Source organism: Cryptosporangium phraense (assembly GCF_006912135.1).
In the GTDB taxonomy this organism is placed as follows: domain Bacteria; phylum Actinomycetota; class Actinomycetes; order Mycobacteriales; family Cryptosporangiaceae; genus Cryptosporangium; species Cryptosporangium phraense.
Genome location: NZ_VIRS01000012.1, coordinates 1 through 114,336, shown reverse-complemented (window position 1 = coordinate 114,336; position 114,336 = coordinate 1). Strand labels below are relative to the sequence as shown.

Annotated in this window: 103 protein-coding genes, 1 tRNA gene and 1 pseudogene (1 of these 105 only partly in view); 57 read left to right on the top strand and 48 right to left on the bottom strand. The window is 72.3% G+C overall.

Annotation, left to right across the window (positions count from 1 at the left end):
- Positions 1 to 726: pseudogene (locus FL583_RS42980) on the top strand (transposase family protein) (it extends 45 nt beyond the left edge of the window).
- Positions 727 to 756: 30 nt separating this feature from the next.
- Here the strand turns inward: FL583_RS42980 and FL583_RS18370 are convergent.
- Both FL583_RS18370 and bcp read right to left on the bottom strand, forming a co-directional pair.
- Positions 757 to 840 (bottom strand) — tRNA-Leu (locus tag FL583_RS18370).
- Positions 841 to 885: 45 nt separating this feature from the next.
- Positions 886 to 1,362, bottom strand: coding sequence for a thioredoxin-dependent thiol peroxidase (gene bcp / locus FL583_RS18365; RefSeq protein WP_142705904.1), 477 nt, complete (start codon positions 1,360 to 1,362; stop codon positions 886 to 888).
- Positions 1,363 to 1,472: 110 nt separating this feature from the next.
- Here bcp and FL583_RS18360 point away from each other — a divergent pair, with 110 nt between their 5' ends.
- The 4 genes from FL583_RS18360 to FL583_RS18345 are packed head-to-tail and all read left to right on the top strand — an operon-like array spanning position 1,473 to position 4,051.
- Entirely contained in the window at positions 1,473 to 2,162 is a 690-nt protein-coding gene (locus FL583_RS18360; protein WP_142706002.1) for an energy-coupling factor ABC transporter permease, read from the top strand.
- On the top strand, positions 2,159 to 2,554 hold the full coding sequence (locus tag FL583_RS18355; RefSeq protein WP_142705903.1) for a PDGLE domain-containing protein: 396 nt from the start codon (positions 2,159 to 2,161) through the stop codon (positions 2,552 to 2,554). Before FL583_RS18360 ends, FL583_RS18355 begins: the two co-directional genes overlap by 4 nt.
- Before the next feature lies 1 nt (position 2,555).
- The gene (gene cbiQ / locus FL583_RS18350) at positions 2,556 to 3,311 is read left to right on the top strand and encodes a cobalt ECF transporter T component CbiQ (protein ID WP_142705902.1); all 756 of its coding nucleotides are present in this window, start codon (positions 2,556 to 2,558) and stop codon (positions 3,309 to 3,311) included.
- Positions 3,296 to 4,051, top strand: coding sequence for an energy-coupling factor ABC transporter ATP-binding protein (locus FL583_RS18345; protein WP_142705901.1), 756 nt, complete (start codon positions 3,296 to 3,298; stop codon positions 4,049 to 4,051). The genes cbiQ and FL583_RS18345 overlap by 16 nt, the downstream gene beginning before the upstream one ends.
- Here FL583_RS18345 and FL583_RS18340 read toward each other — a convergent pair.
- From FL583_RS18340 to FL583_RS18330, 3 genes are all read right to left on the bottom strand, one after another.
- Positions 4,048 to 4,779, bottom strand: coding sequence for a DsbA family protein (locus tag FL583_RS18340; protein WP_142705900.1), 732 nt, complete (start codon positions 4,777 to 4,779; stop codon positions 4,048 to 4,050). The genes FL583_RS18345 and FL583_RS18340 overlap by 4 nt on opposite strands.
- On the bottom strand, positions 4,776 to 5,258 hold the full coding sequence (locus FL583_RS18335) for a MauE/DoxX family redox-associated membrane protein (protein WP_142705899.1): 483 nt from the start codon (positions 5,256 to 5,258) through the stop codon (positions 4,776 to 4,778). The genes FL583_RS18340 and FL583_RS18335 overlap by 4 nt, the downstream gene beginning before the upstream one ends.
- A gap of 393 nt (positions 5,259 to 5,651) precedes the next feature.
- Positions 5,652 to 6,176 carry a sigma-70 family RNA polymerase sigma factor gene (locus tag FL583_RS18330; protein ID WP_142705898.1) on the bottom strand — a complete coding sequence of 175 codons (525 nt, stop codon included), beginning with the start codon at positions 6,174 to 6,176 and terminating at the stop codon, positions 5,652 to 5,654.
- A 33-nt stretch (positions 6,177 to 6,209) separates the two neighbouring features.
- Here FL583_RS18330 and FL583_RS18325 point away from each other — a divergent pair, with 33 nt between their 5' ends.
- Positions 6,210 to 6,869: a zf-HC2 domain-containing protein gene (locus FL583_RS18325; protein ID WP_142705897.1), complete on the top strand. Its 660-nt coding sequence runs from the start codon at positions 6,210 to 6,212 to the stop codon at positions 6,867 to 6,869.
- Between the two features lie 29 nt (positions 6,870 to 6,898).
- Positions 6,899 to 8,806, top strand: a complete 1,908-nt coding sequence (locus FL583_RS18320; protein WP_170323726.1) for a copper resistance CopC/CopD family protein — start codon at positions 6,899 to 6,901, stop codon at positions 8,804 to 8,806.
- Here the strand turns inward: FL583_RS18320 and FL583_RS18315 are convergent.
- Together FL583_RS18315 and FL583_RS18310 are read right to left on the bottom strand one after the other, a co-directional pair.
- Positions 8,803 to 9,390 carry a response regulator gene (locus tag FL583_RS18315; protein ID WP_142705895.1) on the bottom strand — a complete coding sequence of 196 codons (588 nt, stop codon included), beginning with the start codon at positions 9,388 to 9,390 and terminating at the stop codon, positions 8,803 to 8,805. The genes FL583_RS18320 and FL583_RS18315 overlap by 4 nt on opposite strands.
- Positions 9,387 to 13,556, bottom strand: a complete 4,170-nt coding sequence (locus FL583_RS18310) for a HAMP domain-containing protein (protein WP_420843160.1) — start codon at positions 13,554 to 13,556, stop codon at positions 9,387 to 9,389. Before FL583_RS18310 ends, FL583_RS18315 begins: the two co-directional genes overlap by 4 nt.
- Positions 13,557 to 14,130: 574 nt before the next feature.
- On the opposite strand from FL583_RS18310, the gene FL583_RS18305 reads away from it, so the two are divergent.
- Positions 14,131 to 16,413 carry a SpoIIE family protein phosphatase gene (locus FL583_RS18305; protein WP_170323724.1) on the top strand — a complete coding sequence of 761 codons (2,283 nt, stop codon included), beginning with the start codon at positions 14,131 to 14,133 and terminating at the stop codon, positions 16,411 to 16,413.
- Here FL583_RS18305 and FL583_RS18300 read toward each other — a convergent pair.
- Positions 16,399 to 17,733, bottom strand: a complete 1,335-nt coding sequence (locus FL583_RS18300; RefSeq protein ID WP_142705892.1) for a PP2C family protein-serine/threonine phosphatase — start codon at positions 17,731 to 17,733, stop codon at positions 16,399 to 16,401. The genes FL583_RS18305 and FL583_RS18300 overlap by 15 nt on opposite strands.
- 48 nt (positions 17,734 to 17,781) lie before the next feature.
- Between FL583_RS18300 and FL583_RS18295 the strand changes: the two genes are divergently transcribed.
- The 6 genes from FL583_RS18295 to FL583_RS18275 all read left to right on the top strand — a co-directional run bounded on the left by FL583_RS18295 (position 17,782) and on the right by FL583_RS18275 (position 23,559).
- Positions 17,782 to 18,150, top strand: a complete 369-nt coding sequence (locus FL583_RS18295; RefSeq protein WP_142705891.1) for an STAS domain-containing protein — start codon at positions 17,782 to 17,784, stop codon at positions 18,148 to 18,150.
- Positions 18,151 to 18,294: 144 nt separating this feature from the next.
- Entirely contained in the window at positions 18,295 to 18,771 is a 477-nt protein-coding gene (locus FL583_RS18290; protein WP_142705890.1) for a cysteine dioxygenase, read from the top strand.
- Between the two features lie 211 nt (positions 18,772 to 18,982).
- Complete coding sequence (locus FL583_RS40200; RefSeq protein WP_170323723.1) at positions 18,983 to 19,150, top strand: hypothetical protein; 168 nt, start codon at positions 18,983 to 18,985, stop codon at positions 19,148 to 19,150.
- A 246-nt stretch (positions 19,151 to 19,396) separates the two neighbouring features.
- Positions 19,397 to 21,766: a sensor histidine kinase gene (locus FL583_RS18285; RefSeq protein ID WP_142705889.1), complete on the top strand. Its 2,370-nt coding sequence runs from the start codon at positions 19,397 to 19,399 to the stop codon at positions 21,764 to 21,766.
- On the top strand, positions 21,763 to 22,440 hold the full coding sequence (locus tag FL583_RS18280) for a response regulator (RefSeq protein WP_142705888.1): 678 nt from the start codon (positions 21,763 to 21,765) through the stop codon (positions 22,438 to 22,440). The genes FL583_RS18285 and FL583_RS18280 overlap by 4 nt, the downstream gene beginning before the upstream one ends.
- A gap of 105 nt (positions 22,441 to 22,545) precedes the next feature.
- Positions 22,546 to 23,559: a hypothetical protein gene (locus tag FL583_RS18275; RefSeq protein ID WP_142705887.1), complete on the top strand. Its 1,014-nt coding sequence runs from the start codon at positions 22,546 to 22,548 to the stop codon at positions 23,557 to 23,559.
- A 9-nt stretch (positions 23,560 to 23,568) separates the two neighbouring features.
- Here FL583_RS18275 and FL583_RS18270 read toward each other — a convergent pair whose 3' ends face one another.
- A complete protein-coding gene (locus tag FL583_RS18270; RefSeq protein WP_142705886.1) occupies positions 23,569 to 23,973 on the bottom strand; it encodes a hypothetical protein in 405 nt (134 codons plus the stop codon).
- 234 nt (positions 23,974 to 24,207) lie between these two features.
- On the opposite strand from FL583_RS18270, the gene FL583_RS18265 reads away from it, so the two are divergent.
- The 7 genes from FL583_RS18265 to FL583_RS18235 all read left to right on the top strand — a co-directional run bounded on the left by FL583_RS18265 (position 24,208) and on the right by FL583_RS18235 (position 30,926).
- Positions 24,208 to 25,668 carry a gluzincin family metallopeptidase gene (locus FL583_RS18265; RefSeq protein ID WP_142705885.1) on the top strand — a complete coding sequence of 487 codons (1,461 nt, stop codon included), beginning with the start codon at positions 24,208 to 24,210 and terminating at the stop codon, positions 25,666 to 25,668.
- A 101-nt stretch (positions 25,669 to 25,769) separates the two neighbouring features.
- Positions 25,770 to 26,003 carry a hypothetical protein gene (locus FL583_RS18260; protein ID WP_142705884.1) on the top strand — a complete coding sequence of 78 codons (234 nt, stop codon included), beginning with the start codon at positions 25,770 to 25,772 and terminating at the stop codon, positions 26,001 to 26,003.
- A 1,470-nt stretch (positions 26,004 to 27,473) separates the two neighbouring features.
- Positions 27,474 to 27,827 carry a nitrite reductase small subunit NirD gene (gene nirD / locus FL583_RS18255; RefSeq protein WP_142705883.1) on the top strand — a complete coding sequence of 118 codons (354 nt, stop codon included), beginning with the start codon at positions 27,474 to 27,476 and terminating at the stop codon, positions 27,825 to 27,827.
- A complete protein-coding gene (locus tag FL583_RS18250; RefSeq protein ID WP_142705882.1) occupies positions 27,820 to 28,932 on the top strand; it encodes a uroporphyrinogen-III synthase in 1,113 nt (370 codons plus the stop codon). Before nirD ends, FL583_RS18250 begins: the two co-directional genes overlap by 8 nt.
- A gap of 80 nt (positions 28,933 to 29,012) precedes the next feature.
- Positions 29,013 to 29,756, top strand: a complete 744-nt coding sequence (locus FL583_RS18245) for a hypothetical protein (protein WP_142705881.1) — start codon at positions 29,013 to 29,015, stop codon at positions 29,754 to 29,756.
- Between the two features lie 10 nt (positions 29,757 to 29,766).
- Positions 29,767 to 30,417, top strand: a complete 651-nt coding sequence (locus tag FL583_RS18240; RefSeq protein WP_142705880.1) for an RNA polymerase sigma factor — start codon at positions 29,767 to 29,769, stop codon at positions 30,415 to 30,417.
- The gene (locus FL583_RS18235; protein ID WP_142705879.1) at positions 30,414 to 30,926 is read left to right on the top strand and encodes a hypothetical protein; all 513 of its coding nucleotides are present in this window, start codon (positions 30,414 to 30,416) and stop codon (positions 30,924 to 30,926) included. Before FL583_RS18240 ends, FL583_RS18235 begins: the two co-directional genes overlap by 4 nt.
- On the opposite strand, the gene FL583_RS18230 is transcribed toward FL583_RS18235, so the two are convergent.
- From FL583_RS18230 to FL583_RS18215, 4 genes are read right to left on the bottom strand one after another with little or no spacing between them, the layout of a single operon-like run.
- Positions 30,919 to 31,659, bottom strand: a complete 741-nt coding sequence (locus FL583_RS18230) for a GntR family transcriptional regulator (protein WP_205752247.1) — start codon at positions 31,657 to 31,659, stop codon at positions 30,919 to 30,921. The genes FL583_RS18235 and FL583_RS18230 overlap by 8 nt on opposite strands.
- Positions 31,656 to 32,420, bottom strand: coding sequence for a 3-oxoacyl-ACP reductase FabG (gene fabG / locus FL583_RS18225; protein ID WP_142705878.1), 765 nt, complete (start codon positions 32,418 to 32,420; stop codon positions 31,656 to 31,658). Before fabG ends, FL583_RS18230 begins: the two co-directional genes overlap by 4 nt.
- Before the next feature lie 10 nt (positions 32,421 to 32,430).
- Positions 32,431 to 33,384, bottom strand: coding sequence for a phosphotransferase enzyme family protein (locus tag FL583_RS18220; RefSeq protein ID WP_142705877.1), 954 nt, complete (start codon positions 33,382 to 33,384; stop codon positions 32,431 to 32,433).
- Entirely contained in the window at positions 33,381 to 34,604 is a 1,224-nt protein-coding gene (locus FL583_RS18215; RefSeq protein WP_420843159.1) for a class-III pyridoxal-phosphate-dependent aminotransferase, read from the bottom strand. The genes FL583_RS18220 and FL583_RS18215 overlap by 4 nt, the downstream gene beginning before the upstream one ends.
- Before the next feature lie 362 nt (positions 34,605 to 34,966).
- Between FL583_RS18215 and FL583_RS18210 the strand changes: the two genes are divergently transcribed.
- From FL583_RS18210 to FL583_RS18180, 7 genes are all read left to right on the top strand, one after another.
- Entirely contained in the window at positions 34,967 to 36,541 is a 1,575-nt protein-coding gene (locus FL583_RS18210; protein WP_142705875.1) for an APC family permease, read from the top strand.
- 11 nt (positions 36,542 to 36,552) lie between these two features.
- Positions 36,553 to 37,569: an acetamidase/formamidase family protein gene (locus FL583_RS18205; protein ID WP_142705874.1), complete on the top strand. Its 1,017-nt coding sequence runs from the start codon at positions 36,553 to 36,555 to the stop codon at positions 37,567 to 37,569.
- A complete protein-coding gene (locus tag FL583_RS18200) occupies positions 37,566 to 38,018 on the top strand; it encodes a GlcG/HbpS family heme-binding protein (protein WP_205752246.1) in 453 nt (150 codons plus the stop codon). The genes FL583_RS18205 and FL583_RS18200 overlap by 4 nt, the downstream gene beginning before the upstream one ends.
- A gap of 179 nt (positions 38,019 to 38,197) precedes the next feature.
- On the top strand, positions 38,198 to 40,441 hold the full coding sequence (locus tag FL583_RS18195) for a serine/threonine-protein kinase (protein WP_170323722.1): 2,244 nt from the start codon (positions 38,198 to 38,200) through the stop codon (positions 40,439 to 40,441).
- A gap of 8 nt (positions 40,442 to 40,449) precedes the next feature.
- On the top strand, positions 40,450 to 42,675 hold the full coding sequence (locus FL583_RS18190; protein WP_142705872.1) for a propanediol/glycerol family dehydratase large subunit: 2,226 nt from the start codon (positions 40,450 to 40,452) through the stop codon (positions 42,673 to 42,675).
- Positions 42,672 to 43,025: a diol dehydratase small subunit gene (locus FL583_RS18185; protein WP_142705871.1), complete on the top strand. Its 354-nt coding sequence runs from the start codon at positions 42,672 to 42,674 to the stop codon at positions 43,023 to 43,025. The genes FL583_RS18190 and FL583_RS18185 overlap by 4 nt, the downstream gene beginning before the upstream one ends.
- Positions 43,016 to 44,824: a diol dehydratase reactivase ATPase-like domain-containing protein gene (locus FL583_RS18180; protein ID WP_142705870.1), complete on the top strand. Its 1,809-nt coding sequence runs from the start codon at positions 43,016 to 43,018 to the stop codon at positions 44,822 to 44,824. The genes FL583_RS18185 and FL583_RS18180 overlap by 10 nt, the downstream gene beginning before the upstream one ends.
- Positions 44,825 to 44,861: 37 nt before the next feature.
- Here the strand turns inward: FL583_RS18180 and FL583_RS18175 are convergent, their stop codons facing one another.
- Positions 44,862 to 45,734, bottom strand: coding sequence for an LLM class flavin-dependent oxidoreductase (locus tag FL583_RS18175; protein ID WP_142705869.1), 873 nt, complete (start codon positions 45,732 to 45,734; stop codon positions 44,862 to 44,864).
- A gap of 79 nt (positions 45,735 to 45,813) precedes the next feature.
- On the opposite strand from FL583_RS18175, the gene FL583_RS18170 reads away from it, so the two are divergent.
- From FL583_RS18170 to FL583_RS18160, 3 genes are all read left to right on the top strand, one after another.
- The gene (locus FL583_RS18170; RefSeq protein ID WP_170323721.1) at positions 45,814 to 48,297 is read left to right on the top strand and encodes a serine/threonine-protein kinase; all 2,484 of its coding nucleotides are present in this window, start codon (positions 45,814 to 45,816) and stop codon (positions 48,295 to 48,297) included.
- Positions 48,298 to 48,350: 53 nt separating this feature from the next.
- The gene (locus FL583_RS18165) at positions 48,351 to 49,283 is read left to right on the top strand and encodes a DNA-3-methyladenine glycosylase family protein (protein WP_142705867.1); all 933 of its coding nucleotides are present in this window, start codon (positions 48,351 to 48,353) and stop codon (positions 49,281 to 49,283) included.
- Between the two features lie 1,039 nt (positions 49,284 to 50,322).
- Positions 50,323 to 51,711 (top strand): FAD-dependent oxidoreductase, encoded by a 1,389-nt coding sequence (locus tag FL583_RS18160; protein WP_205752245.1) that lies wholly within the window; start codon positions 50,323 to 50,325, stop codon positions 51,709 to 51,711.
- Here the strand turns inward: FL583_RS18160 and FL583_RS18155 are convergent.
- Positions 51,704 to 52,954, bottom strand: coding sequence for an MFS transporter (locus FL583_RS18155; protein WP_170323720.1), 1,251 nt, complete (start codon positions 52,952 to 52,954; stop codon positions 51,704 to 51,706). The two genes, FL583_RS18160 and FL583_RS18155, sit on opposite strands and share 8 nt — an antisense overlap.
- A gap of 52 nt (positions 52,955 to 53,006) precedes the next feature.
- On the opposite strand from FL583_RS18155, the gene FL583_RS18150 reads away from it, so the two are divergent.
- Positions 53,007 to 53,690: an ArsR/SmtB family transcription factor gene (locus tag FL583_RS18150; RefSeq protein WP_142705864.1), complete on the top strand. Its 684-nt coding sequence runs from the start codon at positions 53,007 to 53,009 to the stop codon at positions 53,688 to 53,690.
- On the opposite strand, the gene FL583_RS18145 is transcribed toward FL583_RS18150, so the two are convergent.
- Positions 53,641 to 54,228, bottom strand: coding sequence for a TetR/AcrR family transcriptional regulator (locus tag FL583_RS18145; RefSeq protein ID WP_142705863.1), 588 nt, complete (start codon positions 54,226 to 54,228; stop codon positions 53,641 to 53,643). The genes FL583_RS18150 and FL583_RS18145 overlap by 50 nt on opposite strands.
- A gap of 49 nt (positions 54,229 to 54,277) precedes the next feature.
- On the opposite strand from FL583_RS18145, the gene FL583_RS18140 reads away from it, so the two are divergent.
- Positions 54,278 to 54,997, top strand: a complete 720-nt coding sequence (locus FL583_RS18140) for an SDR family oxidoreductase (RefSeq protein WP_142705862.1) — start codon at positions 54,278 to 54,280, stop codon at positions 54,995 to 54,997.
- A 46-nt stretch (positions 54,998 to 55,043) separates the two neighbouring features.
- Here FL583_RS18140 and FL583_RS18135 read toward each other — a convergent pair whose 3' ends face one another.
- From FL583_RS18135 to FL583_RS18100, 8 genes are all read right to left on the bottom strand, one after another.
- A complete protein-coding gene (locus FL583_RS18135) occupies positions 55,044 to 56,498 on the bottom strand; it encodes a DHA2 family efflux MFS transporter permease subunit (RefSeq protein ID WP_170323719.1) in 1,455 nt (484 codons plus the stop codon).
- A gap of 82 nt (positions 56,499 to 56,580) precedes the next feature.
- Entirely contained in the window at positions 56,581 to 57,180 is a 600-nt protein-coding gene (locus FL583_RS18130) for a TetR/AcrR family transcriptional regulator (RefSeq protein WP_170323718.1), read from the bottom strand.
- An 11-nt stretch (positions 57,181 to 57,191) separates the two neighbouring features.
- A complete protein-coding gene (locus tag FL583_RS18125) occupies positions 57,192 to 57,929 on the bottom strand; it encodes an urease accessory protein UreD (RefSeq protein ID WP_142705859.1) in 738 nt (245 codons plus the stop codon).
- Positions 57,919 to 58,641, bottom strand: a complete 723-nt coding sequence (gene ureG, locus FL583_RS18120) for an urease accessory protein UreG (RefSeq protein ID WP_142705858.1) — start codon at positions 58,639 to 58,641, stop codon at positions 57,919 to 57,921. The genes FL583_RS18125 and ureG overlap by 11 nt, the downstream gene beginning before the upstream one ends.
- Positions 58,631 to 59,356 carry an urease accessory protein UreF gene (locus tag FL583_RS18115; protein WP_142705857.1) on the bottom strand — a complete coding sequence of 242 codons (726 nt, stop codon included), beginning with the start codon at positions 59,354 to 59,356 and terminating at the stop codon, positions 58,631 to 58,633. Before FL583_RS18115 ends, ureG begins: the two co-directional genes overlap by 11 nt.
- Positions 59,357 to 59,364: 8 nt before the next feature.
- Positions 59,365 to 61,086, bottom strand: coding sequence for an urease subunit alpha (locus tag FL583_RS18110; protein ID WP_142705856.1), 1,722 nt, complete (start codon positions 61,084 to 61,086; stop codon positions 59,365 to 59,367).
- Complete coding sequence (locus tag FL583_RS18105; protein WP_142705999.1) at positions 61,083 to 61,409, bottom strand: urease subunit beta; 327 nt, start codon at positions 61,407 to 61,409, stop codon at positions 61,083 to 61,085. Before FL583_RS18105 ends, FL583_RS18110 begins: the two co-directional genes overlap by 4 nt.
- 5 nt (positions 61,410 to 61,414) lie before the next feature.
- Positions 61,415 to 61,717: an urease subunit gamma gene (locus tag FL583_RS18100; protein WP_142705855.1), complete on the bottom strand. Its 303-nt coding sequence runs from the start codon at positions 61,715 to 61,717 to the stop codon at positions 61,415 to 61,417.
- A gap of 223 nt (positions 61,718 to 61,940) precedes the next feature.
- Between FL583_RS18100 and FL583_RS18095 the strand changes: the two genes are divergently transcribed.
- Together FL583_RS18095 and FL583_RS18090 are read left to right on the top strand one after the other, a co-directional pair.
- A complete protein-coding gene (locus FL583_RS18095) occupies positions 61,941 to 62,525 on the top strand; it encodes a Uma2 family endonuclease (RefSeq protein WP_170323717.1) in 585 nt (194 codons plus the stop codon).
- Positions 62,526 to 62,728: 203 nt separating this feature from the next.
- Positions 62,729 to 63,388: a cutinase family protein gene (locus FL583_RS18090; RefSeq protein WP_142705853.1), complete on the top strand. Its 660-nt coding sequence runs from the start codon at positions 62,729 to 62,731 to the stop codon at positions 63,386 to 63,388.
- A gap of 1,209 nt (positions 63,389 to 64,597) precedes the next feature.
- On the opposite strand, the gene FL583_RS18085 is transcribed toward FL583_RS18090, so the two are convergent.
- Genes FL583_RS18085 through uraD form a run of 4 tightly spaced genes read right to left on the bottom strand, consistent with a single transcriptional unit; the run spans position 64,598 to position 67,590 of the window.
- A complete protein-coding gene (locus tag FL583_RS18085; RefSeq protein WP_142705852.1) occupies positions 64,598 to 65,956 on the bottom strand; it encodes an 8-oxoguanine deaminase in 1,359 nt (452 codons plus the stop codon).
- The gene (gene pucL, locus FL583_RS18080; RefSeq protein WP_142705851.1) at positions 65,950 to 66,792 is read right to left on the bottom strand and encodes a factor-independent urate hydroxylase; all 843 of its coding nucleotides are present in this window, start codon (positions 66,790 to 66,792) and stop codon (positions 65,950 to 65,952) included. The genes FL583_RS18085 and pucL overlap by 7 nt, the downstream gene beginning before the upstream one ends.
- Before the next feature lies 1 nt (position 66,793).
- Positions 66,794 to 67,102, bottom strand: coding sequence for a hydroxyisourate hydrolase (uraH, locus tag FL583_RS18075; protein ID WP_142705850.1), 309 nt, complete (start codon positions 67,100 to 67,102; stop codon positions 66,794 to 66,796).
- Complete coding sequence (uraD, locus tag FL583_RS18070) at positions 67,099 to 67,590, bottom strand: 2-oxo-4-hydroxy-4-carboxy-5-ureidoimidazoline decarboxylase (protein WP_240746738.1); 492 nt, start codon at positions 67,588 to 67,590, stop codon at positions 67,099 to 67,101. The genes uraH and uraD overlap by 4 nt, the downstream gene beginning before the upstream one ends.
- Positions 67,591 to 67,733: 143 nt before the next feature.
- On the opposite strand from uraD, the gene FL583_RS18065 reads away from it, so the two are divergent.
- On the top strand, positions 67,734 to 69,257 hold the full coding sequence (locus FL583_RS18065; RefSeq protein WP_142705848.1) for a helix-turn-helix domain-containing protein: 1,524 nt from the start codon (positions 67,734 to 67,736) through the stop codon (positions 69,255 to 69,257).
- Positions 69,258 to 69,377: 120 nt separating this feature from the next.
- Positions 69,378 to 69,671 carry a hypothetical protein gene (locus FL583_RS18060; protein ID WP_142705847.1) on the top strand — a complete coding sequence of 98 codons (294 nt, stop codon included), beginning with the start codon at positions 69,378 to 69,380 and terminating at the stop codon, positions 69,669 to 69,671.
- Here FL583_RS18060 and FL583_RS18055 read toward each other — a convergent pair.
- A complete protein-coding gene (locus tag FL583_RS18055) occupies positions 69,658 to 72,330 on the bottom strand; it encodes an AfsR/SARP family transcriptional regulator (RefSeq protein WP_142705846.1) in 2,673 nt (890 codons plus the stop codon). The genes FL583_RS18060 and FL583_RS18055 overlap by 14 nt on opposite strands.
- Before the next feature lie 18 nt (positions 72,331 to 72,348).
- Positions 72,349 to 72,834, bottom strand: coding sequence for a DinB family protein (locus tag FL583_RS18050; protein ID WP_205752243.1), 486 nt, complete (start codon positions 72,832 to 72,834; stop codon positions 72,349 to 72,351).
- A 120-nt stretch (positions 72,835 to 72,954) separates the two neighbouring features.
- On the opposite strand from FL583_RS18050, the gene FL583_RS18045 reads away from it, so the two are divergent.
- Together FL583_RS18045 and FL583_RS18040 are read left to right on the top strand one after the other, a co-directional pair.
- Positions 72,955 to 73,227 carry a DUF4242 domain-containing protein gene (locus tag FL583_RS18045; RefSeq protein ID WP_142705844.1) on the top strand — a complete coding sequence of 91 codons (273 nt, stop codon included), beginning with the start codon at positions 72,955 to 72,957 and terminating at the stop codon, positions 73,225 to 73,227.
- Entirely contained in the window at positions 73,224 to 74,963 is a 1,740-nt protein-coding gene (locus FL583_RS18040) for a BTAD domain-containing putative transcriptional regulator (RefSeq protein ID WP_142705843.1), read from the top strand. Before FL583_RS18045 ends, FL583_RS18040 begins: the two co-directional genes overlap by 4 nt.
- Here the strand turns inward: FL583_RS18040 and alc are convergent.
- From alc to FL583_RS18010, 6 genes are all read right to left on the bottom strand, one after another.
- The gene (gene alc / locus FL583_RS18035; RefSeq protein ID WP_142705842.1) at positions 74,947 to 75,921 is read right to left on the bottom strand and encodes an allantoicase; all 975 of its coding nucleotides are present in this window, start codon (positions 75,919 to 75,921) and stop codon (positions 74,947 to 74,949) included. The two genes, FL583_RS18040 and alc, sit on opposite strands and share 17 nt — an antisense overlap.
- On the bottom strand, positions 75,918 to 77,246 hold the full coding sequence (gene allB, locus FL583_RS18030) for an allantoinase AllB (RefSeq protein WP_142705841.1): 1,329 nt from the start codon (positions 77,244 to 77,246) through the stop codon (positions 75,918 to 75,920). Before allB ends, alc begins: the two co-directional genes overlap by 4 nt.
- 11 nt (positions 77,247 to 77,257) lie before the next feature.
- Entirely contained in the window at positions 77,258 to 78,520 is a 1,263-nt protein-coding gene (locus FL583_RS18025) for a DUF6986 family protein (protein WP_142705840.1), read from the bottom strand.
- Positions 78,521 to 80,089: a malate synthase A gene (gene aceB / locus FL583_RS18020; protein WP_240746730.1), complete on the bottom strand. Its 1,569-nt coding sequence runs from the start codon at positions 80,087 to 80,089 to the stop codon at positions 78,521 to 78,523.
- A 115-nt stretch (positions 80,090 to 80,204) separates the two neighbouring features.
- The gene (locus FL583_RS18015; RefSeq protein ID WP_142705838.1) at positions 80,205 to 80,750 is read right to left on the bottom strand and encodes a TetR/AcrR family transcriptional regulator; all 546 of its coding nucleotides are present in this window, start codon (positions 80,748 to 80,750) and stop codon (positions 80,205 to 80,207) included.
- A 134-nt stretch (positions 80,751 to 80,884) separates the two neighbouring features.
- Positions 80,885 to 82,093 (bottom strand): acyl-CoA dehydrogenase family protein, encoded by a 1,209-nt coding sequence (locus FL583_RS18010; protein WP_142705837.1) that lies wholly within the window; start codon positions 82,091 to 82,093, stop codon positions 80,885 to 80,887.
- Positions 82,094 to 82,227: 134 nt separating this feature from the next.
- On the opposite strand from FL583_RS18010, the gene FL583_RS18005 reads away from it, so the two are divergent.
- Positions 82,228 to 82,830: a TetR/AcrR family transcriptional regulator gene (locus FL583_RS18005; RefSeq protein ID WP_142705998.1), complete on the top strand. Its 603-nt coding sequence runs from the start codon at positions 82,228 to 82,230 to the stop codon at positions 82,828 to 82,830.
- Here the strand turns inward: FL583_RS18005 and FL583_RS18000 are convergent.
- Both FL583_RS18000 and FL583_RS17995 read right to left on the bottom strand, forming a co-directional pair.
- Positions 82,802 to 83,626, bottom strand: coding sequence for a MaoC family dehydratase (locus tag FL583_RS18000; RefSeq protein WP_142705836.1), 825 nt, complete (start codon positions 83,624 to 83,626; stop codon positions 82,802 to 82,804). The two genes, FL583_RS18005 and FL583_RS18000, sit on opposite strands and share 29 nt — an antisense overlap.
- Positions 83,626 to 84,960 carry a 3-oxoacyl-ACP reductase gene (locus tag FL583_RS17995; protein ID WP_142705835.1) on the bottom strand — a complete coding sequence of 445 codons (1,335 nt, stop codon included), beginning with the start codon at positions 84,958 to 84,960 and terminating at the stop codon, positions 83,626 to 83,628. Before FL583_RS17995 ends, FL583_RS18000 begins: the two co-directional genes overlap by 1 nt.
- A gap of 33 nt (positions 84,961 to 84,993) precedes the next feature.
- On the opposite strand from FL583_RS17995, the gene FL583_RS17990 reads away from it, so the two are divergent.
- The 5 genes from FL583_RS17990 (at position 84,994) to FL583_RS17970 (ending at position 92,063) form a co-directional block, all read left to right on the top strand.
- On the top strand, positions 84,994 to 86,247 hold the full coding sequence (locus FL583_RS17990; protein ID WP_142705834.1) for an acetyl-CoA C-acetyltransferase: 1,254 nt from the start codon (positions 84,994 to 84,996) through the stop codon (positions 86,245 to 86,247).
- A 33-nt stretch (positions 86,248 to 86,280) separates the two neighbouring features.
- Complete coding sequence (locus tag FL583_RS17985) at positions 86,281 to 87,948, top strand: alpha-amylase family protein (RefSeq protein ID WP_142705833.1); 1,668 nt, start codon at positions 86,281 to 86,283, stop codon at positions 87,946 to 87,948.
- Positions 87,945 to 89,111: a carboxylate-amine ligase gene (locus tag FL583_RS17980; protein ID WP_142705832.1), complete on the top strand. Its 1,167-nt coding sequence runs from the start codon at positions 87,945 to 87,947 to the stop codon at positions 89,109 to 89,111. The genes FL583_RS17985 and FL583_RS17980 overlap by 4 nt, the downstream gene beginning before the upstream one ends.
- Positions 89,112 to 89,184: 73 nt before the next feature.
- Positions 89,185 to 89,967, top strand: a complete 783-nt coding sequence (locus FL583_RS17975) for an SAM-dependent methyltransferase (protein ID WP_205752242.1) — start codon at positions 89,185 to 89,187, stop codon at positions 89,965 to 89,967.
- Complete coding sequence (locus FL583_RS17970) at positions 89,964 to 92,063, top strand: putative bifunctional diguanylate cyclase/phosphodiesterase (protein ID WP_142705830.1); 2,100 nt, start codon at positions 89,964 to 89,966, stop codon at positions 92,061 to 92,063. Before FL583_RS17975 ends, FL583_RS17970 begins: the two co-directional genes overlap by 4 nt.
- On the opposite strand, the gene FL583_RS17965 is transcribed toward FL583_RS17970, so the two are convergent.
- Both FL583_RS17965 and FL583_RS17960 read right to left on the bottom strand, forming a co-directional pair.
- Complete coding sequence (locus tag FL583_RS17965) at positions 92,052 to 93,065, bottom strand: coiled-coil domain-containing protein (RefSeq protein ID WP_142705829.1); 1,014 nt, start codon at positions 93,063 to 93,065, stop codon at positions 92,052 to 92,054. The two genes, FL583_RS17970 and FL583_RS17965, sit on opposite strands and share 12 nt — an antisense overlap.
- A 97-nt stretch (positions 93,066 to 93,162) precedes the next feature.
- Positions 93,163 to 94,362, bottom strand: a complete 1,200-nt coding sequence (locus FL583_RS17960) for a GGDEF domain-containing protein (protein ID WP_142705828.1) — start codon at positions 94,360 to 94,362, stop codon at positions 93,163 to 93,165.
- Positions 94,363 to 94,445: 83 nt separating this feature from the next.
- Here FL583_RS17960 and FL583_RS17955 point away from each other — a divergent pair, with 83 nt between their 5' ends.
- Positions 94,446 to 95,462, top strand: coding sequence for a substrate-binding domain-containing protein (locus FL583_RS17955; protein WP_170323716.1), 1,017 nt, complete (start codon positions 94,446 to 94,448; stop codon positions 95,460 to 95,462).
- Here FL583_RS17955 and FL583_RS40195 read toward each other — a convergent pair.
- The gene (locus FL583_RS40195) at positions 95,459 to 95,782 is read right to left on the bottom strand and encodes a DUF3040 domain-containing protein (protein ID WP_170323715.1); all 324 of its coding nucleotides are present in this window, start codon (positions 95,780 to 95,782) and stop codon (positions 95,459 to 95,461) included. The genes FL583_RS17955 and FL583_RS40195 overlap by 4 nt on opposite strands.
- Before the next feature lie 190 nt (positions 95,783 to 95,972).
- On the opposite strand from FL583_RS40195, the gene FL583_RS17945 reads away from it, so the two are divergent.
- A complete protein-coding gene (locus tag FL583_RS17945) occupies positions 95,973 to 97,148 on the top strand; it encodes a geranylgeranyl reductase family protein (RefSeq protein ID WP_205752241.1) in 1,176 nt (391 codons plus the stop codon).
- On the opposite strand, the gene FL583_RS17940 is transcribed toward FL583_RS17945, so the two are convergent.
- From FL583_RS17940 to FL583_RS42450, 4 genes are read right to left on the bottom strand one after another with little or no spacing between them, the layout of a single operon-like run.
- Positions 97,128 to 97,718: a GTP-binding protein gene (locus FL583_RS17940; RefSeq protein ID WP_142705824.1), complete on the bottom strand. Its 591-nt coding sequence runs from the start codon at positions 97,716 to 97,718 to the stop codon at positions 97,128 to 97,130. The two genes, FL583_RS17945 and FL583_RS17940, sit on opposite strands and share 21 nt — an antisense overlap.
- Positions 97,699 to 98,073: a DUF742 domain-containing protein gene (locus FL583_RS17935; protein WP_205752240.1), complete on the bottom strand. Its 375-nt coding sequence runs from the start codon at positions 98,071 to 98,073 to the stop codon at positions 97,699 to 97,701. Before FL583_RS17935 ends, FL583_RS17940 begins: the two co-directional genes overlap by 20 nt.
- Complete coding sequence (locus FL583_RS17930) at positions 98,070 to 98,501, bottom strand: roadblock/LC7 domain-containing protein (protein ID WP_142705823.1); 432 nt, start codon at positions 98,499 to 98,501, stop codon at positions 98,070 to 98,072. Before FL583_RS17930 ends, FL583_RS17935 begins: the two co-directional genes overlap by 4 nt.
- On the bottom strand, positions 98,498 to 102,136 hold the full coding sequence (locus FL583_RS42450; RefSeq protein WP_170323714.1) for a sensor histidine kinase: 3,639 nt from the start codon (positions 102,134 to 102,136) through the stop codon (positions 98,498 to 98,500). The genes FL583_RS17930 and FL583_RS42450 overlap by 4 nt, the downstream gene beginning before the upstream one ends.
- Positions 102,137 to 102,460: 324 nt before the next feature.
- Between FL583_RS42450 and FL583_RS17920 the strand changes: the two genes are divergently transcribed.
- The 8 genes from FL583_RS17920 to FL583_RS17885 all read left to right on the top strand — a co-directional run bounded on the left by FL583_RS17920 (position 102,461) and on the right by FL583_RS17885 (position 109,732).
- Positions 102,461 to 103,849: an ABC transporter substrate-binding protein gene (locus tag FL583_RS17920; protein WP_142705821.1), complete on the top strand. Its 1,389-nt coding sequence runs from the start codon at positions 102,461 to 102,463 to the stop codon at positions 103,847 to 103,849.
- Positions 103,846 to 104,745, top strand: coding sequence for a carbohydrate ABC transporter permease (locus FL583_RS17915; protein WP_142705820.1), 900 nt, complete (start codon positions 103,846 to 103,848; stop codon positions 104,743 to 104,745). The genes FL583_RS17920 and FL583_RS17915 overlap by 4 nt, the downstream gene beginning before the upstream one ends.
- Positions 104,742 to 105,602 carry a carbohydrate ABC transporter permease gene (locus FL583_RS17910; protein WP_142705819.1) on the top strand — a complete coding sequence of 287 codons (861 nt, stop codon included), beginning with the start codon at positions 104,742 to 104,744 and terminating at the stop codon, positions 105,600 to 105,602. Before FL583_RS17915 ends, FL583_RS17910 begins: the two co-directional genes overlap by 4 nt.
- Before the next feature lie 26 nt (positions 105,603 to 105,628).
- Entirely contained in the window at positions 105,629 to 106,681 is a 1,053-nt protein-coding gene (locus FL583_RS17905) for a phosphotransferase family protein (protein WP_142705818.1), read from the top strand.
- Positions 106,681 to 107,328: a histidine phosphatase family protein gene (locus FL583_RS17900; protein WP_142705817.1), complete on the top strand. Its 648-nt coding sequence runs from the start codon at positions 106,681 to 106,683 to the stop codon at positions 107,326 to 107,328. Before FL583_RS17905 ends, FL583_RS17900 begins: the two co-directional genes overlap by 1 nt.
- Before the next feature lie 127 nt (positions 107,329 to 107,455).
- Positions 107,456 to 108,454, top strand: coding sequence for an expansin EXLX1 family cellulose-binding protein (locus FL583_RS17895; protein ID WP_142705816.1), 999 nt, complete (start codon positions 107,456 to 107,458; stop codon positions 108,452 to 108,454).
- Positions 108,448 to 109,110 (top strand): 4'-phosphopantetheinyl transferase family protein, encoded by a 663-nt coding sequence (locus FL583_RS17890; RefSeq protein ID WP_205752239.1) that lies wholly within the window; start codon positions 108,448 to 108,450, stop codon positions 109,108 to 109,110. The genes FL583_RS17895 and FL583_RS17890 overlap by 7 nt, the downstream gene beginning before the upstream one ends.
- Positions 109,111 to 109,210: 100 nt before the next feature.
- Positions 109,211 to 109,732 carry a DM13 domain-containing protein gene (locus FL583_RS17885; protein WP_142705815.1) on the top strand — a complete coding sequence of 174 codons (522 nt, stop codon included), beginning with the start codon at positions 109,211 to 109,213 and terminating at the stop codon, positions 109,730 to 109,732.
- Here the strand turns inward: FL583_RS17885 and FL583_RS17880 are convergent.
- The 3 genes from FL583_RS17880 to FL583_RS17870 form a co-directional block, all read right to left on the bottom strand.
- Entirely contained in the window at positions 109,627 to 111,231 is a 1,605-nt protein-coding gene (locus tag FL583_RS17880; RefSeq protein WP_142705814.1) for a GGDEF domain-containing protein, read from the bottom strand. The two genes, FL583_RS17885 and FL583_RS17880, sit on opposite strands and share 106 nt — an antisense overlap.
- Positions 111,232 to 111,318: 87 nt before the next feature.
- Positions 111,319 to 111,981, bottom strand: a complete 663-nt coding sequence (locus FL583_RS17875) for a response regulator (RefSeq protein ID WP_142705813.1) — start codon at positions 111,979 to 111,981, stop codon at positions 111,319 to 111,321.
- Positions 111,978 to 113,135: a sensor histidine kinase gene (locus FL583_RS17870; RefSeq protein WP_142705812.1), complete on the bottom strand. Its 1,158-nt coding sequence runs from the start codon at positions 113,133 to 113,135 to the stop codon at positions 111,978 to 111,980. Before FL583_RS17870 ends, FL583_RS17875 begins: the two co-directional genes overlap by 4 nt.
- 288 nt (positions 113,136 to 113,423) lie before the next feature.
- Between FL583_RS17870 and FL583_RS17865 the strand changes: the two genes are divergently transcribed.
- Entirely contained in the window at positions 113,424 to 114,041 is a 618-nt protein-coding gene (locus FL583_RS17865; protein ID WP_142705811.1) for a phospholipase A2, read from the top strand.
- Between the two features lie 4 nt (positions 114,042 to 114,045).
- A partial coding sequence (locus FL583_RS40970) for a hypothetical protein (protein ID WP_205752238.1) occupies positions 114,046 to 114,336 on the top strand: 291 nt, incomplete at its 3' end.

Here is a 114,336-nt window from a genome sequence, read left to right as displayed (position 1 = left end):
ATCGATGATCGTGTGCCCCGCCGCCGGCCGTCCGGCCGTCCGGCCGGTGTTCTCCGACGAGCAGCCGCTGACCGCCGCAACAGCGCAGGCCCTGCTCCGGGTCACCTCCGAACGTCGCTGGCTGCGCCTGGTCACCGGCCGACTGCCCGCCGCGGGTGGCCTGCCAGCCCGGATGCTGCGTGAACTGGCCCGCGACACCACTTTCTGGCACGACGACGTCTGGGTCGCCGACTCCACCCCGGTCGGCTGCGGCGCCTCCCGGGAGCTCCGATCTGGCCGGCTACGCCCACTACGGCTACTAAGCATCACACTCGCGATGGTTCTGGGGCCTGCGCCTGCCTCTGGTCTGCACCCCGGCCGGCCTCCCGATCACCGGGGGGTCGGCCGGCGCAAACCCGACGAACGCGACGTGTTGCTCGACCTCGTCGACCCCGGCCTGCCGGCCGACCGGCCCGGGCAGACGATCCCCGCTGACACGGGCTACCAGCGCCGCGAAGTTCGAACACCAATTGACCGACAAAGGCGCCCGGCTGCTGATCCCGGCCTACCGCAACCGCGAACCACGACCCGCCCAGCACCTGCTCAACCGTTCCGGCACGTCAACACAGCGCGCGAACCATCACCGGAGTCTGTGTCCGCCTCGCCCAACGCCTCCTCGCGCTGACCGCCGCCATCTGGCACAACGATCACACCGACCCAACCGGTCACCCGATCACTGATCCGTGAGCATCGCAATCAACCATCTAGGCCTGCCGGTGCGGGAGGTGGGAGTCGAACCCACATGTCCTTTCGGACACCGGGACCTAAACCCGGCGCGTCTAGCCTTTCCGCCACTCCCGCTCGGCCAACATCGTACGCACCTTCGGTGCGCGGTCGGGGCCGAGGTCAGTCGAGGCCGAGGTCGCGACGGAGCTTGGCGACGTGTCCGGTGGCCTTAACGTTGTACTGCGCCTGCTCGATGGCGCCGTCGGCGTCGATGACGAACGTCGACCGGATCACGCCGGTGACCGTCTTGCCGTACATCGTCTTCTCGCCGAACGCGCCGTAGGCCGACAGGACGCTCTTGTCCGGGTCGGACACCAGCGGGAACGTGAGCGACTCCTTGTCGCGGAACTTCGCGAGCTTCTCCGGCTTGTCGGGCGAGATCCCGATCACGGTGAGGCCGGCCGCGCGGAGCGAGTCGAGCGAGTCCCGGAAGTCACAGGCCTGCTTCGTGCAGCCCGGCGTCATCGCGGACGGGTAGGCGTACAGGATCACCCGCTGTCCGCGCAGGTCAGTCAGGTGCACGACGTTGCCCGAGTCGTCGGACAGCTCGAAGTCGGGAGCGGGATCGCCGGGGGAGAGGCGAGGTGCGGCAGTCATGCCCGGAGCCTAACGCGCGACGCTGCCCGGCCTCCCGCCGTTGCACGCCCCTATTGCAGACAGCTTGCAATAGCAGGGATGATGCACGCGTGGAACCGACACCCGTGGCGATGCACATCTCCGACGGCATAGTGAACCTGCCGGTTTCGGCCGTCTTCGGCGCACTCGCCGTGGCCTGGATCGCGTTGTGCCTGGTCAAGGCCCGTCACGATCTCGACGACCGGCTCGCCCCGATGGCCGGATTGGTGGCGGCGTTCATCTTCGCGGTCCAGATGCTCAACTTCCCGGTGCTGCCGGGCGTCAGCGGGCACCTGCTCGGCGGGGCGCTCGCGGTGATCCTGGTCGGGCCGTGGGTCGGCGCGCTCTGCGTGGCCACCGTGCTGCTGGTCCAGGGCCTGCTGTTCGCCGACGGGGGCCTGTCCGCGCTCGGCCTCAACATCACGAACATGGCCATCATCACGACGCTGGTCGCGTTCGGGGTCGTCACCCTTGCTCTGAAGATCCTCCCGAAGAACAGAGCCGGCATCGTCGTCGCCTCGTTCCTGGCCGCCACGATCTCGGTCGTCGTCGCCTCGCAGGGGTTCGTGCTCGAGTACGCGCTCGGCGGTGAGGTCGACAAGGCGCTCGGCCCGATCTCCGCGACGATGGCCGGCGTCCACCTGCTGATCGGGCTGGGCGAGGGGCTGATCACCGCGACCACGGTCGCCACGGTCGCGGCCGTGCGCCCGGACCTCGTCTACGCGCTGCGCCGGTACCGCAGCGAGAAGGAACTCCTGATCCGAGTGGAGAGCAACGCGTGAAGACGAAACTCGCGGTCTTCCTAGGGCTCGGCCTGTTGGTGTCGCTGCTGCTGGCCGGGGTGGTGAGCAACGCGGCCAGCTCGAGCCCCGACGGTCTCGACGCGACCGCCAGGCAGGGGTGCACGTTCGACGCCAACGACAACATCACCGGCGGCGACTGCCTGGCCCGGTCGGAGAAGGAGCACGCGGCCAAGGACTCGCCGTTCGCCGGTTACGGCATCAAGAGCATCCACAACAGCGCGCTCTCCACCGGCCTCTCCGGCGTCGCCGGCGTGCTGCTGGTCGCCGCGATCGGCGGCGGCCTCTTCTGGCTCCTCCGCCGCCGTCAGCCGGCCGCCACCGCGGCCACGGCCGCCGACGGCGCGCCGGTCGCAAAACCGGGCGAGCGCTGACGTGGGCGCCGGGCACGCCCACCCCCTCCACCGCCCCGGCTCCACGCGAGTCCACCGCCTCTCGCCCGACATCAAGATCGTCGCCGCGCTCGCGTTCGTGATCAGCGTCGTCGCGACCCCCCGCGAGGCCGTCTGGGCCTTCGGCCTCTACGCGCTCCTGCTCGCCGCGGTCGCCGCCACCGCCCGGATCCCGGCCCGCTGGCTCGCCTCCCGCGGGGTCATCGAAGCGCCGTTCGTGGTCCTCGCCGTTCTCCTGCCTTTCCTGGAGGGCGGTCCGCGGACGATCCTGGGACTTTCCGAACCCGGCCTCTGGGCCGGCTGGAACATCGTCGCCAAGGGCACGCTCGGCGTCGTCGCCAGCCTGCTGCTGGCCGCGACCACTTCCGGTCGCGACCTCCTGCTCGGCCTGCAACGCCTGCGGACGCCGGCCCCGATCGTCCAGATCGCGACGTTCATGCTCCGCTACATCGACGTGATCGCGGCCAACGCGCGGGCGATGCGCGTCGCCCGCCTCTCCCGCTGCCACGACCCGCGGTTCCTCTGGCAGGTGCGGGCGTTCGCGACGTCGATCGGCAGCCTGTTCCTGCGCTCCTACGAGCGGGGCGAGCGGGTCTACGTCGCGATGCTGTCCCGCGGCTACACCGGCAGCCTCCCGAGCGGCGTGGCCGAGCGACCGGCCCCGCGCGACTGGGCCACCGCCTTGACCATCCCGGCCGCCGCCGCGGCGGTTAGCGTTGCGGCGTGGCTGACCGCATAGATCCGTCCCTCGAAGTCGAGGGCCTCGCCTTCGCCTATCCCGACGGACGGCAAGCGCTGTTCGGCGTCGACCTCGTCGTCGAGAAGGGCGAACGGATCGCCCTGCTGGGCCCCAACGGCGCCGGCAAGACCACGTTGGTGCTGCATCTGAACGGCATCCACTCGGCCGGCGCGGGACGCGTCCGCGTTGCCGGACTGCCGGTCACCAAGGACAACCTGCAGGAGATCCGACGGCGGGTCGGAATCGTCTTCCAGGACCCCGACGACCAGCTGTTCATGCCGACGGTCGCCGAGGACGTGGCGTTCGGACCGGCCAACCTCGGGCTCAAGGGCCAGGAACTGAAGAACCGGGTCGCCGAGGCGCTCACCGCGGTGAAGATGCAGGACTTCGCCGACCGCGCCCCGCACCACCTCAGCTTCGGTCAGCGACGGCGGGTGGCGGTCGCGACCGTCCTGGCCATGCACCCCGAGATCCTCGTGCTGGACGAGCCGTCCAGCAACCTCGATCCGGCCAGCCGCCGGGAGCTGGCCGACATCCTGCTCTCGCTCGACGTGACGCTGCTGATGGTCACCCACGACCTGCCGTACGCGCTGGAGCTCTGCCCGCGGTCGGTGCTGCTCGACGACGGGGTCGTGGTGGCCGACGCGCCTACGGCGCAGCTGTTGCTCGACGCCGACCTGATGCGGCGGCACCGCCTCGAGCTCCCGTACGGTTTCGACCCCTCGGTCGCCCTCCGCTAGCTCTTGGCCTTCGCCGAATCGATGGCGGCGGTCAGCGCCGCGGTGGTCGGGTTGTCGAGGGCGGTCCCGTCGACCTTCACCGTCGGGGTCCCGTTCACGCCTGATTTGGACGCTTCATCAGTGACCGATTTCGTCCAGTTCGCATATGCCTGGTCGTTGACGCACTTCGTGAACGTGTCGCCGGTGATGCCCGCGCCGGCCGCCAGCGAGATCATCTTCGCGTCGGTGAGGCCCTTGCCGTTCTCCTCGGGCTGGTTGTCGTAGAGCGCGGTGAGGAACTCGGGGAACTTCCCGGCGTCCGACGCGCAGCCGGAGGCCGCCGACGACCGGCTGGAGTACTTGGTGCCGGACGAGAACCGGTCGAGGTAGGCCACCGGGTGGTAGTCGATCTTCACCGTGCCCTCGTCGACGTACTTCTGCAGCGTCGGGCCGCTCGTCGCCTCGAACTGCTTGCAGATCGGGCACTGGAAGTCGAGGTAGATGTCGACGGTGACCGGCGCGGACGTCTTGCCGACGGGAACGCCGGTCTTCGTCGCGGCAGTCGGCAGGGCGACGTTCTCGGGCTGGCTGGTGCGGTAGACGACGACCCCGATCCCGGCCGCGACCACGAGCACGGCGAGCGCGATCACCGAGACGAGGATCGTCCGGCGGCGCTTCTCGGCCGCGCGCTGTGCGGCGAGCCGCTCGGCGGCGATGCGTCGGGCCCGGTTGGCGTTCTTTGCGCTCATATCGCGTCTCCCGCAATCCAGTTGTCTACGGCCAGGCGGCCGCGGGGCCACCGCGCGAGGGCCAGGGCGACGACGAGCAGCGCGCTGTCGCGGAGGATCTCGAGGGTGTAGGCGGTGCTCTGGTCGGGGCCGAGCTCGCCGCCGCTGCCGAAGCAGCCGCAGTCGATCCGGAGCCCGCGGGCCGCCGCCGAGATGATGCCGATCAGGAACACCACCAGCAGGACCGCGGAGAACAGCGCTCCGAACCGGACCGCGACGCCCGCGATCAGCAGCACGCCGAGCCCGATCTCGAGCCAGGGGAGGCCCGCGCCGACTACGGTCGCCACGCCGTCCGGGAGCAGCTGGTACGCCCGCACCGCCCGCACCGAGCCGGCGAGGTCGGTGGCCTTGGCGGCGCCGGCCCAGAGCAAGACGGCGCCGAGCACGAGGCGCGCCGCGAGCGGCAGCCAGGGGAGAACGTCGGTTCGTTTCGTCGGCATCGTGGGTTAGTCGTCGGAGCGGTCGAAGTGGTTCCCAGTGTGCGGTACGCCACGTCGAAGAAGCTGGTGGGACGCGTGTGGCGATGTCTCTGAAGCCGACATTAAGTGGTGCGTAATGGTGCCCGGATGACTGGCAACCGGGGGCGTTGCTGGGGTCAACTGTGTTCACCGCAGCGCGGTTCCGGTCGTCGGAGGTGGGCGATCGGGACGGTGGGCGGGAGCGGTGGGTGGTCGTGGCCCGGGTGGGAGAGAACAGGGACCCGGGTCGCGGCACCAACCTCGAGGTTGCCTGCGTCGAGGCACACCGCGCCCTCGAGCGACCGGCGTTCGCGCGTGACCGTCGGTCCAAGTCCTGCCTAGGGGGACGCCCCTCCCCCTAGGCAGGGCTTTTTTCTAGGTGGCGGCGAGCGCCGCGACCAGGTCTTCTCGGGCTCGGGCTACTCGGGAGCGGATCGTGCCTATCGGCACTCCCTCGAGGGCGGCGGCTTCGGCGTAGGAGAGGCCGGTCAGCTGGGTCAGCACGAACGCCGCCCGGCGGTCGGGCGGCAGGCGGTCGAGGAGGTCCGCGGTCGCGGACGCACCGGCCGGGTCCGGGGTGACGGCCCCGGAGAGCCGGGCCCTCAGCACCTCGTCCAGGCGACGCCGCCGTACGACGGTCCGCAGGTGGTCCGCGCAGGTCCGCCGGGCGATCCCCAGGAGCCACGTACGGACGCTCGCCCGCGCGGCAAAACCGGGCAGCGCCCGGAACGCCCTCAGATACGTTTCCTGGGTGAGGTCATCGGCGGCGTCCACGTCGACCAGCGAGGCGCAGAACCGCCACACGTCGGGCTGTGTCGCGCGCACGAACGCGGCCATGGCCAGCGGGTCACCGTCTCGGGCACGCAGCGCCCAGTCGGTGACGTCCTCCGGCGAAACCACGAACCCAGCCTACTTTTCCCGGGGAACCATCCGGTGACGGCAGACGACTACTGCACTATGCAGTGCGCGCAGATACGGATCGCCCTGTCCGCCCTCGCGGACGGCGAAGACCCGGGCATCGACCGGGCCGTCGTCGACACCCACCTGGCCGAGTGCGCCGAGTGCCGAGCCTGGAACGCGGCCGCGGTGGACGCCACGGCCGCCGCCGTGCGTCAGGCCCGTCGCGACGCCGACGTCCCCGACCTCACCGCGTCCGTGCTCGCGGCCGTCGCCGCCGACCGGGCCCCTAGCCGGAAAGCGCCCCCGATGGCCCACGCCGGCGTCCTGCGCTGGGCGCTGGGCTTCTCCGCGGTCGCCCAGCTGCTGCTCGCGCTGCCCGCGCTGATCGCCGAACCCGGCACGGGCGCCGCCGTGCACACCGGCCGGGAGATGGCCTCGTTCGACGTCGCGGTCGCGATCGGGTTCCTGTTCGTCGCCGGGCGTCCGGCCTGGGCCCGGGCCCTGGTGCCGGTCGCGGTGGCGCTGGCTGGTTGTCTGTTGGTGACGAGTTCGATCGACATCGTCGACGGAGCCGCGCAATTCGGGCACGAGCTGAACCATCTGCTCGCCGGCGTGCAGGCCGTCCTGCTCTGGCTGCTGGCCCGGACGGATCGAACGCAGACGGCTTCGGAGCCGTTGCCGAGGCAGGTATGACCGTAGAGACGACAGGAAGAAGGAAGAGCGTGAAGCTCCTCGGGCGGGCGCTGGTGGTCGCGCTGCTCTCGCTGCTGGCGCTGGGCATCGGGGCGTCACCGGCGCAGGCGCACGCCAGCCTGGAGGGCACCGACCCGCCCGGCGGCCAGATCGCCGACTCCGCGCCGACCGTCGTCACGATGAACTTCAGCGAGCGGGTCGTGCCGGTCGAGGGCCGGATGAAGGTCATCGCGCCCGACGGCAGCAACGTCGTCGCGGGCAAGGTGACGACGGTCAACGGCGGCGCGCGGGTCCGGATCCCGCTCAAGAAGAACCTCGCCGACGGCACCTACCTGGTCAGCTACCGGGTCATCTCGGCCGACGGGCACCCGGTCCAGGGCGGGTTCACGTTCAGCTCGCGGGTCCCGTCCGCGCTCGGGGCGAACGCGAACGACGTCAACTCGGGGGCCTCGTCGGCGTCGGTCGACACCGGCGTCCGCACCGTGCAGTCGCTGGGCCGCTTCGCGGCCTACGCCGGCATCGCGCTGCTGGCCGGTCCGCTGGTGATCCTGCTCGGCCTGTGGCCGCGGCGGCTGGCGATCCGCGGCCCGCGCCGGCTGGCCTGGACCGGCTGGGGGTTGCTGTTCGGCGGCACGCTCGCCGTCCTGGCCCTGCAGGAGGTCTATGCCGACGGGGGGACGCTGGCCGACCTCTCGATCAGCGGAATCGGGCAGTCGCTGGACGAGACCGTGGGGCGGGCGCTGCTGGCCCGGCTGGGGCTGCTGATCGCCGCTGTCCCGGTGCTGATCCGGGTGCTGCGTCCGCAGGTGTCGAACGACAGCGGCGATCCGGGCTGGGCCGGGCCGGTCGACCGGGTGCTGGTCGGGATCTTCGGGGTGGCCGTGCTGGTGACGTTCCCGTTCGCCGGGCACGCCGCTCAGTCGCCGGCGCCGTTCCTGTCGGTGCCGTCGATCACGCTGCACGTGGGGGCGATGGCGGTCTGGCTCGGTGGGCTGGCGGTGCTGGCCCGGTACCTGCTGCCGCGGGCCCGGTACCGGGAGCTCGAGGTGATCCTGCCGGTCTGGTCGCGGTGGGCGTTCTGGGCGGTGGCCGCGCTGGTGTTCAGCGGGGTCATCGAGACGTTCCTGGAAATCGGCGGCTTCGGCGGGCTCGATCGGCTGGTCAACACGACGTACGGCCAGCTGGTGCTCACGAAGGTGATCTGGCTGGGCGCGATCCTGGTCGTCGCGGCCAACGCGCGGGCCTGGATCCGGCGCCGCTTCGGTGTTCCGGTCGCCTACGCGCTCGCGGCCGAGGACCCGGAGAACCCGCCGGCCGAGGAACCGGACGACGAGCCCACCAAAGCCCCGGTGAAGACGTCCGCGGGTAAGCGTCCGCAAAAGAAGGCGGGGACCGCGACGAAGACGGCGCCGAAGGCGGCGGGCAAGGCCCGGCGGGCGGTCGAGCCCGAGACGGCGGACTTCTCGGCCTCCGGGAAATCGGCCGACGAGGTGCGCCGGCTGCGGTCCCGGGTGGGGATCGAGGTGGCGCTCGGCGCGGTCGTGCTGGCCCTGGCCACCGCGCTGGTGCAGGTCGCTCCGGCCCGCAGCGCCGACGACGCGGCCGCGGCGGCCGCGAACCTGCCGTACAGCGCGCAGCTGACCATGGGGCCGAACGTGCTCCAGGTCGACCTGTCGCCGGCCCACATCGGCACGAACGAGCTGCACCTGACGCTGTTCGACAAGAACGGCCTGCCGGTCAAGGTCGCGGAGTGGAGCGGCTCGGCCGACCTGCCGAAGGCGAACGTGTCGACCGATCTGGTCGCGCTACCGCTGACCGAGAACCACGCGGTGGGTCAGGTGGAGTTGCCGATCGCCGGCGAGTGGAAGTTCACGTTCACCGCGCGAACCTCCGACATCGACCAGTACAGCGTCACCAAGGTCATCACGATCCGCTAGATCGAGTCGAGGTCGTGGAGGGCGGCCCGGAGCAGCTCGGCGGTCTCCGGGTCGGTCCCCTCGCAGCGGGCCAGCGCCTCCTGGACGCGCAGGCGGGCCCGATCCAGCGCCGAGCCGCGCTCGGTGGACGCGACCTCGGTCGAGTGCACCCGCTGCTGCAGGAGCTCGGTGCGCTCGAGCAGCAGCCGGTTCTTCTCCCACAGATCGATGAACACGCTGACCTTCGCCCGCAGCACCCACGGGTCGAACGGCTTGGCCAGGTAGTCGACCGCCCCGGTGGCGTACCCGCGGAACGCGTGGTGCGGCTTCCGGTCGATCGCGGTGAGGAACACGATCGGGATGTGCCGGGTCCGTTCCCGGCGCTTGATGTGCTCGGCGGTCTCGAACCCGTCCATGCCCGGCATCTGGACGTCGAGCAGGATCACCGCGAAGTCGTCGGTGAGCAGGCGCTTCAGCGCCTCCTCACCGGACGGTGCGGTGACCAGGTCGTGGTCCAGGCCCTGCAGGATCGCTTCCAGGACGAGCAGGTTCTCGGGGCGGTCGTCGACGAGAAGGACTTTCGCCCGCTTGCGGTCAGTGCTCACGCGTCAGGTCCGGGCGCGCCCGCGTCACGTGTGACCCAGCCGGACATCAACCGGAGCAGACGATCGAGATCGACCGGCTTGGTGATGTAGTCGCTCGCCCCGGCCGCGAGACTCTTGTCCCGGTCGCCGGGCATCGCCTTGGCGGTCAGGAACAGGATCGGCAGCTCGCTGAACCCGGGCATCTTCCGGATCGCCGCCGTCGTCTCGTTACCGTCCATGTCGGGCATCATGACGTCCATCAGGACGAGGTCCACCTCCGGGTGGGCCTGAAGCGTCGCGATGCCGGCCGCCCCGTTGTCGGCGTAGAGCACGGTCAGCCCGTGCAGCTCCAGCGCCGACGTCAGCGCGAAGACGTTCCGGACGTCGTCGTCGACGATCAGCACGGTACGTCCGGCCAACACCGACGTGTCGACGGTGTGGGTGGGTTTGCCACGCATCGAGCGGCTCGGCTCGAGCGGGCGGGGCTCCGGCGCGGTGTTCTCGACCGCGGTCGGCCGGGCCGCACTGGCGCCCTGCGTGATGATCGCCGCGCCGATCTCCTCCGCGTCGACGACGCGGGCCGGCCCGCCGCTGATCGCGGTCCGCGGACTGCCGACCATCAACGGGCCGGAGTACGACGAGCCGGAGAACACCGTGTCGTCCTGCAGCCGGTCCAGGGCGTCCGGAGCCTCGCCGGGGTACCGCTCGGGCAGGTAGAGCGTGAACGTGCTTCCGCGTCCGACGTCGCTCTGGACGGTGATCGAGCCGCCGAGCACCCGGGCGATCTCCCGGGAGATCGACAGCCCCAGCCCGGTACCGCCGTACTTGCGGCTGGTCGAGCCGTCGGCCTGCTGGAACGGGTCGAAGATCAGCTTCAGCTTGTCGGCCGCGACGCCGATACCGGTGTCGGTGACCGCGAAGGCCACGACGCGGTCGGCGGCATTCAGCGTCGGGCTGGCGAACAGCATGTCTTCCGGACCGACGTGGATCGAGAGCGTCACCGTGCCGGCGTCGGTGAACTTCACCGCGTTCGAGAGCAGGTTCTTGAGGATCTGCTGCAGCCGCTGCTCGTCGGTGAACAGCTGGTCGGGGACGCCCGGCCCGCGCTCGACCGCGAACCGCAGCCCCTTGAGCTCGGACTGGGCCCGGAACGTCTGCTCGACGTACCCGCAGACGTCGTCCAGGGCCACCCGGCCGGCGTGGACGTCCATCTTGCCCGCCTCGACCTTGGAGAGGTCGAGGATGTCGTTGATCAGCGTGAGCAGGTCCCAGCCGGCGTCGTGGATCGTCCGGGCGAACTCGATCTGGCGCCCGGTCAGGTTCGACTCGGTGTTCTCGGCCAGCAGCCGGGCCAGCACGAGCAGCGAGTTCAGCGGCGTCCGGAGCTCGTGGCTCATGTTGGCCATGAACTCGGTCTTGTACTGGCTGGAGAGCGCGAGCTGCTCGGCCTTCTCTTCCAGGCCCAGTCGGGCCATCTCGATCTCGCGGTTCTTGATCTCGATGTTGCGGTTCTGCTCGGAGAGCAGGGCCGCCTTCTCCTGCAGCTCCGCGTTGGTGCGCTGCAGCTCCATGGACTGCGCCTGCAGCTCCTGGGTCAGCCGCTGCGACTGCGCCAGCAGCTCCTCCGTCCGCGCGTTCGCGATGATCGTGTTGAGGACGACGCCGAGCGTGTCGACGAGCTGCTGGAGGAAGCTCATGTGCAGGTCGGAGAAGTTCTTGAAGCTGGCCAGCTCGATGACGCCGAGCACCCGCTCCTCGAACAGCACCGGGACGATCACCAGGTCGGCCGGCGGGGCCTCGCCGAGCCCGGAGCCGATCGACAGATAGCCGGGCGGCGTCTGCGGCACCCGGATCGACCGGCGCTCGACCGCGGCCTGACCGACCAGCCCCTCGCCCAGGCTGAGCACCGACTCGCCACGGCGCGGTGCGTACCCGTACGACGACGCCAGCCGCAGCCGCAGGCCCTCCCGGGTGGCCTCGAGCAGGAAGAACGCGCCCTGCTGGGCGTCCACGACCGGGGTGATCTCGCTCATGATCATCTGGCAGACCTGACGCAGGTCGCGCTGCCCCTGGAGCTGAGCACCGATGCGGGCCAGGTTGCTCTTCAGCCAGTCCTGTTCCGCGTTCTTGGTGGTCGTGTCCTTGAGGTTGTTGATCATCTGGTTGATGTTGTCCCGGAGCTCGGCGAGCTCGCCCTGGGTCTCGACGGTGATCGCCTGGGACAGGTCGCCCCGGGTCACCGCCGTGGCCACGTCCGCGATCGCGCGGACCTGGGTGGTGAGGTTGCCGGCCAGGATGTTCACGCTCTGGGTGAGGTCGCGCCAGGTGCCGGAGACGTCGCGGACCTCGGCCTGACCGCCCAGCTTGCCCTCGGTGCCGACCTCGCGGGCGACGCGGGTGACCTCGTTGGCGAAGGAGCTCAGCTGGTCGACCATCGTGTTGACGGTATTCTTCAGCTCCAGGATCTCGCCCTGGGCGTCGACCGTGATCTTCTGGCCCAGGTCGCCCTTGGCGACCGCGGTGGTGACCGAGGCGATGTTGCGGACCTGGCTGGTCAGGTTGCCGGCCATCGAGTTCACGTTGTCGGTCAGCTCGCGCCAGGTGCCGGAGACGCCCCGGACCTGGGCCTGACCGCCCAGCTTGCCGTCCGTACCCACTTCGCGGGCCACGCGGGTGACCTCGTCGGCGAAGGAGCTCAGCTGGTCGACCATCGTGTTGACGGTGTTCTTGAGCTCGGCGATCTCGCCCTGGGCGTCGACGGTGATCTTCTGGGTCAGGTCGCCCTTGGCCACCGCCGTGGTCACCGACGCGATGTTCCGGACCTGGCCGGTGAGGTTGCCGGCCAGCTGGTTGACGTTGTTGGTGAGTTCCTGCCAGGTGCCAGAGACGCCCCGGACCTGGGCCTGGCCGCCGAGCTTGCCGTCGGTGCCGACTTCGCGGGCGACGCGGGTGACCTCGTCGGCGAACGACGACAGCTGGTCGACCATCGTGTTGACGGTGTTCTTGAGCTCGGCGATCTCGCCGCGGGCGTCGACGGTGATCTTCTGGGTGAGGTCGCCCTTGGCGACCGCGGTGGTGACCTGGGCGATGTTGCGGACCTGCCCGGTGAGGTTGCCGGCCAGCTGGTTGACGTTGTTCGTCAGTTCCTGCCAGGTGCCGGAGACGCCCCGCACCGTGGCCTGGCCGCCGAGCTTGCCGTCGGTGCCGACTTCGCGGGCGACGCGGGTGACCTCGTCGGCGAAGGAGCTCAGCTGGTCGACCATCGTGTTGACGGTGCTCTTCAGCTCGGCGATCTCGCCCTGGGCGTCGACGGTGATCTTCTGGGTCAGGTCGCCCTTGGCCACCGCGGTCGTGACCTGGGCGATGTTGCGGACCTGGCCGGTCAGGTTGCCGGCCAGCTGGTTCACGTTCTCGGTCAGTTCGGCCCAGGTGCCGGAGATCCCGCGGACGTGGGCCTGACCGCCTAGCTTGCCCTCGGTGCCCACCTCGCGGGCCACCCGGGTGACCTCGTCGGCGAACGCGGAGAGCTGGTCGACCATCGTGTTGACCGTGCTCTTCACCTCGAGGATCTCGCCCCGGGCGTCGACCGTGATCTTCTGGGTCAGGTCGCCGCGGGCGACCGCGGTGGTCACCTGGGCGATGTTGCGGACCTGGCCGGTGAGGTTGCCGGCCATCGAATTCACGTTGTCGGTCAGCTCGCGCCAGACGCCGGACACGCCCCGGACCTGGGCCTGGCCGCCGAGCTTGCCCTCGGTGCCGACCTCGCGGGCCACCCGGGTGACCTCGTCGGCGAAGCTGCTCAGCTGATCGACCATCCGGTTCACGGTGGTGCCGATGCGCAGGAACTCGCCCTTGAGCGGCTGGTCGCCGATCTCCAGCGCCATCTGCTGGCTCAGGTCACCGCGGGCTACCGCGTCGATGACCCGGGCCACCTCGGTCGTCGGCCGGGCCAGGTCGTCGATCAGCGAGTTGATCGCCTGCGCGCCGGCCGCCCAGTCGCCACTGCCGATCGACTCGTCGACGCGCTCGGCCATCCGGCCGTCGCGCCCGATGACCCGGCTGACCCGCTCGAACTCTCTGTTCCGCTGCTCCATCCGGCCGGCGACCTCGTTGAACAGCTCGGCCAGGTCGGCGTCCGGGCCGTCGCGACGGGCCAGCCGGGCGCTGAAGTCACCGCGCCGGAGCATCTCGAGCGCGTCGCTCAGCTCGGTCACGATCTCGGGACGTTCCGCAACCAGCGTCCCGTTCGGGGACGGTTGGCCCGCGTCGGCCGCGCGCCTGGCCGGGGTGCCGGCCGGCGCTGACCCGTTGCCTGAGGGGCGGCGGCTCGGCCGGCCCCGTTCGGCTGTCGTCATCGTGTGCCTCATCTCGCCGGGTGTCCGAGGCGCCGAAGGTGCCGGCGCCGCGTGGACAGTCCCATCTTTGCGCATCACGCACGGTGGAGCGTCAGATCCGGTTGGTACACCAATTCCGATGATCCCGCGTCCGCGCCAACGCGTACGTGTGAATCACAGTGTCGGACAACCACCTGATTCGTGCTGGACTCTGCAGCGGTTGGCCCCTGGACGCTAGGGTTCGTCCGGGACATGCCGACGTGTCGGCCCACACCGGGTCGATCGGCCGGAGTCCTCCCTCGAGTTCGGCGCCGACCGAGCTGTCCCGGGCGGGGGTGTAGAACGGGCGGCGCAGGACGAGCGGCGCGAGGTGAGCCGGCAGATGGGTCATCAGATGAGTTCTCCGGGGCCTTCAGGTTCCGCGCTGGTGACGCGGCGGGCACCGTTGCCCGGCGACGCGAAGTCGCCCGCGCTGGCGCGCGCCCTGGTCCGGGACGTCGTGGAGGAGTGCGGTCTCGCCTCGCTCTCCGACGAGGTCGCGCTGCTGACCACCGAACTCGCGACGAACGCGGTCGTGCACGCGGGCACTGCGATGCACATCGAGGTCATCGGCGACGCCGACTCGATCACCGTCCGGGTCACCGACGGCAGCCGGGCCGTGCTCGGCCCGTCGCTCCCGCCGCCGATGCTGGCCGAGGGCGGCCGCGGCCTGCACCTCGTCGACTCGCTCGCGTCGGAGTGGGGCGTCGCCTACGGACGGCAGGGCAAGTCGGTCTGGTTCCGGTTGGACGTCGACGACCCGGTGGTGACCCGGGCCGGGTCCGGCGCGCTCATCCCGGTGGACGAACCACCGCGCACCGAAGCGCAGCCGGACGACGAGCCGGCCGAGTCGCGCTGGGGGCTGCGCCGGGAAGGACGCAAGGTGCGGGCCCGGCGCAGCGCCGCGATAGCGGCGGGGGGCGTGGCGATCCGGCCGGAGCCTGTCCCCAAGCCGGCCCGGCGCACGACCCCGGGCCGCAGCCCGATCGCCGTGCCGGCCGCCGAGGCGGCGGGCTGGCTCACGTACCTCACCGACCGGGTCGTCCACGAGCTGGACGCCTACGAGCTGGCCCAGGAGATCGTCTACCGGGTCTGCGAGGTCACCGGTGCCCCGTTCGGCATCCTCTGGGCCGACGAGGGCTCGGGCGTGGCCGCGATCGCGTCGGTGGGCATCACCGAGACCCCGATCGACCCGCCGGCCCGGCTCTGGCCCGACGACCCGCCCCGGCCGCGTAGCGCCGACCTGCTGCCGCCGACCGGCGCACTGGCCGCCGCGGGCGCGGGGGTCGCGCTCTCGGTGGCGCTGCCGTCCAGCCCGCCGATCCGGGGGCGGCTGGAGCTGGGCGTCCCGTCCGGCAGCCTGTTCCGGCCCGCCGATTCGGTCTTCGCTCTGCTCGCCGCCGAGCGGCTGGCCGTCAGCCTCGACGCGGCCCGCCTCCGGGACACCGAGCAGACCCGCCGGGGCGACCTCGCGTTCCTGGCCGACGCCAGCGAGCTGCTCGCCTCGTCGCTGGACGTCGACCTGACGCTGGCGCTGGTGGCCCAGCTGTGCGTCCCCCGGCTGGGGGAGTGGTGCGTGATCCACACGCTGGACGACGCCGGTGACCCCGAGCTCGTCGTCTCGGTGCACAACGACGAGCGGGGCGTCCCCGAGCTGGAGGAGACGTTCCTGGCGCCCGAGGGTGCGGCGCTGCGCGAGCGGATCCGGGCCGCGACGGTCACGCACGCCGCGACGCCGCTGACCGGCCCACTGTCCGGTTTGGTGCTGCCGCTCACCGCTCGGCGCGAGGTCGTCGGCACGATGTCGATCGGTGACCCGCAGGGGCGTCGGCACACGTCCGAGGAGGTGGCGATCGCGGTCGACCTGGCCCGCCGGGCCGCGCTCTCGGTCGACAACGCGCGGCTGTACTCCGAGCGCGACTCGGTGGCCGAGGCCCTGCAGAGCGCGCTGCTCCCGGCGTCGCTGCCGGTCGCGGCCGGCCTGGAGTTCGCCGCTCAGTACCGGCCGGCCGGCGCGAGCAACGAGGTCGGGGGCGACTTCTACGACGTGCTGCCGCTGGGCGACGACCGGTGGCTGATGGCGATCGGCGACGTCTGCGGCAAGGGCCCGCAGGCGGCCTCGGTCACCGGCATGGTCCGGGACGTGCTGCGGACGCTGGCCCGCGAGGGCCGCGACCTGCCGTACACGCTGTCGGCGCTGAACCGGGCGCTCGTCGAGGAGGCGACGCTGATCCGGGAGGGCGGCGGGCCGAACACCGGGCAGACCGTGTTCTGCACGGTTGCCGCCGCGGTCGCCGAGCGGTCGGAGGGCGGGCTGCTGGTGCGGCTCTGCCTGGCCGGGCACCCACTGCCGATCAAGATGCTGGCCGACGGCGGGGCCGATCAGGTCGGCGCCGGGGGGATGGCCGCGGGCCTGACCGACCACATCGAGGTCGAAGAGGTCTCGGTGCACCTCGCGCCGGGCGACGCGCTGGTCTTCTACACCGACGGGGTCACCGAGCGCCGTCGCGGCGACGACCAGTTCGGCGAGGAACGGACGGTCGAGGTGCTGGCCCAGTGCGCCGGGCTGTCGGCCGCCGACATCGCCGCCCGCCTCCGGACCGCCGCCACCGACTTCGGCGACGGCCCCCTCCGCGACGACCTAGCCATTCTCGTCCTAGTCGCCCGCTGACCAGACGGCGGTCAGCTGCCTTTCGGTGACCGTGCGGGGTTCTACGCTGATCGAGATGACCGCGACGTCGTCGTAGCCCGGCGGGTCGAACTCGTTCATCAGGTTGCGCACCCACCGCACCAGCGACTTCGCGTTGTTGTGGGGCCGGTCGGCCAGCGCGGCGGCCAGGCGTCCCTCGCCGAAGCGCTGGCCGTAACGGCGGGCGTCGGTGATGCCGTCGGTGTAGAAGAGCAGCCCGTCGCCCGGACCGAGCAGCGTCTCCGACGTCGGGTACCGGCTCTCGGGCAGCCAGCCGAGCATCGGCCCGGAGTCGGTCAGCCGCTCGATGCTGCCGTCGGCCCGGCACACGACGGCCGGCGGGTGGCCGCCGTTGGCCAGCCGGACCTGCGCCGACCCGGTCTCGGTGAGCTCGATGACGCAGAACACCGCCGTGCAGTACCGCGGGACGTCGTGCCCGCTCTGGTCGGCGGCGATCGTCTCGTTCAGCGCGGCCATCACCAGCGACGGGTCGGACGTCTGGATCGCCGCGCCGCGCAGCGCGTACCGGGCCAGCGACGTCAGCGCGGCCGCGTTGACGCCCTTGCCGGAGACGTCGCCGATCGAGATCGCCCAGCGGCGGCCGCCGAGCGGGAACACGTCGTAGAAGTCGCCGCCCACCTCCTGCAGCGGGGCCGCGTGGTAGAACGCCGACAGCTCCATCCCGGGCACCTGGGGCATCCGCGGCGGGAGCAGCGTCTGCTGGAGCGTGCGGGCGACCTCCTCGACCTGCCCCTTGGACTTCTGCACCTCCTCACGCCGACGCCGTTCCAGCCGCACCTCGCGGATCGCCGAGAGCCGCAGCTCGAGCTCGTCGACGACGATCGCGGCCAGGTCGGCCAGCGTCGCCAGCTCGGCCTGGGACACCGACCGGGGCCGGCGGTCGATGACGTTGACCGTGCCCAGCTGGAAGCCGTCGCTGGTCACGATCGGGGCGGCGGCGTAGAACCGGAGCCCGAACTCGCCCCGGACCAGCGGATTGTTGAACGCGGTCGGATCGAGCGTCGCGTCCTCGATCGCCATGGGTCCGTCGACGAGAATTGCAGATGCGCATAGTCCCGGGTCACGGCCTATCTCGGTGACCTCGACCCCATGTGTGGCCTTGAACCAGATTCGGTCTTCGTCCACGATCGTCACCGTGGCGACGGGAACTTCGAAAATGCGGGCGGCCAGTGCCGCGATGCGGTCGAACGCCCCGTCGGGGGGCGTATCGAGGATGTCGTACCGGCGAACCGCCTTGAGCCGCTCGGACTCGTTCGGCGGGATCAGGCCGGCGTCGGTCATGTCGCTCTCCTCGAGGGGTATCCAGTGGCGCGCGCTGAAGGGGTGGAGATGAACTTGTCCGTCATCGTCAGCAATGCTGGAGAGGCCGACAACGTCGGTGTCCTCCGGCTCTCCGGGGAACTCGACATTGCCACGTCGGGCACCCTGCGCCAATCCCTCGACGCGTTGCGTGACCAAGGCCGGGAGAACCTGGTGCTCGATCTGTCGGGCGTCACTTTCTGCGACTCCACCGGGCTCGGCACGGTGGCGACGCACGCCCGCTGGGTGATGCAGGTCGGCGGCGCCCTCGTCGTGTGCGGGCTGCGGCCGGACGTCGAGGCGGTGTTCGCGATCTCCGGGCTGTCGACCGTGCTTCCCACGGCCACCTCGCTGGATCACGCGGTCGAGCTGGCGGCGGCCGGAACGTCTCCCAACTGACGCCTCCTCCGTCAGTACCCCTACCAAACTGGTAGGGGTTATGTGATTTACTGGGCCCATGAGCAAAGAGTGCTTTGCGGGGCGATGTCGCTGATCGGTCGTCTGACGTCCCGATCCCGCCATCGACTGCCTTGGAGAGCACCAATGACCGTTCAAACTGCCCCTGTCCCGACCGGCCTCCGCCTCGGCGCGGTGCTGGATGACCTGGTCGCCACCGTCGACTGGGCCTCGATCGTCCGGTACGACGTCGACCAGCGCTGGTACGGCCGCCTCGAGGTGCCGGAACTCCCGGTCGAGGCCTGGCTGCTGAGCTGGTGGCCCGGCCAGCGCACCGGGCTGCACGACCACGGTGGCTCGGCCGGCGCGTTCGCCGTCGTCCGCGGCCGTCTCCGGGAAGACACGCCGGCCGGTGCGTCGGCCCAGCCGCACAGCCGGACGCTGACCGCCTCGCAGCGCCGGGTCTTCGGCCCGCGCCATCTGCACGACGTGGTCAACGACGGGCCCGAGCCCGCGGTCAGCATCCACGTGTACGCGCCCCGCCTCACCACGATGTCCCGCTACCGCTGGACCGACCGCGGCCCCGAGATCGTGTCGGTCGAGCGCGCCGGCTCCGATTGGTGACCCTCGGCTGATCAACCGCCGACCCTTGGCCGGTCGGCGGTTGACCCTGGGGTGTCCACGATGTGGACTGAACTCGAATCAGGCTGCGTCCGTCAGAAAGTTTGCGCAGATTGCTCCACGCCGTGCCCGTCCGGAAGGCGTGTCCGTCATCATTCTGCGAGCGGGGCTGGCCAGATTGGGGGCTAGCACGGTTGTGGGTGGAGGGGGAGCGATGGCCGAGCCGTCCGGCGCGCACCCGATGCTGCCCGCTCCACCTCCCGTGACCGTTCCGAACGACCCCGCCGCGGCCGGCACGGTCGAGGACGGCGTTCTCGCGTCTTGGATCGAGGTCCTCATCGCCGACGGACTCGTGCCCGGTTTGATCCTGCCCCCTCTCTAGGGGCACCAGACCCCCTTGCCTTCCCCGAACCACTCCTCCCGGGTGCGTTGTCGCAGCTAGACTGCATCGACCGAGAGTGCGGGGGCACTGGCCGGCTCCGGGCTAGCACGGTGGGGCTAGCACGGTGGAGCTCAATTTCCGGGGCTGGCACTGTGAGGCCTCTCGGCGTCCACAGAACGATCGGTTGTGGACGGTGGACGGCGGTGCCGGGGGGCGCTGCCGGGGGGACGGAGAGGCAGTTCCATCATGGCGGCGAGGGTGTTGGCACCCGACACGAGCGGTACCCAGGGCGTGTTCGCGGAACGATCCGCGGTCACCTCCGGTGGTACCGCTGCGCAGGACGCCCTCGACGCGTCCGCCGCCCGCATCGCGCTGATCTTCCGGGGCGCCTGGTCGGCGCTGACCCCGTTGATGGCCTATCCGCAGGCGTTCGCCGGCGGTGACGTCCCGGCCTGGCAGCACGTCGCGGTCGCGAGCACGGTCGCCTGGGGAGCCGCCTACGCCTGGTTCCTGCGCGGCGGCCGATTAGTCCCGTGGGTGGCGGTCGCCGACAGCCTGCTGTTCTGCGCCTACCTGGCGGCCGCGCCGTGGATCCTGCCCGAGGTCGGCGACCCGACGACCTGGGTGGTCGGCGGGGCCAGCGTCGCGATCTTCGTCGCCTCCTGGGCGCTCGCTCCCGGGTGGACGGTGCTGCTGGCGACGGCCGAGAGCGTCGCGTTCCTCACCGGGGTCGTCGCCGGGGGCAAGTCGCTGGTCGGTGACCACGACAACCAGGCCGCGATCTTCGTCCTGCAGGGCTTCCTCGCGGTCGCCGTGATGCGGCTGATCCGCCGCGGGGCCCGGCAGGCCGACGCCACGCTCGATCACGTGGCCAGGGCCCGGGCCGAGCTCACCGTCGAGCGCAGCCGCCTGCACAGCCGTCGGCAGCTCGAACGGAACCTGCACGACACCGTGCTCAGCACGCTGACCGTCGTCGCCCGCAACACGTTGAGCTCCCGCCGCGATCTGGTGCGCGCCCGCTGCGCCCGCGACCTGAGCCTGCTCGACCGGCTCGACGAGGCCCCGAAGACGCCCGGGCTGTTCGCGGGCATCGCCTGGGAAGCCGGCTGCCGGGCGATGGCCGTCCGCACCGACCTGCCCGCGGACGAGCCGAACATCCCGTCCCAGGCCGCCGACGCGCTCGCCGGGGCCGTGCGCGAGGCGCTCTCGAACGTCGAGCGGCACGCCCGCGTCGACCACGCCGAGGTGAGCGCGACGACGCTGCCGGACGGCGTCCAGATCGTCGTCCGGGACGAGGGCCGGGGCTTCGACCCGGCCGCCACCACCCCCGAGCAGACCGGGGTCCGCCGGTCGCTAGTCGAGCGGATGGCCGCGGCCGGCGGCACCGCGGAGATCACCTCCGCGCCCGGCGAGGGCACCGAGGTGACGCTGACCTGGCGGGGCGCGCCGGCCTCGGCCGAGCCCGGCCTGGACGACCACGCGGTCGCGGCCGGCTACCGCGCGGGCATGGCCTGGGCGCTCGTCGTCATCGCGCTGGTCTGGCTCCTCTACTGCGGCGCGCTGGTGCTCTCGGCCCGCGCCGACTACCGGCCGTTCTGGCTCGAATCGCTGGCTTGGGGAACGATCGCGGCCGTCGTGGTCGGGGTCGCGGCGCACGGCCCGACGAGGCCTCTCCCGGCCGGGCCTCGGATCGGTGCCGGCCTGACCGTGCTCCTGGCGGCGGCGGCCGCGCTCTCGGCGATCCACGGCACCGACCAGGTCGTGCTCTGGATCAACTGGATCCCGGGCGCGGTCGGCTGGCCGCTGGCGCTGCTGGCCCTGCACCGCCCGCTGGCCGAGTACCTCGGCTGGTCGGCGGCCGGGGTCGCGCTGTCCGTCGGTGCCGTGCTGATCGAAGTGGGCCCGGACGCCGAGGCGGTCGTCCGGATCGTCACCGCGCTGCTCTGCGCGCTCGTCCTGCAGCTGGCGACCGTCGTCGCCTACGGGCTGGTGCGCCGGAACGGCGCGCTGGCCGAGGCCGCGGTCGGCGAGGCGGCCCAGATCCAGGTGAGCCGGGAGGCGCTGGCCGCGGTCGCGCACGACCGCGAGCGCTGGCAGCGCGAGCTCGGCGCCTCGCTCCGGCCGCTGGTCCGCGCGCTGGCCCACGAAGAGCTCGACCCGGCCGACCACGAGGTCCGCGCGCGCTGCGCGATCGAGGCCAGCCGGCTGCGGGCGATGCTCTCGGAACTCACCGAGGCCGGCGAGCACTCGGTGTGGCGCCGCGACCTGGTCTCGTCGTTCTCCGGAGCGGCCGCGGACCGGTCGGCGACGCTCGAGGCGCGGATCGCGCCCGACTTCGGCGAGGTTCCCGAGCCGGTCCGGGCCGAACTGGTCGCGGCCGTGCTCGCGATCCTCCGGCTGACCAGCCCCGGTGAAGCGGTCGTGACGTTGAGCGGCTGCGTGCGGGACGCGTCGGCCACCGTGCTCCTGCCGGTGTCCGCGGAGCGGACGGCGGTCAAGGACGCCATGAGTGCGCTGCTCAACCGGGTTCGCGCGGCGATACCCGGCACGGTCAGCACTGATGTCGAAGAACCAGGTTCGAGCAGTTTCTGGGTGGAGGTGAGGTGGGTTTCATGATCACAGTGGCGGCTGTTGATGATGACCCGTTGGTGTTGCAGGGCCTACCGGCCTGGCTCGCGCCGGCCGACAGCGGACTCGTGGTGATCGAGCTCGCGCAGTCGGTCGACGAGCTGCTCCGGGGCCGAGGCCGGGATGCGGACGTCGTCCTGCTGGACGTCTGGCTGGGCGACGGGAGCACGGTCGGCGACAACGTGGCCGCGGTGACCGAGGCCGGCCCCGCGGTCGTGACGATCAGTACGCAGGACCACACCGACCTGATCGTGGAGTCGATCGAGGCCGGCGCGCTGTCCTACGTCCACAAGAGCCCGGACCCGACCGAGATCCGGGCCGCAGTGCGGGCCGCGGCGGCCCGGCACAAGTTCATGACCCCCGCGCTGGCCTTCGCGCTGCGCAGCGACCAACGGCCGACCCGGCCGTCGCTGAGCCTGCAGGAGACCGAGTCGCTGCGGCTGTACGCGTCCGGGCTGCGGATGACCGACGTGGCCCGCCGTCTCGGCGTCAAGCCGTCGACGGCGAAGGGCTACCTGGACCGCGTGCGGGCCAAGTACGACGACGCGGGGCGGGCAGCGCGGACGAAGCTCGACCTGCGCGAGCGGGCGCTCGAAGACGGGATCCTCCGTCCGTCGACCACCGTGCTCGGTCCTCGTCCTCTACGCCGAGTGACTGGTTGAGGGCGCAACGATGACCACTTTTCAGCGGGCGCGCGGGCACTGCTCGGTGTCAGAGACTTGTGAATTGCAACTTGTGAAACTTTCGTCACGGAAGCGGACCGACTGATGGGGGCTGGGGTGGTCGTCGTCTCGGCGGGTCCGGCCCGCCTCGCGCCGGACCGGGACACCACGGAGCTCGCTCGCGTGGTGTGGAGTGCGCTGACGCGCCAGCGTCAGCAATTGCACCAGGGGCGCCGCTGTCTGGCGACCCGCAGCCCGCTCCTGCGCGATCCGAATTCACAGCACTGCCTGGTCTGCGACGAGCTCGCGCTCGACGCGCAGGAGCGGGTGGTGGTCGCCTGGCAGCGTCAGCCCGACCGCGAGCCGTGGACGCACGCGCGGGTCGTCAGCTGCGCGCAATCGGTCCTGGCCGACCGGGTGCGGAGCCGGCTGTCCGCGTCCGGGCTGGTCGCCCGGCCGGAGCGCTGGCTCGACCAGAAGTCGTTCCTGCCGCACGTCGACCCGACCGGACGGGTGCTGCTGGTCGCGCTCATCGTCAGCGTCGGCTACTACACCTGCGTCCCGACGGCCGGGAATCGGGTGCGGCTCAGCCCGTCCGTCGTCAGTCCTCTGGTGGACGGGGTGCGACGCGGCGCGTTCGCGTCGGCGCTGACGAGAGCGTGGCCGGAGGACGAACCGGATCTCGGCACCGCCGCGGGGCACCTGGCCGCGGCGCTGGTCGCCTGGCGGGACGTGCGGCCGGAGCAGTACGCGGCGCTGGTCGGCCTGGCCGAGGCCAACCGCACCGTGCTCAGCCTGGACGTCGCCGGGCTGCGATCGGACGTCGAGTTCAGTCACCTGGCCGGGGGGCCCGCGAGCGACGACGTCGCCGAAGTGGTGATCGAGCAGCGGGGGCGGTGGGTCGTGGGAACCGAGCACGTCGCGGCGGCCGGGGCGTTGTTGCGCCGGTTCGTGGCGAAGGTGGAGGACCTAATGGCTCCGCAGGAGCTGCGGATCCTGCTGGTCGAAGAGGCGGAGAAGCTCGCCGCCGAGAGTGACGGCCCGGAGTGGCTCTGGCAGCTCCGGGAGCGCCCGGCCGTGGTCACGGCTCTGATCGACCGGGCGGCGGAACTCCTCTGAGGCCTCGCCTCAGCCGAAGTAGAAGGTGGCGGCCCGCGTGTCCTGGGGCTCGGTCGGCGGTTCGATCGTCGACGGAGCCGGGGTCGGCGCGGGTCCGGCGTAGTTGCGGTAGACGTTGAGCACGGTCCAGAGCGTGTGGTCGCAGCGGGCGTAGAGCCCGCCGCGGTACCGCACCATGCCGACGTGCTGCAGCGGGCCGAGCGCGCCGCGCACCGTCGACTCCGGGAGGTCGAGCTCGTTCGCGCAGGTGTCGGCGCAGAACAGGCCGCCGTGCGACGGGGCCGTCCGGTCGATCCAGAGCGCGATGCGCACCCGGTCGGCGTCCCCGAAGACGTCGGCGAACGCCTGCTCGGGCGGTTCCGGATCCGGGGCTCCCCAGAGCGCCCCCGTGGCGTGTGTCCCCAGCATCGTCATGCGAGCGCTCCCTTCCTCGTAAAGTGCTGCCTCCACGAAAGCACATAAAAACCCCTAAAAGCAGTCTTAAAGTTGGGTTTTTCGATCAAGAACCGAGGCTGCTGTTTCCGCTGTACAGCCGTGTGGCAAACGGGGCGTTAACCGACATTTGGGCATTGCTCACTCCGCCGTTTCCCGGTGGCGGGAAAGGGCCATGATGGGGACCGTCAGTGACGACGGAGGAGGATCGACGTAGTGACGACAGTGCGCGAAGCAGGGGACCCCGCGGCTCCGACCGCAGACGAGGTGAGCGTCTGGGAGGACGATCCCGGCGCCCCGCCCTCGACCAGGACCCCGGTCTTACGTGCCCGGCCACCGTTACGGACGGCGCCGCTGCCGATCGACGTCGCCGGGGGCGTCCCGGCCGACTCCGAGGGCGTCGTGCGGTACTGGACCGCGGCCGAGGCGCTGGGCCGCACGGTCGCGCTCTACGCTCCGCTGTTCCCGGCCGGGGCGTTCCCGGACGGCGCGTCCTGGAACCCGGCCGTCGGCGACACGCTGATCGCGAACCTCGAGGCCGGCACCGACCTCAACGCCTACTACGACCGGCAGGGCCTCTCGTTCTTCCGGCAGCACGTCTCCGGGGTGACGGTCTGGTCGGGCGAGAGCCCCGACATCGTCAGCCACGAGACCGGCCACGCCGTGCTCGACGCGCTCTGCCCGTGGATGTGGGACGCGGCCAGCGCCGAGATCGCGGCCTTCCACGAGTCGTTCGGCGACATGACCGCGGTGCTCTCCGGGCTGCGCCTGGCCACGCTGCGCGAGCAGGTGATCGGCGAGACCGGCGGTGAGCTCTCCCGGTCGTCGCGGCTGTCCCGGCTGGCCGAGCAGCTGGGCTGGGCGGTGCGCCAGCTCGCGCCGACGTCCGCCGACCCCGACTGCCTGCGCAACGCGTCCAACGAGCTGTTCTACCGCGACCCGGTGTCGCTGCCGCCGAGCGCGCCCGCGAGCCAACTCTCCAGTGAGCCGCACTCGTTCTCCCGGGTCTTCACCGGCGCGTTCCTGCGCTCGCTGGCCGGCATGGTGCACACGGTCGCCGGTGGCGCCCCGGTCGACGACGCGGCGCTGCGCACCGCCGGTGAGGACGCGGCGACGCTGCTCGTCACCGCGGTCGTCGGCACCGCGGCCGTGCCCGCGTTCTACGCCCAGGTCGCCGCGCACCTGATCGAGGCCGACCAGGAGAAGTTCGGTGGCCGGTACACCGAGGCTCTGCAGGCGGCGTTCGTCCGGCACGGGATCCTGTCGCCGGCGTCGGCCGAGGCCCTGTCCGACGGCGGGGACTCCCCGGACGAGAAGCCGCCCGGCCGGCAGATGACCGCCGGCCCGCCGTCGTCGCCCCCCGCGTCGACGTCCCCGGTCGAGGTGCCGGGCCGCCAGTACGGGCTGGCCGACGTCCTCACGGTTCGGGCTCCGGTCGACGCCCCGCGGTTCGCGGTCGCGCCGGCTGCGCCGTCCCGCGGTGAGCTCGAGCCGACCCCGGGCGAGGACGTCGCGGCCGCGTTCGTCGAGGACCTGTTCCGCCAGGGCCGGGTCGCGGTCCCGCGGGAGCTCCGGCGCGGGTTCACGCCGGCCACGGCCGTCGACAGCACGCTCCGGACGCATCAGGTGGCCGACAACGGGCACGGCCTGGAGCTGCAGCGCCGAGTGTTCGACTGAGATTGGGTCGCTCGCCCTGGTCCTTTACGGGCCGGGGCGAGTTACCGTCGAGTGCGACGGGTAAGCCCTTGGCGGCACCCGCCGACGTTCGGGAGGCAGACATGTCCGCTGCAAAGCCGTCCTTGGACGCTGCGGAGCAGGCGAAGTTCTTCGCCGACCTGATCGCGCGCGGCGAGGTCGTCGAGGCCGACGACGTCGAGCGCGAGGCCCGCGCGGCGACGAAGGTCGACCCGGAGAGCGGCGAGCCGCTGCCTCCTGGGGTTACGCACGAGATCGTGCGCGACGAGAACGACCAGCAGCCGGTCGTGAAGCGGCGCCGGTACTCGGCGTTCTGAGGCCCTGACCGCCCGGCCCGGGCGGCCGCGGGTCGTGGCGCGCCGTTTCGGCGAGCGAGCGCGCTCGGCGCGCCCGGCGCGGAGGCGTGCTCGGTGCGGAGGCGTGCTCGGCGCACGCGCGGCTGTTGTCGGCCGGCCGCGACCGGCCGCGATCGGCCGCGATCGGCCTCCAGGCCTGCTCGGCCTGGAGGCCGCGGCCTCCGTCCGCTACCCCGGTGCTCGGGTGCACGACGGGTCGGTCCTGCTTCCGTGCCTGCGGACGCCGCCGGGCGCGCCGTTTCTGCCACGCTGACCGACGGCCCGGTGCTGGGCTGATAGTGCCGGTGGCCGGTGGCCGGGCCCGGGCTCGATGGCCGCGGCTGAACTCGGGTGCCCGAGCCCGGCGTTCTCGCGATTCGTTGTGCCGCGCCGACGTTCCGGTGATCTGGGCGAGCGCGTTGCGATCCAGGGCCCGGTACGCGATGGTCGGGGTGGTGGCCGATCGGCTGGTCGTCGGCGAGGCGTCTTCGGCCGGACCGGACCTGTCGACCAAGCTCGGCGTACTTCGGCGCCGGGGCGGCCCGCTTCGGTCGGCGCACGGCTGCTCGACGCGGTGTCTACCAGGGTCCTGCGCTCCGATGATGCGCCCACGCTGGTGGGTGGAGGCTGCGCACGCCCCGCAAGATCGCCGGCTGCGGCGAGGAGTGCGCCTGGGGCCTGTTCGGAAAGCTGCGCAGCCAGTCGTTGATCGCGGCGATCGCCGGTAGCGGACGGTCGAACGCTGGTGGGTGGCCGCCGTCGCGGCCTCGGCGTTTGCGCTGGTCGATGCGGTTGCTCGGGCCCGGGTTCGTGGCAGGTATCCCACGTCACCACAGGCGGGCCCAGTGGCTCAGAATTCGGCGCCGGCCCGCCGGCCCGCCGGCCCGCCGGCCCGCCGGTCCGCCGGTCCGCCGGCCGGCGGGTCACGCGGACGGCCTCGAACACGGGCCGAAACTGGGGTGAGTCCGCGGCCTGTCCGGCGGTGACCGGCAGCACCAGTGGCGGCTGACCCGCCTCGTCCGGCCAGTGAATCGTGCTGGGTGGGCCCGGACCACGGTCGAGTCAACCGGCGCACCCCTCACCCGGCGGGCCAGCGCCCGGGACCGCAGGTCAGCGACGACCCGTGCCGCCGCGCTCCCGGTCCCTGAACAGACCGCAAGCGCTCTCCCACGGCCGCTAGCGCTCCGTCCCGCCGCGGCGGACCCCGCCATCGGGATCCCACCGACGACCTGCTGCGGCGTCCGGCCACCCGGCCCTTGGCCCGGGCAGAAGCGTCATTTCGACCGCGCTCGGCTGGAACCTCTGCTCCGGCCAACGGATCTTTTCGCCGGGGAACTCGGTGCGAAACCGTTCTGACATATATCGACCGGATTCTGAGCGTCTAGATCCGGACCGGTGCACCTGGTCGGCGAGCCCCGGCGACCCGGACCGGGCCCGACCCGGGAGGTAATGATGACCGCTTCGCTGATCGCCGTTGAGTGGCGCGTGGCCTGCCGGCTGACCGACCTGCTGCCCGAGCGCGGAGCCTGCGCCCTGTTCGACGGCGCCCAGATCGCGCTCTTCCGATCGTGGGACGATCAGGTCCAGGCCGTCGGAAATCGGGACCCGCACACCGGGGCGCAGGTGATGGCCCGGGGCCTGGTCGGCATCCGCAACGGCCGCCGCGCGGTCGCGTCCCCGCTGAACGAGCGGGTGTTCGACCTCGCGACCGGGGAGTGCCTGTCCGACCCGGCGGTACCCGCCCTACCGACCTGGCCGGTCCGGGTCCGAGACGGCATGGTGGAGGTCGAGCTGTCGCGTGGGTGAGCTCGACGGCTTCACCGTCGCGGTCACGGCCGAACGTCGCCGGGACGAGTTGGCCGCGCTGCTGGCGCGGCGGGGAGCCCGGGTCGTGCTGGCCCCGGCCCTGCGGATCGTCCCGCTGCGCGACGACGCGATGCTCCGGGCCACGACCGAAGCCCTGCTCGCCGACCCGCCCGACGTCGTCGTCGCCACCACCGGCGTCGGTTTCCGCGGCTGGCTGGAGGCCACCGCGGGCTGGGGCCTGGCCGAGCCGCTGCGGGCCGTGCTGACCGACGCGACGGTGCTGGCCCGCGGGCCCAAGGCCCGCGGCGCGATCCGCGCCGCCGGCCTGACCGAGGAGTGGAGCGCCTCCTCCGAGACCAGCGCCGAGGTCCTTTCCTACTTGCTGGACGCCGACGTGGCCGGCAAACGGGTGGCGATCCAGTTGCACGGCGAGCCGCTCCGGGACGTCGCGTCGGCGCTGGTCGCGGCCGGTGCCGAGGTCGTCGAGGTCGAGGTGTACCGGTGGCGGCCGCCGGACGACCGGGCGCCGTTGCGGCGGCTGGTCGAGTCGATCTGCGCCGGTGCGGTCGACGCGGTGACGTTCACCAGCGCGGCCGCGTCGGCGAACCTGCTGGCCACGGCGGACGAGGCCGGTCGCGGCGAGGCCGTGGTCCGGGCGTTCTCGTCGTCGGTGCTGGCCGTGTGCGTCGGGCCGGTGACCGCGTCGGTGCTGGAGCGGCGGGGGATTCCGGTGGTGAGCCCGGAGCGGTACCGGCTCGCGGCGATGGTGCGGACGGTCTCCGACGCGCTGCCGGCGAAGTACCCGACGTTCCGGGTGCAGGACCACACCGTGCAGGTGCGGGGGTTCGCGGTGCTGCTCGACGGGGCGCTGGTGCCCGCGCCGCCGGCGTCGATGGCCGTGCTGCGGTCGCTGGCGTCGCGGCCGGGGCGGGTGTTCAGCCGGGCCGAGCTGCGTGCGGTGCTGCCGGCCGGGGGTGCCGGGGATCACGCGGTGGAGATGGCGATCACGCGGTTGCGGGCGGCGCTCGGGGCGGCGGATCTGGTGGAGACCGTGATCAAGCGCGGGTACCGGCTGCGGACGGATCGAGTTTTGTCGCCGGTGTGAAGCAACCTGGGGTTCGGTCGGGCGTCTGAACGGGTGAAGGGCCGGAACGCGGCCCGTGATCCTGGGAGATGGTCGTGTCCGTGCCCCGACTTCGTACCCGCACGCTTCTGCTGGCTTCGGCGGCGACCGTGGCCCTCGTCGTCGGAGGCGGGTTGGCGGCGAACGCCGCGATGTCGTCGGACGGGCGCCCGGCCCCGGTGCCGTCGCCGACCGTCGCCCAGGCGTCGAAGCAACCGGCCCCGGTGCCGCCGAAGACGGCTGTGCCGCCGAAGGCAGCGGTGCCGAGCCCGACCGTCGACGGGCCGCGGGACTGCGCGACTCCGGCCGAGCCGGCCCAGACGGCCGCGCCGGTCCCGCCGAAGACGGCGGCCTCGCCGGTCCCGGCCCAGACGGCCGCGCCGGTCCCGGTCCCGGCCGAGACGGCCCCGCCGAAGACGGCGCGTCCCGCGCCGCCGAAGGACGCCCAGCCGGTCCCGGCCGAGACCGCGCCGCCCGCGCCGGCCAAGTCGCCGGCGACCGCGACCCCGGCGCCCGCGTCGCCGCCGGCCACCGCGCCGGACTGCACCTCGGTCACCCCGGCGCCGGTTCCCCCGGTCGACGAGACCGCGCCGCCCAAGGCGGTCCCGGCCCGGCCGAAGCCGGCTACGACCGCCGCCCCGCGCCCGGTCCCGGCCCAGCCCGAGCCGGCCGTCACCGCGGTCCCGGCGCGGCCGAAGCCGGCCACGACCGCCGCGCCCCGCGCGGTTCCGGCTGATCCCGCGCCAGCGGTGAGCGCAACCCCCGCGCACCCGGCGCCGGTGGCGCCGAAGCAGTCGACTCGATGAGGATGGCCAGGTGACGACGTTCCTGCTGCCGGCCCCGGCCCCCACCAAGCGACGCTGGTGGGGCTGGCTGGCGCGCTGGGTCGCCGGCGCCGACGCCGACCCCGGCACCCTGCCGATCGGCTCGGAAGAGCTCTCCTGGGGCGCCCCCGGAGCGGTACCGGCCGCCCCGAACGGCAGCGACCAGACGCTCGTCGAGCTGTACCACCACCGCCGGCTCGCGCTCGTCCGCCTGGCCGTCCTGCTGGTGGACGACCTCCCCACCGCCGAGGACGTCGTCCAGGACGCGTTCGCCGCCGCGTACCGCCGCCACGGTGCCGCGCTGGCGGGCGTCGACAACCCGGACGGCTACCTGCACCGGTCGGTGGTCAACGCGGCCCGGAGCGTCCTGCGCCGTCGCAAGACGTTCCGGGCCGCACCGCCGCGGGTCGAGTACCCCCCGGCCACCGACGAGGGCGTGATCCTGGCCGAGGAGCACCGCGAGGTGCTCGCCGCGCTCGGGACGCTCCCGCAGCGCCAGCGCGAGGTGCTGGTGCTGCGCTACTGGTCCGACCTGTCGGAAGCCCAGATCGCCGAGACGCTGAACATCTCGCGCGGAACCGTGAAGTCGACCGCCAGCCGAGCCCTCGACGCGCTGGAGAAGCTGCTGGAGGCCCGGAGATGACGCTCACGGACACCGAACGGCGGCTGAGCTCGGCGCTGGCCGCGCGGGCCGAATCGATCACCGCCGCCGACCTCCGCCCGCCCGCGCCCCCGACCGGCAGCGCCCGCCCGCCCGCGTCGAACGTCCGCTGGCTGTTCACCGGTCTGGCCCTGGCCGCCGCGTTCGCCGCGATCGCCGTGTTGGTGCTGGTCACCCAGGTGCGCGAGACCCCGGTCCGGCCCAGTCACCAGCCGGCGAGCAAACCGGCCGTCCCGGCCCCGGCCGGGCCGTCGCCCACCGCGGTACCCACGCCGTCGGGCAAGCTGCCCGCGACCCCGGCCGATCCGCGGGCCGAGACACCGGCGCCGCCGGCGGCGTCCCGGGGCGTCGAGGCCTCGCCGGGCGAGACCGCGCCGGTACCGAAGCCGAACCAGTCCTCGTCGCTCCCGCTGCCGACGACCGGCGCGGTCGCGACGACGACGCCGGCGCCACCGCCGTCCGTCGTGAGCAGCGGGCCCGCGCCTAGCTGATGACGCCGAGCTCGGTCGCGCCCGGTGCCCGCACCAGGATCCGGGTGCGGTCGCCGCGGAACAGGTCGTGCGAGAACTCGAACGGGACGCCGGCCGCGTCGGTGGCCGTGCGGGTGATCGACAGCAGCGGCGCCCCGGCCGCGACGTCGAGCACCGACGCCTCGTCGGGGCCGGCCGCCACCGCCTCGATGTGTTCCACGGCCTCGGTCGGACGCACCCCGTAGTGCTCGTCGAGCAGCTCGTACACCGAGCCGCCGAGCGGGAGCTCCAGCAGCCCGGGGAACCGCTCGGCGGTCAGCCGGGCGTGCTCCAGCGACACCGGGAGGCCGTCGGCCAGCCGGATCCGCACGATCTCGACGACCAGGCCGCCCGGTTCGAGCTCGAGCGCGGCCGCGGTCGCGTCGTCGGCCGCGCTGATCCCGGCGCTGATCACCCGCGACCCGGCGGTGAACCCCTGGGCCCGCAGCAGCGCCGGGACGCCCACCACGCGGGAGAGGTCCCGCTCGATCTTGGCCCGGCTGACGAACGTGCCACCGCCCCGGCCGGGGACCCGGCGCACGACGCCGGACTGCTCGAGGACGCCGAGCGCCTGCCGCAGCGTCGTGCGGCTGACCCCGAGATCGCTGGCCAGTTCGCGCTCCGAGCCCAGCCGCTGTCCGGGCTCCAGCGACCCGGACGTGATCAGCTCCAGCATCCGGCTGCGGGCCGCCTCGACCGCGGTGCCGTCGGTCACGCGGTGGCGATCGCTTCGAGCGTCTCGGGCAGCGTCTGACCGCCGTCCACGACGATCGTCTGGCCGGTGATGAACGCGGCCTCGTCGGTGGCCAGGAACAGGCACGTGTTGCCGATCTCCTCGACCGTGCCGAGCCGCCGGAGCGGAATCGACGCCTCCATCACCCGCTGGTAGTCCTCGCCCAGGACGTTGAGCCCCTCGGTGAGGACGTTGCCCGGCAGCACCGCGTTCACGGTGATCTTCGCCGGCGCCAGCTCGAGGGCCGCGGTGCGGAGGAAGCCCAGCTGGGCCGCCTTGCTGGCGCCGTAGTGCGACCAGCCCGGGTAGCCGGTGATCGGACCGGTGATCGACGACGTCAGGATCACCCGCCCGTGCCCGGACGCGGCCAGCGCGGCGGTGCACGCCTGCACCGCGAAGATCGTCCCCTTGACGTTCGTGCCGAAGACCTCGTCGACGTCGGCCTCGGTCAGGTCGGCGAGCTTGCGGTCGGGGAAGATCCCGGCGTTGGCGCACAGGACGTCGATGCCGCCGTGCCGTTCGACGGCCGCCTCGGCGACGGCCCGGCACCCGTCCACCGTGGAGATGTCGGCCGCGACCGCCGACGCCCCGATCTCGTCCGCGGCCGCCTGGGCCACCCCGAGATCGCGGCCGACGATCAACACGGACGCCCCCGCGTCGGCGAAGACCCGGGCGATGCCCTTCCCGATACCCCGCGAGCCCCCGGTGACGATCACCGATCGCCCGGCCAGTGAAGTGAACATGGGATCCCCCTCAGGTGTGGGTCGACAGGTACTGCTCAGCCAGCGCGCACGAGCCCGCCGTATAGCCCGCGCCCAGTTCCGCGGCGATGTCCACAGTAGAGTGGGACCCGATCCACGCGGTCAGCAGCAGACGCCGGAACAGCACGAACGTCCAGATCTCGGCCTCGTCCTCGGCGGACAGCGGGGCCACCGAGCGGTATCCGCGGACCCAGGCGTCGATGACCTCGGGCACCTCCGGCAGGTGCTCGACGAAACTCAGCGCCGCACCCAGATCGTAGAGGTACCAGCCGAACCCGCAGTCGTCGAAATCGATGACGCTCACCCCGTCCGGCGACGCCAGCAGGTTGGCCAGGCGCAGGTCGGCGTGGATGAGCCCGTACCGTTCGGGGCTGCGGCCGAAGCGCTTCAGCCGGTCGCGCAGCGTCGATTCGAGGCGCTCCAGAACCGCCAGCTCGGCCGACCCGACGCCCGGCGAGGCCCGCCAGTCGCCCCAGCGTCCCGGGCCGTCGGAAGAACCGAACGCGGCCGGAGCGTCCCAATGGAAACGGACGAACCCCGGGGGGCGAGCCCACCCACGCGCGTGCTGGTGCATGCGCGCGGTGAGCGCGCCGAGCGGTTCGAAGTCGGCCCGCAGGTTGTCCTCGGACGGCTCCCGGCCGGGGAGGAACTCGAACAGGACGCAGTCGCGGTCCGGGCCACCGGCCGGGTCGGCCACCGTCACCACGCGGGAGCCGTCCGCGGCCGGGATCACCCGCGGGGTCCGCACCCCGGCCTCGGCGCGCAGCGCGTCGAGCCAGGCCAGCTCGGACGGGATCGCGCCCGGCGGGTGGTACCCCAGCCGGTGCACCCGCAGCACCCGGGTGGAATCGGCCGCGCGGACCAGATAGGTCTCGTTCTCCGAGACGTTGAGGAGCTCGACCGAGGCGGTCAGCCCGTACCGGGCCACGGCGGCTTCGGCGATCACCGGGCGTCGTCCTTCGACAAGCGGATCGCCTCCCGGGTGCGCTCCAGGATGTCGGCCGCCAGCGCCGGCGTGACCAGCAGACCCGGCTTGTACTGGAGCACCCGCGGGTCGAGCGTGGAGAAGATCGCCCAGATCCCGCCCTGGTACAGCCGGCGCATCACGTACTTGGCGCCCTCGCGGTGCGCGAACTCCAGCCCGATGACCACGCCGTCCTTGCGGATGCCGACCAGCCAGTCGGGGAACTCGGCCCGGATCGCGGCCAGCCCCTCGGCGAAGATGCCGCTCAGCGCCTCGACGTTGTCCCTGGTCTCGGCCCGCAGCGTCAGGTCCAGGGCCGACAGCGCGGCGACGCACCCGAGCTCGGCGCCGCCGAACGTCGAGATGTGGCCGAAGCCGTCCTCGGTGAGCCAGGCCGCGGCCTCGTCGGTCGCGAGCACGGCGGTGATCGGGTAGATCCCGCCGGACAGCCCCTTGCCGGTGACCAGGATGTCCGGGTCGACGTTGTGCTTGGTGATGCCCCAGAGTGCGCCGGTGCGTCCGAGGCCGGTCTGCACCTCGTCGGCGATGTAGAGCGTGCCGTGGTCCTCGCAGAGCCGCTTGACCGCGGCCAGATAGCCCGGGGCGGGCATCGGGAAGCCGTAGGTGGCCGGGATCGTCTCCATGATCACCGCGGCGACGTCGTCGCCGCGCAGCGCGTCGGCCATCGCCCCGAGGTCGTTGAACTCGACGTGCGGGAAGTCGGCCGGGGCGTCGGAGAGGAACATCCGCGAGAACCGGTCGTCGCCGGTGCCGACGGCCAGGCCGGTGTGCCCGTGGTAGGCCTTGACGATCGAGACGATCTTGCGCCGCTTGGTGGCGTGCCGGGCGGACTTGATCGCGATGTCGATCGCCTCGCCGCCGCCGCTGCCGTAGATCACCTTGGTCAGGCCGGCCGGAGCCGTGCGCACCAGCGCCTCGGCCAGCGCGGTGCGGGCCATCGACGGGAAGTGGTGGTTCCCGACGTCGAACCGGTCCATCGCGTTCTTCACCGCGGCCAGCACGTCGGGGTTGCGGTGGCCGAGGTTGTACGTCCCGCCGTTGAGGTGGACGTCGATCAGCGTGTGCCCGGAGACGTCGTGCAGGTGGTAGCCCTCGCGCCGATCGATGACCAGCGGGACGCCCTCGTCGATCCAGAACCGGGTCTTCCCGGGGTTCCAGTACGACTGGGACGCCTCGAGCATCGCGTCCTTGGAGGCCCACGGGAAACCGCCACCGGCCAGTGCGGCGGCGAGCTCGGCGACTCGATCGGTGGACTGGTCGGGTTGAACGGTCATGAACACGACCTTCCGCGCCGGGGCCGGGGGAGCAATCCGCCGCGCTGCGGTAGAGCCATTAACTAACCCTGGTCAGACCGATTCGTCAATCGGTCGCACCGAAACAGGACCGTAACGGTCCCGCTATTGATCGAGGGTCTTCACGGTGCCACGATCCCCGGTGTCGCGACGGTGAACATCAGTCGCTCCCATTCCTTCGACAACCGGACGCGACGCTGCGCCCTGGCGAACTCTCCATTCCGCTGGTCAGTCAGGAAGGGCGTGGGCCCGTGAGCACCACAGAAGACGTCTCAGCCGAGTCCGAAGGTCTGGCTCCCCACGAGGTACACCGGCTCAAGCCCGGCACGATCGGGCTCTGGGCGGTGCTGTTCATCGCGCTGGCCAACGCGGCCCCGATCACCGCGATGACCGGCAACGTGCCGATCGCGATCGGCTACGGCAACGGCATCGGCGCACCGGCCGGCTTCTTCTTCGCCACCGTGATCCTGACGATCTTCGCGATCGGCTACGTCACGATGGCCAAGCACATCACGACGACCGGCGCGTTCTACGGCTTCATCTCGCACGGCCTGGGCAAGGTCTGGGGCATGGGCGCCGGCCTGATGGCGACGCTCGCCTACGTCGTGTTCGAGGCGTCGCTGATCGGCATCCTGGCCTCGTTCACGAAGAGCACGATCGAGAACTTCGGCGGGCCCAAGATCAGCTGGATCGTCTACGCGCTGATCGGCATCGCGATCATCGCCGCGCTCGGGTACTTCGAGATCTCGCTGTCGGGCAAGATCCTCGGCGTCTTCCTGGTCGCCGAGGTCGTCATCCTGGCCGCGCTGGGCATCGCGATCCTGGTCCGCGGCGGCGGCCCCGACGGCATCGAGGCCGGCGCGATCAACCCGGTCAACGCGTTCGGTGCGGTCGCCAGCGACCCGCAGGCGGCGATCACCGGCAGCGCGGCGATCGGGCTGTTCTTCGCGTTCTGGTCCTGGGTCGGGTTCGAGACCACCGCGGTCTACGGCGAGGAGTCGAAGGACCCGAAGCGGATCGTTCCCCGGGCCACGATGATCGCCGTGATCGGCCTCGGCCTCTTCTACACGTTCGTGTCGTGGATGGCGATCGCCGGCAACGGGCTCGACCAGGCCGTGGCGATCTCCCGCGGCAGCACCGGCAACGCGTTCGACCTGTTCTACGGCATCACCGACCGGTTCCTGGCCGGCTGGGTCAAGGACGTCTACGAGGTGCTCGTCGTCACCGGCTCGTTCGCCTGCGCGCTGGCGTTCCACAACGCGGCCTCCCGGTACCTGTACGCGCTCGGCCGCGACGGCGTCGTCGACGGTCTGAAGAAGACGCTCGGCTCGACGCACGGCAAGCACGGCTCGCCGCACATCGCGTCGATCACCCAGACCGTCATCACGCTGCTGATCACGCTCGGCTTCTTCCTCCTGCAGAAGCCGACCGACGCGGCCCCGGACGTCGCCTACGTCCACCAGTACGGGCTGATGGCGATCCTCGGCACGATGGCGATCCTGATCGTGCAGGCGATCTGCTCCATCGCGGTGATCTGGTACTTCCACGTGCGCAAGCAGCACCCGGAGACCGCGAGCTGGTGGCGCACGTTCCTGGCCCCGCTGATCGGTGCGATCGGCATGCTCTACGTCGTCTATCTGCTGTTCACGAACATCGACTTCGCGGCCGGTGCGGCCGCGGGCAGCCCGGTGTTCAAGGCGACGCCGTACATCGTGCTCGGCATCGGCATCGTCGGTGCGGTCATCGCGCTGGCGCTGAAGTACCGCAGCCCGGAGCGGTACGCCCGGATCGGCTCCACGGTGATGGCCGAGTCGCACGAGCGCTGAGGAGGCCGGCGGTGCCCAGCTTCGACTACCAACCGGACCCCGACGTCGATCCGGCCGGACTCGTCTACACGTTCGGCGGCGCCGCCCCGGTCGCGTCGTTGAGGCCGGGCACCGTACTCACCACCTGGACCAGAGACTGCTTCGCGGGCGTCGTCCGCTCGGTGGACGACCGCAGCTCGGAGCTGTGCGACCCGCGCTACCTCAACCCGCAGACCGGTCCGTTCCACATCGAGGGCGCGGAGCCCGGCGACACGCTCGCCGTGCACTTCATCTCGATCGAGCCGCGGGAGACCTGGGGCGTCAGCACCACGGTCCCGTTCTTCGGGGCGCTCACCGCCACCCCGGTGACCCCGCTGCTCCACCAGGCGCTGCCCGAGCGCACCTGGATCTACGACCTCGACCGCGTGGCCCGCACCGTGCGCTACCGCGCCCTCGATTCGGACTTCACCGTCGACCTCCCGCTCGACCCCATGCACGGGACGGTCGGGGTGGCGCCGGCGCTGGGCGAGGTCCGCAACTCGCTCGCGCCCGGCGACTGGGGCGGCAACATGGACACGCCGGAGATGCGGGCCGGCGTCACCTGCTACCTGCCGGTCAACGTTCCCGGGGCGCTGTTCAGCTTCGGCGACGGGCATGCCCGCCAGGGCGAGGGCGAGACCTGCGGTGTCGCGGTCGAGACCGCGATGGACACCGCGCTGGTCGTCGACGTGCTCAAGGGCCGGCCCTGCCGCTGGCCGCGGATCGAGAGCGACGACTACCTGATCACGACCGGGTCCACCAAGCCGCTCGAGGACGCGTTCCGCATCGCGCACTCCGAGCTCGTCGGCTGGGTGGCCACCGAGACCGGCCTGAGCACCCTGGACGCCTACCAGCTGGTCTCCCAGGCCACGCTGACGCCGGTCGCGAACGTCGTCGACACGGTCTACACGATGACCGCGAAGATGCCGAAGTCCGCGCTGCCGGGCGTGACTGCGATGGGCGGGGTGCACCGCAGGCTGAAGGCCGTCGCCGAAGCCTGGCGTCGATGAGCATGATCGGGCCCGAGACGATCGGGCCGGACCTCGACACCGCGCTGCTGCTCTGCGCCGCTGCGCTGGCCACGGCCAAGGGCCTGGGGGCGCTCGTCTCGGTCGCGGTCGTCGACGGTGGCGGCAACCTGGTGGCGTTCGTCCGGATGGACGCCGCCGAGATCGCCGGCCCGACGCTGGCCGTCGACAAGGCCTACACCGCGGTGGCCCACCGGGTCGCCACCGACGTGCTCGGGGCGCTGGCCGCGCCGGGCGGCCCGCTCCAGGGCCTGGCGTCGGCCGCCGGGGGCCGGTACATCTGCTTCGGCGGCGGCAAGCCGCTCTGGGCCGACGGGCGGGTGGTGGGCGGGGTCGGCGTCAGCGGCGGCACGGTGGAGCAGGATGTCGCCTGCGCCACGGCGGCCGCCGATCGATGGCCTTACGCCGCTCCTGCGGATTCCGCATCATGAACAGATGGGCCGTTCGGCGGACGTTACGTAATCAGGGCAGAGGAGTTCGGTTACCGAGACGGTCGGCATCTAGCCATACTTTTCGCCGCCAATTCCCCCTAGTCCCCCTAGCTCGGCAGAATCGCGTTCGTATCAGCGGTGGTGGCAGCGGAGCCCGAGATGCCGGATGGACGTGGGTCATGCTGATGAATCGCGAGCGCTTGGGCGCCGCCATACCGGCCTATGAGGTCGGTGAGCGGATCGGCCGAGGCGGGTACGGCGTCGTGTACGCCGCCCGTCACCGGCGGATCGGCTGGCAAGCGGCGGTCAAAGTGCTGGCGGACGGGGAAACGGACGCGGAGCTCCGCGAGCGCTTCCTCTCCGAGGCGACGATGCTCGCCGAACTCGACCATCCGCACATCGTGCGGATTCATGACTACGTCGAGAGCGAAGGGCTCTGCCTGCTCATCATGGAGCGGGTGACCGGCCCGATGCTGCATCAACGGCCCGGGCTGACGGCGATCGAAGCCTGCGGCGCCGGTCTGGCCATCGCCGACGCGCTGGCTGCGGTCCACCAGCGCGGCCTGCTGCACCGGGACGTCCGCCCGGAGAACGTGCTCTACACGAACGACGGAATCCTCAAGCTGGTCGGGTTCGGCACCGTTTCCGACGGTGCGTCACTGGTCAGCGCGGCCTCCGGGACACCCGCCTACACCGCGCCCGAACGGATCCAGGGGTTCCGGATCGGCCCGGCGACCGACGTCTACTCGCTCGGCGTCGTGCTCTACGAGCTGTTCAGCGGGAAGCTGCCGTTCAGCCGCGACCTGCCGCTCTCGGCGCTGCTGCACCACCACGTCAACGTGCCACCACCGCGATTGCTCACTGTTCCCCGGTCGCTCTCGGCCGTGCTCGACCAGTCGCTGAGCAAGGACCCCAACGACCGGCAGCGGTCGGCGCACGAGTTCGCGATCGACCTGGGCCGCGGCGCGGCCGAGGCGCTCGGCGTGGACTGGCTCGACCAGGTCTCGGTGCCGATCCGGGTGTCGAGCCGGGTCCGCAGCGCGGCCCGGGGGCGGATGGAGGGCGTGACCCGGATGGGGTCGCTCGAGGCCGACGAGCGGTCGCTGACCGCCCGCGCGAGCGTGGCCGTCCCCGGTCAGACCAGTCCGAACCGGGCCCTCGCCGGTTCCCCTACCAGCGGCGCCCCCGTCTCCGGGGCCCCCGCTCTCGACGCTCCGGTCAGTGGCGCCCCGGTCAGCGGCGCCCCCATCTCCGGTGCCCCGACGTCGGGCTTCCCGCGGTCGGGCGGTCGCCCGGCCTTCGACGAGGGGCCGCCTCCGCCGGAGACGAAGTTCCCCGACTACGACGATCCGGACGACTGGCCGCCGGCCGACGAGGGCGGGCGTCCGCGCCGGCCCTGGTACCGCCGTCCCGGGATCCTCAGCGCGATCGGCGCGGTCACGGTCCTGGCCGTCACCGGCGTGACGCTGGCCGTGCTCGCGCCCTGGAAGTCCGATTCCGGCGACGGTGAGATCGCGATCCGCACGACCACGCCCCGCGGCCTGGTCGTCGACGGCTCCGGCAACCTCTACGTCAGCGACGTCTCCAACCGGCAGATCCGCAAGGTGACGCCGTCCGGCCAGGTGTCGGTCGTGGCCGGCACCGGCCCCGAGGTCAGCCCCGGGTCCGGCGGCGACGGCGGGCCCGCGATGAAGGCCCAGCTGGCGTACCCGCAGTCGCTGGCGATCGGGCCCGAGGGCAGCCTCTACATCGCCGACACCGCCGAACGGCGGATCCGGCAGGTCACCGCGGACGGCAAGATCCGGACCGTGGTCGGCGGCCAGCCCACCGCCAGCGAGAGCGACGACCTGACGAACCCCCAGGCGGCCCAGCTGCCGAACTTCTTCGTGATCGCCACCAGCCGCACCGGCCAGCTCTACATCGCCGAGTCGGGCAGCGGCACCCAGCGCGTCCGCCGGCTGGGCACGAAGGGCCTGACCGTCGTCGCCGAGAACCCGACCGAGGAGACGACGGCGGGGACGCCCGACAGCTCGGCCGCGCTGGACCAGATCCGCTCGATCGCGGTCGGCAGCGACGGCCGGGTCTACGTCGCCGACCGGGGGCACCACATCATCTGGGGCTTCCAGGTCAACGGCGACATCGAGCCGGTCGCGGGCGGCGGCACGCTGGCCGACTGCCCGTCGAAGATCGTCGCGAACGGCCCGGACGCGCTCGGCATCAGCTCCGAGAACGCGCTCTACGTCGGCTCGTACGGGGTGTGCGAGCTCCGGAACGGCGGCTCGGCCCGGGAACTCGTCAGCGGCCGGTACGTCGATGCCGTAGCGGCCGGGCCCAATGGTGTCGTCTACTTCCTCTCACAGAACGCGATCTTCAAGCGCACGTCGGGCGGCGATCTCACGCAGATCAGCATCAACCTCAACTAGGAGACTGCATGGGCGTGGGGCGGATCCGGGCCTTGGACGCCCAGCGCGTGAACCTCGACGGGTTCGCGGTCGAGAACCCCGATCTCGGCCTGGTCGCGCTGCGCTCGCCGCACGACCCGGAGCCCTCGCTCCGGCTGGTCGACGGCCGGGTCGTCGAGCTGGACGGCGTGGCCGAGGACGACTTCGACACGATCGACGCGTTCATCGCCGTCCACGGGCTCGACCTGGACGTCGCCGAGGAGGCGATGGCCTACACCGACGTCCAGCTGGCCCGGATGCTCGTCGACTTCGCGGTCCCGCGGCAGCAGGTGGTGCGCCTGATCGCGGGCTGCACCCCGGCGAAGCTCGCCCGGGTGCTGGCGCTGCTCCGGCCGGCCGAGCTCACGATGGCGATGACCAAGCTGCGGGCCCGCAAGACGCCCAGCAACCAGGGGCACGTCACGAACCGCGCCGACGATCCGCTGCTGCTCGCCGCCGACGCGGCGACCGCGGCCGCCTACGGCTTCCGCGAGCTCGAGACCACGGTGCCGGTACTGGCCGACGCACCCTCGAACGCGGTCGCGGTGAGCGTCGGGGCGGCCGTCGGCGCGGCCGGCGTCCTCGTGCAGTGTTCGGTGGAGGAGGCGCTCGAGCTGGAGCTCGGCCTGCGCGGGTTCGTCTCCTACGCCGAGACCGTCTCGCTCTACGGCACCGAGGACGTCTTCACCGACGGCGACGACACGCCCTGGTCGAAGGCGTTCCTGACGTCGGCCTACGCGTCGCGCGGGATCAAGATGCGGGTGTCGTCCGGAGCTGGGGCCGAGGTCCTGATGGGTGGCGCGGAGCGCCGCTCGATGCTCTACCTGGAGTCGCGCTGCGTGGCCCTGGCCCGGGCGATCGGCGCGCAGGGCGTGCAGAACGGAGGCATCGACGGCGCGTCGGTCGCGGCCGCGGTGCCGAACGGCGTGCGTGAGCTGATGGCCGAGAACGTGATGGTGATGGCCCGCAACCTGGAGGCCTGCACCGGCAACGACGCGCTGATGAGCGAGTCCGACGTCCGGAGGACGTCGCGGACGCTGCCGATCCTGCTGGCCGGGTCCGACTTCGTGTGCAGCGGGTTCGGCACGATCCAGCGCTACGACAACATGTTCGGCCCGAGCAACTGGAACGCCGAGGACCTCGACGACTGGCTCGCGATGCAGCGTGACTGGGGTGTCGACGGCGGCCTGCGGACCGCTCCGCCGGACTCGCTGGAGGCGCTGCGCCGGCGCGCCGCCGAGGCGGTGCAGGCCGTCTACCGCTGGTTCGGCCTCGCCGACCTGTCCGACGAGTCGGTCGACGCGGCGGTGGACGCCGTCGGGTCGAAGGATCTGGTCGGGGACGACGCTCTCAGCGTGCTGAACGCGGCCCGGACGATCCGGGAGAGCGGCCTGTCGATGGTGGACGTGGTCGCGGCGCTGGCCGAGTCGGGGTTCGAGGACGAGGCCGCCCGGATGCTGGCGATGCTGAAGGCCCGGGTCGTGGGCGACTACCTGCAGACCGCGGCGATCTTCACCGAGGACATGTCGGTGCTCTCGGCCGTGACCGACCCGAACGACTACGCCGGTCCGGGCACCGGGTACGAGCCGTCCCCGGCCCGTCGGAAAGAGATCGACGACATCCGGCAGGCGCGGTCGGTGGAGGACCTCCGGGCCGAGCAGGCCTCGTGGGCGTCGGACGCGATCTCGGTGGCCGGGCCGGGTCTCGTCGGGACCGATCCGCGGGACGTCGTGATCGGCGTCTCGCCGGCGACCGGCCGGGAGATCTGGCGGACGCTCTCCGGGCTGACCGTCGTCGACGTGCTCCGTGAGATCCTGGCCGGGATCGAGGAGGAGGGCTGCGTCGGGCGGGTGGTGCGGGTGAACGACACGCTCGACCTGGGCATGATCGGGCTGTCGGCGGCCCGGTTGGCCGGGTCCGGCGTGTCGGTCGGGCTGCAGGCGAAGGGCACCGCGCTGATCCACCGGCGGGACCTGCCGCCGCTGGCCAACCTCGAGCTGTACTCGGTGGCGCCGGTGCTGGGACGGGGTGACTACCGGCTGCTCGGGGTGAACGCGGCCCGGCACGCGCGAGGCGCGATTCCGGAGCCGGCCAAGAACCCGTACACCGACGAAGCGATCGAGGCGCGGTACCACACCGCGGTGGTGTCGCTGATCGCGGTGGAGCGGGGCTGCTGCGCGCCGATCGGCCCGGACGAGCTGAAGGTGGCTGAATGAAGGCCTTTTCTGGGCGGGCGCTGGACTCGGTGACGTTGGACTCCGTGCGGGCCGGTGAGGTGTCGGCCGATGACCTGCGGATCCATCCGGAGACGCTGGAGCACCAGGCCCAGGTGGCTTCGCAGCACGGCAACCCGCAGTTGGCGGCGAACTTCCGGCGGGCCGCCGAGCTCACCGCGCTCGACGACGACGACGTGATGCGGATCTACGAGGCGTTGCGCCCGCGCCGGAGCACGTTCGAGGAGCTGTCCGAGATCGCCGATTGGCTGGCCGAGCGGGGCGCGGTGATCAACGCCGAGTTGGTGCGGGAGGCGGCCGCGGTCTACCAGCGGCGCGGTCTGTGTCGCTGAGGGTCGTCGCGGGCGTCGACGTCGGCAACGCCACGACCGAGGTCGTGCTCGCCTCGGTCGCGACCGGCGAGCCCGTGGCCTGGGACCGGACGATGACCCGGGGTGTGAAGGGCTCGCCGTCGTCGGTGCAGGGTGCGGCGGCGTTGGTGCGCCGGTTGGTGCGGCGGGTGGGTGGGGAGTTGGTGGGGGCGGCGGTGGCGCCGTTGCGTCCGGTGCGGGTGTCGGCCGGGGTGGTGCGGGCGGCTCCGGTGGATACGGGGCGGTTCGCGGTGGTGGCGGCTGGGGTTTCGTCGCCGGGTGGGTCGGGGGTGGGGGTCGGGCGGCCGGTGCCGTTGGAGACCTTGGCCCGGGTGGCCGGGCCGCTGGCCGGCGGGCCGCCGGTAGGCGGGTCGGTGGCGGGCGGGTCGGTCGTGGTGCTCGTGGCGGGTGGGTACCGGGAGGCGGTGCCTCGGCTGCGGGAGTTGATCTCGGCGGGGGCGCCGATCGTCGGGGTGCTGCTGGCCGCGGACGAGGCCCGGTTGGTGGCGAACCGGCTCGGCGCGCCGGTGCCCGTCGTCGACGGGGTGGACCTGTCCGAGGTGGCCTCGGCGTCCGCGGTGGCGGTGGAGGTCGCGGAGGCCGGACGTCCCTTGCGACGGCTGACCGATCCGTTGTTCCTGGCCGGTGCGTTGTCGGCCGGGGCGTCCGAGACCGCTGCGCTGCGCCGGGTGGCCCGCCGGGTGGCCGACGTCTCGAGCGCGGTCGTGGCCGCCCTCCCGGTGGCTCCGCCCGTCGTCAGCACCCCTTCCAGCCTCATTCGGACGCCGTCCGGCGACGTGTCGCTGGCCGACGCGGCGCGGCGGGACGTGGACGCGATCGCCTACGTCCTCGAGGGCGCCGAGCCGGTGGACGTGGACGACCTGGCCGTCGTGGACGTGGGGGCGCTCGCGTCGTCACTGCTGGTGCGGGCCGGAGCCGGGGAGTCGGGGTTCGTGCTGGCCGGGTTGCTGCCGTCGGGCGGGCCGGTGCCGGCGTCGGAGTTGCTGGCGGAGGCGTTGGGCGTGCCGGTGCGGTGCGCGCCGAGCGAGGCGTCGGCCGCGTTGCGCGGAGCGCTGACGACGCCGGGCGCCCCGCCGGACGCAGTGGTCCTCGACCTGGGCGGCGGGACCGTCGACGTGGTCGGCGCCGGCGTCGGTCCCGGCGAAGCCGGGGGCGGCGCGGGTGTGGCCGGGGGCGGCGCGGGTGTCGGCGGCGGCCTCGCCGAGGGCGGGGTCGACGGAGGCAGGGGCGGGGTCGGCGGGGCTGGGGGCGGGGCGGTCGGGGAGCGGGTGATGGCCGGTGGGGGAGACCTGTTGACCGCGGCGGTGGCGCTCGGGCTGGGGGTGACGCGGGGCGTCGCGGAGTGGGCGAAGCGCGGTCCGGCCGTGCGGGTGGAGACGCCGCAGTTGGCGACCCAGGAGGACGGCGACAAGACGTTCCTGCCCGCGCCGCAGCCGCCGGGCACCGTCGGATGGCTCGCGGCGCCGGGGCCGGCCGGTCTGCTGCCGGTCACGGTCCGGATCGGACCGGCCGAGTGGCGCTCGTTCCGCCTTTCGTTGAAGCAGGCCGTGCTGGGCACAGCGGTACGGCGCGGGCTGGCCGGGGCGTCCGGCGGAACCGTGCTGGTGGTCGGCGGCCCGGCCGGCGACGACGAGGTGCTCCGGGTGGTGGACGCCGTGCTGCCGGACGGCGTCGGCCTGGGCCGTGGAAACGTGGCCGGCCGACTGGGTCACCGCTATGCCGTCGCCTGGGGCTTGGCGCTGTCGGCCGCGCCGCGATAGCCCCAGCCGGGCCACCCCCGGCACCGGCGCCGGAGGGTCAGGTGCCGGTCAGGCGTTCGACTACCGGGGCCAGATCGTCGATGGCGGCGGCGTTGGCGGCGACGTACGAGATGCCGAGCTCGTCGCGGCGCCTCGACAAGCGATCGGCCATCTCGGCCGGAGTGCCGGTGAGCACGCCGATCGCCCCGCGGGCGGCCAACTCGGCCGGAGTCCCCCCGAGCCACCGCTCGAGCCCGGGAACCGGCTTCTCACCGACCGCCGCGAGGTTGAGCGCGAGCTCGATCTGCTCGAACCGGTCGCCGGCCGATTCGCGGAGAGACCCCACCGCCTGGGCGAGCGCCGCCTCGTCGGCCGACGGCGGAAGCGCGATCGTGATCGTGTCGGCGACCTGAGCCGCCAGCGTGAGAATCCTCGGCCCCGCCCCGGCAACGAGGATCCGCGGCCCGGTCCGGGCCCCCACACCGCCCGGGTTCGCTGCGCCCGGCCCAGCAGTGCCCGGGGCCGCGGCGGCGCGGACGGCCTCGGCGGCGGCTCCGACGCGGGCGATGCGTTCCGCGGCCGGCGGGAACTCGGTGCCGAGCTGAGCCGCGAGGGCCTCCGCACCCGGGCGGCCGGTGCCCAGTCCGAGCTCGAACCGTCCATTGGAGAGCCGATCCAGCGTACGGCTCTCGGCCGCGATCGACGACGGCGTACGCACCGGCGCTACCAGCACGAACGTCCCGACCCGGAGCGCGGTGGTCGCCCCCGCGGCGATCCCCGCGGCCGGGAACGGCGACCCGGTCTCCGGCACGTCCGGCACCAACAGGATGTCGTACCCGAGCGACTCGGCCCGCCGGGCCAACCCGACCCACTCGTCCCCACTCATGGTCGGCGCGGCCACCAGGCCGAACCGGAACCGCCGATCGGACATGTCATCTCCTTGGCTTGTTTCCGGGTTGAGACTTCCACGCCGTTGTGGACGGTACGAGGACGGAACGAGACTTGACCGGATGATCGTCGATCGTGCGCGTATCGAGGAGGCGCTACCCGGCTACGAGCTGGGTGCGGAACTCGGTCGCGGCGCTTTCGGTCTCGTCGTGGCCGGCACCCACCGCCGGCTCGGGCGTGCGGTCGCGATCAAGGTGCTGGGGGAGCAGGGTCCGTCCGAAGACCGGTTCCTGGCCGAGGCCCGCGTGCTGGCCGACTTCGACCATCCCCACATCGTCCGCCTGCACGACTACGTGGAGTACGACGGCCTGTACCTGCTGGTGATGGAGCGGTTGAACGGCGGGAGCCTGGGCGCGCGCGGCCTCGGCCGCGTGACGCCCGAGTACGCGTGCGGACTCGGTCTCGCGGTCGCGGACGCGTTGTCGGCCGCGCACGGCCGACGGATCCTGCACCGGGACATCAAACCCGACAACCTGCTGTTCGCCGGGGACGGGACGGTCAAGGTCGCCGACTTCGGGATCGCGAAGCTGTTCGACGGGACGACGGCGGCATCGAGTTCGTTCGTCGGGTCGCCGGTGTACATGGCGCCGGAGCAGGCGTCGCTCGGCCGGCTCGGGCCGGCGACCGACCTGTACTCGCTGTGCGTCGTGCTCTACCGGCTGCTCACCGGGCGGCCGCTGTTCGCGGGGGAGTTGTCGCCGGCCGCGATGCTGGTCGCGCACCAGGCGACCCCGCCGCCCCCGATGCCGGACGTCGCGACCCGGGTGGCGGCGGTGATCCTGCGCGGCCTGTCGAAGGACGTCGACGACCGGCAGCCGACCGCGCGGGCCTTCGCGCTCGACCTGGCGACGGCGGCGGCCGGGGCGTACGGCTCGGACTGGCTGGCCCGGGCCGGTCTGCCGGTGCGGGTGGGGGACGACGTCCGCGACGCGGCCCGGTCGGCCCGGCCCGGCCGGGGAGGCAGCGGGGTCCGCCCGTTCGAGACGACGGTGGGCCGGCGTCTGCCCGACTGGCCCTGGGGTCTGCCTCCGACCCGCCTGGACGAGGTGTCGTCCGGCCCGCTCGAGCTCGGACCACGCCCGATCCCGCGTCCGGCCGGCCGAGATCCCGCCACCGGGCGTGGCGCCGGTGGGCCGGGCGCGGCCGGGCGCGGTGCCGCGGCCGGCCGCGGCGCTGGTGGGCGGAGAGGCGCCGTCGGCCGAGATCCCGCCGCTGGCCGGGCTGGCGTTGGCGGGCCGGGCGCCGCCGTCGGGCCTGATGGCGCTGCGCAGGCCGTGGCCGCGGGACCGGAGGGCATCGATCGGCGGGCTCGCGATCGCCTTCCGGCCGAGCCGGACCGGGAGGCGTGGCCTGCGCCGGCGGCGGGTGTCGGGGCCCGGGGCGATCCGGGCGGCGGGCGCGCGGACGTCGTCGCCTGGGGACCCCCACGGGACGGTGCGCTCGTGGTGAGCGCGACCCCGGCCTGGCTCTGGGCCGACTCGGACCGCCCCCGCGGCCGGCTGGCCCGCCTGCTCCCACGGGGACGGGCGATGGCGGGTGGGGCGGCGATCCTGGGCGCGGCCCTCGCCGCGGTCGTCGTCGGGCTCGGCGTCAGCACGCTCTCGGCCGGCCCGGACGTCGTCCCCGGCCCGGGCAGCGTCGCCGTCGGCGGCACGACGATCTACGTCTCCGACCCCGCCCACAACGAGGTCCGGAGGATCGACGCCCGCGGCCTCTCCGGCTCCTCGCCGGTCGTCGTGGCCGGCAATGGTTCCGACGGCTTCTCCGGCGACGGCGGCACCGCGGTGAAAGCGTCGCTCAGCAACCCGGGCCCGCTCGCGCTCGACGGCAACGGCAACCTCTACATCGCCGACCAGGGCAACCGCCGCGTCCGCAAGGTCTCCTCCGACGGCACGATCACGACGGTCGCCGGCGGCGGCAACCGCCCGGTCAGCGGCCGGACCCGCAGCACGTCCGTTCGCCTGTCCGAGCCGTTCACGATCACGGTGAGCCGGAACGGCGTCCTCTTCATCGCGGAGCAGACCCGCAATCGGGTCAGCCGGGTGACCGGCGGAACCATCGAGGCGTTCGCCGGAACCGGACAGACCGGCTTCGGCGGCGACGGCCTGTACGCGAGCTGGGCGCTGCTCAACACGCCGACCGCCGTCGCGGTCGACCCGGACGGCGAGCGGCTGTACATCGCCGATCAGGGCAACCGGAGGGTCCGGGTCGTCCGCGTCGGCTCCGGCTTCATCCGGACGTTCGCCGGCGACGGGACGACCGGGCCGTTCCGCAACAACGTGCAGGCCACGATCGTCGGCATCCCGAGTGTGTACGCGCTGGCGGCCGCGTCCGACGGGACCGTCTACCTCGGTGGCGGCGACGCCCGCGAGGTCGACGCGCTGGGCTTCGTGCGGCCGGTGGCGCTGCTGCGCACGGTCTCGATCAGCGTGACCCGCCCCGGCGACGTCTACTTCGTCGCCGACGAACGGATCGCCTCCGGTGGCCACGTCCACCGGCTCTACCACCGCACGCCGGAGGGCGATCTGTTCCGGATGCCGTGGTGAGCGGAACTGTCGGAGGGGAGGGGTAGAACCGGGGGCGTCGGAAGGAGGGTCTGGTGACTGCCATTGTCCTGACGCCCAGCGGGCCGTTCTCGCTCGCGGCCAGCACCCGGTTTCTCGAGGGCTTCGGCCCGGCTCGGTACACCGGCGCCGACGACGGCGTCCTGCGGTTCGCGTTCCCGGTCGAGACCCCCGGTGCCGAGTGGCCGGCCGTGGGGCTCGCCGTGATTCAGCGCGCCGACGGCGCGGTGGTGGCCGATCTCGACGACGAGGTCCCCGACGACGTCCGGGCGCGGGCGTCGACGCAGCTGGCGCGAATCCTCTCGCTCGACGTCGACGGGTCCGGGTTCGCCGCGATCGGGGCGGCCGATCCGGTGGTCGGTGCGTTGCAGGCCAGGTTCGCCGGTCTGCGTCCGGTGTGCTTCTACTCGCCGTACGAGGCCGCCTGCTGGGCCGTGCTCAGTCACCGGGTGCGCATCGCCCAAGCGGCCGCGGTCAAGGCCCGGATCGCGTCTCGGCACGGCGAGCGCCGGACGATCGCCGGGGTCGAGATGTTCGCGTTCCCCGATCCGGCGACGCTGCTCGCCACCAGCGAACTCGAGGGCGTACCGCAGCCCAAGGTCGAGCGCCTGCACGCGCTGGCCCGGGCCGCCGCCGAGGGGCGCCTCACCGGCGAGCGGCTCCGCGCCCTGGACCCCGCCGAGGCCATGGCCGACCTGCAGCGCCTGCCCGGCATCGGCCCGTTCTCAGCCGAGCTGACGCTGATCCGAGGCGCCGGCGCGCCCGACGTATTCGCCCAGGCCGAGCGCCGGCTGCACGCGACGATGGTGCAGCTCTATCGACTCCCGGGCAGCGAGCCGGCCCGGCTGAACGAGGTCGCCCGTCGCTGGTCGCCGTATCGGAGTTGGGTGTCGGTGTTGATTCGCGTCTACCGGGAGTCGCCGGACCGCCCGGTCGAATTGCCGGCCGGCGTCCTGGCCGAGCTGTAGCGCCGGACCGGCGCGTCGGGCCGGCGAAGCCGCGGGTGCACCCCCGGCCGGCGGCGGCCGGGCCCAGCCGGGCAGGTAGGGGCCGGGCCCGGGTGCGGCATGGCCGGGTGGGCAGGGGCTGCCGGGCGGAGGGCGGTCGGGCCGGGGGGTTGCCGGGTGCGGCGAGGCCGGGGGGTTGCCGGGCGCGGCGAGGCGGGGGGTTGCCGGGCGGGCCCGCGGTGGCAGGGGGCTGAGGTTCGTTGCCGGGTCGGCCTCGACAGGTGGTCCCTGAAGTTGCCCGTTGGGCCTCCGGCGACCGGTCGGGCCGAGGTCGTCAATCGGGTCTGCGGTGCGGGCGAGTTGGAAGCGGCGGGGCCGGCGATTGCTGTGCGGGCCGGCGACAGGCGGGGCCGGGAGTTGCCCACTGGGCCACGGGAGGTTGCCGATCGGGTCCGAGGTAGCGAGCGGGGCTGGGGCAGCCGGGAAGGCAGGGTGCGGCAAGGCGGGGTATTGCTGGGCCGGCCGGCCGGCCGACGGCGGCAGGGGGATAGGGGCGTCCGCCAGTTCTGCGGCGCCAGGGGCTGGGGATTGGTCACCGCGTCCACGGCGGAGGGGCATCGGCGGGATCCGGCGGCAACCCAGGCTGGTGCTTTCGCGGCCGGATCGCCGCAGCAGTAGGGGCGCGGGCTGTTACGCGATCAGCCGTGCGACGGGATCTGGGCGGGATGGTCAACGACCTGCCTACACGGGCTCAGGGCCGCGGACTGACCACGCGGAACCTGCCCGGGGATTCGACAGCGGCTGTCGGCCTATCGGTCGCGCGGCGGGCAGAGAGCCCACGATCCATCTCGCGGCCGAGGCCGGTCACCAGCCCTCGCACGGTTGGTCACCGCTCGCGAAGGCCGGCGACACGCCAGATCCCTGCCCCCGTTCTCCTCGACGCGGTCGCCGCAACCGGCCAGCGGGTAGCCCGGGGTCACCGCGCGGGCGCGGTCGCGACCTCGGGCGTTCGTTTGTGGGTTTTGGTGGTGCCCGCACCCGTCCGACGTACTGTGAACGAGTGGACCAGCGACCACTTCGGGTAGCTGTCGTCGGATCAGGCCCCTCGGGTATCTACGCGGCCGAGGCGCTGACCCGGCAGACCGACGTGGAGATCGACGTCGACGTCCTTGATCGGCTCCCTACGCCGTTCGGGCTGGTGCGGTACGGCGTGGCGCCCGATCATTTGAGCATCCGCGGCATCCGGGAGACGCTCTGGCGCCTGCTCCGGGACCCGTCGGTGCGCTTCCTCGGCAACGTCGAGCTCGGTACCGACCTCACGGTCGAGGAGCTCCGCCGCCACTACGACGCGGTCGTCTACACGTTCGGGGCCTCGGCCGACCGGCGGCTCGGTATACCGGGCGAGGACCTTCCCGGCAGCCTGCCCGCCACCGACGTCGTCGCCTGGTACTGCGGCCATCCTGACGCGGCCCGGGGGGCGGTCGAGGAGGCGTTGCTGACGGCGCGGTCGGCGGTGGTCGTCGGGGTGGGGAACGTTGCGCTGGATGTTGGGCGGGTGCTGGCGCGGTGCGGGGCGCTCGATCACACCGACATGCCCGAGCACGTCCTGAGCGCGCTGGGGAGCTGCCCGGTTCGTCAGATTCACCTGCTCGGACGTCGGTCCCCAGCGCATGCCGCGTTCACCACGAAGGAGCTGCGCGAGCTGGGCAAGCTCGAGGGCGTCTCCGTGCGGGTGGATCCGGCCGATCTGGCGCCGCATCCGGCCACCGACGCGATCCTGGCTTCCGACCGGGCGGTGGCTCGGAACGTCGACGTACTGCGAGGGTGGGCCGAGGCAGACGAGAGCGGGAGCGGCCCTACCGGGGTCCACCTGCGGTTCTTCACCCGGCCGGTGGAGATCCTGGGCCGTGACCGGGTCGAGGGGGTGGTCGTCGAGCGCACCGCGCTCGCTGACGACGGGTCTGTGGTCGGGACCGGGGAGCGGTCGGTGATCGAGGCTCAGCTGGTCGTGCGGTCGGTCGGGTACCGCGGGGTGCCGATGGTGGGCCTGCCGTTCGACTCGCGTCTGAACGTGGTGCCGCACGAGCAGGGGCGGGTGGTGCGCGACGGGGTGGCGGCGGCCGGGGAGTACGTCGCCGGGTGGATCAAGCGGGGGCCCAGCGGGGTGATCGGCACGAACAAGGCCGACGCGCACGAGACCGTCGCCACGCTGCTCGAGGACGCGACCTCCGGGGCTCTGCCCCGGGCCGAGCGGCCGGGCCGCGACGCGGTCACCGATCTACTGGCCGAGCGGGGCGTCCGGGTGTTCACGCTGGACGACTGGCGCGCGATCGACGCCGCCGAGATCGCCCTCGGCGAGTCCCGGGGCCGGGCTCGCACCACGCTCGCAACGCGGGACGCCCTCCTCGACGCCGTCCGAGCCACCATGCCCGCCGAACCCATCAACTGACGGCCCCCGCGCCCACCCCGCCCCCGTCACCCGCGCCGGCTCCGCCGGCCCCGGCCACGCCGGCTGCGTCCCCCACGCCAGACGCCGCTCGCGCGGCCAGGGGCAGGATCGGCACCGCACACGCGACGAAGAACCCCGCCATCGCCACCCATCCCACCCCACCCAAACCCCCGACCAACCCCACCACCACCCCCGGCGCGAACTCCTGCACCACCCCGGTCATCGCCGCGCTCACACCCAGGTACTCCCCCCGAAACTCCTCCCGCATCAACCCCACCGACACCGCCCACTGCCCACTCACGAACAACAGCTCACCGACTACATGCAGCAACCCACCCCCGAGCACGATCACCGCCGCCCATCCCGCCCCCTTCCCGGCCGCCGGAAGAAACACCAGGCAGCTCACCGCGAGCACCACCCCGGCGAGCGTCGCCGCGACCGCGCCCTGCCGGATCGTCAGCACCCGCGCGCTCACCGCGCTCTGCAACCCGGCTATCAGCACCGAACTGACGATCACCGTGCCCGCGGCCACCACCGGCGGGGCCGACGTCGACGACACGACCCAGAGCGGAATCCCGGTCGACTGCACGGCCCAGCACGCGGTCAGCGCGGTGATCGGGGCCATCGCCAGCAGGTACCGCCGGTCCCGGATCGCGGGCCCGCGCAGCCCCGCCCACCGGCTCAGCCGTCGCCGGGTCGGCGTCTCCGGCACCCCGGCCAGCAGCCCCGCGTTCACCACGAACGTGACCGCGTTGAACACGATCGCCGCCGCGTAGGCCCACCGCTGATCCACGGCCAGCACGGCCGCCCCGATCCCGGCCCCGACCGTGTTCCCGGCGTGCACGGCGGCCCGCGACCGGGCCAGCATCCGCATCCGCCGCTCATCGTCGAACAGCCCGGTGATGAGCGCGTTCCCGACCCCGGACCCGACCACCTGGGCCCCGTTGAACACGGCCGCGACCAGCGTCAGCGCGACCAGCCCGTCCACCGCGAGGAAGGCCAGGCAGGCGACCGCGCGCACCAGGTTGATCGTCAGCGCGACCCGGCGCGCGCCGAACCGGTCGGCGATCGCCCCGCCGGGCAGCGACAGCGCGATCCCGACGACTCCGGCCACCGCGAGCGATAGCCCCAGCCGACCGGCGGGCAGGCCGATCACCCGGGTCAGGTACAGCGCCCAGATCGTGAACCAGAGCCCGCCGCCGATGCCGTTGATGCCGGTCCCGAACAGGAGACGACCTTCCACGCTATGACGCTTCATGAATGCATGAATTGTCGTTGTGGGGCAGGATCAAACCATGGCGGACCTGGCGGACGTACTGGGCGCGGTCGGTGACCCGATCCGCTTCGAGGTCCTGCGCCTGCTCGCCACCCGGGGTCCGTCCGCTCAGTCCGCGCTGGCCGAGCGACTCGGCCTCACCCCCTCCCGCCTCGGTAACCACCTCGCCGCGCTGCGCGCGTCCGGTCTGGTCCGGACGTCGCGCGAGGGCCGTTCCACCCGTTACGACGTCACCGATCCGGACGCCGTCCGCGCGCTGATCGCGGCCGTGGAGTCACTGGCCCTGGACGTCGGCGCCCCGAGCGCCAGAACCCCGGGCGACGAGGGCGAGCTCTCGGCGTTCGCCCGGGCCCGGACCTGCTACGACCACCTGGCCGGCGACGCTGGCGTCCGGCTGCTAGACCGGCTGGTCGCGGAGGGCGCCCTGATCCCCGGCCCGGACGCCGAGTCCGTGCTCACCCCCGGCGACGGCCTGGCCGCAGCCCTGGAGCGGCTCGACGTCGACTACCCGGACGTCGGACGGCGGAAGCTCGCCATCGGCTGCCTCGACGCCACCGCCGGCCGCCCGCACCTCGGCGGCGCGCTCGGCGGCGAGATCCTCCGGACGTTCGTCCGGCGCGGCCTGCTGACGCCCGGCCCGTCCCCGCGCAGCCTCATCGAGCACCCGGCGCTGGCGACGCTGCTGGAGCCAGCAGTTCGGTGAGCTCGTCGGCGAGCGTGGGCACCAGCGGTTCGCGGGTCGCGAGCACCCGGTACCAGAGCACGCCGAACACGACGTCGATCACCAGGTCCGGCGGCGGCTGCGCCGGGAGGTCGCCGCGCTCCGCGGCCCGGTCCAGCACCCGGCGCAGCGCCGCCCGCCGACGGGTCAGGAACGCGTCCCGGAACCGGTCGCCGAACGCCGGGTCGAGCTGTGCCTCGGCCATCAGCGGCCGCAGGATCTCCGCCACCCCGGACGCCTCGGCCAGCGCGAACGACTCCGACAGGAACGCGCGCAGGTCGGCCCGGTACGACCCGTGGTCGTCGGCCGAGATCTCCAGGTCGGCGTGGGTCGCGAGCGCCTCGAACAGCACGTCGGCCCGCGACGGCCACCACCGGTAGATCGTCTGCTTGCCGACGCCGGCCCGGGCCGCGATGCCCTCGATCGTCAACCGGCCGTAGCCGATCTCGCGGACTAGCTCGACCGCACCGGTGAGGATCGCGCTCCGGCTCTCCTCGCTCCGCTTGCGTCCGGCCGTCATGGGGCTAGTCTAAAACGAGACGCGACGGTTCGAAATTGGGAGTCCCCGCATGCCTGGAAAGACAGCACTCGTTCTCGGTGGCACGTCCGGCATCGGCCTGGCCACGGCCCGGCAACTGCGCGCGCTCGGCGCGACCGTCCACGTCAGCGGGCGCGACAAGCGTCGTCTCGACGATCTCGCCGCCACCGACCCCGACCTGATCGGTCACCGCTCCGACGCCGCCGACCCGACCGCGCTGGGCGACCTGGCCGCGTCGGTGAACACGATCGACTGGCTGGTCGTCACGGTCAGCGGGGCCGAGGGGATGGGCCCGGTCGCCGACCTCGACCTCGACGTTCTGCGCCGGGCGTTCGACGCCAAGTTCTGGGTCCATCTCGGCGCGATCAAGGCCGTGCTGCCGCAGCTGTCCGCGGACGGGTCGATCACGCTGGTCAGTGCGTCGTCGGCGCGGATGGGGATGCCCGGCACCGCTGGTCTGTCGGCGTTGAACGCCGCGGTCGAGGGGCTCGTTCGGCCGCTCGCGGTCGAGCTGGCGCCGATCCGTGTCAACGCGGTCTCGCCCGGGCTCGTCGACACCCCCTGGTGGAGCAGCACCCCGGACGACGCCCGCCGGGCGCTGTTCGACCAGATCGCCGGAGTGCTGCCGGCCCGTCGGGTCGCGTCCGCGGACGACGTCGCCGAGGCCGTCGTGCTGGCGGCCACGAACCGCAACCTCACCGGCACGGTCCTGGAGTCCGACGGCGGCGCCCGCCTGGTCTCCCTGGCCTGACCCACGGCGGCCCGGGCCTCCGCGCGGAGGCCCGGGGCGCCGGAGCTCACACCGTCGTCAGCTCCTCCGTGGACGGTTGGACGGCTCGCCGCCGACGGAACGGCAGGAACAGCGCGGGGACGACCGCGACCGCGGCGAACGCGACTATCCACCAGAACGTCGAGCCGAACGACGACGCCAGCGCGTCGGGAGTCGGGCCGGTCGCCGACACCCGATCGGTGATCTGACGCTGCAGCGCGACGAACAGCACCGCGCTCCCGAGCGACGCCCCGAGCTGCTGGAAGATCCGCACCGACACGCTGGCCCGCGGAATCGCCTCCGGGGACAGCCCGCGCAGGGCCGCGCTCATCACCGGCACGAGCACCGCGCCGATGCCGATCCCGCTCAACACCTCGGCCAGCCCGATCAGCACGTAGCTCGTGCCCGCACCGAGCGCGGTGTAGGCCAGCCCTCCGAGCCCCCCGAGCACCAGGCCGACCAACGCGATCGGACCGGCCGGGAACCGGTCGGCGAGCCGCCCGGCGACCACCAGCGACGAGCCCATCCCGAGCCCCAGCGGGATCAGCAGCAACCCGGTGTGCAGCGCGTCCTCGGCCCGGACCTGCTGGTAGTAGAGCGGCAGCAGGCCCAGCGCCCCGAACATGACGCCGCTGGCGACGACGATCAGCCCGGCCGCGGCGGCGAACGAGCGCACCCGGAACAACCGGACGTCGATCAGCGCCCGGGCACCCCGGCGGATCGAGTGCAGCGTGAACAGCACCAGCAGGGCCAGCCCCCCGACGACCGGCCCGATGACCGCGACGTCGGAGAAGCTGCCGTTGCGTCCGGCCTCGGCGAAGCCGTAGATCATCGCCGCGAACGCCGGCGCGAGCAGCACCAGCCCGAGCACGTCCAGCGGGGTGCGCGCGGCCCCGGGTGCGATCCGGGGCAGGAACCGCGGCGCGAGCAGCAGCGCGAGCGCGCAGATCGGCAGATTGACGTAGAAGATCCAGCGCCACGACAGGTTCGTGACGATGAGCCCACCGAGGATCGGCCCCAGAACCGGGCCGAGCAGCGCGGGGAGACCGATCGTCGCCATCACCCGCCCGAGCCGCTCCGGTCCGGCGGCGATCGCCAGGATCGACTGGGCCAGCGGGAGGATCATGCCGGCGCCGATGCCCTGGATCACCCGGAACACGATCAGGCTGCCGATCGACCAGGCCATCCCGCACAGCACCGAGCCGAGCAGGAACACCACGAGCGTGAACATCCACATCGTCCGGGCGCCGTAGCGTTCCAGCGCCCACCCGGCGATCGGGATGACGCTCGCCATCGACAGCAGGTAGCCGGTGCTGACCCACTGGAACGTCGAGAGCGTGGTGTGGAAGTCGTTGATCAGCGTGTTCGTCGCGATCGACATCATCGTGACGTCGAGCTGCATCATGATCGCGCCGAGCATGATGACGCCGGCGAGCTTCAGGAGCTCGGGCGTCAGCTTGCTGTTGTCCTCCGTGACGGTCACGGTCCTCTCCTTCGGATCGGTAAACATTTACTGCGCGGTAAACATTTACTGCAGACTGCACGTCAAAAAAGCAGCGGGGAATTCAGTTGGAAGGCGGGGTCATTCCCTGCACGAACTGGTCGATCACCAGCTCCTTCGCCCGGTCCTCGCCCATCGCCAGGACCGGGGCCAGGAACTCGAACGACTTCGCGCTCGTGGCGCCCATCGCCATGATCGAGCCGATCGCCGTGCTGTAGGCCAGGACGAACGGCAGGTCCTTCCGGAAGACGCCGTCGCGCTGCCCTCGCTCGTACAGCTCCCGGATCTGCGCGGGCAACTGCTCGGGCGAGGTCGGATGCAACGTGCCGAAGTGCCCGGCCAGTTGCTCCTGCAGGAACAGCGCCGACCGGTGCGGGTGGGCGATCGCCAGGTCGAGCGACGACCGGAGCACGTACCGCATGCCCTCGAGCGGCTCCATCTCCCGAGCCTTCTCCAGGGCCGGCCACCACGCCTCCGCGATGGCCCGGCGCTGCTCGTCCATGACCGCTCCGTACAGGCCTTCCTTGCTGCCGAAGTGGTGGTAGATCATGCGCTCGTTGACGCCGGCGCGGGCGACGATCGCGCGGATCCGAGCACCGTGCAGCCCGTACTGCGCGAACTCCTCGGCGGCGGCCGCAAGGAGGGCCTCTCTGCTCTCGCTCACGCAGTAAGTGTTTACTGCGAGACGGTCTCCGTCAAGGCCCCGAGCGCCCGTCCTACCCGGACCGTGTCCGGCCCCACGGCCGTGATCACTACCGCAGAGAGGTCGGCTAGCGGCATGACCTCGCACCGGACCTCGGGTTCGGTGTTCCGCCGGGCGGCGTGATCGAGAGACCGGAAGGGATCGACGGCGAGGGCCGTCGCGACGACGCGGGCGCCGCCCAGCACGGCGGGACCGTCCCACCCGCGGGGGGCGCCGGTGCCGATCTCGAGATCCTGGGCGAGCAGCGTGCGACCGGCGCGGCGGACGCGCCAGCGGGTGCGCAGACGGCCGGGCTCCTCGGCATGGCGGCCGAGCACGAGCGTCTCGACGAGCGTGAGGCGGGCCGACTCGTGGAGCGAGACGTCGAGCGTCGCGACGTGATCGGCGCCGGTCGCGACCACCAGCGGCTGCGGTTCCCAGCGCAGCGACGCGTTCGCGCCGACGTGCAGCGACACGAGTGCCTCGCTGGACCCGCCGTGCGCCCCGGGCAGGGCCAGCGAGGCGCCGGCCGAGCCGACGTCGAGGGACGCGCCGTCGCCGACCGAGACCGTGAGGTCGGTGCGGTCGCCGCCGAGCGGTCCGGCCGCGCCGGTGACCATCGTGAGCCCGCGGTCGGTCTGGCGCAGCACGATCGGCGGCTGGGACTTCAGCGTCCGCAGGACCGTACGGTCGCCGACGAGTTCGGCGACCGCCCGCGCGCTAGCCCTCACGCAGCCACCGGTCGCGGGCCTCGCGGATCCAGCCGGCCACCGTCGCGGCCGACGGCTCCTCCCGCAGCGACTGGAACACGACCGGCTTGCCGCGGCGCACCGCGGCCGCGTCCCGGTCCATCACGCCGAGGTCGGCGCCGACGAGCGGCGCCAGGTCGGTCTTGTTGATGACGAGCAGGTCGGACCCGGTGACCCCGGGTCCGCCCTTGCGCGGCACCTTGTCTCCTCCGGAGACGTCCAGGACGAACAGTTGGACGTCGACGAGCCCGCGGCTGAACGTCATCGTGAGGTTGTCGCCGCCGCTCTCGACGAGGACGAGCTCGAGCGGGGCGAACGACTCCTCCAGCCCTTCGACGGCGTCGAGGTTGGCGGCGATGTCGTCGCGGACCGCGGTGTGCGGGCAGCATCCGGTCTCGACCGCGGCGATGCGCTCGGGGGCGAGCACGCCGGACTTCTTCAGGAAGTCGGCGTCCTCGGTCGTGTAGATGTCGTTCGTGACGACGCCGAGCTGCAGCTCCGGGCCGAGCGTGCGGCAGAGCGCGGCGACCAGCGCGGTCTTGCCGGAGCCGACCGGGCCGCCGACGCCGACGCGGAACGCGCGCTTCGTCGTCTTCGGCGCGAGTTCGCCGGTGAGCGGCGCGTGCTGTTCGAAGACGTCGTGGTCGTGCGGTTCGCCGTTGGCGTGCGCGAGGGTGTGGGCATCAGGAAGCAAAGAGACGCACCTCCGAACGGGCGTGGGCCTGCGCGAGCAGGTCCAGTAGGGGAGCGGACGGCGCGGGGAGCGCGTCCGTGGGGCGGTCGGCGTACTGGGCGGCTTCGGTGGCGACCGCGTCCGCCGTCGGGGTCAGGGCCGCGTGCGCGGCGGTGAGGGCGAGTGGGTCCAGGCCGAGCAGGCGGACGGCGGCGGAGGCGGGGCCGTTGATGCTCGCGGCGACGGCCAGGGCGGCGGCTTCGTGGGGGGTGCCGTGTGCGGCGTGGACGGCGACGCCGAGGGCGATCGGGTGGTGGGGATGGGTGCCCAGGGTCTGCAGGGCCGGGTGCGGGAAGGCCTGGCGGGCGACGCGGAGGAGGGCTCGTCCTTGGGCGCGGGAGGTCTGGCGCTGGGCCGGCGAGGGGGTACGCGCGTCGACGGCGGCGTCGAGCTCCGCCCAGGTCGCGTCGGCCGCGGCCGCGCCCGGCGCGGGGCTCGCGGCTGCGGGCCGGGCCTCTGTCGGGGCGGGGGTGGCTGCGGCCAGGTGGCAGGCTCGGGCGGCCACGGCGGCGGCGAGGAGGCCGGCGGTGTGGAGGCGACCGCGCAGGAACTCGACGACGTCGGCGAGATCGCCGCTGATCAGGCCCTCGTCGACGGCCGGGGCGACCCCGCCGCTGTGGGCGTGGGCCCCGGCCGGCAGCCGGGAGTCGGCGAGGAGCAGGAGGGCTTGGCGCATCGGAACCGTCAGAACAGGAAGTAGCGCTGCGCCATCGGCAGCTCGGTCATCGGCGACTCCTCGATGAGATCACCGTCCACGTGCACCGCGAACGTGTCCGGGTTGACCCGGATCTCCGGCGTCGCGTCGTTCAGCGGCAGATCGGCCTTTCCCCGACGTCGGACGTCGGCCACCGGGGCCAGCCGACGACGGACGTTCAACCGGTCCGCGAGACCGTCCTCGATCGCGACCGGCGCGACGAAGTGGACGCTCGTGGCGCTCGCGGCCGTCGGCCGCGCCCCCCACATCGGCCGGGGCAGCACCGGACCGGGCGTCGGGATCGACGCGTTCGCGTCGCCCATCTGCGCCCACGCGATCATTCCGCCCTTCACGACGACGTGCGGCCGCACGCCGAAGAACTTGGGCTCCCAGAGAACCAGGTCGGCGAGCTTCCCGACCTCGACCGAGCCGACCTCGCCCTCCAGGCCGTGGGCGATCGCCGGGACGATCGTGTACTTGGCGACGTAGCGTTTCGCCCGGAAGTTGTCGGCCGGCCCGGTGCCCAGCGCTCCCCGGCGGCGCTTCATCGCGTGGGCGGTCTGCCAGGTGCGCATCACGACCTCGCCGACCCGGCCCATCGCCTGGCTGTCCGACCCGATCATCGAGATCGCGCCCAGGTCGTGCAGGACGTCCTCGGCGGCGATCGTCGACGGGCGGATCCGGCTCTCGGCGAACGCGAGGTCCTCCGGCACGGCCGGGTTCAGGTGGTGGCAGACCATCAGCATGTCGAGGTGTTCGTCGAGCGTGTTGACGGTGTGCGGGCGGGTGGGGTTGGTACTGCTGGGCAACACGTTCGGGTGGCTGGCGACCGTGATGATGTCGGGAGCGTGGCCGCCGCCCGCGCCCTCGGTGTGGTACGTGTGGATGCCCCGACCGGCGATCGCGTTGAGCGTGTCCTCGACGAAGCCGGCCTCGTTGAGCGTGTCGGTGTGCAGGGCGGCCTGGACGCCGTACTCGTCGCAGATCCTCAGGCAGGCGTCGATGGCGGCCGGGGTCGAGCCCCAGTCCTCGTGCAGCTTGAAGCCGGAGGCGCCGGCCTTGAGCTGCTCGATCATGCTGGCTTCGGACACCGTGTTGCCCTTGCCGAGCAGCGCGACGTTGAGCGGGTAGTCGTCGAGGGCCTCGAGCATGCGGGCCAGGTACCAGGGGCTGGACGTGACCGTCGTCGCCTTGGTGCCCTCGGCCGGGCCGGTGCCGCCGGCGATCCAGGTCGTGATGCCGGAGCCGAGCGCCTCCTCGACCTGCTGCGGGGCGATCAGGTGGACGTGGCTGTCGACGCCGCCCGCGGTGAGGATCTTGCCGTTGCCGGCCAGGATCTCGGTGGACGGTCCGATGACGAGTTTCTCGTGGATGCCGTCTTGCGTGTCGGGGTTGCCGGCCTTGCCGATCCCGACGATCCGGCCGTCGGTCACGCCGATGTCGGCCTTGACGATGCCCCAGTGGTCGAGGATCAGTGCGCCGGTGATCACCAGGTCGGGGGCACCCTCGGCCCGGGTGGTGCGGGACTGGCCCATCGACTCCCGGATGACCTTGCCGCCGCCGAAGACGACCTCTTCACCGGCGTCGGCATTGTTCGGGCCGCGGGACAGGTCGTCCTCGACCTCGATCAGGAGGTCGGTGTCGGCGAGGCGGACGCGGTCGCCGGTGGTGGGGCCGAAGAGCAGCGCGTAGCGGCTGCGATCGATGCTCATGCCTCGGGGCCTCGCTCGTCGAGGAGGCCGGCGAACTCGGGTCGCAGCCCCGGGATGTCGCGTCGGCCGGCGATCGCGACCAGGTCGACCTCGCGGACGACGCCGGGCTCGAACCGGACCGCGGTGCCGGACGGGATCGCCAGGCGGTAACCCCAGGCGGCCCGGCGGTCGAAGCTCAGGCCGGTGTTGACCGCGGCGAAGTGGTAGTGGCTGCCGATCTGGATCGGGCGGTCGGCGGTGTTCGTGACCTCTAGGTTCTTGCGCTCCCGGCCTTCGAGGAGAGGCACCGGGTCGGTGGCGACGATGATCTCGCCGGGAATGATCCCGGTCATGGGATCGGGTGGTGGACCGTGACCAGCTTGGTCCCGTCCGGGAAAGTCGCTTCCACCTGCACCTCCTCGAGCATCTCGGGGACGCCGTCCATGACGTCGTCACGGCCGAGCACGTGGCGCCCGGCTTCCATCAGGTCGGACACCGTGCGTCCGTCCCGGGCGGCTTCCATCAGGAACGACGTGATGACCGCGACCGCCTCGGGGTAGTTCAGGCGCAGACCGCGCTGGCGACGTCGTTGCGCCAGGTCGGCTGCGTACGAGATGAGCAGCCGTTCCTGCTCGTGCGGGGTCAGGTGCACAGCGTTCGTCCTTGATCCTCGGCCGCCCAGTCCGCGGGGAGCCTAACCGCGCCGTGTTACCAGCAGATCTCGCCTCGCCGCAGCAGTTGCGGTTGCTGCTGGGTGGCTCGTGTGTAAGAGTTGGCGAATGCGAGCGCAACCCTTAGAGCCGGATAGCCTGCCCTGTGACGATGCGGTGCACGGCGCTACCTCCGTGCGCAGCCGGCTGCTCGAGGAGGTCAGGATGAGCGCTGAGTCGCGCTATTCGATTCCCCTGCCTGTCGACGGCCGATGGACCAACGACTTCCTCGACGCGCTCCCGTACGACCTTCCGTACCGGATCGAAATCGTCGATGGGAACCTGGTAGTGAGCCCCCGCCCTCATCATTGGCATCTCGACGTCGCTGTAGAGGTTCGAAACGCGCTGGTCGCCGCGGCTCCGCCCGGCGTGTGGGCGTACGTCGAACCGGAGGTTCGATGGGCCGGCGGCGACGGTGACCGCGTCGAACAGGCTCTGGTGCCGGACGTGACCGTCGCGCCTCGCGCCCTGCGCTCCGAAGAGGCGCCGCCGTACTCGCGCCCGGAGGTCGTGCAGCTGGTCGTCGAGGTGGTGTCTCCGTCCTCGATCGTCACCGACCGGGAGCACAAGCCCCGGTACTACGCCGCACTCGGAATTCCGGCCATGTGGCGAATCGACCGAGGCCTCACGTTGACTGAATATCGACTCTCGGTCGAGGGTGGGCCCGAGATCGTGCGGACCGTCGAAGGGGGAAAGTTCACCACCGACGTGCCGTTTCCGGTGACCCTCGATCTGGACTCGCTGGGCTGAATGTCGATTGTGGAGAATTGCGGAAAAGGTTCACGGATTCGCGGTAATTCGGCGCGCTGATGGATTCTCTCTGGCGGGTGCACAATCATGCTGCATGACGCATTCGACGATTAACCGGAATTAAGGTTCCCACCGGCAATCTTGCCGATCCTGGGGGCGGCGAAATCTTCTTACGTTGATTTGGCCAGTCAACAGGAGGGCCAATGAAGATTTCTCTCGCGGTTCGCCGCATCCTCACCGCAGTAGCCGTGACCGCAACGAGCTTCACCGGGCTCGCCGTGGTCGCGTCGCCCGCCACCGCCGCCTGCTCCGACGTCCAGGTCGTGTTCGCCCGGGGGAGCACGGAAGCGCCCGGCCTCGGCATCGTCGGACGGCCGTTGGTCAGCGCGATCCAGCAACAGTTGCGCGGGCTGACCGTCGACTCGTACGCCGTCGACTACGCCGCGGACATCGCTCAGACCAGCGCCGGGCCGGGCGCCACCGACATGAGCAACCACATCGAAGAGGTCGCGGCCGCGTGCCCGAACACCTCGTTCGTGATCGGTGGCTATTCGCAGGGTGCGAGCGTGACCGACATCGCGATCGGGATCCCGACGTCCCTCGGGCGCGGCGGCACCATTCCGACGAACCTGGCGCCGCGCGTGAAGGCCGTGACGGTTTTCGGTAATCCGCTGCGGTTGTTCCGCCAGACGATCAATTCGGCGAGTCAGTTGTACGGCCAGAAGGCGCTCGACCAGTGCGCGACCGGTGACCCGGTGTGCGGGAACGGCTCGAACTCTTTCGCGCATCTGACGTACGCGTTCGACGGCCAGTCGGTTCCGAGGGCCGCGCAGTTCGCCGCGAACCTCGTGAAGCAAGGCTGAGTTCGCCCCGATCTCGCGCCCGCCGGCACCGGACACCGGCGGGCGCGATCCCATGTCTTGCCCCGCGCTGCTCGACCACCCGAACTGATGCGCACTCACCCAGGGGGTGTGCGGCCTCGCCCGGCCGCCGCATTCCCGCCGCCGGAGGCGCGACCTCTGCCCCCGGCGGCCGTCGAGCGACTGATACTCCGCACACCTCGGCTCCACGCGCCTCGGCTCGAGAGCGCCCACGCCCCGCGCGGCAGGCCCTGCGCCCCGCGCGGCAGGCCCGCGCCCGGGAGCCGCGCGCCGCGCAGGCCCGCGTTCCGGGAGCCGCGCGCCGCGCCTGTGCCTGTGCCTGTGCCCGAGCTCGTGTCGTGCCACTGTGCCCGCCCTCGTCTCGGCGCTGCGCACACGGCAGGTCCCGTGCCCCGCCCTGCAGGCCCCTTGCCCCGCGCTCCGGGCCCCGCGCGCCGTGCCTGTGCCCGCGACCCGCGCGGCGCTCCGTGCTGTAGGTCCCGCGCCCTGTGCTGCAGGTCCCGTGCTCCGGGCCCCGTGCGCCGCGTCTGTGCCCGCGCGCCGTGCCTGTGCCCGCGACCCGCGCTGCGCTCTGGGATGCAGGTCCCGCGCTGCGCGCTGCAGACCCCGCGCCCCGGGGCTGCAGGTCCCGCGCTCCGGGCCCGTGCACAGGGCCCCGTGCACCGCGCTTGTGCACGCGCGCCGCGCCTCGGGCCCGCGCCTCGGGCCCGCCCACTTTGCCGGCTTTTCGGGGTCTCCCGCGCCTCGGAGACCCCGGAAACTTGTGAATCCATAAGCCCGCATGCATCGCGTCTGTGCCCCGGTGCGCTCCGCTTCTGCGACTCCCGGGCTCGGCCCCCGATCCTGGACGCGGGATGGGCGGCTGTCGTAGATCTGTGTGGGGCGGAGCGGTGAGGGTTGTCGGTGATCGGGGATCGTCGGCCGAGTCGAGAATGGGTGTCGTCCTAGGGTCTGATGGCGTTGAACGACTCGGCGGCGGCGTTGTCCGCCGCGCTCATCGACTGCTCATCGAAACTGCCGCCCCGATCAGGTCGGTTGCTGTAGGCCCGGGATCGTCCTGCGGGTCTGGCAGCGCAGCCGCGCCCACTCAGACCTCGAACAGCATGGGGACGCGGAGCCGGGTAGACGACACGTCCGCCGAGTACACCCGCGAACATCCTCCGCGCCCCGCGCCCCGAGCCCGGAGGCAGGTCAGGCAGAAGCCCGCGTAGCCAAGGCGCGAGCAGCGTGGCGGAGATCCCGCCCGGCCGACTCCACGTCCACCGTCTGCAACTCGTCCTCGATCACGATCGGCCGACCCTCCACGTACAACCTCGCCAACGGCGGCGGCGACGCATACACCAACGCATCCACCGGATCGACGATGTCCGCGTGGAACGGCCCGTCCACCCGCCACAACGCCACGTCCGCCCGCTTCCCGACCTCCAGCGACCCGATCTCCGCCTCCCGCCCGAGGCACCTCGCCCCGCCCATCGTCGCGACCCGAAGCACCTCCCGGGCCCTCAGGCCGGGCATTCCGTAGCGCAGGCGGGCCGCGAACACGGCCGCCCGGAGCTCGTCCGACATCCCGCCGTTCTCCTGCGACGCCGCCCCGTCGACGCCCAGCCCCACCGGCACACCGGCCCCCAGCAGCGCCGGCACCGGGGCGATCCCCGACCCCAGCCGCGCGTTCGAGCTCGGGCAGTGCGCCACCCCGGTCCCGGCCGCCCCGAGAACCGACGCGTCCGCATCGGACAGATGCACACCGTGCGCGAGCCACACGTCCGAGCCCAGCCAGTCCACCGACGCCAGGTACTCCACCGGCGTCATCCCGAACTGCTTGCGGCAGAACTCGTCCTCGTCGAGCGTCTCGGCCAGGTGGGTGTGGAGCCGGATCCCCAGCGACCGGGCCTGCGCCGCCGACTCTCGCATCAGGTCCCTGGTCACCGAGAACGGCGAGCACGGCGCGGCCGCGATGCGCAGCAGCGACCCCGGCGACGGGTCGTGCCACTGGGCCACCGCGTCGCCCACCGCGGCCAGGATCGCGTCCAGCGACTCGACCACGGAATCGGGCGGCAGGCCGCCGGCGGACTCCCCGAGGTCCATCGAGCCGCGCGTCGGGTGGAACCGCAGCCCGACGTCCTGCGCGGCCAGCACGGTCGCGCCGAGGACGTCGCCGCCGGAGGCCGGGAACACGTAGTGGTGGTCCGTAGACGTCGTGCATCCGGTCAGGGCCAGCCGCGCCAGCCCGGACCGCGCCGCCGCCTCGACCACGTCCGCGTCGATGCCGGCCCAGACCGGATACAGCGTGGTCAGCCAGTCGAACAGCCCGTCGTCCACCGACACGGCCCGGGTCGCCCACTGGTACAGGTGGTGGTGGGTGTTCACCAGCCCGGGCGTCGCCAGGCACCCCGACGCGTCCACCACCACAGCGTCCCCGAACGAAGGAGCAGCACCCGGTCCGACCGCGCGAATGACCCCGTCGGTGATCACGACGTGCCCGGACGAGTAGAACGTCTCCGACCCATCCACCGTGGCGATGGCGCAGCCATCGAGAACGGTCGTCACCACAGCGCGGGCCCTTCCGTGTAGGTCGCGCCGTCCCGGCGCACGGTTCCCTGGATCAGCCCGAACGGCTCGGTCGGGGCGACGTAGACCTGGTTCGGGTTGTCCAGCCCGAACGGCGTCAGGTCGACGAGGTTGTGGTGCTTGTTCGGCAGCGACAGCCGTACTTCGCCCACCGACGGGCACTGAGCCAGCAGATAGGACCCCATCGAGAACAACGTCTGCTGCAACGAGTAGCTGTACGTCGACGAGAACGCGGTCAGCAGAGCGCCCCGCGCATCAGAGAACGCCGCATCCCAGTCCAACGACGGATCAGAATGATCCCACCAGGCATCCACCGACGTCGCCAGCATCCGGTCGGTGGTCTCGGGCAGCGTCGTGTACTCGTCCCGGGGGAACCCGTGGAACTCCGACGCGGTCGTGTTCAGCACGGTCAGTCCCGAGAGCCCCGACGACACCGCCACCGAATCGGCGGTCACCACCACCCGGGCCAGCCGGGTCTCCCCGCCCGACCGGCGGAACGAGTGCGGCCCGAACTGCTCCCACCGGTGCTGCTCGATCGTCAGCTGGGCCCGGTGGATCTCCGACGACAGGAAGTGCTTCCCGAGCAGCACCCCGAACGCCTCCGGCGACCCCACCCCGTACTCGCGGGCGAACGCGTACATCGTGTTCTTCTGCGTATCCGTGGCCAGCACCGCGCTGTTGTCGCCGGTCAGGTGCGTCGCGGCCAGGTCGCCCGACAGCGCCGAGGCGATCGTGAGATCGGTGACCACCGGGCCGTCGACCGTCACCAGCCGCACACCGGCCTTGCCGTACTGGTTGGGGCCCAGACTGAAGCTCACGTCAGCTCCCGCGGTAGGTGGAGTAGGCGAACGGGGACAGCAGCAGCGGCACGTGATGGTGCGCCGAAGCGTCGGTGACCTCGAACGTCACGGTCACCGACGGATAGAACGCCGGCCGGTCGCCGAACCACTCGCGGGTCGCGAAGACCAGCCGGTGCTCGCCGACTTCCACTCCAGCCCCCCAGTCGCTGATCCGCCCGTCGGAATCGGTCGTCCGCGTCACTACCGACGACCCGAAGAACCACGACACGGCCAGCCCCACCGCCGGCCGGCCGGACACCGCATCGAGGACATGCGTCGAGAGGCTCATCCGAACAGCTTCGCCAGCCGCAGCCGGGTGATCGCCGCCAGCTCGTCCCGCACCACGTCCCGCTCGTGCGCCGGGTCGTTGTCGAGCCGGTCCTGCAGGATGCCGAGCAGCTCCTCGGCCGACTTCCCCGACGCGCACACCAGGTACACGTGCCCGAACCGCGCCTCGTAGGCCGCGTTCCCGTCGGCCAGCGCGGTCAGCACCTCCGCGTCCGCGTCGGCGACCCCGGCCTGCTCGCCCTGCGACCAGCGCTTCTCGGTGGAGACCGCGACCTTCGGACGGTCCCCGATCCGTGGGTGCGCGGCCAGCGCCTCCTCCACGTCGGCCCAGCTCAGGCCCTTGATCACCGGGTTTGACGCGTCGCTCAGCGCCGCCCGGTCGGCATACGGACGTCCGGCCACCACCGCCCGCGCCCACGCCGTGGAGGCGCAGCACGGATGGATCATCGCGGCAGCGGCGTCGGCATCGACCGCATTGAACGCGTCCACGCTGGTCAACGGTGCCCCCTCGGTATTTCGTACGCGTGTGGCGAACTTTGCCATCCGTGATTCCGGTGCGACAGGCGGGCTCACTCCAACCCGTGAGATTGCCGTGACCTCAACCTTGTACGTTCCTCCAAGGAGGTGCGACTGTGCTGCTCGGCGAGCTGCTCGACGCGGAGGACCTGCGGTTGCGCCCGCTGGTCCTGCCGCCGGGCGCCGACAGCCGCCCGATCGTCGACGTGTTCACCACCGACCTGCCCGAGCCCGGGCGGTACCTGTCCGGCGGCGAGCTGGTGCTGACCGGGCTCGTCTGGTGGGCCGGGGACGCCGGCGCGTTCGTCGATGCGCTGGCCGGGGCCGGGGCCACCGCGCTCGGAGCTGGTGAGGCGGCGCTCGGCGCGATCCCGGCCGAGCTGGTCGAGGAGTGCGAGCGGCGCGGGCTGCCGCTGTTCGAGGTCCCGGCGTCGGTGTCGTTCGCGGAGATCACCCGGCGGGTGCTGGCCGAGAACCGGCCGGCGCGGCCGGTCGGGCGGCGGCTGCTCGCCGTGCTGGCCGGCCGGGCCGGGCTGAACCGGCTGCTCGACGTCGCCTCGGCCGAGCTGGGAGCGCCGTGCGCGGTGCTCAGCCCGGTCACCGGCCTGATCGCCGGGCCGCCTCCGCCGTCCGCGGACGCGCTGGTCCGGGCGTTCCTGACCGCACCGCGACGGCCCGCGTCGGTCACCGTCGACGGCCGTCGGATCCGTCTGCTCCCGGCCGACGCGCCGGACCGGCACCGGACCGTCAGCTGGTTCGTCGCCTGCGAGGCCGACCCCGGTGATCCGGACGCGACCGCGCTCGCCGAGGAACTCGCCGGGCTCGTCGCGCTGGAGCGCGCCCGGGTCGACGCCGGGCACCGCGCCGAGCGCCGGCTCGCCGACCAGGTCCTGCGCGCCCTCACCGCCCAGGCGGACGCGACCGGAGAGCTCCTCCCGGCCTTGCGCATCGCCGGAATCGCCCCGGGGACGCCGACGACCGTCCTGGTCGGCCAGGGCGAACTGGGAGCCGCGCTGCTCGCCGAGATCCTGCGCACCGCGGTGCCGGATCCGGTGGTCGGCGTGCGGGGGAGCGAGGCGATCGCCGTCGTCCCGTCGCGGCCGACGCTCACGTCCCCCACCGCGCCGGAGGAGGCCGTCCGACCGGCGGATCGGCTGGCCGAGGCGGTCCGTTCCGGACTCCGGGCCGTCGGTCCCGGCCTCGGCGGGCTCCGGCTGCCGGTCGGGGTGAGCGGGACGGTTCCGGCCGGCCCCGCCCTGGTCGCCGCGCTGGAGGAGGCCCGGCACGCGGCCGGCCTGGCCGCGGCCCGCACCGAGCCGACCGCGGTCGTCACCGCCGACGAGGTCGACTCGCACATGCTGCTGCTCGGCAGCGTCCCGGACGAGGTCCGGCGGGCCTATCGCAACCGCGTGCTCGGCCCGGTACTCGCCTACGACGAGGCCCACGACGCCGAACTCGTCGCGACGCTGGTCGCGTTCCTGGCCCACGCCGGCTCCTGGAGCCGCTGCGCCGAAGAGCTGCACCTGCACGTGAACACGGTCCGCTACCGCATCGCCAAGGTCGAACAGCTGACCGGCCGGAACCTGGGCCGCCTCGACGACCGCGTCGACCTGTTCCTGGCCCTGCGGCTGAAAAGCTGAAGACTTCCTGAAGGGGACGAAACCTTCCCCGCGCTCCGTCGGCGACCTTATGTTCCGATTGCGTGGGCCCTTCGTCCGCCGGGCCGGCGCCGTAGCGGGGAGCGCGGACCGGGAGTCGCCATGTCTGGAACGAAGAGCATCCGAGCGGCCGTCGTGGCCGCCGCCGTCGCCGGGTTACTGGGGATGTCGGCCGCACCGGCACTGGCCGCGGTGCCCGCCCCGAACAAGTGGACCGACCCGCCCGCGCTGGTGCCGATCGCCGACACGACGTTCGGCGGGGTGAGCGTCCCGGCCGGCCTGGTGCCGATCGCGGGCAGCGGCTCGGCCGACTTCGTGCCGATCACCGGCGCACCGGTCTACGGCTTCGTCCCGATCGGGTCCGACGGCACGGCCCCCTCGGTCAGCCTGCTGTGAACGCGGCTCGGGCCAGGCCCGCCGCGCCCAGCAGGCCGTGGACCGCGCCCGAGCGTTCGGCGTACTGAAAACCGTCCACCGCACCGCACCTGGCCTCGATCGCCGCGCGCACCCGCACGTCGCGCGGCATCGGGGCCAGTTCGGCGTCGGCCCGGACCACGGTAGCGGCGCCCAGTAACGCGGCCGCCGGGAGAGCGTCCCGGCGCTCGGCGCAGCGGGCGGCCAGCACCTCGAGGTCGTGCGCGACGGCCCAGGCGTGCCCGACCTTCGCGTGCAGGTCGAACGCCTCGGTGACCAGCTCGACGGCGTCGGTGCGACGTCCGGCCCGGTCGGCGAGCACGGCCAGCAGCGTCGCCGACCGCGCGACCTGCTCGTCGGTGCCCTGGGCGCGGAACGTCCGGATGAGCGCGAGCAGCAGGGCGTCGGCCTCGTCGTTGCGGTTCTGGTCGACGAGGACCTCGGCGACGAGCAGCCGGGCGTCGGCGCGGCCCTCCTCGTCGCCCGCCTTCGCGAACGACCGCGCCGCGTCGCGGGCCCAGCGACGCGCGTTCGGCAGGTCGTCGTCCGCAAAGTGGTTGTACGCGACCGAGAGCGCGCAGCGCCCGATCGCGTACGGGTCCTTCAGCTCGACGGCGAGCTCCCAGGAGCGGGTGCCCGCGGAGCGGGCGCGGGCGAGATCGCCGAGCTCGTACGCGATGTCGGACGCGTGCTGGCAGGCGCGGACCATCCCGCTGCGGCTGCCCAGCCGTAACGCGGTGGCCCGGGCGTCGTCGGCGTAGTCCATCGCCTCGGGCAGCGAGACGTACGACGCGACGACGGCGGCCGCGAGCTGGACGCGGAGCACGAGGTCGTCCGGGGGAGCGGCCTGGGCGGCGGCGCGCAGGATCCGGCGGTACCAGTCGAGCCCGGCCTGCGGACGGTTCGCCCACCACCACCAGAGGTCGGCCGCGACCGGCAGCGCGAAGCCGAACCGGCCCTGGCGCAGGGCGCGGTCGAGTTCCTCGTCGAGGTCGGGGCGGGCGGCGTCGAGGCGGTCGCGCCAGCGGGTGCGGTCGGGTCCGCGCTGCGCGGCCGCCGCGGTGCGGGCCAGGTCGGCGAGGTAGTCGGCGCGACGATCGAGCGCGGTACGGCGCTGACGGTCGGTCAGCAGCGTGCGGCCGTGCTGACGCACCGGCGCGAGCAGTCGGAAGCGGCCGTTCTCGGCGGTCACCAGCGACGCGTCCACGAGGTTCTGGAGCAGGTCGAGGGCGTCGCGCGCCATGGCCTCGGCCGCCTCGGCCGGGAACGTGTCGACGAAGAGCGCGAGCCGCGCGAAGAGCGCGCGCTCGTCGGCCGAGAGCCGGCCGGTGGCCTCGGTCAGCGCGACCGCGAGCGAGCGGCCCTCGCCGCGGCGGGGACGCAGGAGCGCGAGCTGATCGGTGAGACGTTCGGCCAGCTCGGCCGGGGTGAGCACCGTGCCGCGGGCGGCGGCGAGCTCGAGCGAGAGCGGCAGCCCGTCGAGCGCCACGCAGACCGCTTCGAGATCGGCCGGGTCAGCCGGCGCCGCCGGGAGGCGGGCGCGGAACAGCTCCACCGCGTCGTCGAGCGGGAGCGGCCCCAGCCGCTGGACGTGCTCGCCGGACAGTCCCAGCGGGCGCGTGGTCGTGACGAGGATCCGGGCGTCGGGGTCGTCGCCGAGCAACGTCTCGCAGGCGGCGGCGACGGAGTCGGCCACCGGGTCGCAGTCGTCGAGCACCAGCACGGTGCGCCCGCCGAGGGTGGGCAAGGACGATTCGACCGCGGTGGCCGGACGGACCCGGACCGCGCGGAGGTCGCCGGCCAGCCGGTGGACGGCCTCGGCGGCCAGGCGGGACTTACCGACGCCGGGCGGGCCGGTCAGCGTCACCAGGCCGCCGGCCCGGAGCGCGGCGACCAGCGCGGACAGCTCGGCCTCACGCCCGACGAACCCGTTCCGGCCCTCCGGCCGGGGAACGGCCGCGATCGGCCCGTGCTCCGCGCGGGGGACGGGCTCCTCGACGGCCGCGATCGGCGCGGCCCGGTGCCGCGCCGCCAGCAACCTCGCGAGCCGCTCGTCCGCCGGATGCGCCCGGACCAGCTCGGTCAGCTCGTCGGCGAACCGGTCCGCCTCGCCGAGCACCAGCAGCGTCTCGAACCGGTCGCCGACCGCGAGCAGCCGAGCCGTCTGCATCCGAGCCCGGAAGGCCGTCCCCAGCGGGGTGCCGGCCGCGTCGGCCAGTGGCGGCCCACCCCACAGCGCCAACGCCTGCCCGAACAACTCCGCTGCGGCCCGGTGGTCACCGGCCCGGGCCGACCCCCGGGCCTGCGCGGTCAGCGCCTCGAACCGTAGCCAGTCCACCGAATCCGGACGCCCGGACAGCCGGTACCCGCCCGAGACCCGATCGAGCCGCAACGGACCGCCCGCCGACTCCAGCCCACGCCGGACCGCCGACACGTACACCTGCACGGCGTTGCGCGCCGAGGGCGGCGGCTCCCCGGCCCAGAGATCGCCGATCAGCGACTCGACCGACACGACCTGGTTCAGCCGCAGGCCCAGCGCGGCCAGCACCGCGCGGGCCTTCGCCCCACCGACCAGCACCTCGGTGCCGCGCGCACCGACCAGCCGCGCCGGGCCCAACAGCCGCAGGGCGATCGAGGTCACCCCTCAACAATTACCGTGTCAGCGGCCGGTGGAACCGTCGATCAGCTCGCGGGTGACGTCGGCGTGACCGGCGTGCCTGGCCGTCTCCTCGATCATGTGGACGATGACCCAGCGCAGCGACATCCGGTGGTTACGGTGCTCCTCGGCGCACGGGACGTCGAAATTCGGAGCCGTCTCGACCAGCCGGTCGGACTCCTTCCACGATTCGCGGTAGTCGTCGATCAGCTGGTCGACGCTCACCCCGGCGGCGACGTCCCAGCTGTGCCGGTCCCACCCGATGCCGGGCTCGCCCGCCCAGACGTGCCGGAACCAGTAGCGCTCGGACACCGTCAGGTGCTTGAGCAGCCCCGCCAGGCTCCACCCGGACGGCACCACCGGGCGCCGGGCTTCTTCCTCGGTGAGGTCTTCGACCTTGTGGATGATCGATTGCCGGAGATACGTGAGAAACGTGAGGAGGGTCGTACGTTCGTCACCGACGATGAAGGGAGCCCTGCGGTCCGTCATGCGATTCATTGTGGGGTGCAACCGGCCGGTGAATGGTGTGTTTCCCACAGGTGTCTCGCGGTCACACGAGTCGTCACACGGCGGCCGCCGATCCTTCCCGTACACACACGAGGAGGAACGATGCCTAAATTCGTCATCGAGCGAGAGATCCCGGGGTTGGGCGCGTCGTCGGCCGAGGAGCTGCGCGCGGTCTCGCAGAAGTCCCGCGCCGTGCTCGACGAGCTGAGCCCGCACGTGCAGTGGGTGCAGAGCTACGTCACCGACGACAAGATGTACTGCGTGTACCTCGCGGACGACGCCGAGATCGTGCGGGAGCACGCCCGGCGCGGCGGCTTCCCGGCCGACCGGGTGAATAGGGTCCGGACGACGATCGACCCGACGACGGCCGAGTGACGTTCGAGGTCCATCTCGTCGGCTCCCCGCGCGTTCTGCGCGACGGGGCGGTGCGGCCGGCGCCGCGCGGGCACAAGGTCTGGGGCCTGCTCGCGTATCTCCTGCTCCGGGAGGTGCCGGCCGCCCGGGCGCACGTCGCCGAGCTGCTGTTCCCGACCGCGGACGACCCGATGGCCGCGCTGCGCTGGAACCTCTCGGCGTTACGCCGGCTGGTGGGCGACCCGGCGGCCTTCCGCGGTGACCCGATCCGGCTGGGCTGGTCGTCGCCGCCGATCGTGGTGACGACCGGGCTGGACGCCGAGGGCGAGCTGCTCGGCTCGCTGCGGTTCGCCGGGTGCCCGGCGTTCGAGCTCTGGCTGGAGGCCCAGCGACGGCAGGCCCGGGGTGCGCGCGAGTCGCTGCTGCACGAGGCCGCCCTGCGCGCGCTGGCCCACGGCCGGGCCGACGAGAGCGCCGAGCTGGCCGGGCGGCTGGTGGGCCTGGCCCCGTACGACGAGAACTACCACGTGCTGCTGGTGCGGGCCCTGGCCGCGGGCGGCCACGGCGTCGACGCGGCCCGGCGCGCCGCCGCCTGCCGGACGTTGTTCCGCGACGAGCTGGGCGTCGAACCGGGGCCGGCGCTGGATGCGGCGATGGTGACTCGTCCGGCCGCGACCGCCACCGCCCCGGCGTCCGGCCGCCCGGCCGTGCAGGCCCTGATCGACGCGGGCGAGGCCGCGATCGGAGCCGGTGCCCTGGACGCCGGCCTGCAGTGCCTGCGCCGGGCCGTGACGGACGCGGAGGTGCTCGGCGACGGCCCGCTCACCGCGGCCGCCTACACCGCGCTCGGCACCGCGCTCGTCCACACCGCCCGGGGCAACGACGAGGAGGGAGCGGCCGCGCTGCACCGGGCCCTGGCCTGCGACGGGGCGTCGCCGGAGTCGCTCGCGACCGCGTACGTCGAGCTGGCCTACGTGGAGTTCCTCCGGGCCCGGTACGGCCGGGTCGAACCGTGGCTGGCCCGGGCCGAGTCGGTGCCGGCCGAGTCGCAGCGGGCCATCGCGCTGTCGGTGCGCGGTAGCACGCTCTCCGACACCGGCCGTTACGCCGACGCCTGCCGAGCGCTCGAGCAGGGCCTGGCCTGCGCCCGCGACGACCGCCGCCGGGCCTACCTGCTCTCGATGCTCGGACGCGTCTACCTGCTGCGCGGCGAGTTCGAGCGGGCCGGGCGGATGCTCGACGAGGCCCTGGCCCGGACTACCAGCGCCGGCTGGACGTCGTTCCTGCCCTGGCCGGAGGCCCTGCGCGCGGAGGCCGACCTCGGGCTCGGCGAGCTGAAGTCCGCGCGGTCCCGGGCCGAGCACGCGTTCGCGCTCGGCTGCCAGATCGGCGACCCGTGCTGGGAGGGCCTGGCCGCTCGCGTGCTGGGGCTCGTCCAGGCCGCCGAGGGTGACCCGGCCGGGGCCGTCGAGACGCTCCTGGACGCCCGCCGCCGGGCCGGACGCCTGCCCGATGCGTACGTCTGGGTCGAGGCCTACACGCTGGACGCCCTGGCCGCGGTGGGGGTGGCGGCCGGGCGTCCCGAGGTCGACGGCTGGATCGGCGAGCTGGCCGCGCTGGCCGGGCACAGCGGGATGACCGAGCTGGCCGTCCGGGCCGCCGTGCACCGCTCCCACCGGGGCGACCCGGCCGCTCTCGACGCCGCCCGGGCGCTGGCCGTCGACGTCGACAACCCGGCGCTCACGGCGCTGCTCTGACGCCCTCCCACCGGGCCACCAGCGCGTCCCAGGCGTCCGGGGTCAGGGACCCGAACGCACGGACCCGGGCCAGGCCGCCGTCCGGGAACACGTCGACGCGCAGGTGCGTCGTCGGGCGGGACGGGTCGGTCGCGAACCAGTGCGGGGTGTCGGGGAGCAGGGGCCGACGCTCCACCAGGTCGAACCAGGTGCCGTCGTGGACCCCCTGCACCCGCACCTCGCCCGGGGCGTTGCCGACGAAGTGCGTCGTGTCGACGACCAACTGCCGGACGTGCCCGGCCCCGGCCAGCCGGATCAGCAGCCAGTCGTTGCCCTCGCCGCGCCGACGGCGGGTCTCCCAGCCCTGACCCATCGTCTGGGCCAGGCCGGGCAGCAGCACGTTGTCGGCCGGCGAGTAGAAGCGGTTGCTGGAGTCCTCGACCCGTCCGCCGTTCTCCAGCGCGGCCAGGTCGAGCGTCAGGCCCTCGAGCCGGCGCGGGTCCGGCACCACCTCGCCGAGGACCCGCAGCCGGGCGACGCCCCCGTCGGGGGAGATGTTCAGCCGGACGTGGGTGACCAGCGGGCCGTCGGCGACGTCGAACGCGTTGGCGCTGTTGCCCTTCAGCGCCTCGCGCCCGGTCAGCGGAACCCAGCCGGTCGCGGTCGTGACGTCGGGGTAGCCGTCGACGTAGAGGCCCTCGAGCCAGCACTCCTCCGGGTAGTTGCCGGTGAAGTGCGCGGTGTCGACGACCACCTCGCGCACGATCCCCGGAGCACCCAGCCGGACGATCACCCAGTCGTGCCCGGGGCTCCGCCGTCGGCGCGTCTCCCAGCCGTCGTAGACCTGTCCCTTGTGGCCGAACGTGGCCGGCCGGAACAGCGGCGCGTCCGGCCGGATCAGGTTCTCCTTCTCCGCGAACGTCTCGTCGTTGGCCGCGACGACGGCGCCACCGAAGGCCCGCGCGGCCAGGTCGATCATGCGTTCCCCCTGGTCAGCAGCCGGCCGGTCGGCTGCCCGGACGCCCGCGCCCCGCGCAGCCAGGTCTCGCGCACCACGCCCGCCAGCGGCCGGAACGCGTACGGCGTCACCGGGTGGCGGTGGTGCAGCTGAGCCGGATCGATCACTCGTCCGGCGTCCGGCTCGAAGACGGCGAAGTCGGCGTCGTAGCCGAGCGCGATCCGGCCCTTGTGCCGGAGGCCGGCGATCTCGGCCGGCCGGCCGGACATCCACCGGGAGACGTCGGCCAGCGTGAAGCCGCGGGTCCGCGCCTCCGACCAGATCGCCGACAGGCCGACCTCGACCGACGCGATCCCACCCCAGGCGACGCCGAAGTCGCCGATGTCGAACCGCTTCAGGTCCGGGGTGCAGGGGGAGTGGTCGGAGACGATGCAGTCGATCACGCCGTCCCGCAGGCCCTGCCAGAGCAACTCGCGGTTGCTCGCCTCCCGGATCGGTGGGCAGCACTTGTACTGCGTCGCCCCGTCGGGCACCGCTTCCGCGGTGAAGCTGAGGTAGTGCGGACAGGTCTCCGCCGTGATGCGGACGCCGTCCCGGCGGGCGCTCGCGATCATCGGCAGAGCGTCCGAACTGGACAGATGCAGGATGTGGACGCGGGCCCCGGTCCACCGGGCGAGCTCGATGACCTGCGCGATCGCCACGTTCTCGGCGCCCCGGGGCCGCGAAGCGAGGAAATCCGAGTACCGCTCGCCGTGCGCGGTGGGGGCGCGGTCGATGGCCTGCGAGTCCTCGGCGTGCACGATCAGCAGCGCGTCGTAGCTGTGCAGGGCCTGCAGCGCCCGCTCCAGCTCGGCCGGCTCCACCGGCGGGAACTCGTCGACGCCGGAGTGCAGCAGGAAGCACTTGAAGCCGAAGACGCCGTGGTCGTGCAGGCCACGCAGCTCCTGGAGGTTCCCGGGCACCACCCCGCCCCAGAACCCGACGTCGCAGTGGACCTGGCCCTCGGCGGTCTTGCGCTTGAGGTCCAGGGCCGGAACGTCGGTGGTGGGCGGGATGCTGTTCAGCGGCATGTCGATGATCGTCGTGACGCCGCCGGCGATCGCGGCTCTGGTCGCGGTCGCGAAGCCCTCCCACTCGGTGCGGCCGGGCTCGTTGACGTGCACGTGCGTGTCGACGACGCCGGGCATCAGCACGTGCTCGTCGGGGAGGGTCAGGTCCTCGGCGGCGGGCAGGTCGGCGTCGAACGGCTCGATCGCGACGATCTTGCCGTCGGCGACGCCGATCGCCCGATCGATCTCGCCGGTCGCGGTCACTACCCGCCGGGCGCGGATCACCACATCCACCATCGCGGCCACCTTTACGATCTCGGGCGGGACAGGCGTCGCAACAGTGGGACGTCGAGGGGAACTTCCTCTTCGGTGAGGGCACCGCAGTCGAGGCCGCGGAGGATCACGGTCGCCAGCGCCCGGGCCGTGGCCGGCTCGTCGACGACACCGGCCTGGGACGACGTGCGGGCCAGGTAGGTGGTGAGACGCGCGGTCGCGGCCGGCAGCGCGTCCCGGAAGAACACGTAGGTGGCCAGGTACCGGGTGACCAGGTGGCCGGGGTGCATGTCCCAGCCCTGGTAGTAGGCCCGCTCCAGCGAGCGGCGGACCAGCCGGGCGTGGTTCGCCCAGGCGGTGTGAACCTCCGCCGTGTCGCCGGTGGGCATCACGTTGGTCGACCCGTCGACCGCGGGTACCCCGGCCTGCACCGCGGCCAGCAGCATCACGGCCTTGGCGTGGTCGGCGACCGGGTGGTCGAGGGCCTGGAACGCGGCCGCGACGCCGAGCGCGGCGCTGTAGTCGTAGGTGCCGTAGTGGACGCCCGCGCAGCGGTCTTTCGCGGCCGCCACGAGCTGCGACACCGTGGCCAGGCCGGACGTCGACTGGATCGCGCTCGGCAGCTCGATCTGCAGCTCGAGGCCGAGCGTGCCCGCGGTGAGCCGGTGCTCGTCCTCGATCGCGTCGAGGACGCGGAGCGCGGCCTCCACCTGCGCCACCGACGTGACCTTCGGCAGCGTCACGACGAAGTTGTTGGCCAGCACCGGGGGCAGCTCGGGGCCGTCGGGCAGGTTCTGGGTCAGCGCCCCGGCGAACAGGTTCAGCGTCCGGACCCCGCGCCGCCGGTCGCGCTGCTCCATCGACTTGATCCGCAGCCCGAGCGTGAACGGCGCCCCGGACCGGCCGATCAGCGCGGCCGCGGCCTGCCCGGCCTTCTGCGCGTCGGCGTCCTCGTCGGCGTCGGGACGGTAGCCGTACCCGTCCTCGAAGTCGACCCGCAGGTCCTCGATCGGCTCGGTCGCGAGCTTCACCCGGACGCGCGGCAGCGCGCTGTGCACGGCCTCGACCGGCAGCCCGGTGGCCTTGGCCAGGTGATCGGCGAACGGCGCGTGCTGGTCGAGCAGCTCCAGCGCCTCGGCGCCCCAGCGCGACGGCAGCCCGGCCGAGAACTGGTCGGCCGGCACGTAGACCGTGTGCACCGGCTGGCGGCCTCGCGGCGGCTTCTCGTGCTGGGCTTTCAGCGTCTCGTCGGTCTCGGCGAGTTCGGCGTCGAGTTCGTTCAGCAGGTCGTCGAGCATCTACCGCACCAGCGCGTACGCGGGCAGCGTGAGGAAATCGACGAAGTCGTCGGCCAGCGCGACCTGCTCGAACAGCGTCCGGGCCTGGTCGTAGCCGTCACCGAGCTTCCCGACCTCCTCGTCGAGGATCCGCCGGACCAGCGTCTTGGTGACCGGCTCGCCGGTGTCGGCGAGGATCGTGCCCTGGTTGATCCACTGCCAGATCTGCGAGCGGGAGATCTCCGCGGTGGCCGCGTCCTCCATCAGGTTGTTGATCGCGACCGCGCCGAGCCCGCCGATCCACGCCTTCAGGTACTGCAGCGCGACCGACACGTTCGCCCGCACGCCGTCCTCGGTGACGTCGCCCGGCGTGTTCGCGACGTCGAGCAGGTCGCTCGCGGCCACGTCGACGTCCGGGCGGAGGCGGTCGAGTTGGTTGGGCTTGTCGCCGAGCACCGCGTCGAACGCGTCCCGGCAGACCGGGACGAGGTCGGGGTGGGCGACCCAGGAGCCGTCGAAGCCGTCGTTGGCCTCGCGCTCCTTGTCGGCCTTGACCTGCTCGAGCGCCTTCGCGTTGACCTCGGGGTCGCGGCGGCTCGGGATGAACGCGGCCATGCCGCCCATCGCGAACGCACCGCGCCGGTGGCAGGTCGCGACCAGCAGCTCGGTGTAGGCCCGCATGAACGGGGCGGTCATCGTCACCTTGGCCCGGTCCGGCAGGACGAACTCCGGGCCCGCGTCGCGGAAGTTCTTGATGACGCTGAACAGGTAGTCCCAGCGGCCGGCGTTCAGGCCGGAGGCGTGCTCGCGCAGCTCGTAGAGGATCTCTTCCATCTCGAACGCGGCGGTGATCGTCTCGATCAGGACCGTGGCCCTGATCACCTGATTTAGCCCGAGGGCCTGCTCGGCGTGGGTGAAGACGTCGTTCCAGAGCCGGGCCTCGAGGTGGCTCTCGGTCTTCGGCAGGTAGAAGTACGGGCCGCTGCCGCGGTTCAGCAGCTCCCGCGCGTTGTGGAAGAAGTAGAGCCCGAAGTCGACGAGCGCGCCGGCGATCGGCTCGCCGTCGACCGTGATGTGCTCCTCGTCCAGGTGCCAGCCGCGGGGGCGGGTGACGACGACCGCGAGGTTCTCGCCCAGCTGGTACTGCTTGCCGTTGCTCTCGAAGCTGAGCGCCCGGCGGGTGGCCCGGTACAGCGAGACCTGGCCGCCGACGACGTTGTCCCAGTGCGGGGTGTTGGCGTCCTCGAGGTCGGCCAGCCAGACCTTCGCGCCCGAGTTGAGCGCGTTGATCGTCATCTTCGGATCGGTCGGGCCGGTGATCTCGACCCGCCGGTCCTGCAGGTCGGCCGGGGCGTCCGCGACCCGCCAGTCCGGGTCGTCGCGGACCGGCGCGGTCTCGGCCAGGAAGTCGAGCTTGCCGGTGCGGGCGATCTCGGCCCGGCGCTCCTGGCGGCGGGCCAGCAGCTCTCTGCGGCGCGCTCCGAACGTGCGGTGCAGGTCGGCGAGGAAGCCCAGCGCTTCGGGCGAGAGGATGATGTCGGCGCCGTCGACCGTGGTCGGGGTCGTGTTCACACCACTCGTGCCAGCCACGCTGTGCCTCCTTGGTTCCACGTGCGTACCACCGTAGGTGGGGTGTACCCCCGGCTGACAAGGTACGAGCGAGATATATCCGGCTACTCGTCGTGGGTTCCGCTTGGAGGAACGTCTAGGGGTGGCGGAGGCCATGGTCGAGGGTGCGGGCCCAGGGGGCGTCGACCTCGGGTGCGCCCATCGTGACGACGATCGCGCAGAGCGCGCCGTTGGCGAAGAACGCCTGGACGGCCTTCTCGTCGGCGCCGGAGGCTTCCCGGGCGTAGGCGACGAGCGTGGCGTAGCCGGCGCGGACCGCGTCCTTGATCTCGGGGACGCTGACCGCGGCGCACTGGGCGTGCATTTGGAGCAGGAGGAGGTCCTGGTCGGCGATCAGCTCGGCGTAGGCGCCGCCGATCGCGTAGAGGACCGCGTCGGGGGTGTCGCCGACCGTGCCGCGCTCGAAGCTGTCGAGGATGCGCTCGAAGCACCGCCCGACGACCGCGGCGAACAGCGTCTGCTTGTCGGGGAAGAGCCGGTACAGGTAGGCCTGCGAGATACCGGCGGCCTTGGCGACCTCCACGGTCGTCGTGCCGAAGTACCCCTTGGCCGCGAACGCGCTGATCGCGGTCGTCAGCACGGATTCCCGGCGATCGGCAGCGGTGGAGAGCAGACGAACCATATGAGTAGTCAACCACACTCTCGGGATCGCGGGCTGAACGACGACGTCCAGCCGTCGGCTCCTCTGCTCCGCAAGCTTCGCCGGAAAGGTCGCCCGGCCGCGTGTTTCCCACCTCCCGGAGGCAGGGCGCGACTTCAGCGGATCCGCGCCCCCGAGATGGCTCGGGCGATGACCAGGCGCTGGATCTCCGACGTGCCCTCGAAGATCGTGTAGATCTTCGAGTCGCGGTACATGCGCTCGACCGGGTGCTCGCGGCTGTAGCCGGCGCCACCGAGGATCTGCACCGCCCGCTCCGACGCCCAGACCGCCACCTCGCCGGCCTTGAGCTTCGACATCGACCCCTCGCCGGCGCCGAACTCCTTGCCGGTGCGCCCCATCCAGGCCGCCCGCCACACCAGCAGCCGGGCCGCGTCGATCTCCATCTTCATGTCGGCCAGCGCGAACGCGACCGCCTGGTTCTCGATGATCGGACGACCCCAGGTCTCCCGGCCCTTGGCGTACTCGAGCGCGTACTCGTACGCGGCCCTGGCGATCCCGATCGCCTGCGCGCCGACGGTCGGGCGGCTCACCTCGAACGTCCGCAGCGCGGCCTGGCCCTTGCTGCTCCGGCCCTCGCGCGCCCGGGCCAGCCTCTCGTCGAATTTCTCCTTCTCGCCGAGCAGGCAACTGCCCGGGATCCGGACGTCGTCCAGGAACAGGTCCGCGGTGTGCGACGCCTTGAGCCCGAGCTTCTTGACCTTGCGCGCGGTGGTGAGCCCCTTCGTCCCCGGCGGGATGATGAACCCGGCCTGCCCGCGAGACCCGAGCGACGGGTCGACCGACGCGACGACGACGTGGACGTTCGCGATGCCGCCGTTCGTGATCCAGGCCTTCGAGCCGTTCAGCACCCACTCGTCGGTGGCCTCGTCGTACCGGGCCCGCGTCTTCATCCCGGAGACGTCGGAGCCGGCCTCGGCCTCGGACACCGCGAACGCGCCGAGCTTCGGTTCGGACTCGTCGCCGAAGCACTGCGGCACCCACTCGGCCAGCTGGTCCGGCGTCCCGGAGGCGAAGATCCCGGCGACGCACAGCGTGGTGCCGAAGATCGACATCGCGATGCCGGCGTCACCCCAGAACAGCTCCTCGTTGACGATCGGCAGCGAGAGCCCGGACTCGTCGGCCCACCAGGTCGCCAGCGACTCGAAGCCGTAGAGCCCGATCTTCGCGGCCTCCTGGATCACCGGCCAGGGCGTCTCCTCGCGCTCGTCCCACTCGTGACCGGCCGGTCGCACGACGTCCTTCGCGAACCCGTGCACCCATTCCCGGAGATCTTCTTGCTCTTCAGACAGGTCAAGGCTGAACATCGCGTCCTCGTCGTGAGCGGGTGAGGCCTACTGGGTAGTAAACTTACTCGCCAGTAGATTACTGATGAGATAGGTAGGCTGCAAGCGTGAGCGGCCCCTCCAGACGCCTTCCGCGGCGCGTCCGAGAACAGCAGATGCTGGATGCCGCCACCGCCGTGTTCTCCGAGCGTGGCTTCCACGCCGCGTCGATGGACGAGATCGCGGAGCGGGCCGGAATTTCGAAGCCGATGGTCTACCTGTACCTCGGCTCGAAGGGGGAACTGTTCAGCGCGTGCATCCGCCGGGCCGGCGATCAGCTCACCGAGGCGATCAGCGCGGCCGCGGACCCGTCGCTCCCGCCCGAGCAGCAGCTCTGGTCGGCAGTGCAGGCGTTCTTCCAGTTCGTCGCCGAGCACCGCGACGCCTGGGCGGTGATGTTCCGGCAGGCCCGGGGCGAGGGTGAGTTCGCCGGCGAGGTCGCGTCGATCCGGCGCCTGGTCGTCGACAACGTCGCCGACCTGTTCGCGCGGGCGATCCACTCCAGCGGCTCGCCCGACCCGGGCCCGGACGAGCTGCGGGCGCTGGCCCACGCGCTCGTCGGTACCGGGGAGGCGATGGCCGAGTGGCTGCTCGATCACCCGGCCGAGGAGCCCGAGACCGCGGCCACCCGCCTGATGAACGTGCTCTGGATGGGGCTCGGCAGCCTGGTCCGGGGCGAGGTCTGGCGTACTACGACGGCGGTTCCACCCGTCCGGTGAGGTGCGGGCGTCCTCCGGACGCCACCGACAGGTCCCACCCGCCGTCCCGCTCCCGCGCTCCGAAGTCGACGGTCGACGGGAGGAGCAGCGGCTTTCCGAACTGGACGACGACCCGGTAGGCGTCGGGGATGCGGCCGCCGAGTGCGGCCAGGCAGCGCGCCTCGACCCACATGCCGTGCGCGATGGCCCGCGGGAACCCGAACATCCTCGCGGTGAGCGGGTGCAGGTGGATCGGGTTCCGGTCGCCGGAGGCCGCCGCGTAGGCGCGCCCGATTCCGGCCGGTACCCGCCAGACCGCGGTGGGCGGGAGCACCTCGTCGTCCGGCCGGGTCCCGGTCGAGCCGCCCGAGCCTCGGCGGAGGTAGGTGGCCGTGCTGTGCCAGACCGGCTCGTCGCCGACGAACGCGCTGGTGACGATGTCGAACTGGCGGCCCCGGCGGTGGGGGCGGAGGTTCTCGGCGTGGACCTCGAAGCTCAGCGCCTCAGTGGTACCGACCGGCCGCGACTGGGTGATCGTGTTGGCGACGTGGACGATCCCCGGCAGCGGAAACGGGAACCCGGGCTCCGACATCAGCGCGATCGCCAGCGGGAACGCCAGCACCTGCGGATACGTGCCGGGCAGCACCGACGACAGCCCGAACCCGCACACCCGCGCGTAGTCCGCGAGCCGCTCGGGGTCGATCGCGACCTCGCGCAGCGCCACCCCCGAATCCGGCAGCTCGCCGCCGGAAGCCCGCCGGAACAGCGCCCTGGGGTACAGCACGGCCAGATTCGGCGCCCGGTCGAGCGTCCGCATCAGGCCCCCAGGAGAGACTGGCCGCAGACGCGGACGACGTTGCCGTTGAGGCCGGCCGACGCGGGCGACGCGAACCAGGCGATCGTCTCGGCGACGTCGACCGGCCGGCCGCCCTGGGTCATGCTGTTCATCCGGCGCCCGGCCTCCCGGATCACCAACGGGATCGCCGCGGTCATCTGCGTCTCGATGAACCCCGGCGCGACCGCGTTGATCGTGCCGCCGCGCGAAGCCAGGGACGGCGCCAGCGACTGCACCATGCCGATCACCCCGGCCTTGCTGGTCGCGTAGTTCGTCTGCCCCGGGTTCCCGGCGATCCCGGCCATCGAGGACGTCGCGACGATGCGGCCGCCGGGCCGCAGCAGGTTCGCTCCGAGGAGCACGTCGTTGATGCGCTCCTCGCTGCTCAAGTTGACGTCGAGGACGAGGTCCCAGCGGGCCGCGTCCATCCGGCCGAGCGTGCGGTCCCGGGTGACGCCCGCGTTGTGCACGAACACGTCGACACCGTCCGGGAGGTGCTCGGCGAGCGTCCGCGGAGCGTCCTCGGCCGTGACGTCCAGAGTGAGGGTGGAGCCGTTCGCCCGGCCCGCGACCTCGGCCAGCGACGAGCCGGCCGACGGAACGTCGATACAGACGACGTGGGCGCCGTCGCGGGCGAGCACGTCGACGATGGCCTCGCCGATCCCGCGCGCGGCGCCGGTGACGACCGCGATCTTCCCGGCGAGCGGGCGCTGCCAGTCGTCCACCGGAGGGACGGAAGCCGTACCGACGCGGATCACCTGACCGGAGACGTAGGCCGACCGCCCGGAGAGGAGGAACCGGAGCGTGGACTCGACGCCGTCCTCAGCCCCCGGAGCGACGTAGACGAGCTGGGTCGTGACGCCGCGCTTGATCTCCTTGCCGGTCGACCGGGTGAAGCCCTCCAGCGCGCGCTGGGCGGTGGCCTCGCGGGTCTCGGCGCAGTCCTCCGGCGGGGTGCCGAGCACGATGATCCGGCCGTTGGGGGCGACCGAGCGGACCCGAGGGCCGAAGAACTCGAACAGCGCGTGCAGGTCCTCGCTGCGGGTGACGCCGGTCGCGTCGAAGATCATCGCGTGCGGGCGCGGGCTGTCCGGACGAGGCTCGGACCGCGGGCCGTGGACGGTCACGCCGGCGGTGGTCAGGAGCGGGCCGATCACCTTGGCCAGGCGGCCGGTGCCCCCCACCACCACCGGGCCGGGCGCGATCGGGTCGCCGGGGTGGTAGCGGCGGAGCGTCGGGGGCTGCGGGAGCCCGACCCGGCGGGCGACGAACCGGCCCGGGGACGAGGTGACGAGCTGCTGGTAGCGATCGCGCATGGCCGCTACCTTACTAGCCGGTAAGATAGCGCCATGAGCATTCAGCGGGTTGGTGTGATCGGCGGCAACCGGATTCCGTTCGCGCGGCAGTTCGGGCCGTACGCGCGGGCGTCCAACCAGGACATGCTGACGGCCGCGCTGTCCGGGCTGGTCTCCCGTTTCGGGCTGGCCGGCGAGACGCTGGGGGAGGTCGTCGCCGGAGCGGTCGTGAAGCACAGCCGGGACTTCAACCTGACCCGCGAGACCGTGCTGGGCACCGCGCTCGACCCGCGGACGCCCGCCTACGACCTCCAGCAGGCCTGTGGAACGGGTCTGGAGGCGGCGATCCTGGTCGCGAACAAGATCGCGCTCGGGCAGATCGAGTGGGGGATCGCCGGTGGGGTCGACACCGCCAGCGATGCGCCGCTGGTGCTGAACGAGGGGCTCCGGCAGACGCTGCTGGCGTTCAACCGCGCGCGGTCGCTCGGCGAGCGGCTGGCGCTGCTGACCCGGCTGCGGCCGGGGTTCCTGGTGCCGGAGATCCCGCGGAACGCCGAGCCGCGCACCGGGCTGTCGATGGGGGAGCACGCCGCTCTGACCGCCGCGGCCTGGGAGATCGCCCGCGCCGACCAGGACGCGCTGGCCGCGGCCAGCCACCGCAACCTGGCCGCCGCCTACGACCGCGGCTTCTTCGACGACCTGATCACGCCGTATCTCGGGGTCGAGCGCGACCAGAACCTGCGGCCGAACTCGTCCGAGGAGAAGCTCGCGACGCTGAAGCCGGTGTTCGGCGACACGATGACCGCGGGCAACTCGACGCCGCTGACCGACGGGGCGTCGGCCGTGCTGCTGGCGTCGGAGTCGCAGGCCGCGGCCCGGAACCTCCCTGTGCAGGCCTGGTTCACCCACTGCGAGACCGCCGCCGTCGATTACGTCCACGGCGACGAGGGCCTGCTCATGGCGCCGGCCTACGCGGTCCCGCGGATGCTGGCCCGCGCCGGCCTCACGCTGCAGGATTTCGACTTCTACGAGATCCACGAGGCGTTCGCGTCCCAGGTGTTGGCGACGTTGAAGGCCTGGGAGGACCCGACGTTCGCCAAGCAGTTCGACGCTCCGCTGGGCGCCATCGACCGGACGAAGCTGAACGTGAACGGCTCGTCGCTGGCCGCGGGTCACCCGTTCGCGGCCACCGGAGGCCGAATCGTCGCCACGGCGGCCAAGCTCCTGGCCGAACGGGGCCGCGGCCGAGCGCTCATCAGCATCTGCGCCGCCGGCGGCCTAGGCGTCACGGCGATCCTCGAGCGCTGATTGGGCTCGGACGTACCGGGGCATGGACGGACCATGCCCGAGCACTGGTACCGCGAAGCGGTCGTCTACTGCTGTGACGTCGAGACGTTCCAAGACTCCAACGGCGACGGGGTGGGCGACTTCCCCGGCCTGATCAGCCGTCTCGACTACCTCGCGCGCCTCGGCATCACGTGCCTGTGGCTCAACCCGATCCACCCCACCCCCAACCGCGACGACGGCTACGACGTGGCCGACTTCTACGCGGTCGACCCCCGCCTCGGGACGCTCGGCGACTTCGCCGAACTGCTCCACGAGGCCGGCAACCGGGGCATCCGGGTCATCATCGACCTGGTCGTGAACCACACCTCGAACCAGCACCCGTGGTTTCAGAGCGCCCGCAAGAGCGAAGACTCGCCCTACCGCGACTGGTACATCTGGTCCTCCGAAGAGCCGAAGGACCGCCACGAAGGCATGGTCTTCCCCGGCGAACAGAAAGAGACCTGGACCTACGACCGCACCGCCAAGGCCTGGTACTACCACCGCTTCTACGACTTCATGCCGGACCTCAACACCGCGAACCCCGAGGTCAAGGACGAGATCAAGCGGATAGCGGCGTTCTGGGTCCAGCTCGGCGTCGCGGGGTTCCGGATGGACGCGGCCCCGTTCGTCATCGAGGCCAGGCCCAACGAGACCAAGGACTTCACGTTCCTCACCGACCTCCGCTCGCACCTGCAGTGGCGCCGGGGCGACGCGGTGATCCTGGCCGAGGCGAACGTCGGTCCGGACGAGGTCGGCCAGTACTTCGGCGACGAGGGCGGCTCGGCCAACCGCCTGCACATGCTGTTCGACTTCGCGCTCAACGCCCGCCTGATGCTCGCGCTGGCCCGTCAGGACTCCGAGCCGGTCGTGGACGCGCTGCGCGACACCCCGAAGCTGCCCGAGGCGGCCCAGTGGGCCACGTTCCTGCGTAACCACGACGAGGTCGACCTCTCCAAGCTCACCGCCGAGCAGCGCGCCGACGTGTTCGCCGCGTTCGGTCCGGAGAAGGACATGCAGCTGTACGACCGCGGTATCCGGCGTCGGATGGCGTCGATGCTCGGCGGGGACCGGCGCCGGATCGAGCTCGCGTACGCGATGCAGTTCTCGCTCCGCGGGACGCCGGTCATCCGCTACGGCGAGGAGCTCGGCATGGGTGAGGACCTCTCGCTCACCGGCCGCGACGCGATCCGCACCCCGATGCAGTGGACGCCGGGCGTCAACGCCGGCTTCTCGACGGGCCAGGACCTGGTCCGGCCCGTCATCAAGGACGGCCTGGAGACCACGAACGTCATCGTCCAACAGCAGAACCCGCGCTCGCTGCTGAGCTGGTTCGAACGCATGATCCGGACGCTCCGCCAGTGCCCGGAGGTCGGCCTCGGCGAGTGCAGCGTCGTCGACGTGCCGAAGCCCCGCCACGTTCTCGCGCACCAGGCCGACCAGCCCGATCGCGGGAAGATGGTGTTCCTCCACAACCTCGCTGATGAGGAAGTGACGGTTGATCTGTCGGCACTAGGGAATGCAGGTAACGATCCGTACGAATTACTCGCAGACAAGGACTATCCGCCCGTGGACGCATCACTGAGCAAGATCTCGCTCGGCGGATACGGCTACCGCTGGATCCGGCTGCGAGACAGCCAGGGACGCCACACCGGCGGCCAGAGCACGCGTGGAGGCTTGGCATGATCGGCGACACCGCACGGGTCTCGCAGCCCGCGGAGCCCGAGGAGTACCACAGTACGGTCGGCGCCACGATCGGCGTCGAAGAGGAGTTCCACGTCCTCGACCCGAACACCGGCGACCTGGTGCCGGAGGCGCTCGCGCTGCTGCGCGGCGGCCCGCACGACGGTGAGCACGACCCCGAGGCCGAGCTGCTCCGGTCGGCGATCGAGACCGCGACCCCGGTCTGCACCACGCTGGACCAGATCCGGTCCGAGGTGCTGATGAGCCGCCGGGCGCTGATCAAGGCGGCCTCCGAGCACGACCTCGCGGTCGCGACCTCGGGCACGGTGCCGGCCTCGGGCGTCAAGCCGATGGGCGTGTACCCCAAGGAGCGCTACCGCGCGATGGCCGCCGAGTACCAGCAGCTCGTCCGCGAGCAGGCGGTCTGCGCGTTCCAGGTGCAGGTCGGCGTCCCGGATCGCGACCTCGCGGTAGCGGTCGTCGGCCGGATCCAGCCCTGGCTGCCGATCCTGCTCGCGCTGTCGGCCAGCTCGCCGTTCTTCGGTGACACCGACACCGGGTACGCGTCCTACCGGACGATCGTCTGGTCCCGCTGGCCCACCGCGGGCCCGGTCCACGGCTTCAGCTCCGCGGCCGAGTACGACGAGACGGTCCGGACGCTCATCGACTCCGGGATCATCAAGGACCCCGGGATGGTCTACTTCGATGCCCGCCCGTCGGCGCGGTACCCCACCGTCGAGCTGCGGATCACCGACGGGTGCCCGCGGGTGGACGACGTCGTGCTGCTCACCGGGCTCGGCCGGGCGCTGGTGGTCACCGCGGCGAACGAGATCGAGCGCGGAGAGGCCAGGGAACCCCATCGACCGGAGATCCTGCGCGCGGCGAACTGGCGGGCCGCCCGATCGGGCCTCAGCGGCGAACTGCTGAGCCCGCACACCACCGAGGCGATCCCGGCCCCGGACGCGATCCGCCAGCTGCTCGACCACGTCGGACCGGCGCTGGACGCCAACGGTGACACGGCCACGGTCGAGGCGCTCCTGGCCGACCTGGTGCAGCGCGGTACGTCGGCGGATCGGCAGCGGGAGGCCCTCGGAAAACGGGGCTCGCTGAGCGACGTCGCTACTCTGCTGATCGACGAGACGCGGAGTGGCGTCGACGAATTGTAGAAACCACTGGGGTTTGTGCGTCGCATGCCAATTCCCCGGTCAACTGACCGATGTGGTCGGTAAGGTGAGCTCCGTGGAGCAGCACGAGGTAGAGCCGGAACGTCCCAGCGCAGCGAGGGTCTACGACTACTACCTCGGCGGCTCCCACAATTTCGCGGTCGATCGCGCGATGGCCGAGCAGGCCATTCGCATTCTCCCGGAATTGCCGGCGAACATGCGGGCCAACCGGGCCTTTCTCCGGCGGGCCGTGCGGTTCATGATCGCCAACGGGGTGCGGCAATTTCTCGACTTAGGGTCGGGAATTCCTACCGTGGGTAACGTTCACGAGGTCGCGCTGAGCGAATCCGCGGACGCCCGGGTGGTGTACGTCGACAACGACCCGGTCGCCGTCGCGCACAGCCAGTCCATTCTGGAGCAGGTGCCGGAAGCGACGATCGTCCGGGCCGACGTCACCGACCCGGACGCCGTGCTCGCCGCCGCCCACCCGAAGCTCGACTTCGACCAGCCGATCGGCGTCCTCATGGTGGCGCTGCTGCACTTCGTGCCCGACGATCCGCGGGGCCTGATCGCGCGGTACCGGGACGCGGTCGTGCCCGGCAGCTACCTGGCGATCTCGCACGGCACCGCCGATCAGCAGGGCGACCGCGGCAGCAAGATGGAGGCGCTGTACTCGCGCAGCGCCAACCCCCTGGTCTCCCGCGACCGAGCCACGATCGAGGGCTTCTTCGCCGGGTTCGAGCTGCTCGAGCCCGGCGTCGTGTTCGTGCCGCGGTGGCGTCCCGATCCGGGGTCCCGGCCGGCCACGGCGCCACCGGAGAGAACGGCCACGTACGCCGGCGTGGGGCGCGTCCGGTGACTGCCCTCCGGGATGCCGGCTCGCCGGATCCCACCGCCGCCCTCGCCCAGGAATGGGCCGCCGCCATCGGCGACACCAGCTACGTGACGGTCGGCGACGCTCAGCTGGCCCAGCTCCTGCAGGACCTCGTCGACGGCCTCCGCGACGCGGTCCGCGCCGAACCTCCCGACACCGCGACCGCCGAGCGCGCCGGTGCGGCCCTCGTCGGGGCGCACTTCACCGGCGTGGACGCTCTGCAGCGCTCGATCGCCATGCTGGCGACCGAGCTCGACCGCGAGTCGCTCACCCGTACCGCCACCTGGGCGGTCATCGGAGCGTTCGCGGCCGGCTACACCCGGGCGCTGCGCGAGGTGACGCTCGACGAGCAGGAGTCGATCCGGCGCGCCGACCTGATCGCCCGCACCCGCACCGAGCAGGCGCTCCGGGCCAGCGACGCGCGCTTCCGGGCCGTGTTCAGCGGGGCCGCGGTGGCGATCGGCATCGGCGACGTCCAGGGCGCGCTGCTCGACGTCAACCCAGCGCTCTCGGAGATGCTCGGTTACTCGGCCGAGGAGCTGCGCGGCCGCTCGGTGCTCAGCCTGGTGCACCCGGACGACGTCGCCGACGTGGCCGCCGAGGTCTACCGGGCGCTGGCCGAGGGCGGCCGCGAGCACGTCCGGGTCGAGAAGCGGTTCGTGCGCCGGGACGGCGAGGCGATCTGGGGCTTGCTGACCGTCTCGATGGTGCCCGGCGAGGACGGCTCGCCCGGCTACGTCGTCGCGGTGGGGGAAGACGTCACCGACCTGCACCGGCTGCAGACGACGCTGCGCTATCAGGCCATGCACGACCCGCTGACCGGGCTGCCGAACCGGGTGATGTTCTCCGAGCGCATCGAGCAGGCGTTCGCCGACTCCCCGGAGGACGCCCGCCTCGGCCTGCTCTTCATCGACCTCGACGGGTTCAAGATCGTCAACGACACGCTCGGGCACGACATCGGCGACCGGCTGCTGATGGCCGTCGCCGAGCGGCTCGACCGGGGCGTCAACCGCAGCGGGCACCTGGTGGCCCGGCTCGGCGGCGACGAGTTCGTGGTGCTGGTCGAACAGTCCGGCGGTCAGGACGAGATGACCGCGCTGGCCGAGAAGCTGCTGGTCGAGCTGGCCGCGCCGTGCCACATCGCCGAGCACGTGCTGAGCGTCTCGGTGAGCATCGGGGTCGTCGAGTGCCCGGTCGCCGACACCGACCGCAGCAAGCTGATGCGCCACGCCGACGCGACGCTCTACTGGGCCAAGGCCGACGGACGCAACCGCTGGGCGCTGTACGACCCGGCCCGCGGTGAGGCCGAGACCGTGCGTCACCTGGTGTCGGCGTCGATGCCGGGCGGTCTCGCCCGGGGCGAGTTCCACCTGGAGTACCAGCCGATCACCGACCTCGCCGACACCCGGATGAGCGGTCTGGAGGCGCTGGTCCGCTGGCGCCACCCGCGGTACGGCGCAATGCGTCCGGACGACTTCATCGGCATCGCCGAAGACACCGGGCTGATCATCCCGCTCGGCCGGTGGGTGCTCGAGGAGGCCTGCCGGGAGGCTCAGTCCTGGGCCGAGCTGACGTCCGACCCGCCGTTCATCAGCGTCAACGTCGCGGCCCGGCAGGCGGAGGACCCCCGGTTCGTCGACGAGGTCCGGACCGTGCTCGCGCAGACCGGGCTACCGCCCGAGCGGCTGCAGCTCGAGCTCACCGAGAGCGCGCTGATGGGCCCGGCACCGATCGAGACGCTGCACGAGCTGGTCGCGCTCGGCTGCCGGATCGCGATCGACGACTTCGGCACCGGCTACTCGAACCTCGCCTACCTGCGGTCGCTCCCGGTGCACAGCCTCAAGCTGGCGTCGCTGTTCGTGGCCGGCCTGCAGCCCCCGGGTGTGGATGACGTGGACGCGGAGATCGTGGCCGCGCTGGTGTCACTGGCCCGCACGCTGCGCCTCACCGTCACGGCCGAGGGCGTCGAGACCGACGTCCAGGTGAAGCGTCTGCGTGAGCTCGGCTGCCACCTCGGCCAGGGGTACCTGTTCGGCACCCCGATGCCCCCGGCCGAGGTCCGCAAGCTCCTACTGCACTGAGATGTGCACGTGGTTCATGTGGTCGCCCGACGGCGTGCCGTCGCCGCTGTACGTCTTCCAGCCCTGGCCGGGTAGCCAGATCTGCTTGAACCAGATCACGTACAGCACGCCCAGCCGGTCGGCGTTGTCCACGCCCCAGGCCGCGAGCCGGTCGCCGTAGGCCTTCGAGTCGCCGGTCGCGATCCCGCCGAACCCGCCCACGTCGGCGGCGAAGTCGCAGGCCCGGCCCTTCGGGTGCTCGCCGAACGAGGCCTGCCGGAAGCAGTGCGTGTAGTGGGTGAAGCCGTCGGCGCGGGCCTCGTTGTACGTGTGCAGCATCCGGGGCGTCACGCACCCCTCGGACGTCGGATCGTCGATGCTGCAGCTCTCCGCCGGCCACGAGCCGTCGGAGTTGCGCGGCGCGGGCTGCGCGGCCGCCGAGGTGCCGCTCAGGAACCCGGCCGACGACTGCCCGCCACCGGCCTCGACGAGCGCCTGCTCGGCGTCGCTGCGCCGCTTGGCCATCGTCTTCTCCTGCGCCTGCTGGACCTTGAGCTCCTGCTCGACCTGCTGACGCTGGTTCTTCAACGTGGTCTGGGTGGTGCGCAGCTCTTTCAGCGTCGTGTTGGTCTGCCGGGCCATCGTGTCGACGTACGACGCCTTCGCGATGAGCTCGCCGGCCGAGCCGGAGTTCGCCAGCACGGTCAGCGGGTCGGGCATCCCGCCCTTGTAGGCCTCGGCGCCCAGGGTCTGCGCGTCCGCGGTGAGCGTGGCCAGGCGCTTCTCGGTGACGGCGATCTCGCTGATCAGCGTCTTCTGACGCTTCTGGGAGGCCGCGACCTTGGCCTTGGCGTTGTTGTAGCCGGTTGCGGCGGCGTCCAGCTTCTTGCGGAGCGTGCCGGTGCCGCCCTCGTCGTCGTCCGCGGCCAGCGCGGGCCGGGGCAGGAAGACTATGGCGCTGATCAGCACAGCGAAGACCGTGACGACGACTACTGGTAATCGCCGCTGAGCCGCGAACCTCACTGTGCGTTTCCTCCGTTTGCCGTCAACCGTAGGTCCGCCGGAACTGTACCCAAGCTGTCTGAGTGTCCTGCGGGGCCCAGAGTGACTTGACCTACTCTTAAGGCGACTTCGCGACCCGGTTAATGGCGATCACCCCGGGATAGTCGGGCACGTGGACGACGACCCCGCGGCCGCTCCGTTTCGCGTCGTACATCGCCGAGTCGGCGTGCCGGAGCAGGTCGGTCGGGGCCATTCCGTGGGTGGGGAAGATCGCGACGCCGACGCTCGCCCCGACCGCGACCGGGGCGCCCTCGATGGTCAGCGGAGCCTCGATCGCGGCCTTGATCCGCCCGGCCACGTCGGTGGCCTCCTCGGCCGACGCGACGTCGGGCAGCAGGACGCCGAACTCGTCGCCGCCGAGCCGGGCCGCGGTGTCGGCGTCCCGGATCGTCACCCCGATCCGCACCGCGACCTCGGCCAGCAGCGCGTCGCCGACGTGGTGCCCGAGCGAGTCGTTCACCTGTTTGAACCGGTTGAGGTCGAGCAGCAGCACCCCGACCAGCTCCTGCCTGCGCTCGGCGCCGGCCAGCGCGCGCTCGATCCGCTCGCTGAACAGCACCCGGTTGGCCAGCCCGGTCAGCGCGTCGTGCAGTGACGCGTGCCGGTTGTCGTCGGCCTGGCGCTCCACCTGGCGCTGGTACCGGAACAGCACCGCGCCGCACAGCGCGACCAGCGTCAGCGAGAGCCCGAACACGATCGCCGAGACGACCCTCGTCTGGTCGTTGCGCCGCTCGACCCGGTCGAGGTATCCGGCCAGCTGGACCCGCTGCCGCTCCAGCCCCTCCGACGACGCGTCGCGCAGCGTGCTGACGTTCAGGTCGGCCTCGTTCGCCATCACGTGCAGCTCCGCGATCGAGACGTCGTAGGCCTCGGCGGCGAGCAGGTTCTTCAGGACCGACGTGTACCCCCGGTAGCTGACCTCCACCTGCCCGGCGGACTCCCGCTCGACCCGGTCCCCGTGCGTCTGCAGCCAGGTCAGCGCCGGCCCGGCCGAGCCGACGACCGACGTCAGCTGGGCCCGGGTCTCGTCGTTGCTGGTCCGGACGAAGTCCTCGGCCGCGTCCTGCTCGAGGTTGATCCGGGCGAAGACCTGGCCCCACCGGTCGGAGTACTCGTTCAGCACGCGGACGTGGCTGGTCGCCCGGGTGGTGGTCGACGTACCCCAGAACGCCAGACCGGCGAGCGCCATCAGGCCGAGCACGGACCCGATCACCGCGAGCCGTGCGACGGCACGCCGTTCGAGCAGCGGGGCCCGCATAGTTCTTTCGTCGGCAGACTGGCCGCCGGTCTTAGCGGCTAAATCAGAGCTTATACCCTATTTTGACGAGTATGCACCGTGCCGTGGCTGCCCTAGTCACCCTCATCCTCGCCGGGACCACGGCGTGCAGCGGTGCCCCGGTCGGCGGCCCCGGCCTGCCGACCGTCGGGCTCGTCGTCCCCGACCGGAACGCCGACGAGCTGGGGCTGGGCTACGCGGCCGGGGTCGATCGGGTCGGCGGGGTCCGGTCGATCGTCACCGGGCCGTCCGCCGTCGACAGCGCCGAGCAGGTCAAGATGTTCTCGGCGCTGCGCAAGCGCGCCGGGGCCGGGATGGCGCTGGCGACCCGCCAGCCCGAGCGGTTCGCCCGCCCGCTCGCCGAGGCGGTCGACGACGGCGTCGAGGTGATGACGCTCGACGCCGTGCCGGCCCGGTCCGCGCGGGTGAAGCTCGCGGTGGGCAACGACGACTACGCGCTCGGGACGATGCTCGCCAACGCGATGCTCCGGCGGATCCCGGAACGCTCCCGCGGAACCGTCGTCCTCGGCACGTCCTCGGCCACGCTCGACGCCCGGGCCAGAGGCCTCCGGGACCGGTTCGGCGCGCAGCGGAGCGGCGTCACCCTGCTCGGCCCGTTCGACACCGGGCCCGGCTCGGCGGCGAACCGGAAGGCTTGGGAAGCCCTGGTCGCCGCCCATCCCGACGCGCTCGCGTTCCTCGGCACGGGGGAGGACGACGCCTACAACCTGGCCGCGATCCGGCGCCGCACCCACGGGCTCTGGCTGGCCGGCGGCTTCGAGCTCAACCCGAGGTCGATCGCCGCGCTCCGCCAGGGCGAGCTGGCCGCGCTCGTCTCGCCCGAGCGCTACTTCACCGGCATGGTCGCGGGCGAACTCCAGGCCGCCGCCGCCCGGAACAAGACGAGCCTTCCGAGCGGCTGGATCGTCACGCCCGGCGAGGTCGTGACGACGTCGAACGTGGCCGGTTACGAGGAGCGCCAGGCGTCCGCCGGAGCGAAGCAGGCGTGGGCCCGGCCGCGCGTCGCCGCGTTCTTGAAGGATCTGCGGACGCACACGCGTCCGTTGCCGACCGAGCCCTAGAAGGGCTGGAAGCCGTCCCGGCCCCGCAGCCGGGTGACGGCCGGAGCCGACCCGTGCCGTCGCCGGGCCCGGAGCTGGTCGGCGACCGCCGCCGCGCAGGCGACGACGCTTCCGACCACCAGCCCGATCGGCTGGCCGGCCACCAGGGAGAACAGGGCGAACCCGGTGGCCAGGGCGACCACCGCCTGGAGTGGCCAGCGGCGATCCCTCCGGGGTGCTCGGGGCCGTCCGTTGGCGAGGCCGGCCGCGAAGGCCGGGTCGTCTGCCGCGATCCACGCTTCGATCGCCGACAACTGCCGACGTTCTTCCTTGCTCAGCACCGTGGCGCTCCTTCCCCAGCCCGCATCGCGCCGAACCCGGGCTGGCTGCCGAGTCGGTCGATGCGCTGCCCACAAAATGGCCCAGATCCTCCCGGTCGAAACCCCGGAACGGGCCGCTCTTAGGGCGCACCTCAAGCGATCTTTAGATCGGTTGTTCGGAGAACAATGCCTCATGAGTACGGTGGCGCGCATGACATTCGGGGCATCGGCCTACGACGTTGCCGTCATCGGGGCGGGTCCGGCCGGTGCGACCGCCGCCCGGGTCGCCGCCGAGGCGGGTTGCCGGGTGGTGCTGCTCGAGCGTGGAGTGCTCCCGCGGTACAAGACGTGCGGCGGAGGCCTGATCGGCCTCTCCCGGGCGGCGCTGCCGCCCGGCTTCGACGTCCCGGCCCGCGACTCGATCGACCGCTTCACGTTCACGCTGGGCGGCCGGCTGAGCCGGACCTGGCGCACCGGTGCGCCGATCATCGACCTGGTCTATCGCGACGAGCTGGACGCCCGCCTGACCGCGTCGGCGCTGGACGCCGGGGCGAAGCTCGAAGAGGGCGTCACGGTCAACGGCATCGAGCGGACGCCGGACGGCGCCACGATGCGGCTGCGCACGTCGGCCGGTGAGGTGGCGGCGAAGGCGGTCGTGGGAGCCGACGGCACGTCCGGACGCTCCGGCTCGTACGTCGGCGTGACGCTCGACCAGGTCGACCTGGGGCTGGAGACCGAGTTCGCCTGGCCCGACCCGACCGCGGGCGACTGGAAGGGCCGGATCCTGATCGACTGGGGCCCGCTGCCCGGTTCCTACGGCTGGGTCTTCCCGAAGGGCGACGCGCTGACCGTCGGCGTCATCGCGGCCCGCGGAGACGGCGCGGCGACCCGCGAGTACCTGGCCGCGTTCATCGACCGGCTCGGCCTGACCGGGACGCCGGAGCTGCGATCGTCGGGCCACCTGACCCGGTGCCGCGCGGAGGACTCGCCGCTCTTCCGCGACCGGGTGCTGGTCGCCGGCGACGCCGCCGGGCTGCTCGAGCCGTGGACGCGCGAGGGCATCTCGTACGCGCTGCGGTCCGGGGCGCTGGCCGGGGCGTCGGCCGTGCGGGTCGCGGGCGCGGTCTCCGAGTCCAAGCTCGGCTTCGCCACCGCGGGCTACCGGGCGGCGATCGAGACGGTGCTCGGCCCCGAGATGCGGGCCGGGCGCGCGTTCCACACCGCGTTCAGCCGCCGGGCGGCCTGGTTCCACACCGCGATCGCGACCGCGCCCCCGGCCTGGAACGTGTTCCGCCGCTTCGTCACCGGCGACACGACCCTCGCCCGCCTGGCGTCCCACCGGTCGGTCGCGCTGACGCTGAAAGCCCTAAGCGGCGGACATGGATAGCCGGAGCACGTGCTGAACCAGGCGGATGAGCGCGTCTCGGCTGGACGAGCGCTCGCGGGCGTCGCAGAGCACGACCGGGACGCCCGGGTCGAGGTCGAGCGCCGCCGCGATGTCGCTGACCGTGTGCGCCTGGATGTTGTGGAAGCAGTTCACCGCGACGATGAACGGCGTCCCCTGGCGCTCGAAGTAGTCGACCGACGGGAAGCAGTCGGTCAGCCGCCGGGTGTCGGCGAGCACCACCGCCCCGAGCGCTCCGCTCGACAGCTCGTCCCAGAGGAACCAGAACCGGTCCTGGCCCGGGGTCCCGAACAGGTAGACGACCAGATCGTCCTTGAGCGTGATCCGGCCGAAGTCCATCGCGACCGTCGTCGTCTCTTTGCGGTCGGTGCCGGAGAGGTCGTCGACGCCGATGCCGACGTCGCTCAGCACCTCTTCCGTCGAGAGCGGCGGAATCTCGCTCAGCGCCCCCACCATCGTGGTCTTGCCGGCCCCGAACCCCCCGGCGACCAGGATCTTCAGCGCGAGCGGGACCTCGATCCCGCCATGCGTCTCAGATCGCTCGAAGTCCATCGATCACTGCCTCCAAGAGACGGCGGCTCTGCAGCTCCGCCGTAGTCGGTGCCGGCCGGACGACCACGCACCCCGCGCCGACCAGATCGTCGATGAGGATCCGGACCACCCCGAGCGGAAGGTCGAGGTGGGCCGCCAGCTCGGCGATCGAGATCGGACGCAGGGCGGCTTCCAGGATCTGGGCGTGCTCGGGTTCGAACCCCGAGCCGATCGGCACGGTGTCCTGCACCGACAGGATCAGCGCGACGACGTCCAGCTCCTGCGCCGGACGAGTGCGCCCCCGCGTCATCGCGTACGGCCGGACGATGGGACCCGCTTCGTCGTCGTACCACGTGCCGCCCGCACCGACTCTCACATCTGGTCACCTTCAACCTGACTCTGCGCCGTCGAGCGCGGTGAGGTGGACAGGTAGGTACCGACGCGCGTCACCAGCATCGCCATCTCGTACGCGATCAGCCCCACATCGGACTCCGCGTCGCCCAGGACCGCCAGGCAGGCACCCCGGCCGGCGGCGGTCACGAACAAGAACGCGTTCTCCATCTCGATGATTGTCTGACGGACGGCTCCGCCGCCGAAGTAGCGCCCGGCACCGCGCGCGAGGCTCTGGAATCCGGAGGCGACCGCGGAGAGGTGCTCGCCGTCCTCCCGGCTCAGCCCGCGGGAGCCGCCGATCATCAGTCCGTCCGAAGAGAGCAGCACGGCCTGGGAGGCGTGCGGCACCCGGTCGACGAGGTCGTCGAGCAGCCAGTTGAGTTCCCCGGTGGCTCTCGCCGTCTGTGTCATCGCTCGCCCTCCAGCGTGCCTGTGTTCGAGCCTCGGCCGGCCGGTACCCCGTCGTCTGGGGTGGGCGCGGGTTCTTCTTCTGGGGGTTCGTCCGCGGCGATGGTACGCGCCGCGTTTTCTCGTCCCAGCACGGAGCCGCGCTGGTAGGAGCCCATGACCGCGCGGATCTCCTCGGGGGAGCGGGTGGTCGTCGGTTCGATCGGGGCCTGGGGGATCCCGGTGCCCTCCCGGAGCGGAGCGGCCAGGTTGGCCTGCCTCACCCGGCGTGGGAGACCGCCCGGAGTGGCCGGGGGTGTGGTGGTCTCCGGGATCCGGGTCGGCCCGCCCAATCCGTTCGGGGTGCTCGAGCCGTTCGGGGTGCTCGAGCCGTTCGGGGTGCCCAAGCCGTTCGCGGCGGCGAGTCGGGCCAGGCCCTTCTCGGACGGCTCGTCCGTCTCCGGGGTGGGGTCGGTCTCCGCCGGGGCTCCTCGGCTGGCGAGCGGGGCGCGGGCCACGCCTCGGGGCCGGAAGTCCACGTCCCAGGCTCCGGGGGTCGCTTCCGGTGACTCGGAACCCTCGGCGGCCGGTTCCGGCCGCTCGGGGAACGCCGACTCGCGCGTGGCGACCGGTTCGTACCCCGCGGTCCCGGGCACGCCCCGGGGCGGCGGAACATACGCGCCCGCCTCCGCCGCGCCCGGCTGACCGTCCCCGGCCACCCCGACGCCGTCCGGCGTCCCGAGGCCGTCCGGCGTCCCGAGGCGGTCGGGTGTCCCGAGGCCGTCCGGCGTCCCGAGGCGGTCGGGTGTCCCGAGGCCGTCCGGCGTCCCGAGGCGGTCGGGTGTCCCGAGGCCGTCCGGCGTCCCGAAGCGGTCGGGCGCCCCGAGGTCGGCCGGGCTTCCCGGGCTCCCGGGGGCGGCCGGCGTCGCCGGGTCGGCGGGCTGGGCCGGCTGCTGGGAGGGCGGTGCCTCGGACGGGCGCGATCGGTCCCGCCGGGGAAGGCCGGTCGGGCCCTGGCTCGTCAGGTGCTCCCAGCCCGCGCCCGGGTCCCGCCGCGCCAGCGGCGGCGCCGCGCCGTTCGGCGCACCCCCGTTGGCCGCCGACTCCAACTCGCCCCCGCGCTCCCGCTCGCCCCCGCGGTCGCCCCCGCGCTGAGGGTCGCCCCCGCGCTCCCGCTCGCCCCCGCGCTGAGGGTCGCTCCCGCGCTGAGGGTCGCCTCCGCGCTGCGGGTCGCTCCCGCGCTGAGGGTCGCCTCCGCGCTCGGAGTCACCGCCGCGGGACGGGTCGGCCGCGTGCTTCGGGCCCGTCGACAGCGCGGACGGCCCGTAGTCCGCGCGCAGCGCGTAGTTCGCCTCAGCTGCCTCGGCGGCGACGATCATCGGGTCGCTCTCCGAGACCGGCTCCGACGACGGCCGAGGCTGCCACGCGTTCTCCGACGTCCACACCTCAGGCTCGTACGGACGCGCCGGAGTCACCGGCTCCGCCCCCGAGCCGACCGAGCCGACCGAGCCGGCCGAGCCAGCCGGGCCGACCGGGCCGACCGAGCCGACCGAGCCGACCGAGCCGGACAGCCCGGACAACCCAGAAAGCCCAGGCACCGCATCGCCGACATTCAAGGCTTCCAACGCGGCCACGGCCTCGTCCGCCCCGAACGACCCACCCGAACGCCCCGCCCCGACCGGCGCCCCCGCCCCCTCGGGCGGCAGCGGCGCGATGCTCAACGTCGGCGGCACCTCCGGCTCCGACGCCGGAACCGGCGGCGTCCGGTGCCTGCCCTGCTCGGGCGTGATCACCATCGCCGCGGGCAACAGCACGATCGCGGTCGTCCCGCCGAACGGCGACCCGCGCAGCAGCACCTTGATGTCGTGCCGCCGGGCCAGCTGCCCGACGACGAACAACCCGAGCCGCTCGCTGTGCAGCAGGTCGAACTCGGGCGGCTCGGCCAGCCGCCCGTTCAACGTGTCCAGCTGGTCGGCCGGCATGCCCAGCCCGCGGTCCTCGATCTCGATCGCGAACCCGGCCGGCACCAGCTCGCCCGACACGTGCACGGTCGTGTGCGGCGGCGAGAACGTCGTCGCGTTCTCGATCAGCTCGGCCAGCAGGTGGATGACGTCGGAGACCCCGCGCCCGGCCAGCGACGCCCGGGTCGCCCCGATCACCCGCACCCGCGCGTAGTCCTCGACCTCGGCCACCGCACCGCGCATGACGTCGATCAGCGGCACCGGGTTGCGCCAGCCCCGGCCGGGCGTCGACCCGGACAGCACGATGAGGTCCTCGGCGTGCCGGCGCATCCGGGTCGCCAGGTGGTCGAGCTGGAACAGGTCCTCGAGCTCCTCGGGGTCCTTCTCCCGCCGCTCCATCGCGTCGAGCAGCGTCAGCTGGCGGTGCACCAGGGCCTGGCTGCGCCGGGCCAGGTTCAGGAACACCTCGCGGACGCCCCGGCGGAGCTCGGCCTCCTCCACCGCGACCTCGACCGCGGTCGACCGGGCCGCGTCCATCGCCGCCGCGACGCTCTCGACCTCCCGGATCCGGAAGCCGCTCATCGGCTGCACTTCGGCGCTGACGTCGACGCTCTCACCGGCCCGCAGCCGCCGGACGACCGCGGGCAGCTCCACCGACGCCAGGTTCTGCGCCGACCGCTGGACGCCGACCAGCTCGGCGACGAGCGAGCGGGCGATCCGGATCGAGACCAGGATCGACACGACGACCGCGATCAGGCCGAGCAGACCGGCGATGACCAGCAGCGCGATCGTCCGGTACCCGGTGGGCTTGAGGAACTCGGTGAACCGCAGGGCCGACTCCCGGCTGAAGTCGGCGTAGGCCTTGGTCACCGCGGTGGTGGTGGTGTCCCATTCGCTCGCGTCGATCGGCGGACGGCTGGTGCGGCTGCCGTCCCGGATGATCGTGTCCTCCATGTCGGACAGCCGTCGGTTCTCGGACGGATCGTCGAGCGCGGCGAGCGTCCGCTGCTCCTCGGGCGGGTACTTCTGCTGCACGTTGACGAGCAGGAACCGGCGGGTGTTGATCAGGCTGACCGTGCGGTCGTACTCGTCGGGCTGGAAGCTCCCGGCGGCCAGCGCACCGGCCACGATCGCGGTCTCCTGGCTGAAGATCTCGGCGGCCTCGCCGAACTCCAGCAGGCCGTCGCTGCGGTGCCCGCGGCCCGGCTCGTGGACCGCCCCCAGCGCGTACAGCGTGGTGAAGATCTTGTGGATCAGCCCGCTGTAGTAGTCGGCCACGGTCATCCGGGGGCTCGCGCCGGTGTCGATCCAGGCGCGTTGGTCGGGCAGCTCCTTGGCCGCGTCCACCACCGCGTCGAGCTCCGGGCGCAGATCGTCGGAGTACCGGTTGTCCAGCGCTTTCCGCTGGAAATCGGCGTAGGCCGCGTCGGTGGTCTTGCGTGCGGCGGTCAGTTCGGCGCTGTTGCGCCGGCCCGCGCCGACGTCGACGACCGAGATCTTGCGCTCGACCTGCAGGGCCTCGGCGAGCGTCGCGCCGGGGAAGCCGATCTCGTTGGAGCGGCCGGAAACCGCGAGCAGCGTGACCGCGTCGGACAGCGCGACGCTGGCCGCGATCGCCCACAGCACCACGAGCGTGATCAGCGGCAGCGCGAGAAGGGACACGAGCTTTGCCAGGACGGACCGGCTCCGGAACTTCATCGCACCTCGCACCGACGGGCCCGGGTCGGCACCTGACGGTGCGCCGGAGGTTGCGTTGATGCAGAACCGACCCGGAATTGTCCTGCGGGCGGACGCTAGCAAAGTGACGGTTGAGGCGACAAGGATGCTTCCATTCAGGACTGTCAACCCCATTGAGACGCGCGTTACAGCTGCGACTCTTTCCCGTCACCGCGTGTTCTCCGCTCGTGACAGGCTAAGACGCACCACTCATCCGGTTTCGGCGCGATCTGCGTTACTAGCAGCTAAATCCACGCATCGGTGGGATTCTGAGTGGACTTCAGCGCCTGGAGGAGGGACCCACTGATGACCCGCCCCGGTTGGATCGCCACCCTGCTGGCCGCGCTACTCGGCGCGACGATGCTGGCCGGCTGCTCCGGCGACGACTCGTCGGACGACGACGGAACGCTGACGGTCTGGAGCCTGGAGAACCAGGCCGACCGGGTGGCCGCCACCCAGAAGGTGATCGCGGAGTTCACCAAGAGCACCGGTATCAAGGTCAAGTACGTCGGCATCGACGAGAACCAGTTCAGCAAGCTGATCACGGCCGCGGCGGCCGGCGGCGACCTCCCGGACGTGATGGGCGCGATCCCGCTCTCCGCACTGTGGTCACTCAACGCGAACGAGCTGCTCGACACCGGCGCGGCGAATGACGTCCTCAAAGTGCTGGGGACGGACACGTTCAACGAACGCGCGCTGACGCTGACCAAGGACGGCGACAAGCCGCTCGGCGTGCCGAGCGACGCGTGGGCGCAGCTGCTCTTCTACCGGACCGACCTCTTCCGGAAAGCCGGGCTCGACGCGCCCGACACCTACCGGAAGATCACCGCCGCGGCCCGCAAGCTGACCACCGGAGGGCAGGTCGGCATCACGTCGGCGACCGTCGCGAACGACGCGTTCACCGCGCAGACGTTCGAGCACCTGGCGCTGGGCAACGGCTGCGAGATGGTCGACGACAGCGGGAAGGTCACGATCGGCAGCAAGCAGTGCGTCGACGCGTTCTCGTTCTATCAGGATCTGATCTCCAGCGGCTCGGTGAAAGGTGCGCAGAGCGTCGACTCGACCCGGGCCACGTACTTCTCCGGCCGCGCCGCGATGGTGATCTGGTCCTCGTTCCTGCTCGACGAGCTCGCCGGGCTGCGTGCCGACGCGCTCCCGAACTGCCCGCAGTGCAAGTCCGATCCGACGTTCCTGGCCAAGAACACCGGGGTCGTCACCGCGATCGAGGGCACCGACTCACCGAAGCCGGCCCAGTTCGGCGAGGTCGTGTCGTGGGCGATCAGCGCCACCGCGCAGACCGACGACGCGAAGAAGTTCGTGCAGTTCATGATGTCCAGCGGCTACACCCGCTGGCTGGGCCAGGCCCCCGAGGGGAAGGTGCCGGTCCGCACCGGTGACTCCTCGAACAAGAACGCCTACGTGGACGCCTGGCGGAAGCTGCCGGCCGGGGTGGACAAGAAGGCCCCGCTCGCGACCGTGTACCCGGCCGCGCTCGTCGACCAGCTCGTCTCCTCGGTCGACACGTTCGACCGCTGGGGCATCGAGCAGGGCCAGGGCAAGCTCGTCGGGGCCGCGCTCGGCGAACTGCCGGTCGCCAAGGCCGTGAACGCGCTGACCAGTGGCCAGATCGACGCGTCCGAGGCGGCGAAACGGTGTGACGACCAGATCTCCGACATCAAGAAGAGCCTCGAGTGAGCCGGGGCGAGACCCGGACCGGCTGGGGGCTGCTCGCGCCGACGCTGACGATCGTCCTGGTCGTGGTCGTCGCGCCGATCCTGTGGACGGTGCTGCTGGCGTTCCAGCGGGTCCGGGTGATCGACCTGCGTCGGAAGGGCCTGTTCGGCAGCTTCACCACCCAGAACATCGAGCGGGTGTTCGGCAGCCCGGGGTTCTGGGACACGCTCTGGACGACGGTCGCCTACACGGTGTTCGGCGTTGGCCTCTCGATCGCGCTCGGGCTGGCCGCCGCGCTGGCCGTCCGGCGGCCGTTCCGCGGCCGGACGCTGGTCCGGGCGTCGTTCCTGCTGCCGTACATCGCGCCGGTCGTCGGAGCGACGTTCGTCTGGCAGACGATGCTCAACCCGGAGTACGGGGTCCTGAACGCCTGGGGCACGAAGCTGCTGGGCTGGGACCGGCCGGTCGACTTCCTCAACCAGGTCTCGGGGACGTTCCTCGGGATGCACGTGCCGACCGCGCTGATCACCGTGATCGTGTTCGAAGGCTGGCGGTACTTCCCGTTCGCGTTCCTGTTCCTGCTCGCCCGGATGCAGGCGCTGCCCCGCGACCTCGAGGAGGCCGCGCTGGTCGACGGCGCGACGCTGACCCAGCGGTTCCGGCACGTCGTGCTGCCGCAGCTGCTGCCGGTGATCGCGGTGCTCACCGTGCTCCGGTTCGTGCTCACGTTCACCAAGTTCGACGACGTCTACCTGCTCACCGGCGGCGGCTCCGGCACCGAGGTGGTGAGCGTCCGGGTCTACGACTTCCTGACGTCGCGGGGCGACATCGGGGCGGCGTCGGCCGAGGCGCTGGTGCTCGCGGTGGCGCTGGCGCTGTTCGTCGGCGTGTACCTGCGGCTGGTGAGGCCGCGATGAATCGGGACCGGGTCGAGAACGTCACGTTCGGGGTGCTCCGCTGGGTCACGATCGTCTTCCTGACCGTGGTCAGCCTGTTCCCCTTCTACTACATGGTGCTGCTGTCGTTCCGGCTGATCCAGGACGTGCAGCTCTCGCCCGGGTCGCTCGCGCCCGGTGGCTTCAACCTCGGTGCCTACCGGGAGGTGCTGAAGTCGGTCGACGCCGGTGGGCAGGGGTTCGTGCGGTTCATCGAGATCAGCGCGGCGGTCTCGGTGGCCACGGTCGTCGTCACGCTGGCGGTCTCGATCCCGGGTGCCTACGCGGTGACCCGGCTGCGGTTCGCCGGACGGCGCCAGGTCGACGCGTTGTTCCTGGCCATCTACCTGTTCCCGGCGATCGTGCTGGCGATCCCGCTCTACGTGGTGCTCAGCCGGCTCGGGCTGCGCGGATCGCTGGTCGCGTTGGTGCTGGTGTACGTGGCGCAGACCGTCCCGGTGACGCTCTACATGCTGCGCGGCTACTTCGACACGATCCCGGTGAGCCTGGAGGAGGCGGCCCAGCTCGACGGGTGCGGGCGGCTCGGCGTGATCTGGCGGGTGTCGCTGCCGCTGTCCCGTCCGGCGCTGGCCGCCACCGCGCTCTACGTATTCATGATCGCCTGGAACGAGTACCTGTTCGCGCTGCTGTTCCTGGTCGAGCGGCAGGACCGGTGGACCGTGTCGCTGGGGCTCTCCCAGCTGGCCGGGACGATCGAGATCCCGACGACCGTGCTGATGGCCGGTTCGGTGCTGCTCACCGCCCCGATCGTCGCGCTGTTCTTCGCCGGGGAGCGGCTGCTCGTCGAAGGTCTGACCGGCGGAGCGGAGAAGGGGTGAGACATAGTCCGGTACCGTCTCGTACCGTGGTGGATCACAGAGCGGTACGCAGCGAGGACGCCTTCGACGTCGCCGCCGTGCACAAGTGGCTGGCCGAGCGCGTCGACGGCCTCGACGGCCTAGCCGGCGGGCCCGAGGTCCGGCAGTTCTCGGGTGGCGCGTCGAACCTGACCTACCTGCTGCGCTACCCCGACCGGGACCTGATCCTCCGCCGCCCTCCGGCCGGGCGCAAAGCGTCGTCGGCGCACGACATGGGCCGCGAGTACCGGGTCCAGAAGCAGCTCGCGCCGGTGTTCCGGTACGTCCCCGGGATGGTCGCGTTCTGCGACGACCCCGCGGTCATCGGCGCGGACTTCTACGTCATGGAGCGGCTGAACGGGATCATCCCCCGCAAGGACTTCCCGCCCGAGGTCCAGCTGGATCCGGTGCAGGCCCGCACGCTCGCGTTCACGGTCGTCGACACGCTCGTCGAGCTGCACGACGTCGACCCGGACGCGGCCGGGCTGGCCGACCTCGGGCGCGGGGCCGGGTACGTCGAACGGCAGGTCCGCGGCTGGTCCGACCGGTACCGCAAGGCCCGCACCTGGAACGTGCCGAAGGCCGAGCGGCTCATGTCCTGGCTCGCCGACAACCAGCCCGACGACGTCCGGTCGTGCCTGATCCACAACGACTACCGGCTGGACAACGTCGTGCTGGCCGCGGACGATCCGTTGCGGGTCGTCGGCGTCCTGGACTGGGAGATGGCGACGATCGGCGATCCGCTGATGGACCTCGGCGGGGCGCTGGCGTACTGGATCCAGCACGACGACCCGTACCTGTCCCAGCGGGCCCGGCGGCAGCCGACGCACCTGCCCGGGATGCCGACCAGGCACGAGGTCGTCGAGTACTACTGCGACCGGGCCGGGCTGCCCGCCGGGAACTGGGCCTTCTACGAGGTGTTCGGGCTGTTCCGGCTGGCCGCGATCGCCCAGCAGATCTACTACCGGTACCACCACAAGCAGACCCGGAACCCGGCGTTCCGGCAGTTCTGGATCACGGTCAACTACCTGATCCAGCGGGCCGGGAAGATCGCCCGCTGATGGCCGTCGTCCACCTGATCAGGCACGGTCAGGCCTCGTTCGGCGCGGCCGAGTACGACGCGCTCTCCGACCTCGGCCGGGTCCAGGCCCGCACCGTCGGCACCGCGCTCGCTGCCCGGGGCGTCCGGATCGACCGGGCGGTCTCGGGGACGCTGAGCCGGCAGCGGGACACCGCGGAGCTCTGCCTGAAGGCAGCCGGGCTGCCGACCGACTTCGCGGTCGACGACCGCTTCGACGAGTATGACCACCTCGGCCTGGCCGCCGCTCTCGGCGACGGCCCCCTCCCGACGTCGTCCCGGGAGTTCCAGGCGGTGCTCGACGGGGCCCTGGAGCAGTGGATCTCCGGCGCGGTCACGCCGGAGGGCCTGCCGACGTGGGCGGAGTTCGCCGGCCGGGCCCGGCGCGCGCTGGCCGAGTTCCTGGAGACCCTGGGCCAGGGCGGCGCCGGAGCCGTCTTCACGTCGGGCGGCGTGATCACCGCGATCTGCGCCGACCTCCTGTCGCTGCCGCCGTCGGGCTGCGTGGCGCTCCACCGAGTCGTGATCAACGGCGGCATCACCAAGATCGTCGCCGGCCGCGGCGGCGCCGCGCTGATCTCGTTCAACGAGCACGCCCACCTCCCGGACGACCAGGTGACCTATCGCTGAGTTGCGCACGGCAACTTATGAGTACCTGAAAGCTTGGGGTTTCCTGGGAGGCCTCCGTAGCCAGGGTTGGACTCGTGAGGCAGGATGTCCGCCGGGGGAATGAAAGGGCTCGCTGGACGTGACTCCGTTGGACTTAGAACCGCCACAGCAGCAACACGAACACCACAAGGGCAAGCGGCGCAAGAAGCGCACGTGGCTCGCGTGGGGCGCACCCACGCTCATCGGCGTGGCCGTGCTCGCTTCGGTGATCCTGGTGGTCGGCGCGATGAAGGGCTTGTCCGAGGCCGCCTGCGCCGCCGAGGTACGCACAGTAGCAATGGGATTACCCGCAGCGGTACCCCAACCCGGTGAATCGCACTCCGGCCACACCACGTTCTTCGATCTCGAGGCGTCGGGCGGCTCCGGCTGCTCGTACGACGGCGCGCCCGCCGACGGCATGTACGTCGCGCTCGCGCTCGAGGAATTCGACAACGGCGCGGCCTGCGGCACCTACCTCAACGTGACCGGTCCGAACGGCAACACGGTCCGGGTGCAGGTCATCGACTCCTGCGGTCCGTGCGAGGTCGGCCACATCGACATGAGCGAGAAGGCGTTCTCGCGCCTGGCCGACCCGGACGCCGGCGACGTCCCGGTCACCTACCGCGCGGTCGCGAACCCGGCGGTGCCCGGCCCGCTCAAGTTCAAGATGAACGACGTCAACGAGTACTACCTGGCGATCCTGCCGATCAACCACGGCAACGAGCTGACCAGCGTCAAGGTCAACGGCCAGAGCCTCTCCCGCCAGGGCGACGGGTACTGGGTCGCGAACAACGGCGCCGGCGGCGGCCCGTTCACGGTCACGCTGACCGACATCCAGGGCCACGTCACCACGGTCAGCGGCGTCGACCTGCAGTCCGGCACCCAGAGCACCGGCGTCTACATGTACTCGGGCTCCGGCGGCGGCCAGCAGCGGTCCACGACGACGACGAAGAAGTCGTCGGCCTCGCCGTCGGCCAAGGCGTCCCCGACGCCGAAGCGCACGCTCGACCTGCCGGCCGGCATCGGCGCCACCGACGCCCCGACCACCGAGGCCTACGGCCGCCCCGACGCCACCACGACGACGGTCGCCGACCCCTCGAAGTGCTGATTCCCCGGTTGCCACCGGGGGAGTGCCAGGTCTGGTGGGCCCGGCCCCTCACCGGGGCCGGGCCCGACCCGTCCGTGCTCGACCCGATCGAGCGGGGCCGGGCCGAGGCCTACCGGAAGAACGAAGACCGGGCCCGGTTCACGGTCGCGGCGAGCCTGCTACGCCTGGTCGCGGGTGCACACCTGGGCGTCGAGCCGCGGGCGCTCCCGATCAGCCGGGCCTGCCCCGACTGCGACCGCCCGCACGGCCGCCCGACGCTGCCCGCCGACGGCTGGGAGTGCTCGGTCTCGCACTCCGGCGACCGGGTCGCGGTGGCGATCGGCCGCACCGGCCCGCTCGGCGTCGACGTCGAGGAGATCACCGATCGGCCTGACGTCAGGGATCTGGTGCTCGCGCCCGACCAGGACGGCGAGCTCGTCACCTACTGGGTCCGCAAGGAAGCCGTGCTCAAGGCCACCGGCGAGGGTCTGCGGGTGGCGCTGACCGAGGTCGTCGTGACCTCGCCGGACGACCCGCCGGCGCTGGTGCGGGCTCATCGGGCCGATCTGCCCGCCCGCACCACCCTGCGGACGCTGCAGCCCGGCGACGGCTACCGCGCCTGCCTGGCCGCGCTGGACACACCCGGCCTGGTCGTGACCGAGCTGTCGGCCGGCTGAGTCGGCAGCGTGATCGTGCGAACGTCGTCCAGCTGACGGGCCGCGGTGCCCGGCGTCGATACGGTCGAGGAACTTCGCCGCCTACGACAGAGGAGAGCCGGTGCGTCGGCCGCTGCTGTACACGTTCGTCGCCATCGTCGGCTTGGGTCTGGGGGCGGCGCTGGCCCTGTTCGAACCCTGGCGCGCGTTCACGAACACGACGGTCTCCGAGGCCGCCCCCGCGGTGCCGTCCCCGGAAGCGGGCGCGGTCGAGCCGACGGCGGCGACGACGACGGTCCTGGCCCGCGGCCGGCTGATCAGCCACGAGCACGAGACCAGCGGAACCGTCACGATCCTCCGCCTGCCGGACGGCTCCCGGGTCCTGCGGATCGAGAACCTGAAGACCTCCGACGGCCCGGACGTCCGGGTCTGGCTCACCGACGCGAAGGTCATCCCGGGGACGTCCGGCTGGCGGGTGTTCGACGACGGGAAACACGTCGAGCTCGGGCCGCTCAAGGGCAACCTCGGGAACCAGAACTACCCGGTGCCCGACGACGCCGACTTGACGACGCTGACCAGCGTCTCGATCTGGTGCGCGCGCTTCCACGTCTCGTTCGGCGCGGCCGAGCTCACCGCGGCCTGATCGATCGCCCCGACCGCCGACCCGACCAGCGCGTACCGGCCCTTGCCCTCGATCTTCGCCGCGTACATCGCCAGGTCGGCGGCGCGCAGCAGCTCGCCGACCCGCCCGTCGCTCTGGTTGACCGCGACGCCGACGCTGGCCCCGATCGTCACCGGGTACCCGTCGACGTCGCTGATCGCGCCGATCGACGACACGATCCGGGACGCCAGCGCGGTGCCGTCGGCCGGGTCGGTCGTCGCCGGGAGCAGCACCGCGAACTCGTCGCCGCCGAGGCGGGCGACCTGGCGAGCCGATCCGGCGCAGGTGCGGAGCTTGTCGGCGACCAGAACCAGCAGCGCGTCCCCGACGCCGTGCCCGTACCGGTCGTTCACCGCCTTGAACCCGTCCAGATCGACGTAGAGCACGGTCACGTTCCCGTCGTGCGCGGCGATCGCGTCCTCCACCCGGGAGTGGAACAGCGCCCGGTTCGGAAGCTCGGTCAGCGCGTCGTGGTACGCCCGGTGCTCGAGCTCCTCTTCGCGCTGACGCAGCTCGGCGACCAGCGCTTCCAGCCGGGCGTTCAGCGTGACGTTCTCCCGCACCGTCATGAGCTGGCGCCCCAGCACCATCATCACCAGCGACGCGGTCGTCACGACGATCACCGGGCCCAGGCCGCCGGGCAGGAAGACCACCGTCACCGCGGTGCCGATCGCCAGGCTGAACGGGATGTACGGCAGCAACGTGTACTGCGGGAACTCGACCCGCTCGGGCGTCCGCTGGGTGCCGGTCGCGGCCCAGACGCCACCGAGCATCATCAGCTCGTAGGAGACGAACCAGACCAGGTTGACGACGCCGTTGCTGCTGTAGTTGCCCAGCCGGTCGAGCAGCGCGTAGGCGACGTCGCCGCCCGCGGTGAGCAGGAAGCCCGCGCTGAGCAGGCCCAGCGAGGCCCGGTTACCCCGCTCGGCGGCCGACAGCACGAGCAGCACGACGCTGGCCATCACCACGTCGGTGATCGGATAGGCCATCGCGATCGCCCAGTTGACGTCGGCCTTCTCCTCGTGCGCGACCTGCCCGAGCACCGCGCCCCAGCTCACCACGAACAGCGACCCGGCGATGATCAGGCCGTCGAGCAGCATCCGGTACGGCACGGTCGGGAGCTGAGCGGCCAGCAGCGACGTCAGCCCGTAGAGCAGGATCGGGATCGCGGACAGGTACAGGAAGTCGACGACGTGGCTGTAGCCCTCCTTGCCGCTGAGGTACCAGGCGAAGCTCAGCGAGTTGCCGGTCGCCCACATCGCCAGGCCGACCCCGACCGCGGCCCACCCGCGCCGGGTGGTCCGGACCGCGCGCCGGGCGGCCCAGCCGGCCCCGGCCGCCGCGGCGTAGCACGCGAGCGCTCCGCCGACCGAGGCGACCGGGGCGAACGCCGAGGTGCCGTGGGCCAGGAACACGGCGATCGCGTAGTAGGCCGCGGCGAAGACGGCGATCGTGACGGCGAGCGCACGACGCTTCTCCACGGCCCCTCCTCGGACACACCGAGGCCGCCGTCTCGGTGAGGCGGCCCGTCGGTGTTCCATCGGCAGCCGCCGGGACGGCCTGAAGGTTCAGGCGCCCGGTTCGACCAGCCCGGTCTCGTACGCGAGTACGACGGCCTGGGCCCGGTCGCGCAGGTCGAGCTTGGCCAGGATCCGCCCGACGTGGGTCTTGACCGTCTGCTCGGCGACCACCAGCGCGTCGGCGATCTCGCCGTTGGACAGCCCGCGCGCGATCAGCGTCAGCACCTCGGACTCCCGCGGGGTCAGGACCCGGAGCCGGTCGGGGCGCGCCCGGTGCGTCGCCGGCCGGCGCGCGAAGTCGGCGATCAGCCGCCGGGTGACGCTCGGCGCCAGCAGCGCCTCTCCGGCCGCGACCACCCGGACGGCCTGCACCAGGTCCGCCATCGGCGCGTCCTTGAGGAGAAACCCGCTGGCTCCGGCCCGGAGCGCCGCGTACACGTAGTCGTCCAGGTCGAACGTCGTCAGCATCAGGACCCGTGGGGCTTCCGTACTCCCGCCGTCGAGGATCCGTCGCGTTGCCTCCAGCCCGTCCATGTTCGGCATGCGGACGTCCATCAGGACGACGTCCGGCTGGACGCGACGGGCCAGGCGCAGTGCCTCGGCGCCGTCGGCGGCCTGACCGACCACGGTGAAGTCGGCCTGGGCGTCGAGCAACGCGGCGAAGCCCTGGCGGACCATCGCCTGGTCGTCGACGACGACGATCCGGGTCACCGGAGCGCTCCGGCCGGGAGGCGGGCGTGGACGGCGAAGCCGCCGTCCGGGGTCGGCTCGGCCTGGAGGGTGCCACCGACGACCGTCGCTCGCTCGGTCATCCCGGTGAGCCCGTGCCCGACCGCGCCGGTGCGTTGAGTCGGCCCGGCCGGGGCCGCGTTCACGATCGCCAGTTCGACCGCGTCGTCGGAATAGGTGACCGCGACCCGGATCGGGGCGCCGGGGGAGTGCCGGGCCGCGTTGGCCAGCGACTCCTGCACGATCCGGTACGCGCCGACGTCGACGCCCGGCCGCAGCGGCCGTCGCTGTCCCTGTTCGACGACGTCGACCCGGGCCCCGGCCTTCCGCGCGGTGCCCACCAGCTCGCCGAGATCGTGCAGGCCGGGCTGAGGACGCAGGTCGGACGTGATCTCGTCGCTGCGCAGCACCCCGAGCAGCCCGCGGACCTCGTTGAGCGCCTCCCGGGCGGTCCGGCTGATCGCGGCGAAGTCGTCGGTCGCGGCCGGGGAGAGCCCGTCGATCCGGTACGGCGCGGTCTCGGCCTGCACGACGACCATCGACATGTGGTGCGCGACGACGTCGTGCAGGTCGCGGGCGATCCGGGCGCGTTCCTCGAGGATCGTGCGGCGCGCCTTCTCGTCCTCGCTGAGCCTCCGCTCCCGCCCGAGCGCCCGGCTGGTCCGCCGCAGCATCCGGACGACGTCGACGAGGACCGCGATCGCCGCCAGCGCGATCAGCCAGCCCGGGCGTTGGTCGGGGATCGAGTAGACCCAGAACAGGTACGCGGCGGTGATCCAGGCCCCGGCGGCGGCGCGGCGGGGCGTCCGGGCGCAGATGTTGGCGAACGCGATGAACAACGTGATGCCGAACAGCGGTGGCCACGGCCAGGGGTCGGCGAGGAGCACGTCGTACCGCTCGGGCAGCAGGATCGCGACCGCGACGGCCGTGTACCAGGCCAGCGACGGATACCGGCGCATCAGCCAGAACGGCACGGTCTGGGCCGCCGCGACGAACAGCAGCTCCCCACGGACGTCGTAGCTGGAGGGCGTCGAGGCGAGCGCGATCGGTAAGCAGACGCCGGCCGCGACGACCGTCCAGAGGGCGGCGAGCACGACGTCTCGGCGGCTCGGTCGGTCGGGCGGTAACCAGCGCACGTCGCCGAGCGTAGGGCGGCGGGGTGGGGCGAGTCGTCATACCGCGGTGGGCGATCGAGGGATACCTCGGTATGACGTCGTCCGGGGGTTCGCCCCGGGTTGCTCCGGCCGTGCCCGTCCGGACCACGTCCGGACCACGTCCGGGCTGGTCCCGGCGGGTGAGATCGGGCTCGCGTCATGCGGGGGAGCGACGGCCCGGATCGCTCCCGGGCCCGACGATCCGGACCCGCTCGACTCCGCACTCTTCGTCCCGGCAGCGGTCGGTCGCTGCCGGGAGGAGCGGGTCCGATGCGGCGACTGTGGACGGTGGTGCTGCTCGTGCTGCTGGCCTGCGGGCTGTGCGGTGACGCGGCGACGGCGGGTCCGCCGGCTCGGCGGGACACGCCGGCCGGGGCGGCGGTCGAGGCGTTGACCGGCGGCGGACGGTTCGTGGTGCCGGCCGATTTCGAGGCCGTGATGGGGTACTGGCCGGTGCGGTCGGGGTCGACGTGGGCGTCGCCCCGCGGGGCGTGCTCGGCGCCGACGGGCGCGACGCGCTACGACTTCTCGCGGGCCTGCCGGGCCCATGATCTGGGCTATGACCTGCTGCGTTATGCCGCACGGGTCGGGTTGCCGCTGGGGCCGTGGGCGCGTGCGGCGATCGATGCGGCGTTCGGGCGGGCGCTGGTGACGCGGTGCGCGTCGCTGGGTGGGGCGGTGGGGTGCGGGTCGGTGGCGGCGGTCTATCACGGGGCGGTGGTGGCGAATTCGTGGCGCCAGGATTGGCGGGATCCTCGGCCCGAGCCGGCGTTGCGGTGGGTGCTGATCGCGGTGGGGCTGACCGTGGCGCCGGTGGTGGTCAATGTGGTCATTGCGCTGGTTCAGCGTGTTGGTTCCGGTAAATCGGGACGAAAAGGTTTTTCATGACTGTATGGGTGGGTCGGTGGCGCGGGCGGTGTGTTTGGCCGTCGTGCTGCTGTGCTGCTCGGGGCGGGCCGCGGTGGCGGATGACGACTGGTCGCCGTGGGGTGGGGCCAGTGAGTGGGAGGTGGCGCGGTCTGGGGGTTATGACCAGGGACGGGCCGGTGGGTGGGGGGAGACGTGGGACGTCCCGCCGCCCCCGGAGACCCGGTTCGCCCCACCCCAGTGGCACCCCCTGCACCAAGCCGCCGCCCGCCAAGCCGCTCAACGAGCCGCCGCCCGCCAGGCCGCCGCCCGCCAG

Bases quoted from the DNA above. Each gene is read 5' to 3' on its own strand.
- FL583_RS17985 (WP_142705833.1), top strand. From the start codon at position 86,281: ATGCCCGAGCACTGGTACCGCGAAGCGGTCGTCTACTGCTGTGACGTC.
- FL583_RS18335 (WP_142705899.1), bottom strand. From the start codon at position 5,258: ATGCCGACGAAACGAACCGACGTTCTCCCCTGGCTGCCGCTCGCGGCG.
- FL583_RS18190 (WP_142705872.1), top strand. From the start codon at position 40,450: ATGGGCGTGGGGCGGATCCGGGCCTTGGACGCCCAGCGCGTGAACCTC.
- FL583_RS18300 (WP_142705892.1), bottom strand. From the start codon at position 17,733: ATGACCGACGCCGGCCTGATCCCGCCGAACGAGTCCGAGCGGCTCAAG.
- FL583_RS18050 (WP_205752243.1), bottom strand. From the start codon at position 72,834: ATGACGGACCGCAGGGCTCCCTTCATCGTCGGTGACGAACGTACGACC.
- FL583_RS18025 (WP_142705840.1), bottom strand. From the start codon at position 78,520: ATGCTCGACGACCTGCTGAACGAACTCGACGCCGAACTCGCCGAGACC.
- FL583_RS17940 (WP_142705824.1), bottom strand. From the start codon at position 97,718: ATGGACTTCGAGCGATCTGAGACGCATGGCGGGATCGAGGTCCCGCTC.
- FL583_RS17930 (WP_142705823.1), bottom strand. From the start codon at position 98,501: ATGACACAGACGGCGAGAGCCACCGGGGAACTCAACTGGCTGCTCGAC.
- FL583_RS17900 (WP_142705817.1), top strand. From the start codon at position 106,681: ATGGCCGTCGTCCACCTGATCAGGCACGGTCAGGCCTCGTTCGGCGCG.
- FL583_RS18295 (WP_142705891.1), top strand. From the start codon at position 17,782: ATGAACTTGTCCGTCATCGTCAGCAATGCTGGAGAGGCCGACAACGTC.
- FL583_RS18290 (WP_142705890.1), top strand. From the start codon at position 18,295: ATGACCGTTCAAACTGCCCCTGTCCCGACCGGCCTCCGCCTCGGCGCG.
- bcp (WP_142705904.1), bottom strand. From the start codon at position 1,362: ATGACTGCCGCACCTCGCCTCTCCCCCGGCGATCCCGCTCCCGACTTC.
- alc (WP_142705842.1), bottom strand. From the start codon at position 75,921: ATGATCGACCTGGCCGCGCGGGCCTTCGGTGGCGCCGTCGTCGCGGCC.
- FL583_RS18235 (WP_142705879.1), top strand. From the start codon at position 30,414: ATGACGCTCACGGACACCGAACGGCGGCTGAGCTCGGCGCTGGCCGCG.
- FL583_RS17920 (WP_142705821.1), top strand. From the start codon at position 102,461: ATGACCCGCCCCGGTTGGATCGCCACCCTGCTGGCCGCGCTACTCGGC.
- uraH (WP_142705850.1), bottom strand. From the start codon at position 67,102: ATGAGCCTCTCGACGCATGTCCTCGATGCGGTGTCCGGCCGGCCGGCG.
- FL583_RS18145 (WP_142705863.1), bottom strand. From the start codon at position 54,228: ATGACGGCCGGACGCAAGCGGAGCGAGGAGAGCCGGAGCGCGATCCTC.
- fabG (WP_142705878.1), bottom strand. From the start codon at position 32,420: ATGTTCACTTCACTGGCCGGGCGATCGGTGATCGTCACCGGGGGCTCG.
- FL583_RS18005 (WP_142705998.1), top strand. From the start codon at position 82,228: ATGCTGGATGCCGCCACCGCCGTGTTCTCCGAGCGTGGCTTCCACGCC.
- FL583_RS18275 (WP_142705887.1), top strand. From the start codon at position 22,546: ATGGGGGCTGGGGTGGTCGTCGTCTCGGCGGGTCCGGCCCGCCTCGCG.
- FL583_RS18140 (WP_142705862.1), top strand. From the start codon at position 54,278: ATGCCTGGAAAGACAGCACTCGTTCTCGGTGGCACGTCCGGCATCGGC.
- FL583_RS17960 (WP_142705828.1), bottom strand. From the start codon at position 94,362: ATGCGGGCCCCGCTGCTCGAACGGCGTGCCGTCGCACGGCTCGCGGTG.
- FL583_RS18170 (WP_170323721.1), top strand. From the start codon at position 45,814: ATGATCGTCGATCGTGCGCGTATCGAGGAGGCGCTACCCGGCTACGAG.
- FL583_RS18200 (WP_205752246.1), top strand. From the start codon at position 37,566: ATGAGCATGATCGGGCCCGAGACGATCGGGCCGGACCTCGACACCGCG.
- FL583_RS18340 (WP_142705900.1), bottom strand. From the start codon at position 4,779: ATGAGCGCAAAGAACGCCAACCGGGCCCGACGCATCGCCGCCGAGCGG.
- FL583_RS18175 (WP_142705869.1), bottom strand. From the start codon at position 45,734: ATGTCCGATCGGCGGTTCCGGTTCGGCCTGGTGGCCGCGCCGACCATG.
- FL583_RS17945 (WP_205752241.1), top strand. From the start codon at position 95,973: ATGACATTCGGGGCATCGGCCTACGACGTTGCCGTCATCGGGGCGGGT.
- FL583_RS17980 (WP_142705832.1), top strand. From the start codon at position 87,945: ATGATCGGCGACACCGCACGGGTCTCGCAGCCCGCGGAGCCCGAGGAG.
- FL583_RS18195 (WP_170323722.1), top strand. From the start codon at position 38,198: ATGCTGATGAATCGCGAGCGCTTGGGCGCCGCCATACCGGCCTATGAG.
- FL583_RS18215 (WP_420843159.1), bottom strand. From the start codon at position 34,604: ATGCTCGAGGCGTCCCAGTCGTACTGGAACCCCGGGAAGACCCGGTTC.
- FL583_RS18185 (WP_142705871.1), top strand. From the start codon at position 42,672: ATGAAGGCCTTTTCTGGGCGGGCGCTGGACTCGGTGACGTTGGACTCC.
- FL583_RS18260 (WP_142705884.1), top strand. From the start codon at position 25,770: ATGTCCGCTGCAAAGCCGTCCTTGGACGCTGCGGAGCAGGCGAAGTTC.
- FL583_RS18280 (WP_142705888.1), top strand. From the start codon at position 21,763: ATGATCACAGTGGCGGCTGTTGATGATGACCCGTTGGTGTTGCAGGGC.
- FL583_RS17990 (WP_142705834.1), top strand. From the start codon at position 84,994: ATGAGCATTCAGCGGGTTGGTGTGATCGGCGGCAACCGGATTCCGTTC.
- FL583_RS17865 (WP_142705811.1), top strand. From the start codon at position 113,424: ATGCGGCGACTGTGGACGGTGGTGCTGCTCGTGCTGCTGGCCTGCGGG.
- nirD (WP_142705883.1), top strand. From the start codon at position 27,474: ATGACCGCTTCGCTGATCGCCGTTGAGTGGCGCGTGGCCTGCCGGCTG.
- FL583_RS18110 (WP_142705856.1), bottom strand. From the start codon at position 61,086: ATGAGCATCGATCGCAGCCGCTACGCGCTGCTCTTCGGCCCCACCACC.
- allB (WP_142705841.1), bottom strand. From the start codon at position 77,246: ATGGTGGATGTGGTGATCCGCGCCCGGCGGGTAGTGACCGCGACCGGC.
- FL583_RS18360 (WP_142706002.1), top strand. From the start codon at position 1,473: ATGCACATCTCCGACGGCATAGTGAACCTGCCGGTTTCGGCCGTCTTC.
- FL583_RS18090 (WP_142705853.1), top strand. From the start codon at position 62,729: ATGAAGATTTCTCTCGCGGTTCGCCGCATCCTCACCGCAGTAGCCGTG.
- FL583_RS18095 (WP_170323717.1), top strand. From the start codon at position 61,941: ATGAGCGCTGAGTCGCGCTATTCGATTCCCCTGCCTGTCGACGGCCGA.
- FL583_RS18270 (WP_142705886.1), bottom strand. From the start codon at position 23,973: ATGACGATGCTGGGGACACACGCCACGGGGGCGCTCTGGGGAGCCCCG.
- FL583_RS18285 (WP_142705889.1), top strand. From the start codon at position 19,397: ATGGCGGCGAGGGTGTTGGCACCCGACACGAGCGGTACCCAGGGCGTG.
- FL583_RS18310 (WP_420843160.1), bottom strand. From the start codon at position 13,556: ATGCTCCGGCGCGGTGACTTCAGCGCCCGGCTGGCCCGTCGCGACGGC.
- FL583_RS17910 (WP_142705819.1), top strand. From the start codon at position 104,742: ATGAATCGGGACCGGGTCGAGAACGTCACGTTCGGGGTGCTCCGCTGG.
- FL583_RS18060 (WP_142705847.1), top strand. From the start codon at position 69,378: ATGTCTGGAACGAAGAGCATCCGAGCGGCCGTCGTGGCCGCCGCCGTC.
- FL583_RS42450 (WP_170323714.1), bottom strand. From the start codon at position 102,136: ATGAAGTTCCGGAGCCGGTCCGTCCTGGCAAAGCTCGTGTCCCTTCTC.
- FL583_RS18010 (WP_142705837.1), bottom strand. From the start codon at position 82,093: ATGTTCAGCCTTGACCTGTCTGAAGAGCAAGAAGATCTCCGGGAATGG.
- FL583_RS18000 (WP_142705836.1), bottom strand. From the start codon at position 83,626: ATGCGGACGCTCGACCGGGCGCCGAATCTGGCCGTGCTGTACCCCAGG.
- FL583_RS18150 (WP_142705864.1), top strand. From the start codon at position 53,007: ATGGCGGACCTGGCGGACGTACTGGGCGCGGTCGGTGACCCGATCCGC.
- FL583_RS18015 (WP_142705838.1), bottom strand. From the start codon at position 80,750: ATGGTTCGTCTGCTCTCCACCGCTGCCGATCGCCGGGAATCCGTGCTG.
- FL583_RS18045 (WP_142705844.1), top strand. From the start codon at position 72,955: ATGCCTAAATTCGTCATCGAGCGAGAGATCCCGGGGTTGGGCGCGTCG.
- FL583_RS17995 (WP_142705835.1), bottom strand. From the start codon at position 84,960: ATGCGCGATCGCTACCAGCAGCTCGTCACCTCGTCCCCGGGCCGGTTC.
- FL583_RS40200 (WP_170323723.1), top strand. From the start codon at position 18,983: ATGGCCGAGCCGTCCGGCGCGCACCCGATGCTGCCCGCTCCACCTCCC.
- FL583_RS18115 (WP_142705857.1), bottom strand. From the start codon at position 59,356: ATGCGCCAAGCCCTCCTGCTCCTCGCCGACTCCCGGCTGCCGGCCGGG.